Raw genomic sequence first — 115,343 nt, 5'->3', positions numbered from 1 at the left:
CGGTAGCGACGGATATACTAAAGCTTGAGCCTGTTGTACTGGATAAAGGTTATCTAGTGGACGCAATGATGGCGAGTATGTCGGTGCCGGGCGCACTACCTCCTTATGAGCTAGATGGCTATTTACTGGTTGATGGTGGGGTGACCAATAACATGCCTGTCGAGCTGGCGAAGCAAATGGGTGCGGATATTATCATCGCGGTTGATATCAGTAGTGATTACAAAACCCGAGAGGATTTCAGTAGCTTCTTAACTGTTGGCGAGCAGCTATCCAATTATTTGGTACGCCGCAGTACAGAAGAGCAAATGCAAGCTCTGGATGACAACGACATCTTAATGCATCCAGATGTGGGACAGATCGCTACCACCGATTTTTCAGCGATGCCGAAAGCGTATGACTTAGGGTATCAAGCGGCTTATCGTAATGAGAAACAGCTTAAAGCTCTGACCGTAAACAGTGCTAAGTTTCAGCATTACATCGATGCCAAACAGTTAGCACGTAAAAAGTTGGTGTACGGTGATGAGAACGTAGTCGATAAGATAGTGATCAATAACCAGAGTCACTACAGTGATGAGTTAATCAAAAGCCGTCTGGGGCTGGAAGCGGGTGAGATTCTAGAAACCGATGAGATAGAGAAGCATATCGAGGAGCTCTATGCGCTCGATCGTTTTGAATTGATCACATACCGTTACGATGATAAAGGCGATGAAACAGATCTTGTTGTCGATGTAAAAGAGAAATCTTGGGGTCCAAATTATATGGACTTTCGTTTCTACCTTGAAGAAGACTTCAATGCGAACAGCTTCTATTCGATCGGTGTTACCACTAACTTTACCGACTTGAACGATCGCGGGGCAGAGCTGAGAGTGAACGCGGACTTTGGTACTGACAAGCGAGTGGAAGCAGAGGTCTACTCGCCATTCATGTTCAATCAAGACTTTTTCTTGTTAGGTGGCCTTCGCTACAACAGCGACAAGCGAAATGTGCTCTGTCAATTAAACTCCAGCGGGGATGGTTGCATGGAGCCAGCTCTTGAAGGCAATGCTGATTTTATTCCAGTATCGTATCGCGAGTGGGAAGGAGAGTTTGCGGTTGGTTATCAACCAGCGCTATGGCAAGAAGTGAAAATTGGTGCAAGGTATACGACTGGTGAATCGTATGTATCACCTTTACCTTCTGCTGGTACGTTTGATTTTGATCGTCGAGGTATTTTTGCCAACTACAAACTGGACACGTTAGATGATTATAGTTTGCCGACAAAAGGCTGGTTGGTGAATTTAGAGTATTTGCTATCGAGAGACAGTGGCGACCAAAACATCCAAACTGAACCTTCAGAATTTTCTGATAACGCATACGAAATTAGCATTGCTACTAAATATGCAAAAACCTTTAATCGTAATACCTTAGTCGGCTCGTTCGATTACGAAATGATCGAGACGGAAAACGACTCACTGCCAGTGAGCCCAAGAGAACTTGGTGGCTTTTTGAATATGTCGGGTATTCCTCGTAACAGTTTGATTGGCCAGAACAAGCTCTATGGTAGTCTCGTGTATCGCTATCGCTGGTTCGATAACGACTTTGGCATGTTCCAATCCCCAGTTTACTTAGGAGCAAGTGCTGAGTATGGCGGTGTCTGGGATGGCGATCGTTCGTTGTCTAATGCGCCACTGTATCTGGCAGGGTCGGTCTTTGCTGGCATAGACTCTCCTGTCGGGCCTATTATGCTGTCTTATGGTCAAGTAGAAACAGGGTTGCGCTCGTTCTATTTGATTATTGGAGCTGCTTATTAAACGTCATTATCACTCCAGATTATGTTGAATATAAATACTCTAAATGAAGGGTAGTATTGCAGCGACCTGCTGCAACTTTAGTCGCAAAATGCTTGTTTTTACTCAAACTTGCAATGTTGGTCAAAATGATAAGATTTTAATCTAACGTTAAATTTGCTATCCTTCGCCCCACAGTTTGGCCTCTCTGGCACTGCTGATTCAGTTACTTGATGACGAGATAAGGCGAGGGAGAGCCAAGTTTCCAAGGATGTCCACTCCTAATTCTAATTATTAAGGAGGGACCGCAATGAGAGGAAAAAGTCGTGCTTGAAGCCTACCGTAAACACGTCGAAGAGCGTGCTGCCGAAGGAGTTGTCCCAAGACCCCTAGATGCCGAACAAGTTGCTGGACTTGTTGAGCTATTAAAGAACCCACCTCAGGGTGAAGAAGAGTTTATTCTAGACCTCCTCGAGAACCGTATTCCACCTGGTGTTGATGAAGCTGCTTATGTTAAAGCAGGTTTTCTGACGGCTGTAACTAAGGGCGAAGTAGAATCGCCACTAGTGAGCCGTGAAAAAGCAGCCGAACTCCTAGGCACCATGCAAGGTGGTTATAACATTGAATCACTGATTGCCTTGCTTGACGATGCAGCGCTAGCGCCAATTGCCGTTAAAGCACTGTCTCATACGCTACTAATGTTTGACGCTTTCTATGATGTAGAAGAGAAAGCAAAAGCAGGTAATGCCTACGCAAAACAAGTTCTAACGTCTTGGGCTGAAGCGGAATGGTTCCTGTCTAAACCAGAGCTACAAGAGAAAATTACGTTGACAGTATTCAAGGTGACGGGTGAAACCAACACTGATGATCTGTCGCCTGCACCTGATGCATGGTCTCGTCCAGATATTCCAGTACACGCCTTAGCGATGTTGAAAAACGTACGCGATGGCATTGAACCGGATCAACCAGGTTCAATCGGTCCAATCAAACAAATTGAAGCACTTAAAGGCAAAGGCCATCAACTTGTTTATGTTGGTGACGTGGTTGGTACAGGTTCTTCTCGTAAATCAGCAACCAACTCCGTGTTGTGGTTTATGGGTGATGACATTCCAAACGTACCAAATAAGCGTGCTGGTGGTTATGTATTGGGTGGCAAGATTGCGCCAATCTTCTTCAACACGATGGAAGATGCAGGGGCACTGCCAATCGAAGTGGATGTAACTAAGCTGAACATGGGTGACGTGATTGACGTGTATCCATACCAAGGCAAAGTATGTAACCACGACTCAGGTGAAACCCTAGCAGAGTTTGCACTAAAAACAGACGTACTGATTGATGAAGTTCGTGCTGGTGGTCGTATTCCACTTATCATTGGTCGTGGTCTAACAGACCGTGCTCGCCAATCTCTAGGTCTTGAGCCGTCAGAAGTTTTCCGCCGCCCAGTAGCTGTTGAAGAGTCAGATGCTGGCTATACATTGGCTCAGAAGATGGTTGGTAAAGCCTGTGGCGTTGAAGGTGTTCGTCCGGGGACTTACTGTGAGCCGAAGATGACGACGGTTGGTTCTCAAGATACGACAGGCCCAATGACGCGTGATGAACTGAAAGACTTAGCATGTCTGGGCTTCTCTGCAGACCTAGTAATGCAGTCATTCTGTCACACCTCAGCGTATCCAAAACCAGTCGATGTGAATACTCATCATACCCTGCCTGATTTCATCATGAACCGTGCCGGTGTTTCACTGCGTCCAGGTGATGGTGTTATCCACTCTTGGTTAAACCGTATGCTTCTACCTGATACCGTTGGTACAGGTGGTGATTCACATACTCGTTTCCCTCTTGGTATTTCTTTCCCAGCAGGTTCTGGCCTGGTCGCGTTTGCTGCGGCAACCGGTGTTATGCCTCTTGATATGCCAGAATCTATCCTTGTTCGCTTTAAAGGTGAAATGCAGCCAGGCATCACACTTCGTGATCTTGTTCATGCGATTCCTTACTATGCGATTCAGCAAGGTCTATTGACGGTTGAGAAAGCCGGTAAGATCAACGAGTTCTCTGGTCGTATCCTAGAGATTGAGGGCGTTGAACATCTAACTGTTGAACAAGCATTCGAACTTTCTGATGCTTCGGCCGAGCGTAGTGCTGCAGGTTGTACTGTTAAACTGTCTCAAGAGTCCATCGAAGAGTACTTGAACTCAAACATCACTATGCTGAAGTGGATGATTTCAGAGGGCTATGGTGACCGTCGTACTATCGAACGTCGTATTGTTGCAATGCAAGAGTGGCTGGCTAACCCAGAACTAATGCAAGCGGATAGTGATGCAGAATACGCTCATGTTATCGAGATTGATCTTGCAGACGTGACGCAGCCAATCCTTTGTGCACCAAATGACCCAGATGATGCTCGTCTACTTTCTGAGGTGCAAGGGACAGAAATCAACGAAGTCTTCATTGGTTCTTGTATGACTAACATTGGTCACTTCCGTGCTGCTGGTAAGTTGCTTGATAAATACAATGGTCAACTAGATACTCGTTTATGGATTGCTCCACCAACGAAAATGGACCGTGACCAGCTAACGGAAGAAGGCTACTACGGTATCTTTGGTCGCGCTGGGGTTCGTATCGAAACACCGGGATGTTCTTTGTGTATGGGTAACCAAGCGCGTGTGGCTGACGAAGCGACAGTTATGTCTACGTCGACTCGTAACTTCCCGAACCGTCTTGGTACTGGTGCTAATGTATACCTTGCGTCAGCTGAACTTTCTTCAGTCGGTGCAATCCTAGGTAAGATTCCAACGAAAGAAGAATACCTAGAGTACATGAAGCAGATTGACCCAACGGCAGCAGATACATACCGCTATCTAAATTTCCACCGTATGGGCCAGTACACAGAGAAAGCAGACACAGTCATCTTTCAAGAGCCTGCTTAATGGTGAATTATAGAGCTTGCTAAGAGCTCTATACTGAATAAAAAAACGGCCACTTTGAGTGGCCGTTTTTTTATGCGCTGAGTTAGTGATTTGCTCTAGGCTAATTGGTCAGCAACTTTTGCAGCTTGTCGCGCAGAGCAATAATATGGTCACGCTCTGGGCCTTGACGGTGACAATGGTCGAGTATGTATTCTACTGAGCTGAGTACTGTGCGCCAACGAGGTGTTTTAGGTAAAGTCTCTACGCGCAAATACTTATCCAATGTGCGCGTTTGCAAGGTGCTGCGGTCTAAGTAAACACGCCACAAGCCACTTTGTTCAGCAAAGGCAAATTTGCTTTGTCCAGTAACACTTTCCCAATACTCCAGCGCATTGGTCATGGTATCTACCAATAACTCGCGCATCAATTCAGGACGAGACTTCTCTTCATCGACGGCTTTATCCGCTAATTGAGTAAATTCTCCGCCCAGCTCTTTGAGTTCCAGCAGTTTCGCCTTATCACCTTCAATCGCATATCGAGATAACGCATCAATAGCGGTTTCTAGGTTCTTCACGCGCGTTTGATCTAGGGACTGCCCTTGTTCGAATATGTAAATGCTCTTTAACCCCGAACCTTCGGGTAAGGTGAGAATATCGGTGTTTATATGTTGGCGTACATCATCGACAAAAATATCGATATCGCCGCAATAATGCTCCTGAGACAAGTGAATAAATTTAGGCGCAATTAGCTCTTCAACATTGAAGCGTTTGAGCTGTTCAACACTGCGTTTAAACATACGTCCGGCACTTTGGTTAGCAAACTGTACCTTGAGGTCTTCTCGGATGCATAGAATCGCTTCCGGCGCACTATCGAGTTGCTCGATCAAACGCCCTTGTGTTTCTAACAAACTTGCTTCAACCAACGCACGTTGCTTGATTTCATACTTGAGAAGTTGATTTTCGGCGCGTCTCTCTTCAGCTTTGCTTGCTTGAAGGTGAGCGGCGATACGTGCCGCTAGCTCCGGCTTACTGAACGGTTTTGCAAGGTAGTCATTGGCACCGAGCTCAAAACCACGAACTCTGTCTTCTGATTGATTCAAAGCAGTGAGCATAATGATAGGCAGCGCGGCATGATCGTATTGTTCACGAATGGTTTCACACACTTCAAAGCCACTCATTCCAGGCATCATAATATCGAGTAGCAGTAAGTCTGGTTTTTCATGCTCAATGATATCCAGTGTTTCTAAGCCATCTTTGGCCAATTTCACTTGATAGCCTTCTAGTCTTAAAAAGCTCTCTAGGATACGTAAATTCACTGGCTCATCATCCGCGACAAGCAACACTGGTCCATCAGGATTCTCTGGAAGGACTTCCTCTTCTTCGGGATTGATCTCAGTTGGCTCGGCGATATGGAAGTGACTATTTTGTCCTAATTGAGACATTTGCTCTATTTCTTCCTGTGTCGCTAAAGGAAGGGTGAAGCTGAACGTGGTGCCAACATGAGGCTGACTACTGACATAAAGAGAACCGCCCATTAACTCAATAAGCTGTCGACTTATCGATAAGCCAAGCCCTGCACCTTGGCGATAATGACCTGAATCATGACCCGCTTGAACTAACGGCTCGAAAATATGTTCAAGCTGCTGAGCAGGAATCCCTTGGCCAGTATCTACTACTTGTACACGAATATGATCATCCATGGCGGTGGCCGATAATACGATCTTACCTTCATTGGTGTATTTGATGGCATTACCTACAAGGTTATAAAGTACCTGCTCTAAGCGCTGTGGGTCGGCTGAGACATAAGGCAATGGTTCTAGGACTTGATTGATAATTCGAATCTTCTTTTCACCAAGCAAGTGATGTGACAGCTCCAAGACCAGCTGTGTTGCACCGGTTAAGCTGATAGCAGAACGCTCAATATCTAAGTTGCCGTAACGCATCTTGTGATAATCGAGAAGATCATCCACCAATCCAGCAAGGCGCTGGCCACTGTTAACAATGATATCAAGTTGATATTTATGGTTGGCGCCGATTGGTCCATTGGCACCTGAGATCATTGCCTCTGCAATCCCAATCATGCCGTGAAGTGGAGTGCGAAGTTCGTGAGAGGTGGTTGCAAGGAATTCATCTTTCAGCTTGTTTGCTAGCTGTAATTCTTCGTTTTGCTTTTTAATCGTGACTAAATTCTGCTCTAGCTCTTGGTTCTGACTCTTAATGAGCTCGATCTTCTCTTTTATTGAGCGCCTCATACGCTCGAAACTCAGAGCCAATCGGCCAATCTCATCTTTACGGTCTGCGCTAATAATCGAAGGTTCTAAGTCTCCACCAGAGGCTCTTTCGGCTGCCCAAGTAAGCTTAAGCAGTGGCGACGTAATAAAGTTAGAAAGGTAGTGTGAAGCAATGACAACCAGCACAATCGCGGTCAGCATTGCAATAACAAACAGTTTTTCTAGTTGCTTAACGCTAGCAAAAGCGATGGCCTCTGGTGTTTCGGCAACCAGTGCCCAATTGGTTTCATTGAGTTGAATAGGAGTGAATGCCGCAAAGTAGTCTTCGCCTTTGGCATTGGTGTAGCTACCCACCATGGTGAGACCCGATAAGGCTTGTGAGATAACTTCGTTGCTGTTGTCTATGGTGTCTTTTTCAAGCCCAAGTATCTTAGCTGCATGGTCACTACCGACCAGCAGCAGCTTAATATCATCTGGTTTGCCGTCAGTGATGAGTTTAGTGATTCCCTTGATGGGAAGCCTGAACATGGCATAACTGTGAAGATAACCTTGCTGGATAATCGGTGCACCAAGCCAAGCGTACTGTTGGTCATCTTGTAGGGCAAAATCGGAAATAACAACCGGGGTGTACTCTTCGTTTTCTTTACGCTTGTGAGTGACTTCAGATTTCAAACGATCAAAGGTTTCGCCAAGGATCTGAGTTGAAAACTCACCCGTTTCTAAATTTGTGCCGTAATAGCGATTTTTATAGACGGAGTAGGTGACGTTGCCTGCAAGATCGACCAGTATGATGTCATCAAAATCTGAGCGTTTCAGGTGCTCCATAAACGCCCTATGATAGCGCTTGTGTAGAAGACGGTAGCGTTCACTTCCTACATAACTACTAGAGTCTGGAAGGATTGCGGTTTTTACTTGATTGCCTGAACCTTGAATATAGCGTTCTTGCGCATGTTCTCTTGCTTGTTCTATATCGTCACCGAGGCGCTGAAACGCATTTACCAGTCCATAGAATCGCCCACCACTGGCATAAGCTAGCTCTGAACGTACAAATCCCATGACTTCAGACTCTTGAGCTTGAAAGTAGTTGATCAACTGCTGTTTTTTAGTATCTCTTATCGATACCAGATGAGAGGTACTTTGATCTTTTAGATCCTGACTGTGTGCGTTGAGAAAGAATAGCGCGATGACCGTCAAGGGCGTAATGCTGAGCACCAAAAAAGCCATCATCAAGGTGTTTTGCAGCCGCTTGAATTTCTGTTTTCGATACAACTTGAACATATTTATCGCTTAGCTCTCGGTATGACGAATTAAGAAAGAGTTAACCTTAGCAATTTAATGACTTTTTTTTCTTTGACAAGTAAGTTGGCGATAAACCGTGTTGAGTAACACAAAAATAACGTATGCAATCAGCTTTGTGGTGTAAGAAAGGGCCTAATGAAGCGAGTTATTTAAATGAATTCAATTGGTTGGTGAAAGGGTTGAGAATACCAACCAATTGGATTCTTGATGACTTATTTTGTTGCGTGATAGATAGCAAACTTACGATTTTTATCGACAGTGTGACAGTGACCAAATTGCTGCTCAATAATAGGGGGGTATTTGAGGAAGCTATTGGCGACAATCATTAACTGCCCTTTGCTATTCATATAGTTAGGTGCGTCCGACAATAAGGTTTCTGTTGCTGAATAACTGGTATCTAAGCCAGCGTGAAACGGTGGATTACTGATAATAAAGTCGAGTCCTGGGGTGACATCGGAGTAGACGTCTGACGCAAATACCTGCCCTTCTAAATTATTCGCTAATAGAGTTTGCTTGCTTGATTCAATGGCAAATGCATTGATATCACACATATTGAGTTCAATATCGTTATATTTTAGCCCCATGTAAGCGCCAATAACACCGGCACCACAACCAAAGTCGAGCACTTTACCTTTCAGTTCAGGTAGGTTGTTTAGGAGCAACTGACTACCACTATCAAATTCACCGTGACTGAAGACGCCTGGCAGGCTTTTAACTGTGATGGGTAATCCATTGAGCTCTACTTGGTAGCTTTTAAACCAGTTTTTAAGCTCAAATGACTCGGGGGCTGACTGACACATGCCCCAGTAAAATGAGCAACGTCGAGCTGAGTCATATTTGTTCATTGGTCCGTAAGGCTTGAACATTTTTTCGATGCTCTTTACGCCAGAGCGATTTTCACCGACAACAGCAATCTCAGTGTCATTGCCAAGTTTTGCTAGTGCCATTTCCAGTAGCATTTGCGCTTCGGCTTTCGCTTTTGGCCAGTAGAGTAAAATCATATCGGCATCAATGTCACTCGATAATGAAGCGCCGAACAACGTCGTGATTTTACTTGAAGAGCTTAACATGCGGTAGGTGATGTAATTACTGGTAAATACTGTCACCTTGTCGCAGTGTTTACTAAGCTCGATAGGGAACTGATCTTCTATTTCGCCGATGACCAATACACGCTTTTGTGCGAAGTATTCGAGTTGCCTTTCCGCGATTTGACTAGGTGCGATGTAGGTTGCCATGACGAGTTATCTCTGGAAGTAAAAAGGGAGGGGATTCTCTCACAAAGCCCTCCCTGAAAAAAGTGTCTAGCTGTTATCTTGTCCGTCTAAGAAGTCTTTAAATTCTTCTTCGTACATATTGAACAGAACCATAGTGATGGCAAAGATAAGAGGGCCGTAAATTAATCCAATTAAGCCAAATAGATGAATACCACCTAAGAGAGAGAAGAATATCATCAGAGTATTCATACCCGCACTTCCCTGCATTAGCAGCGGGCGTAGTACGTTATCAATAGAGCCGACGACAGCGATGCTCCAGACAGCTAAGAACAAGCCCCATGTGGTATCGCCAGTAATGAGCAAGTAAGCGGTAGCTGGTATCCATATAAGTGCGGTCCCTACAACAGGAATAAAGGACGCAAAGCCCATCATTGTGCCCCAAAACAGCCCAGGGAACCCTGCCATCCACATACCAAAACCACCTGCAGCTCCTTGAGCTATCGCGGTCAAGAATGATCCCATGACCGCTGATTTCGACACTTTTTCAATCTCATTCAAGAGGCGATCTTCTTGACTGCGCGAGAACGGCAGAATATGGCGAATCGCAGCGATGATTTTGTCGTGGTCACGCAATAGGAAAAACAGAACAAATAACATCAAGAAGAAGTTCATCAGGAAGTTTGTTGCGTCACCAAGAATTTTTGCACTAGTCGCAACTAAATTCGAACCTAGCGAAGTCGCAAACTCAGCCGCTTTCTGAGCAATATCTTGTGCGTTAATTGCGTCAAAAGGTAGGTAGTCATTGATAAAAGACAACCCTTTCTTTACCCAAGGGTGGGCGATAACCTCTTGAATACCACCGCCAGTGACCCATTGATACATGTTTTGAGAAAACACGGAACCCTGTTGAACGATAGCACTAAACACTAAAAGTAGAGGCATAACGATAATAAACGTCAATACAATACATGAGAGCAAGGCGACGACGTTTTTGTGCTTCGGCATTTTGCTCTCAATCCACTCATGAATCGGGAACATCAACAGAGAAAGGATGAACGCCATAACAATGGAGTTCATATAGGGTTCAACTAATAAATAACAAGCAAACGCTGCAAACAGAAGGGCAAGGATCAGTACCCAGTGGCTAGCAGTCACATTCATTTTATTCTTCACAACGTTTCCTCAGACCTTCTTAAAGAAGGGGTAATGACTTTATGACAAACACCTACAGACGAGGCGTTTTTACTTAGTTATAGTGGTCATATAATGGACGCAAAATGTTGATCGATCAACGTTAATTACTTTTCATTCATTGGCTTTACGGAGGGGATATGGGGTGTTGTAGCGACGACAAGAAGTGTCAACCGAATAAGCGTCAAAAACGTGCTATTCCTTGGTTTTCTCTGACCATTGCAGTGCTCATTATTCTGGCATTGTTTAATTGGCAGGCATAAAAAAGGGCTGATTAATCAGCCCTTAAGATATTTTTCAATGCTTGCTTATGCCTCGCTAGCAATGATGGCGAAACAGCGATCAGCTGCTTCTAATGTCGCATCGATTTCTTTAGAGCCGTGTGCCAACGATGTGAAGCTGGCTTCAAATGCTGATGGGGCTAGGTAAACACCGTGGTCTAGCATTAAGTGGAAGAAGCGTTTGAAACGTTCAACATCACACTTAGCAACCTCTTCATAGCAAGTGATAGTTTCTTGCTCAGTGAAGAAGAAGCCGAACATGCCACCTACTTGGTTCACGACTAGTGGTACACCGTGTTTGTCAGCGAGTTGCTTAAAGCCATCAGCGAGTTGTTTAGTCTTGTTCGCTAGGCGTTTTTCATTGCCTTCTTCAGAAAGTAGCGTCAAACAAGCGTAACCAGCCGCCATCGCAATTGGGTTGCCTGATAGCGTACCTGCTTGATAAACAGGACCTGTCGGTGCAATGTATTGCATCACTTCTTTACGACCACCGAAAGCACCAACTGGCATACCACCACCAATGATTTTACCTAGCGTGGTTAGGTCTGGTTTAATGTTGTAATGTGCCTGTGCGCCACCTTGAGCAACACGGAAACCTGTCATTACTTCATCAAAAATAAGTAGAGCACCTTCCTCATCGCAAATTTGACGTAGACCTTCATGGAAACCCTCCACTGGCGGAATACAGTTCATATTGCCCGCAACAGGCTCAACGATAATACAAGCGATTTCGCCTTTGTTTGCTTCAAACAGAGCCTTAACAGAATCTAGATCGTTGAAACGTGCCGTCAGTGTATATTTAGCAAAGTCAGCTGGTACACCTGGAGAGCTTGGTTGTCCAAGTGTTAGTGCACCGGAACCTGCTTTAACCAATAGACTATCAGCATGACCGTGGTAGCAACCTTCAAATTTAAGAATTTTGTCACGACCAGTGTAGCCACGCGCTAGACGAATCGCACTCATGGTTGCTTCTGTACCAGAACTAACCATGCGCAGTTGTTCCATTGATGGCACCAACTTGCGAACTAATTCCGCCATGTTGATTTCCATTTCAGTTGGTGCACCGAAACTTAATCCACGTTGTGCTGCATCTATCACAGCATCACGAATTGCAGCGTGGTTGTGGCCTAGAATCATAGGACCCCATGAACCTACGTAATCAATGTACGCTTTACCATCAGCATCAAAAATCAATGGACCATCGGCACGTTCGATAAAAATAGGTGAACCACCTACGCCGTTGAAGGCACGAACCGGAGAATTAACACCGCCCGGGATGGTCTGTTGCGCTTTTTCATACAGCTCAGCTGATTTGGTCATGGAAAGTTCCTCTTTGCTTGTTCGGACCAAGTTGAGCAGCATTGTACATCTCCGCACAGATTCTAGTAGTGTTTTGAGCACATTTTCGTAAATTAGCGTTTGAATCTGCTGTAAAGCTAATTTGCTTTTGCGTAATACTTGAACGAAGCAGTCAGGTATTAGATAATCTGGTGCAATAACTTTAAAAATTATATGCAAGGTCTGGTGAGCAACTGGGCCGTCGTTTTTCATCGCAGGGGATATCTGCCCATCATTAGGTTGTGGTAGGGTGTTATTTGCGATTGAGTAGCAAGAGAGGTTCCCGTGAGTGATGTAGCTATTCCTTTAGATTTTTCAGATGCCGCGGCAACGCGTGTACAGACCCTAATTGCAGAAGAAGAAAACCCACAGCTTAAGCTTCGCGTTTATATTACGGGTGGCGGTTGTAGTGGATTCCAATATGGCTTTACGTTTGATGAGAACGTGAACGAAGGTGACACGACTATTGAGAAATGTGGTGTAACTCTAGTGGTTGATCCAATGAGCCTGCAGTATTTAGTTGGTGGTGTGGTTGATTATACTGAGGGACTAGAAGGTTCTCGTTTCTTCGTGAATAACCCAAATGCGACCACAACCTGTGGCTGTGGCGCATCTTTTAGCGTATAGCAAATAAAAAGGCGAACCATGTGTTCGCCTTTTTTGATCTCGCTTTTAACATTGTGAAAAATTCCCTATTAAGAGCAGATTAGGAGAGAAGTTTAGTTGTCTATTTCTCTAGGCTGAGTAAAGTAGTTCAGTCACCACATTAAACATAGGATGTCGTTTAATGTTTGATTGCTAATAATTTTTTAGAACTAGTTGCCTTAGAGCAACGTATCTAACCGTTAGCGTCAAAAACACAATTATAAGGAAATGATTATGCCAATCAGTCAATCTGGCAGTTTTTTTTCGAAACGTCCTTGGCTTATTTCTCTGCTCTGTATCTTCATACTTAGTGTGTGGCTAGGTTTAGGCGTGTTAAAAGCTGAAGAAAATCAATCTACCGCACCTTCCGATGATCCTGCGCCTCTAGCTCGCGTTGTATATCAAACTTTTAATGCTCAACAAGTCGAGAAGAAAATCGATCTCTACGGCCGAACAGCGCCAGATCGTACCGCGAAATTGGGTGCTGAGATTGCAGGTAAGATCACTAAACTGAATGTACGAAAAGGTGACTCAGTTAAAGCAGGTCAGTCAATCGCTCAAATCGATCTCGGTGATTTGCAGATACGCTTAGAGCGTGCTCAAGCGATGCTAAATGTCAGACAGCAAGAATTCAATGCCTCTAAATCTTTAAAAAGCAAAGGACTTCAAGGAGAAGTAGCTTACTCAACCGCTGCCGCAAATTTAACTGAAGCGAAAGCTATGGTGAGTGCGGCGAAATTGGCATTACGCAATACATCAGTCAAAGCTCCATTTACCGGTATTGTCGACCATCTATATATTGAACTTGGTGATTTTGTTTCGGTTGGTGACCCTGTGGCGACGCTGATTGATTTAGAAACGTTGATCATCGAAGCGGATGTTAGCGAGAGACATATTCAGCAATTGGTCACTAGCCAGCCATCGCAAATCCGCTTTATTAACGGTGATGAAGTGACTGGAAAGTTGCGCTATATCTCTCGAGTTTCTTCCGAGTCAACGAATACTTTTCCGATTGAAATCGAAGTACCAAATCCTAATCAACGTATTCCGGCTGGTATCAGTGCTGAGGTTGAACTTGCGTTAGATGAGCAATTAGCGATTAAGATTACGCCTGCAATGCTGGCGCTAGATGAAAGTGGCAACCTAGGGGTGAAAACTCTAAAGGAAAATCGAGTCGCCTTTATACCGATTCAGCTTGTTAAAGCTGAGCAAGATGGCGTTTGGCTGACCGGACTGGGCAAGCAAGTTGACATTATTGTGCTCGGACAGGGGTTTGTTCGTGATGGCGACAACGTTAAAGCCATCAGTGTTGACCAAGCCAATCAAATTGCCCAGCAGCAAGAGCAATAAGGAGCTGCTATGTTTGCATTAATTGATGCGGCGCTGTCTCGCTCCAGAACCATGTTGAGTTTACTGGTTCTAATTTTGATTGCTGGTATTGCGACTTATAACTCGATACCAAAAGAGTCGAGTCCCGACATTACCATTCCAATCATTTATGTTTCTGTTAGCCACCAAGGTATTTCTCCTACTGACAGTGAACGATTGTTAGTCCGTCCCCTTGAAAAAGAGATGCGCTCCGTAGAGGGAGTGAAAGAGATGACGGCGACGGCTTCAGAAGGGCATGGCTCAGTGACGTTGGAATTTAACGTCGGTGTCGATCTAGCCAAAGCAATGGCCGATGTCAGAGATGCGGTAGATTTAGCGAAGCCTAAGCTACCTGATGGCAGTGATGAGCCGACGGTAAACGAAGTAACCCTTGCCTCTGAGCAACCTGTGTTATCAGTCGTTCTTTACGGTACTGTTCCAGAGCGCACAATTGTTCAACTCGCTCGCCAATTGCGGGATAAGTTGGAGAGCTATAGGCAGATCCTTGAAGTGGATATCGCGGGTGACCGTGAAGACATCGTTGAAATCGTTGTCGATCCATTGTTGATGGAAAGCTATGGCTTAGATCAGGGCGATATCTACAATTTAATCGCATTGAACAATAAGGTGGTGGCTGCGGGTTTTGTCGATACTGGATATGGACGTTTTTCCGTTAAAGTTCCTTCCGTATTTGATAGCCTGAAAGATGTATTAGAGCTACCGGTTAAGGTCGATGGCAAACAGGTGATTACTTTTGGTGATGTGGCGACAGTGCGCCGCGCATTTAGGGATCCTGATAGCTTTGCTCGTTTAGATGGTCGCTCGGCAGTGGTACTCGATGTCAAAAAGCGCTCGGGTGAGAACATTATTGAAACGGTAGATCTCGTTAAAGAGGTATTACGCCAAGCGCAAATGCTACCGGAGTGGCCAAATAACCTTTTGGTGAAATTCACCAAAGATGAATCGAAAGACGTAAAGATCATGCTTAATGATCTCCAAAACAATATTCTTTCGGCCATCATTTTAGTAGTGATCGTCATTATTGCTATTCTTGGTGTACGTACGGCCTTGTTGGTAGGGATATCAATTCCCGGCTCTTTCCTAACGGGCTTATTGGTGCTCTCAGTATTTGGTTTAACGGTCAATATTATCGTGCTGTTCTCACTAATCATGGCTGTGGGGATGCTGGTTGATGGGGCCATTGTTGTAACGGAGTTTGCTGACCGTCGAATGCAAGAGGGTACCCCTCGTAAACAAGCTTATCGTGACGCTGCAAGGCGAATGGCTTGGCCAATTACAGCCTCAACGGCCACTACGCTAGCAGCTTTTGCGCCGCTATTATTCTGGCCGGACACCACCGGCGAATTTATGAAATTCCTACCGTTGACTCTTATCGCAACCCTCACTGCATCGCTTGTCATGGCACTGTTGTTTGTACCTGTGATCGGTGGTTTGATTGGCAAGCCTCAGTATGTTTCACAGAAGCGCCAGCAACAGATGGTTGCGTTACATAACGGTGAATTTGATCAAGCAACCGGTATCACTAAGCTCTATTACCACACACTAGATATTGCCATCGGTCACCCATTGAAAATACTGTTGTTGGCGATTTTGATGGCGATAGGGGTCGGGTTCGCCTACAACAAAGCGGGTCTAGGTGCCGAGTTCTTCCCTGAGGTAGATCCTCCTTACTTCAATGTAAAAGTGCGTTCTCACGGTGACTTATCGATCAAGGAGAAAGATGAAGTGATGAGAGTGGTGGAACAGGTAATGTTTAACCACAAAGAATTTGAGAGCGTCTATACCAAAACCGGTGGTAAGGATGAAATTGGTACGATTCAGATCACTCCGGTTGATTGGCAAGATCGTCGCCGTGTGAATGTTATTATCGAAGAGCTAAAGCAGACCACGGATCAGTTTGCTGGTGTCGAAATCGAGTACAAATTCCCAGATGCTGGACCGCCTGTTGAACACGATCTAGAAATTGAGCTCTCAGCGCGTTTCCCAGAAAAGCTCGATGAAGTCGCTAAAATGATACGTCGCTGGGCTGATGGTAACTCTAAGCTGACCAATATCAGTGATACCTCGAATAAGCCGGGTATTGATTGGCAAATTGATATCAGTCGCGATGATGCATCACGGTTTGCTGCAGATGCGACTTTGGTTGGAAATACGGTACAGTTTGTCACTAATGGATTGAAAATTGGCGACTATTTGCCTGACGACTCGACGGAGGAGGTGGATATTCTCGTTCGATTCCCAAGTGACAAACGAGATATTGGCCGATTTGATGAGCTCCGTATCAAAACCCCAGCGGGATTGGTGCCTATTACCAACTTTGCAGAGATAACTCCTCAGCCTAAACAAGATACGATCAACCGTTTAGATGGCGTTCGTATTATTAGTGTTAAGGCTGATATGGCTGAAGGGTATAACCTCGCGGTCGAACTGCCAGGGTTTCAGCAGCAACTGAGTAATATCGATTTACCAGCCGGTATCGATTATAGAATTCGTGGTCAAAACGAAGAACAGAAGAACTCATCTGAATTCCTGCAAAGTGCGTTTTTGGTTGCACTAGCGGTGATGGCATTGATTCTGATAACTCAGTTTAATAGTTTCTATCAAGCCTTCCTTATCTTAAGTGCCGTTATATTCTCGACAGTGGGGGTATTTGCAGGTCTGCTTATTTTCCAGCGACCATTTGGCATTATCATGTCGGGAATTGGGGTTATCGCTTTAGCTGGGATCGTCGTGAACAATAACATCGTGCTTATCGACACATATAACCAACTGCTAAAACGAGGATTAGACAAGCGAGATGCCATATTGAGAACCGGAGTGCAGCGTTTGCGTCCCGTCTTATTGACTACAGTAACGACCATACTTGGCCTTATGCCAATGGTGCTGGAGATGAATGTCGACATCATTAACCAAAAAATAGAGTTTGGGGCTCCGAGCACTCAGTGGTGGTCACAGTTAGCAACAGCTATCGCTGGTGGTTTGGCATTCGCGACAGTATTGACATTAGTATTAACTCCTTGTTTGTTAATGTTAGGAAAGCGAGAAGAGAAGCAATCTAAACCATCCATCTTCAAGCGTTGGCGCTTTAGTAAGAGAAAGCCTCCAGCAAAAGCGGCTTAAAAACATAGAGCCTTCAAAAACAAAAGCCTCCTTTGGGAGGCTTTTGTTTTTTCTGCGGATAGCTTTATTGTGAATTATCCAACTCACCGATAGGTTTGCGCGGTTTTTAGGGCTATCTGAAAGAATTTAATACTGAATTTTCATTGATGTCCTTGTTGATCGTTTGGCTAGTGGTTCAAGCTTGTAACAAATGTTTGCAAAACGACTCATTAAAAGTGGAGTGTGTTTTTTGAGAACTTGATAGGGTTAGATCTTGTGCTAAGAAAGAGTTAAAGTTGTTGCGTAAACGAATGGCTTGTTATGACAAGCTAGGCGTGACATAGCCGAAAGTGAGTAATTTCGATTTAGGCTACGAATAAGACCTAACTATGTAATGCCAGCTCAGCAATAACCAAATTGCTGCGATAACTGGTAAGGAGACAATATGGCAGATTCAACCCCAGAAATGCTATCTGGTGCAGAGATGATCGTACAATCTTTGATTGACGAAGGTGTTCAACAAATCTTTGGCTACCCAGGTGGTTCCGTTCTCGATATCTACGATGCGCTGCATGAAAAGCGCGAAAACATTCAACACGTACTCGTTCGTCACGAACAAGCTGCGACCCATATGGCTGATGGCTACGCACGTGCAACCGGTAAACCCGGTGTTGTATTAGTGTGTTCTGGTCCTGGTGCAACCAATACGATTACTGGTATTGCAACCGCATACATGGACTCTATCCCTATGGTCGTTATCTCTGGTAACGTACCAAATAACCTGATTGGTAATGACGCATTCCAAGAGTGTGACATGGTGGGTGTTTCACGTCCGGTGGTCAAACACAGCTTTCTAGTACAACGTGCAGAAGATGTACCTGAAACATTAAAGAAAGCGTTCTATATCGCCTCTTCAGGTCGTCCAGGTCCAGTTGTTGTTGATGTTCCAAAAGATGTCATGAATCCGCAAATTAAGTTTCCTTACGAGTATCCGGAAACGATTAAGATGCGCTCTTACAACCCGACAATGACGGGTCATAAAGGACAAATCAAAAAAGCACTAAAAGCGATTCTAGAAGCGAAGAAACCGGTGCTTTATGTCGGTGGTGGTGCGGTGATGTCAGAAGCCGACCAGCATATCATTAAGCTAGCTGAAACGCTTAACTTACCTGTTATTAGTACTTTGATGGGGCTAGGCGCGTTCCCTGGTACTCACAAAAATGCACTAGGTATGCTGGGTATGCACGGCACCTACGAAGCGAACTTGGCAATGCATAATGCTGATCTGATTTTTGGTGTAGGTGTACGTTTTGACGATCGTACAACTAACAACCTTGATAAGTACTGCCCTAATGCCAAAGTGGTTCACATTGATATCGATCCATCGTCGATTTCTAAAAACGTTCGTGCTGACCTGCCGATTGTTGGCTCTGCAGATGTGGTGCTTGAGACCATGCTTAGATTGCTTGTGGAGCAAGGCGGAACTAATGATGAAGCAGCGCTTAATGCTTGGTGGGATGACATTGCAGGATGGCGAGCGCGCAACTGCTTAGGTTATGAGACCTCAGAAGAACGCATTAAACCACAACAAGTTATTGAAGTGCTGCACAAACTGACTGGCGGTGATGCGTATGTCGCGTCGGATGTTGGCCAGCACCAAATGTTTGCAGCGCTTTATTACCCATTCAACAAACCTCGTCGTTGGATCAACTCTGGTGGTCTAGGGACCATGGGCTTTGGCTTCCCTGCAGCCATGGGCGTGAAATTTGCGCATCCCGATGAGGAAGTGGTGTGTGTCACCGGTGACGGCAGTATTCAAATGAATATTCAAGAGCTGTCGACGGCGATGCAATACGATGTGCCAGTTAAGATCATTAACCTAAACAACCGTTTCTTAGGAATGGTAAAACAGTGGCAAGACATGATTTATCAAGGTCGTCACTCAAACTCATATATGGACTCTGTTCCAGACTTTGCTGCGATTGCAGAAGCTTACGGCCATGTTGGGATTCGAATCTCCAACCCAAGCGAGCTTGAGTCTGGTTTGAAGAAAGCGCTAGAAATGAAAGATCGCTTAGTGTTTGTCGATATCAATGTTGATGAAACAGAACATGTTTACCCAATGCAAATTAAAGGGGAAGGCATGGATAAGATGTGGCTAAGCAAAACGGAGAGAACATAATATGAGACATATCATTTCACTACTAATGGAAAACCAACCGGGTGCACTTTCTCGAGTGGTAGGTTTGTTCTCTCAACGTGGTTATAACATCGAGTCACTCAACGTATCGCCAACGGATGATGAAACTCTGTCTCGTCTTAACATCACGACTGAGTCAGACGAAATGGAACTTGAACAGATTCAAAAGCAGCTCCACAAACTTATTGATGTTCTAAAGGTTCAAGAAGTAACTGAGTTTGACCATATTGAGCGTGAGCTGATGATGGTGAAAGTAAAAGCCAGTGGTTTCGCTCGTGCGGAAGTAAAGCGTACTGCAGATATTTTCCGTGGTCAGATTGTTGATGTGACGGCTTCTCAGTATACCGTGCAACTCGCGGGCACCGCAGAGAAGTTGGATGCGTTTGTTTCAGCACTTTCTGAAGTGACTGATGTGGTGGAAGTTGCACGAAGTGGTATCGTAGGTATTGCTCGTGGTGAGCGAGCACTTAAGCCATAGAGTTAAAGACGAACCACAGATATTAAAAAAGCGAGCACCAAGCTCGCTTTTTACGTTTAAAAGGACTTTAACCTTCTATTTCATGAAAAGGTGCAGGCTCTTCAATAATTGGTCTCATTTCTTCTTCAGGTTCGGCATTTTTAACCTGAGCTTCTGGCTGTTTTGTTTCTTCTACTGGAGCCTCGGTATTGAGTTTGTCTTGCTGCTCACTAAATTGGAAAGCACGAATAACTTGGTTTACCCCAGAGACGTTACGAGCGATTTCAGTGGCAACATCTGCATGCTCTTTAGAAACATAACCGAGTAAGAACACTTCTTTGTCTTCAGTGATGACTTTAACTTTTACACCGTTAAGGCGCTCATCGGTCAGCAACGCTGATTTCACTTTTGTCGTTAACCAACTGTCATTACTGACACTCGTGAAGCTGATCGGATCTTTAATTCGAATTTGGTTATAAACTCGTTTAACACCTTTTAAGCCTTTGACTTGCGCTTCAAGTTGGTTGCTTAGTGCTTGAGTCTTAGCTTGTCCCATCAGAACCACGGTACCGCGTTGAGAACTTGCAACCACGCGTACTTGGCCTACGTAGGGGGCTTTATTACTCATCCCCGCAACTTCGGATTCTAATGAGTTATCGTTCCAAATTTCTTTTGTGGTTCGAGTATCAGTCACTAAATTGACAGTGGTTGCAGCGCCAGCGACAAACAAGCCCGCACATCCAGACAACATGATGCTAACCAATAGCAAAGTCAGAACTTTGTACATCTTCATGGTATTACTCTTCGTGGGAAGGGAACAGAACTTGGTCAATAAGATCGCATAAGCAATGCAGAGTTACCATATGCACCTCATGAATGCGTGCGGTTCTGTGAGATGGGATACGGATTTCCACATCATTCTCACCCAGCAGACCTGCCATTTCGCCACCGTCCTTACCAGTAAAGGCGATGATGGTCATATCTCTAGTTACTGCGGCTTCCATAGCTTTGATGACGTTTTTACTGTTACCACTGGTGGAAATCGCAAGCAGTATATCTCCAGCTTGACCAAAGGCGCGTACTTGCTTGGCAAAGATATCTTCGAAGTTATAGTCGTTTGCTACTGCGGTCATTGTGGTGCTATCGGCAGTTAGAGTCATAGCAGGTAAGCTGGGACGTTCAGTTTCGAAGCGATTCAGTAAACAAGAGACAAATTGTTGGGCGTTGGAAGCTGAGCCGCCATTACCACAGCAAAGAATTCTGTGACCGTTGAGTAGTGTTGCTACCATGGCTTGTGCAGCGTGGGTAATAACGTCAGGAAGCGCTTCTGCAGCCGCAATTTGAATTTGAATACTTTCAGTGAAACTTTCTTTAATGCTATCGCGCATGGTTATCCTTGAGTGATCGCGTTCTTTATCCAGTTAATGTCATTGCCTTGCTGATGAATGGCAATGACATCGAATCGAAAATCAGTATCGTAGGGCGATAAGCCGTTTTGCAGCAACCAAAGGGTGGCAGCTTTTTGAAGCTTTCGTGCTTTAGAGGGTGTCACCATCTCTTGAGCTAAGCCATACTGAGTGCTTTGACGATACTTTACCTCGACAAAGACAAGAGTGGAACCGTCTTGCATGATGAGGTCCACCTCACCGCATTTAGCGGTGTAATTCTCCGCTAAGGCTACTAGGCCTTGTCGACCCAGATAGTCCTTAGCGAGAATTTCGTAGTTTTTGCCAACCGCTCTTTTATTGGCTGATCGGTTGTTCCACGGTAGCAGTGCCATCCGTACCTTCTTCCGTGTTAGGCGCTTGTGTCTCAGAAGCTTCCGTTACTTGAGTTGGCTTTTGACCATATACACCCCACGAAATTTGGCGCTGTACAACACAGTCAGAATCAACGCTCAATGTGCCAGTTTGGCCATCTACAGAATAACCTTGAACGGCTTTTAACTGCGGTAGTTCTTTAGTTAATGAGTAAGCATCCATCCCCAATGCTTGCAGACGTTTCTCTGCATTCGAGCTCTTCGGCCAGAACTTGGTCATTTGTGCGTCAAGCTGAGGATCTTGGTCAATTAGCAGAGGGATATCACTGTAGACTACGCCAGTGAGATCCTCGTATTGACGTTTACTAGTGTGGCTGTGTGAATCAGCAAACAACTGAGGTTGCTTCGCATCTGGGTTAATCGCCACTTCAATAAACGGTTTGATCAACGTCAGGTCTGCACTATTGGCAACGATATAAACAGAGTCAATATCGCGACGGCTACGTGGTTGATTCTCTAGCTTCATGCCTGTCAACGCTTCCATTTGGGCGATGCGTTGCTGACTTTGCTGAAGACCGAATACATTATTGATGGTTTTTTGCAGCTGAGCGCGATTTCCATATTGTGCAATAGCCACTTTGTTGTCACTGACTTTCGCCCATTCTTCTTCAAATGCTTTCACTACCCGGTCACCGAGGTTGCCTCTTGGTGCTAGGACCAGAGGATACTCATAGTTACCTTCAGAAAGATGAGCGGCGGCTTGCGCTACTTCTTGCTCTGGGGAAAGCGTTAGGTAACACATCATTTGTGATGGTTCTAACTCGCTAGGAATATTGAGTGCAAGTGCTGGAATTGGCGTTTCAGATTGTTTTTGTGCTTGTTGCAGTTTCTCAACGTTTTCTTTGATAAGTGGACCAACAATGAAGTCCACTTCATTGGCAATTAGTTGTGCTTTGATATCTGCTGGAGCCGTTTCATTAGTATCGATAACGGTAAAAATTGCTTCTGGGTCGCGTTGCTCATCGTCCATCATTGCCATCATAAACCCATCACGAACTAGCTGCGCTTGTTTCGCATATTTGCCCGTTAATGGAAGCAGCAGTGCAGTGCTGTGAGGCGTCGTGATCTCTAAACTTAAAATGTCTAAGATACTTTGTGGGGTGTATTCAGCAGCGGGATGGTCCGGGTTCTCGGCCAACCAGTTCTTTAAGGTATTTTGTAGCTGTGGAAGGCTACCACCTAGTGCTTTCATATAAGTTGCAAGCTGTAACCAGCCATCAAGAACTTCTTCTTTAGGTTCTGCGACTAGGGTTGAAAGCTGCTCAGCAGAATACTGGTTGAGGTTATTCCAAATCTCATCATTGATGCCTTGCTGATCTTCGCGTGGAGCGAAACCTGACATGGCAATCAATTCTCGGCTAGCCTCAAAGTAGCGGCCTAATTGGGCCAGACTTTGCGCTCTTAACTCGTAGTAGCGTTGCCATTGCTGTTGGGCAAGAGGCCATTCCGCTGGGAAGTTCAGTTGTAGATATGCATCCTGTGCATTACCTTGCGCTAGGTTAAGCTCGGCACGAGCTAATTGCCATTCTGCTTGCTGAATAACGGTTAGGTTTTGTTTGGCTAGACGATTAGAAAGTCGCTTAGCTTGTTCGTAGTTGCCTTCTTGAATCGATGCTTTGAACGCTAGAATTAGCCATTCATTAGCAAAACCACCTTGATCGGCATCGGCACGCATTAAGTACGTTTCAGAAGATGCGGTTGGAGCAAGGGTGATATCAACACTCGTTGGGGCGCTTGGCTGAGTAGAACAAGCGGCAATGGACAAAGCCAATGCAATTGGAGTCAGTAGGCGTGTTACACTATTTCTCTTTGGGTTCATCATTGCCATGAGCTCTTTAATCACTATTCGTGTAAAATCATTATATTAATCGTTGAAGTGCTGGTAAACAAATGACAAGCAACAAAACCACTTATATTGAGCAACCAACGCTCTTTATTGTACCGACTCCTATTGGAAATCTCGGTGATATCACACAAAGAGCGCTCGATGTCTTAAACAGCGTCGATATTATTGCTGCTGAAGATACTCGTCATACGGGTAAACTTTTATCTCACTTCAATATTCAAACTAGGACATTTGCGCTCCATGATCACAATGAGCAGCAAAAAGCACAAGTTTTAGTCGATAAATTGTTAGCGGGCGAATCCATCGCATTGGTTTCTGATGCGGGTACGCCACTGATCAGCGATCCAGGGTACCATTTAGTGTCTCAATGTCGTCAAGCGGGCGTTAAAGTTGTGCCATTACCTGGTGCGTGTGCCGTAATAACAGCCTTGAGCGCCTCAGGTCTGCCATCTGATCGATTTAGCTTTGAAGGTTTCTTGCCTGCAAAAAGCAAAGGTCGTAAAGACAAGTTTATGGAAATCGCTAAGGCAGAGCGTACCTGTATTTTCTATGAGTCACCACATCGAATCACTGAGTCGTTGGCAGATATGCTTGAAGTTCTTGGTCCGGAGCGTGAAGTTGTATTGGCACGTGAGCTGACAAAGACTTACGAAACCATACAGGGCCTGCCATTAGGTGAATTGGTTGAGTGGATTGAAGAAGACGAAAACCGCAAGCGCGGTGAGATGGTTTTATTAATTCATGGATACCGCGAACCCGTGACGGACACGTTACCTGACGAGGCGACTCGAACCTTAGCTATCTTAGTTAAAGAGCTACCATTGAAGAAAGCTGCGGCAGCAACGGCAGAGATTTATAACCTGAAAAAGAACGCATTATACAAATGGGGTTTAGAAAACCTTGAGTAATTGCTCGCGCTCCGCTACAATCCGCGCCCTGAAGTTGACTGGATAGTCGCTGCTTCGTTGACGTCCCCTTGAGCTTGTCTTGGGGGAGACTGACGGAGGGGAGGAACGTCCGGGCTCCACAGAGCAGGGTGCCAGGTAACGCCTGGGGGGCGTGAGCCCACGACAAGTGCAGCAGAGAGGAAACCGCCGATGGCTCCATTTCTTCGGAAGGAGCACAGGTAAGGGTGAAAGGGTGCGGTAAGAGCGCACCGGACGACTGGTAACAGTTCGTTGCAAGGTAAACTCCACCCGGAGCAAGACCAAATAGGCTTCCACATTGCGTTGCTCGCGTATGGAGGCGGGTAGGTTGCTCGAGCCAGTGAGCGATTGCTGGCCTAGACGAATGGCTATCACCGCTTCGGCGGATACAGAACCCGGCGTACAGGTCAACTTCACCTATTATAAAAAAACCCATTACAAATTGATTTTGTGATGGGTTTTTTGCTTTTTTATCACCTATCTTTACGTTAGGCTGAACTTAACCAGATGACGTTACTGAAGGAAATCAGTACACTTGTCTACTTTGCCTTTAGCAACTCTCGAGATCACCAATGAGCGAATCATTCCAACACATTTCGGTACTACTTCATGAATCTATCGATGGCTTAGCCATTAAACCTGACGGTATCTATATCGATGGGACGTTTGGACGTGGTGGTCACAGTCGTCAAATTCTTTCACAATTGGGTGAAAATGGTCGCCTTTATAGTATTGACCGAGATCCTCAAGCGATTGAAGAAGCGGGTAAAATCGATGACCCACGATTCACCATTATTCACGGCCCGTTTTCTGGTATGGCAGAATATGCGGAACGCTATGATTTAGTTGGTAAAGTTGACGGTGTATTGCTGGACTTAGGTGTCTCTTCACCACAATTGGATGATGCGGAACGTGGTTTTAGCTTTATGAAAGATGGCCCACTGGATATGCGCATGGACCCAACATCAGGCATGCCGGTTTCTGAGTGGTTAGCTCAGGCTGAGCTAGATGATATCACTTGGGTTATTCGTGAATTTGGTGAAGATAAGCACGCTCGTCGAATCGCTAAAGCGATTGTTGCTCATCGTGAAGATGAAGAGAAAGAGCCACTTACTCGCACAGGCCAACTAGCGAAGTTAATTTCTGACGCGGCACCAAAAAGCTTCAAAGAGAAGAAGCACCCAGCGACACGTTCATTCCAAGCGTTTCGTATCTATATCAACAGTGAACTTGAAGAGATCGATACTGCTCTAAAAGGAGCTGCAAGCATTCTAGCACCAGAAGGTCGTTTATCTGTGATCAGTTTCCACTCGTTGGAAGATCGCATGGTAAAGCGTTTTATGCGGAAAGAAAGTAGAGGCCCTCAAGTGCCTCACGGTATTCCGATGACGGAAGATCAAATTCGTGCCTTGGGGAGTGCAAATCTAAAAACAATTGGTAAAGCACTTAAACCATCCGATCAAGAAGTTGAAATGAACACGCGATCACGCAGCTCTGTACTTCGAGTTGCAGAAAAACTGTAGCGGACAAGTGGATGTCTAACGAGCCAAAACACAACTTAGCCAAACTCATCGGAATAGATATCATAACGGTGGGTCGAGTACCTTTAATGGTATTGCTATTAATATTCGCGTCAGCGATGGGGGTCGTCTTTGCTACTCACCATACTCGCCAGGCAATTAACCAAAAAGATGTGGCGCTCCAAGAGCGTGAAAGGCTTGATAATGAATGGCGCAACTTACTTCTTGAAGAAAATGCGTTGTCTGAACATAGTCGAGTCCAAGCGATGGCAAAGCAAGAACTGGATATGAAGCGTCCTGATGCTGACAAGGAAGTAGTGGTTTCCCTGAAATGAAAGGCAAAAAAGTTGTAAAACCCTCCAACAAGAAGAAAAGTACACAAACTGCGGAAGCTCCAACGTTGATTGCATGGCGCTTTCGTCTCATCTTAGGTTGTGTGTTATTAATCTTCACTGCACTGGTAGCCAGAATCGGCTATATCCAAGTTATCGAACCGGATAACTTAATCAAGCAAGGCGATTTACGTTCGGTTCGCGTTAAAGCACTTCCCTCTGCCCGCGGCATTATTTCAGATCGCAATGGCGAGCCCTTGGCGGTCAGTGTTCCAGTTCAAGCGGTATGGGCAGATCCTGCTACGATATTTAAAGATAATGGTTTGGCAAAACTTGACCGTTGGCATGCCCTAGCGGATGTACTTGGTCTTGACCGACAGGCCCTTATCAATAAGATTGAGAAAAACAAAACTCGCCGCTTTATCTATCTGCAACGCCAAGTCAGCCCAGCCATGGCAAAGTACATCAAAGAGTTAAAACTCTCGGGAGTTGGACTGAAAGCTGAATCTCGCCGCTATTACCCTGCTGGTGAAGTCAGCGCGCACTTAGTTGGGGTCACTGGCATTGATGGTCATGGTCTCGAAGGGGTGGAACGAAGCTATGATAAATGGCTGACAGGTGAGGCGGGTAAACGCATTATTCGTAAAGACCGTTATGGTCGAGTCGTAGAAAATATCTCTCTAGAGGAGCGCGAAGAAGGTAAGCCGCTCGAACTTACTATTGACCAGCGTTTGCAAGCGATTGCTTATCGCGCAGTAAAACAAGCCGTTGCTGATTACCGCGCGACCTCAGGCAGTGCAGTGATTATCGATGTGAAGACTGGCGGTGTGTTGGCTATGGTCAATGCACCATCATACAACCCTAATAATCGCTCCTCTCGTCAATCCTTTACCATGCGTAACCGAGTGATAACCGATGCGATGGAACCGGGCTCGACTGTTAAACCGTTTGTTGTGTTAGCCGCTTTAGAAGCAGGTGTAGCCGATGAAAATACCGTGATTGATACCGGTAATGGCATCATGCAAATTGGTGGGAGTCGCGTTCGTGATACTTCAAAAGTTGGTAAGGCTAACTTGGCGAAGATTCTTCAAAAGTCCAGTAACATCGGTGTGGCTAAGCTTGCATTGGAAATGCCACTGCAAGAGTTATTGGGAATGTATAGCTCGATCGGTTTTGGCCAACTTTCTGGGCTGAACTTAGTCGGCGAAACCACCGGTATTTTCCCTAACCGTCGCCGTTGGTCTCAATTTGAAATTGCTACACTTGCCTTCGGCTATGGTATTTCGATTACTCCACTGCAATTAGCGCATGCCTATGCGACATTAGGTAATGGCGGGTTGTATCAACCAGTGCATATTATTGAGAACAATCAGCAAGATTTATCGAAGCAGGTCATAGATCATCACTACGCGGTTGAAGTATTACACATGCTAGAAGCGGTAACTCAACCAGGTGGTACAGCGACGCGTGCTGCCGTTCCTGGATATCGTGTTGCAGCCAAAACAGGTACATCACGAAAAGCAGCAGCAGGTGGCTATAGTGACGAATACGTGGCAATTACGTCGGGTGTTGCTCCCGTGAGTGACCCTCGCATTGCGCTTGTTGTGGTGATTAACGAACCACAAGGTGATCAGTATTATGGTGGTGCTGTCGCAGGCCCAGTATTCTCAGAAATTATGAAAGGCTCGCTGCAAATATTAAATGTAGCGCCTGATGAAAATCAGTTTCAAAAATAGGTGAAAACAATGTTGACCTCTTTGACATTGGCAAAACTGCTAAAACCTTGGATTAGCGAAATGGAAGGCTCTGTGAGCTACTTGTCACTTGATGACATAGTCGTTTCCAATTTGGAATTAGATAGCAGGGTTATTCAACAAGGCGATAGCTTCGTCGCGATCATTGGCCATACTGTCGATGGCCGTCTGTTTATCGAAAGAGCAGTGCAAGCAGGCGCTACGTCTGTGCTGGCTCAAGCAGACAGTGAGCATAAGCATGGCGAAGTGACCTATATTGGTGAAGTGCCAATTATCCATCTCTACCAACTCGACACGCTGCTTTCTGTCATCGCGGCACGCCTATATCAATATCAGCAACAAGTCATTGGTGTAACTGGGACGAATGGCAAAACCACCATCACCCAGCTTATTGCTCAATGGATTGATTTACTCGGTGATAAAGCCGCTATTATGGGCACGACGGGCAATGGCTTCTTAGATCAGCTTGAAGAGGCAAAAAACACCACAGGCAGTGCCATTGATGTACAGCGAATCTTAGCAAAGTTAGATCAGCAAGGTGCGAACTATACAGCGATGGAAGTGTCTTCTCACGGCTTAGTTCAAGGTCGCGTTGCCGCTGTGCCATTTAAGTTAGGTATTTTTACCAATCTGAGCCGTGATCATCTCGATTATCATGGAACAATGGAAGGATACGAAGCCGCGAAGAAGCTCCTGTTTACCGGCCATCATTGTGAACATGCGGTTCTCAATATTGATGATGTCGTTGGTCGCCGTTGGTTGACGGAACGAAGTGATGCCATCGCGGTGTCTGTGGAAGGACGTCAAGAAGGTGAAAGAGGGCTGTGGGCAACAACAGTAGAATACAGCGATAGCGGAATCTCACTTGAATTCGATGGTTACTTTGGGCAAGGCAATCTGCAAGCACCACTGATTGGTCAATTTAACGCTAGCAATCTCATGCTGGCGTTTGCGTCGTTATTAGCGCTTGGCTTTGATATCGAACATCTGCAACAAACTGCGTCGAAACTGCAACCAGTGCTTGGCAGAATGGAACTATTCCAAACCACTAGTAAACCCAAAATAGTTGTCGATTATGCTCACACCCCCGATGCTCTTGAAAAAGCGCTGTTGGCGTTGCGAGTACATTGTGAAGGTAAACTTTGGGTGATTGTCGGCTGCGGTGGTGACCGAGACAAAGGAAAACGACCAATGATGGCGGCGATTGCTGAACGCTTAGCTGACCACGTTATTCTTAGTGATGATAATCCTCGAAGTGAAGACCCTGCTGCTATTGTCGAAGATATGTTGGCCGGTATGAGCCAACCGCAAGCTGCTATTGTTGAACACAAACGGTTTGATGCGGCGCAGGTGGCGATGAACCAAGCTGGGGCATCGGACATTATTTTACTCGCTGGTAAAGGTCACGAAGACTATCAGGTTATTGGCACCGAAACGGTGCATTACTCGGACAGAGAATCGGCCGCAACATTATTGGGACTTACATTATGATTGCATTAACACTATCTGACATTGCCAATATTGTTGAAGGTACGCAGAGTGGCGGTGAGGTTCAAATCCAAGAAGTCACGACAGATACTCGTGCGATTCAGTCTGGAGCACTGTTTATTGCGTTAGTCGGTGAACGCTTTGATGCTCACGATTTTTGCCAGCAAGCTGCTGATAAAGGTGCTGCCGCACTGATTGTTGAACGTCAACTGGATATTGATATTCCGCAGGTTATCGTAGCAGATAGTAAAGTTGCACTTGGCTTATTAGGGGCTGAAGTGCATCGTCGTTGTGGGACAAAAACTCTTGCCATTACTGGTAGCTGTGGCAAAACCACAGTAAAAGAGATGGTGGCGAGTATCTTATCTGGCCTTGGACAAGTGCTATACACAGCTGGCAACTTCAATAATGATATTGGTGTTCCACTGACATTACTTCGCAGCACACCACAAGATGACTTTTCTGTTATCGAACTAGGTGCGAATCATATTGGCGAGATTGCTTACACCACGGCGCTGGTGAAACCTGATATTGCCATGGTTAATAATGTGGCAGAAGCGCACCTAGAGGGCTTTGGTTCTCTTTATGGCGTGAAAACTGCGAAAGGTGAAATTTACCAGGGTCTCACAGCCAACGGGACAGCGCTGATCAATCTCGATAGTCAAGGTGAGTCGATTTGGTCAGAAGTTTTACAAGATAAAAACCTTATAACGTTCTCTAAACAAAACACTAACGCCGATTTTTATGGCTCTGACATAGCGATGTCATCAGAGGGCTATCCGTTATTTACACTGCACACACCAATCGGCAATGTCGAACTGCAGTTGTCATTGCTAGGTGAGCATAATGTGGCGAATGCCGTTGCTGCGAGTGCTTTGGCGATTCAATGTGGTGCGACCTTAGAGCAAATCAAAATAGGTTTGCAATCGCTAAGTAAGGTTAAACGTCGTGTTGATGTCGAAAAACTTACTGAGCACATTACCTTAATTGATGACAGCTATAACGCCAGTGTGCCTGCGATGAAAGCGGCGGTTGACTTGCTTGCACAGTTTAAGCAAGGGCAGCGCTGGTTGATTCTGGGTAATATGGCAGAATTGGGGCATGAAAGTCTTGCACTTCACAAAGAAGTCGGACAACATGCTGCTCCTTTCGCATTTGAACATGTTTTGACCTATGGTGAAGATGCGAAGGTTATCAGTGACCTATGTGGTGGTATGCATTTTCAGAGTCACGACAGCATGCTTGAATATATCGAGCGCAATTTAACACAGCTAAACCAGACCTCTCATACCTTATTGGTGAAAGGGGCACTAAGTGCAGGCATGTACACCATTGCTAATGCACTGAAGGAGACTTACACATGATTATTTGGCTTGCGGAATTACTACAGCCATACTTTTCTTTTTTTCGACTGTTTGAATACCTGTCATTCAGAGCCATAGTCAGTGTGTTAACCGCTTTAGGGTTGTCCTTATGGATGGGACCTAAAATGATTGCTCGCCTGCAAATGTTGCAAATCGGTCAAGTTGTTCGTAACGAAGGTCCTGAATCGCACTTTAGTAAGCGCGGAACGCCAACCATGGGCGGCGTGATGATCTTGTTTGCGATTACATTAACAGTGTTGTTGTGGTCTGACCTAAGCAACCCTTATGTTTGGGCTGTATTGGTTGTTTTACTTGGCTACGGCGCAGTGGGTTTTGTCGACGATTATCGCAAAGTTGTCCGTAAGAACACTGATGGTTTGATTGCTCGTTGGAAGTATTTTTGGCAGTCAGTTATCGCTCTGTTCGTGGCTTTCGCTTTATATGCTCATGGACAAGATACGGCTGCAACTCAGCTGGTTGTGCCTTTCTTCAAAGACGTAATGCCGCAGATGGGGCTGTTTTATATCGTCTTCACCTATTTTGTTATTGTAGGCACAAGTAACGCTGTAAACCTGACGGATGGTTTGGATGGCTTGGCTATTATGCCGACAGTACTTGTAGCGGCGGGTTTTGCGGTTATTGCTTGGGCTACGGGCAACGTTAACTTCGCTAACTACCTACATATTCCTTATATCCCATATACCTCAGAGTTGGTCGTTGTATGTACCGCAATGGTTGGTGCTGGCCTTGGTTTCCTTTGGTTTAACACGTATCCAGCACAAGTGTTTATGGGTGATGTTGGCTCACTGGCACTTGGTGGTGCACTTGGTGTGATTGCGGTGTTGGTTCGCCAAGAGTTTGTGCTTGTTATTATGGGCGGTGTATTCGTAATGGAAACGCTGTCGGTTATTCTTCAGGTAGGTTCATACAAACTGCGTGGCCAGCGTATTTTCCGTATGGCGCCTATTCACCACCACTACGAGCTAAAAGGATGGCCGGAACCACGTGTTATTGTTCGTTTTTGGATTATTTCAATCGTACTAGTTCTTATTGGATTAGCCACTCTTAAAGTACGTTAGAAACGCAGTAGGACAATCAGTTCATGGATTCTTGGCAAGACATAAAGCAAGTCGTTGTAGTTGGGCTCGGTATTACCGGGCTCTCTGTCGTTAATCATGTTAGTAAAAACCATCCTGACGTGACTGTTCGTGTGATGGACAGTCGGGAGAACCCTCCCGGTGCTGAGCAGTTGCCAGAAGGTGCAGAACTGCATGCTGGAAGCTTTAATACTGAGTGGTTGAATCAAGCAGACCTGATTGTTTGCAACCCTGGTATTGCTTTGGCAACACCAGAAATTCAGCAGGCACTGGAAAAAGGTATTCGCGTTGTTGGCGATATTGAACTGTTTGCGTGGGCAACTACCAAGCCTGTTATTGCTATTACAGGCTCCAACGGTAAAAGTACAGTGACCGACCTAACAGGAGCAATGGCCAAAGCTGCGGGTATCAATGTCGGTGTTGGCGGTAATATTGGTGTTCCTGCTTTAGATTTGCTGGAACTGAATGCCGACTTGTATGTCCTAGAATTATCTAGCTTCCAACTCGAAACAACCTATTCTCTAAAAACCAAAGTATCGACATTTTTGAATCTGTCCGAAGATCATATGGATCGCTACCATGGGATGGAAGATTATGCACAAGCGAAACGACGTATTTTCTTCAATGCAGAACATGCTTTGGTGAATCGTGATGAGCCAGAGACTTCCCCTGAGCTGAGCGGGCTTCCTGTAGCAACGTTTGGTTTTAATGAGCAAGACTTCGGTATGCGTGAAATCGACGGACAAGTCTGGCTAGTCGATAACGATGAAACCATTATTTCCACCGACCAACTTCGTTTGGTTGGCAAGCACAATTGGTCCAATGCGCTGGTGGCCTGTGCATTGCTCAAACTGAGCGGTATCGACTACCGAAAAGGTTTGGCGTGTTTGGCTGCGTACACTGGTTTGAGTCATCGTTGCCAAGTGGTTGCAGATGAAAAGGGCGTCAAGTGGGTGAATGATTCCAAGGCTACTAACGTGGCGAGCACACTTGCGGCGTTATCTGGCTTAACCTTAGAGGGTAAACTGTATCTTTTGGTAGGTGGCGTTGGCAAAGGCGCTGACTTTTCTGAGTTAGCCAAACCACTGTCTGAGCTGAATGTGAAGTTGTGCTGTTTTGGGAGAGATGGTGAGGAGTTCATGGCCTTGCATCCATCGGCGGTTCGATATGACACGCTCAACAATGTCCTAACCGATATTACACCCGAACTGCAAAAGGGTGATATGGTTATGTTATCTCCAGCTTGTGCAAGCTTTGATCAGTTTGCCAATTTTATGGCTCGTGGAGATGACTTTACCCAGCTGGCTCAGCAATTTTCAAAACAAGTTAGTTAAACGGACTCGCTACTATGTTCCATCAATTTCGACAAAGGGTAACAGGTTGGTTTTCACATCCAGCTCCTGATGCCCTCTACGATAGACAGTTAGTGTGGTTAGCGTTTGCATTGATGATTACCGGCTTGGTTATGGTAACATCGGCTTCTTTTCCTATTAGTTCAAGACTCACTGACCAACCATTCCACTTCATGTTTCGACATGCGATTTTCTTGGTGCTAGCGCTTGGGACATCGTCCATTGTTCTCCAAGTTCCAACGGAAAAATGGTTTCGTTACAGTACTTATTTGCTTGCGCTGTCGATATTTCTTCTGGTCGTCGTATTGGCCGTCGGGAAGTCGGTTAATGGTGCTTCGCGCTGGATCCCTCTTGGGCTCTTTAACCTGCAGCCCGCTGAAGTCGCTAAATTGTCACTGTTCATTTTCATGTCGAGCTATCTAGTTCGCAAGCAAGATGAGGTAAGGCAATCCTTCTTTGGCGGCTTTATCAAACCTATCATGGTGTTTACTACCTTTGCTATTTTGTTGCTTGGTCAGCCTGACTTAGGAACCGTGGTGGTAATGTTGGTGACCCTATTTGGTATGCTGTTTATAGCGGGCGCAAAGCTGTCTCAGTTTATCGCGTTATTGGTAGCTGGTGTTGGTGCGGTTATTGCCCTGATCTTGGTGGAGCCCTATCGTGTTCGCCGAGTGACATCTTTCCTTGACCCATGGGAAGACCCTTTCGGAAGTGGCTACCAGCTAACACAATCATTGATGGCGTTCGGCCGCGGTAATTTGATGGGGCAAGGGTTAGGTAACTCGGTACAAAAATTGGAGTACCTGCCTGAAGCGCATACTGACTTCGTATTTGCGGTTTTAGCTGAAGAGTTAGGTTTTATTGGTGTGCTTCTCGTGTTGATGTTGGTGTTTGCTTTGGTGATTAAAGCTCTGTACATCGGCAAGCGTGCCTTTGAGAAGAAGCAACTGTTTGGGGGCTATCTCTCTTTTGCCATCGGAATTTGGTTTGCTTTTCAAACGTTAGTCAACGTTGGTGCTGCTGCTGGTATGGTTCCTACCAAAGGTTTGACATTGCCCTTAATCAGTTATGGTGGCTCCAGTCTTATAATTATGTCCGTTGCGGTGTCGATACTGCTACGTATCGACCACGAATGCCGTCTGTTACCAGACATAGATGAACCTACACCTCAGGAAGCGCCTCCTGAGAAAGACAAGAAAAAAGCCAAAGATGAAAAAGAATAAACGTTTGATGGTGATGGCTGGTGGTACTGGTGGTCACGTGTTTCCAGGGCTTGCTGTTGCGCATCGACTACAAGAACAAGGTTGGGAGATTCGCTGGTTAGGAACGGCTGATCGTATGGAAGCCGACTTGGTTCCCAAGCATGGTATTGAGATCGATTTCATTAAAGTGAAAGGTCTTCGAGGACAAGGCATTACCAAGCTTATGAAAGCGCCATTTCAGATATTTAGCGCTATATTACAGGCTAGAAAGCACCTAAAAAAATGGCAACCGGATGCCGTGCTAGGCATGGGTGGTTATGTGAGTGGCCCTGGTGGTATTGCGGCTTGGACCATGGGCATTCCAGTTGTATTACACGAACAAAATGGTGTAGCGGGATTAACCAATCAATGGTTGTCGAAAATTGCCAAGAAAGTATTCCAGGCGTTCCCTGGTGCATTCCCTAACGCTGAAGTAGTTGGGAACCCAGTAAGACAAGATTTAATTGATACTGAAGAACCGCAACAGCGACTTGAAGGCCGCGAAGGTGATATTCGTATTCTTGTCATGGGTGGCAGTCAAGGTGCACGTATTTTAAACCAGACGCTACCTCCCGTAATGGCAAAGCTTGGTTCAGGCTACACAATCCGTCATCAAGCGGGTAAAGGTAATAGCGAAGAAGTGGCTGAGCTATATCGCTCCAATGCAGTTGACAATGCAGACGTTACTGAGTTTATCGACGATGTTGCCCAAGCCTATCGTTGGGCTGACCTAGTAATTTGTCGCTCTGGTGCTTTGACTGTTTCTGAATTAGCTGCGGTCGGCGTAGGCGCAATATTTATTCCATTTATGCACAAAGATCGGCAGCAAGCACTTAATGGTGATCACCTAGTGCACAGTGGCGCTGCCTATATGATTGAACAGCCGGATTTAACGGTAGAAAAATTGGCGCAACAGGTAAAACAGCTCGATCGACTGCAACTACTAGAGCTTGCGAAGAATGCACGAAAAGCCGCTAAACTTGATGCAGATACACGCGTCGCCCAAGAAATTATCGAATTAACAAAATAGATTGACGAGATTTAATCCATGACACAGCAACATACTCAAGACCTAGCACAAATACGGGCCCTGATACCTGAAATGAGACGAGTGAAGTGTATTCACTTTGTCGGAATTGGTGGTGCTGGCATGAGTGGTATCGCAGAGGTACTGCTTAATGAAGGCTATCAGATTACCGGTTCAGATCTTGCTGAAAATGCTGTGACAGAGCGTCTGACTCAAAAAGGTGCCACTGTCTATATTGGCCATCAGGCGAGCAATATTGAAAATGCAAGTGTGGTAGTGGTGTCTACGGCTATCGATCCAGAAAACCAAGAATTAGTTGCTGCAAAAGAGCTGAGAATTCCTGTAGTTCGCCGTGCTGAAATGCTAGCGGAACTGATGCGTTTTAGACATGGGATCGCTGTGGCTGGTACGCACGGTAAAACCACGACGACTGCACTGGTTACTCAGATTTATTCGGAAGCTGGAATGGATCCGACGTTTGTTAACGGTGGCTTGGTAAAAAGTGCTGGTACTAATGCTCGATTAGGCTCAAGCCGAATATTGATCGCTGAAGCGGATGAAAGTGATGCGTCTTTCCTTCACCTGCAACCGATGGTGAGTATTGTGACTAATATTGAAGCTGACCATATGGATACCTATGGTGGAGACTTTGATACGCTAAAACAAACCTTTATCGATTTCTTACATAACCTGCCTTTCTACGGTCAGGCGGTGATGTGTGTTGACGATCCGGTAGTTCGTGAATTGATTCCAAGTGTTAGTCGTCAAGTGATTACTTATGGTTTTTCTGATGATGCAGATGTGCGAATTGAGAACTATCGTCAAGACGGCCAGCAAGGTAAATTCACGGTTGTCAGAAAAGGCCGAGAGAACTTAGAAATTACTCTAAATATTCCAGGTCAACATAATGCTCTTAATGCAGCGGCGGCGATTGCTGTTGCAACGGAAGATAATATTGCCGATGAAGCTATCGTTAACGCCATGTTAGGGACTGAAGGTACTGGCCGACGCTTTGAGCACCTTGGTGAGTTTGAAACAGGTAACGGTAAAGTGATGCTAGTGGATGACTACGGCCATCACCCAACAGAAGTGGATGTTACGATTAAAGCGGCGCGCAGTGGCTGGGCAGAAAAACGCTTAGTGATGATTTTCCAACCTCATCGATATAGTCGTACTCGCGATTTATATGATGACTTTGCCAATGTGCTGGAACAAGTTGATGTTTTAGTGATGTTGGATGTTTATTCGGCAGGAGAGGCTCCGATTGCTGGGGCTGATGGACGCTCACTATGTCGTACTATTCGTACAAGAGGTAAGTTGGATCCTGTTTTTGTTCCAGACGTGAATGCGTTACCATCTGTTTTATCGAATCTTTTGCAAGAAGGCGACCTTCTTCTGACGCAAGGTGCTGGTGATATCGGTAAAGTAGCCAGAAAGCTTGAGCAGATGAAGTTAGATATCCAGCTAATGCAGAATAGTTAGCAACGTCAGTTCAACTAGTAAAAAACTTAACTGTTCGACCGAGCTATCGAGAATTTTGATCGCTTAGTCGAACATTTTTGTTATTTCAATGTGTAAAAGCCGATATTTCTTAGGTTCAGTGTTTGATAGTTTGATATTCATTAGTATAATCCTAAGGTTAACAATATTAGATTAGACTCTTATTCCACTATCTTAAGGAAAGGCGAAGAGAAGTTAATAAAGGACCAAAGAGTTTGACTGAAACTTCAGAGAGCAGTGCAGAATCAACGCGTCGAATTACCTTGTTTTCTAAACATGGGGTCGGGGCTGTTTTTTTATTAGCTGTAATCACCGTAATAGGTTCAACACTTTATTCCACCATTAGCTGGATGTGGGACGACCAGCGCCTCCCTTTATCAAAGATAGTGTTGCAGGGCGATTTAACTCATGTAACTGCCAAGGATGTGCAACACGCATTTGCCAACCTTGAACACATTGGCACTTTTATGTCTCAAGACATCAATGTGCTGCAGCAAAGCGTCGAGCAAATCCCTTGGGTATCTCAGGCCTCCGTTCGCAAACAATGGCCAGATACAGTAAAAGTCTTTCTTACAGAGCATCAGGCTAGTGCCATCTGGAATGGTATTGATATGTTAGACACAAACGGTGTTGTGTTTAGCGGTGATGTGTCGGCAATTGAAGAGCAGAAAGTAAAACTTTATGGGCCAAAAGGCACTGAGTTACAAGTACTTCAAACTTATCGAGACAGCAACGGGCAATTAGCACCGCTTGGGTTATCCATATCATCATTGGTACTGAACGAACGCCGAGCTTGGCAAGTTATTTTGGACAACGGTATCCGTTTAGAGTTGGGTAAAGACTCGATGCAGGAGCGCTTGGAGCGCTTTATTTCGCTTTATCGAAAGTTGGGCGATCAAGTCTCTAAAATTAGTTATATCGACTTAAGATATGATACCGGCGCTGCGGTTGGCTGGTTCCCTGCGGAGGAGGCTGGAACCGCTCACGCAGAGAGCAAAAAAGTAGGATGACTGGTATTACGTATCGGTAGAGCAATTTATCGATACCTAAGTTCAGTTTGGACATTGAGCAACAAGATTGTTCGCTGGAAATTGAAATATCTATAACAAAGAGAGTACAGATGACGAAGACCACGGATGACAATATTATTGTCGGTCTTGATATAGGCACTGCAACTGTATCTGCGTTGGTCGGTGAAGTATTACCCGACGGTCAGGTCAATATCATTGGTGCTGGCTCCAGTCCTTCTCGAGGCATGGACAAAGGCGGTGTAAACGACCTAGAGTCAGTGGTTAAATCCGTGCAGCGTGCGATCGATCAAGCTGAGTTGATGGCAGAATGCCAGATTAGCAATGTATTTATTTCTCTTTCAGGCAAGCATATTGCGAGTCGAATTGAAAAAGGCATGGGAACCATTTCTGAGGAAGAAGTGTCACAGGATGATATGGACCGAGCGATTCATACCGCGAAATCCATTAAAATTGGTGATGAACAACGTATTCTTCATGTGATTCCTCAGGAATTTACCATAGACTATCAAGAAGGGATAAAAAATCCGCTTGGCTTGTCTGGTGTTCGAATGGAAGTGAGTGTTCATCTGATTTCTTGTCACAATGATATGGCAAGAAATATCATCAAGGCCGTTGAGCGTTGTGGATTAAAGGTAGAGCAGTTGGTTTTCTCTGGATTAGCTTCCAGTAACGCTGTTATTACTGAAGATGAACGAGAGCTGGGCGTTTGTGTCGTAGACATTGGCGCGGGAACCATGGATGTCTCTATTTGGACCGGTGGTGCACTTCGACATACAGAAGTGTTCTCTTATGCTGGTAATGCGGTGACCAGTGATATTGCATTTGCATTTGGTACACCTCTTAGTGATGCAGAAGAAATAAAAGTAAAGTATGGTTGTGCTCTAAGCGAACTAGTGAGCAAAGATGATACAGTTAACGTTCCAAGCGTTGGTGGTCGACCTTCTCGTAGTTTGCAACGCCAAACATTGGCAGAAGTGATAGAACCACGCTATACAGAGTTAATGGGACTAGTAAATCAAACCATTGATAATGTTCAAGCTAAACTAAGAGAGAATGGTGTAAAACATCATCTAGCAGCAGGCGTGGTCTTAACGGGCGGCGCAGCACAAATTGAAGGGGTTGTGGAGTGTGCAGAGCGCGTCTTCCGCAATCAGGTTCGTGTAGGCAAGCCTTTAGAGGTTAGCGGTCTCACGGACTATGTAAAGGAGCCGTATCATTCTACGGCCGTTGGATTACTTCATTACGCAAGAGACAGTCAGATCAATGACGACAATGATTATAACGAACCAAAACGTCAATCGGTGTCGACAATCTTTGGAAAGTTGCGTAATTGGATACAAAAAGAGTTTTAACCTGAGTTGCAGGAAAACGGAGATAACAAATGTTTGAACCGATGATGGAAATGTCTGACGAAGCAGTCATTAAAGTAGTTGGAGTCGGCGGTGGCGGTGGTAACGCTGTAGAACACATGGTTCGTGAGTCAATCGAAGGGGTTGATTTCATTAGTGTGAATACGGATGCTCAGGCACTTCGCAAAACGAGTATTAGTCACGTCATTCAAATCGGCGGCGATATTACAAAAGGCTTGGGTGCGGGTGCAAACCCACAAGTTGGACGTGATGCAGCTCTCGAAGATAAAGAAAGAATTAAAGAAAGCATTACTGGCGCCGATATGGTATTTATCGCAGCTGGTATGGGTGGTGGTACCGGAACCGGTGCAGCTCCCGTTATTGCTGAAGTAGCGAAAGAGCTTGGTATTCTTACTGTTGCGGTGGTGACTAAACCATTTAGCTTCGAGGGTAAAAAGCGTCTTGCATTTGCAGAACAGGGTATTGAAGAGCTATCAAAGCATGTTGACTCTTTAATCACTATTCCAAATGAAAAGCTACTTAAAGTACTAGGTCGTGGTGTTACGCTTTTAGAAGCCTTTGCAAGTGCGAACGATGTTCTTAAGAATGCCGTTCAAGGTATTGCAGAGCTAATTACTCGCCCAGGCATGATTAACGTCGACTTTGCGGACGTACGTACTGTGATGTCTGAGATGGGTCATGCGATGATGGGTAGCGGTGTTGCTAAAGGCGAAGACCGTGCAGAAGAAGCCGCTGAAATGGCGATTTCTAGCCCGCTTCTAGAAGATATCGATCTTGCTGGTGCTCGTGGTGTTCTAGTGAACATTACTGCTGGTCTGGATATGCGTTTAGACGAGTTTGAAACAGTCGGTAATACAGTGAAGGCTTTTGCTTCTGATAATGCAACAGTGGTAATTGGTACTTCGCTAGACCCTGACATGAGCGACGAAATTCGCGTGACTGTGGTTGCTACTGGTATCGGTAATGAGCGCAAACCTGACATCACGCTTGTTGCAGGTGGTAAAACACCAGTAACAGCAAGTCAGCCACAACAACAAACGCAAGCTCCAGCTGCGAAAGTTGAAGAGAAAGTGGCACAAACTTTGCCTGTAAATAGTCAGGACAAGGTTGAAGTGAACACACCGAGTCATTCGGGATCAAATGCACCTGCATCTGGCGCGAATACTAGTGCTGCACCTAAACCTGAAAAGGAAAGTGGCTACTTAGATATTCCAGCATTTTTGCGTCGTCAAGCAGACTAAGCTGTCTGCTTAAATTTGACACAGCTCAAAAATCTGGTAGGATTCGCGGTTGCTTACATAATCAACCGTGATTTGTAGCGTTGAAGAAGAGGTTTGTAGATGATCAGACAACGTACGCTTAAAGAAATAGTGACTACTGTAGGAGTGGGTCTCCACTCTGGCCGTAAAGTAACACTAACTTTGCGTCCAGCGGCTGCTAATACTGGTGTCGTTTACCGTCGTACTGACGTGAATCCGCCTGTGGATTTTCCTGCGGATCCTCTTTCTGTGCGCGACACAATGCTATGTACTGCGCTTGTTAATGATGACGGTGTTCGTATTTCAACAGTCGAGCACTTGAATGCAGCATTAGCGGGTATGGGCATTGATAACATCATCGTTGAAGTTGATGCGCCTGAAATCCCTATTATGGATGGCAGTGCAAGCCCGTTTGTATACTTGCTACAACAAGCAGGCATCGAAACTCAGAATGCACCAAAACGTTTCATCCGTATCAAGAAACCAGTGCGTTTCGAAGATGGTGATAAGTGGGCAGAGCTTCGTCCATACAACGGTTTCCGTATGGATTTCGAGATTGAGTTCAACCACCCTGCAATTGATGCTGACGAACAGCGTCTGCAGTTTGATTTCTCGTCGCAAGGCTTTATTAAAGATATCGCTCGCGCTCGTACTTTTGGTTTCATGCGTGACATCGAGTACCTACAATCACAAAATCTTGTGTTAGGTGGTAGCTTCGATAATGCTATCGTTCTTGATGAATACCGTATTCTTAACGAAGAGGGTCTTCGTTTCGATAATGAGTTTGTTACTCACAAAGTGTTGGATGCGATTGGCGATCTCTATATGGCTGGTCACGCGATTGTTGGTGAGTTCTCTGCGTATAAGTCAGGTCATGGTCTAAATAACCAACTACTGCGTGCGGTATTGGCAGACCAAGAAGCGTGGGAATGGGCTACATTCGAAGAGCAAGCTGGTTCTCCAGTTGCTTTTGCAGAACCAAACATGGTCCTCGCTTAAAAAACTACTAGTGTTTAAAAAAAAACCAGACCTTGAGTCTGGTTTTTTTATGCCTATTAAACAGTGAAGTGGCAGTTTGTTGCCTGTTGCACTTTACTTAATAGTGGCAAAGATCTGCAGTGGATCTTCGTGATCTTGCAGTTTGGTTGCTTTAAATGATACTCGCTGTGCAGTTTAAGTTTTCACTTTTGATGTATGCTGCCGCTATCTCCGTTTAGAAATATCCGCCACAATGCTGCGCTGAATACGGCTTTATATGACAAAACTTCCAAACACATCAAACTAATTACGGTTAGTTTGTATTGAAGCTTGGTTGTTAGGGCAAAAATTCCTTAAACTATGTGCCATTAATTGGTATATCTGCCTTGAAATTTAACAGCTTGAACTCAATATCAGTTGGTATAGATTTTATCTCAGTTAGGTCAGTAGACCCTAGTCGAGACGGAAGGCAATTTTAATAGGTCGATATGATCTAATGGTAGAGAGAATAAAAACACAATGATTACTAACCTACTGACAAAGGTCATCGGTAGTCGTAACGACAGAACACTGCGTCGACTAAGAAAAATCGTAAAGCAGATCAATAACTACGAGCCACAGTTCGAAGCATTGTCTGACGAAGAACTGAAAGCAAAAACAGTAGAGTTTCGTGAGCGATTGGATAAAGGTGAAAACCTAGACCAACTTCTGCCAGAAGCATTTGCTACAGTTCGTGAAGCGTCTAAACGTGTCTTCGGGATGCGCCATTTCGACGTTCAGCTTATCGGTGGCATGGTGTTGAACTCTGGTCAAATTGCAGAGATGCGCACTGGTGAAGGTAAAACGCTAACAGCAACTTTGCCTGCTTATCTAAATGCTCTACCGGGCAAAGGCGTTCACATCGTAACCGTGAATGACTACTTAGCAAAACGCGATGCTGAAACAAACCGCGCTCTATTTGAATTCCTAGGCATGAGTGTTGGCGTGAACGTGCCAAACATGCACCCACAAGAAAAGAAAGAAGCTTATCAAGCGGACATTCTATACGGTACCAACAACGAATTTGGTTTTGACTACCTACGTGACAACATGGCTTTCCGTGTGGAAGACCGAGTTCAGCGTGAGCGATTCTTTGCTGTTGTCGATGAAGTGGACTCAATCTTAATTGATGAAGCTCGTACTCCACTTATTATTTCAGGTCCTGCTGAAGACAGTTCAGAGCTATATACACGTATTAACACGTTAATTCCTCAGCTTGAACAACAAGATCAAGAAGACTCAGAAGAGTACCGTGGTGATGGTCACTACACGGTTGATGAAAAATCAAAACAGGTTCACTTAACCGAAACAGGTCAGGAGTTTGTTGAAGAACTATTGATCAAAAATGGTTTGATGGAAGAGGGTGACACACTTTACTCGCCAACCAATATTAGCCTATTGCATCACGTGAACGCCGCCCTTCGTGCTCATGTTTTATTTGAGAAAAACGTTGACTATATCGTTAACGAGCAAGGCGAAGTAGTTATCGTTGATGAGCATACTGGTCGTACTATGCCAGGCCGTCGTTGGTCTGAAGGTCTTCACCAAGCTGTTGAAGCGAAAGAAGGGGTGAAGATTCAAAACGAAAACCAAACACTTGCTTCTATTACGTTCCAGAACTACTTCCGTCTTTATGAAAAACTGTCGGGTATGACAGGTACGGCAGATACTGAAGCGTTTGAGTTCCAGTCTATCTATGGTTTAGAAACAGTTGTTATCCCAACCAATAAACCAATGGTTCGTGATGACATGGCTGATGTGGTTTATCGTACTGAAGTTGAAAAATTCAACGCGATTATCGAGGACATTAAAGAGCGCAGTGCAAAAGGTCAGCCTATTCTGGTTGGTACGGTTTCGATTGAGAAGTCAGAGCTGTTATCTAATGCGTTGAAGCAAGCTAAGATCAAGCACAACGTTCTTAACGCGAAGTTCCACGAACGCGAAGCTGAAATCGTTGCTGAAGCGGGTACGCCAGGTGCGGTAACTATCGCAACTAACATGGCGGGTCGTGGTACCGATATCGTGTTAGGTGGTAGCTGGCAGTCTAAAGTTGAACAGATTTCTGAGCCTACGCAAGAGCAAATCGATGCCATTAAAGCAGAATGGAAAGTGATTCATGATCAAGTTCTTGCTGCTGGTGGTCTACATATCATTGGTACAGAGCGTCATGAATCTCGCCGTATCGATAACCAGTTACGTGGTCGTTCTGGTCGTCAAGGTGATGCTGGTTCGTCTCGTTTCTATCTATCAATGGAAGATCAACTACTCCGTATTTTCACTTCTGATCGTATGGCTAGCCTTATCCAAAGTGGTATGGACGAAGGTGAAGCGATTGAAAGTAAGATGTTATCGCGATCTATTGAGAAAGCTCAGCGTAAAGTGGAAGGTCGTAACTTCGATATCCGTAAGCAATTGCTTGAGTTTGACGACGTAGCCAATGACCAGCGTAAAGTAGTCTACGAGCTTCGTGATGAATTAATGACGGCAGAAGACATTAGTGAAATGCTTGAGCAAAACCGTGCTGATGTGTTCACTTCTGTTATCGATGAGTACATCCCACCTCAATCTCTAGAAGATATGTGGGATATCGAGGGTCTAGAAGAACGTCTGAAGAACGACTTCGATTTAGAGCTTCCAATCAAAACTTGGCTTGATGAAGATGACAAGCTCTATGAAGAAGCACTTCGTGAGAAAATCCTTGATACAGCAGTAACGATTTATCAACAGAAAGAAGAAACTGTTGGTGCACAAGTACTTCGTAACTTTGAAAAATCGGTCATGCTGCAGACTCTAGATACGCTATGGAAAGAGCATCTAGCGGCTATGGATCATCTACGTCAAGGTATTCACCTTCGTGGTTATGCTCAGAAGAACCCGAAACAAGAATACAAGCGTGAGTCGTTTGAGTTGTTTGAGCAACTGTTGGATTCTCTGAAATTTGACGTGATCACTATACTTTCAAAAGTACGTGTGCAACAGCAAGAAGAAGTTGAGCGTATGGAAGCTCAGCGTCAAGCGCAAGCAGAGGCGGCAGCAGCAAAAGCACATGCTCAACACGCGGATGCTGAGAACCAACTTGCTGATCACTCAGAAGAGTCTGGTGATGGTTCACAACAGCCTATGGTTCGTGAAGAACGTAAGGTTGGGCGCAATGAACCATGTCCTTGTGGATCTGGTAAGAAATACAAACAATGCCATGGTAAGATTAACTAAACCATGATGTAAAAATGAAGAGTCGCATTATGCGGCTCTTTTTTTAATCTGAATTTACGAGAAACACAGAAATAGGTGGGGAAAAACGTGAAGCGAGTTCATATCGTTGCCGCAATCATCTTTAACCAAGATAAGTCGCAAATCTATATCACTAAACGTCCTGATAACCTTCATAAAGGCGGCTTCTGGGAGTTTCCTGGGGGTAAAGTCGAGGTAGGAGAATCAGTCGGCGAGGCGATAACTCGTGAGCTGTTCGAAGAGATCGACATAAAAGTTAAAGAGTTTGAGTTGTTCGAGCACCTACTTCATGACTACCCAGAAAAATCGTTGGAGTTTGATTTTATCTCGGTGACGTCGTTTGACAATGAACCATACGGAAAAGAGGGACAGGAAGGCTGTTGGGTAAATATTGCCGATTTACCGAATTATGTATTCCCCGAAGCGAATGTACCCATCCTAAATAAAGTGGTCGAAAAATACCGTTAAAATCTGTAACGACTCTGGTAGCCCTAGTGTCTTTGCGTTACATTGGTAACAACATAAACAACGGAGAATAACGCAATGGTAAGAATTGCGATTGCAGGAGCAGCGGGCCGCATGGGTCGCAACCTAGTGAAAGCAACGTTTCACAACAATCAGGCTGAAGTAGGCGCAGGTTCTGAACGCCCAGAGTCATCTTTAGTTGGTGTTGATGTTGGTGAATTGTGTGGTGAAGGGCGATTTGACGTCGCTTTGGTGGATGATCTTAATAAGTCTATTGATGACTTTGACGTTATCATCGATTTCACTGCGCCAAAAAGTACCCTTGCGAATCTAGAGCTATGCAAACAGCATGGCAAAAAAATGGTGATTGGTACAACTGGCTTTAGCGAAGAAGAGAAAGCGATCATCGATGAGGCTGCTCAATCTGTGCCAGTGGTTATGGCGCCGAACTACAGCGTTGGGGTTAACCTAGTCTTTAAGCTTCTTGAGAAAGCAGCGAAAGTTATGGGCGATTACTGCGACATCGAAATTGTTGAAGCGCACCACCGCCATAAAGTAGATGCTCCATCTGGTACTGCTATAGGTATGGGAGAAGCGATTGCAGGCGCAATGGGTAATGAACTCAACGATGTAGCCGTCTATGCTCGTGAAGGCATCACTGGTGAGCGCACTCGTGACGAAATTGGCTTTGCTACGATTCGAGCTGGCGATATTGTTGGTGAACATACCGCTATGTTTGCTGATATTGGTGAGCGCGTCGAGATTACCCACAAAGCGACCGATCGCATGACGTTTGCCAATGGGGCCGTTAAAGCTGCAGTATGGCTCAATGATAAGCCTGCGGGCTTTTATACCATGACTGAAGTTCTCGGTCTCGATAGCATTTAACGAAAAGCGCCAGTCGGCGCTTTTTTTATATCTCATGGCGTCGAATCTCAAAGCTCAATTGTTTTACATAATTATTCTCAAGGTCAGTATTGTTCTAGGGTATGAATAGCCATCTCGCTAAATCGACCAAAAACACAATAACTGTACAAAATAAATGGATTTATGTGTGAGTTTTGTAGCTTTGAGATAAAAATCGTCTCTTATGTCTTATTTTTATATGTTAACTTGTTTCGGTTAACGTTTGCGTAGTTATGAGGTAAAAATTGCGGGGTTGTTATTAACTTTGCTAGCACGAAAAACTATGCGGAATCATAACTGATTGATTTTTGCTCTTGAAATGTGTTTTTTTTGAGGGTTTAGAGTAAAAAAATGGTCAATGGCGATAAAATTTAATTTTATTTTTCGGCAGTTGTTGACACTTGTCACGGGCATCATTAGAATACCGCCAATTTGTCTGAACTACCTAAAAGCGCTTATTTATAGCGAAGAGGAAGGCAAATCTGCAATTTAATTTAAAATTTATGCATTTTTATTCTGGAGGTTGTCTTGAGTAAATCAGCACTGTTAGTCCTAGAAGATGGGACAGTGTTCCACGGTGTTTCCATTGGAGCAGATGGTTTATCCGTTGGTGAAGTTGTTTTTAATACCTCGATGACGGGGTACCAAGAAATCCTCACTGATCCTTCCTATTCTCAACAGATCGTAACTCTTACTTATCCTCACATTGGCAATACTGGTACTAATAAAGAAGACGAAGAGTCTTCAGCAATCCACGCACAAGGTCTTGTGATTCGCGATCTTCCTCTTATCGCATCAAACTTCCGTAACGAACAATCCCTTTCAGACTATCTCAAGTCTCAGAACATCGTTGGTATCGCTGATATCGATACACGTAAGCTGACTCGCCTTCTTCGTGAAAAAGGTGCGCAGAACGGTTGTATCGTAGCGGGCGATAACCTAGATGAAGCTCTAGCACTTGCTAAAGCAAAAGAATTCCCAGGCTTGAAAGGTATGGATCTTGCGAAAGAGGTTACAACAAAAGAAACGTATCAATGGAAACAAGGTTCGTGGACGCTCGAGGGTGGACTTCCTGAAGCGAAAGACGACAGTGAATTGCCATATCACGTTGTTGCCTACGACTTCGGTGCCAAGCGTAACATCTTGCGCATGCTTGTTGACCGCGGCTGCCGCCTAACGGTGGTTCCAGCGCAAACTTCAGCAGAAGAAGTGCTCGCGCTTAACCCAGATGGCGTGTTCCTATCGAACGGCCCTGGAGACCCAGCACCTTGTACTTACGCTATTGAGGCAACTAAGACTTTCCTAGATAACGGACTGCCTATCTTCGGTATCTGTCTGGGTCACCAAATTTTGGCGCTAGCATCAGGTGCACAAACTGTGAAAATGAAGTTTGGCCACCACGGTGCCAACCATCCGGTAAAAGATCTCGATCGCAATGTAGTGATGATTACCTCTCAGAACCATGGTTTTGCTGCTGATGAAGAGACGTTACCTGAAAACCTGCGTGCGACGCACAAGTCTCTATTTGACGGTACGCTTCAAGGTATCCATCGCACTGATAAGCCGGCATTTAGCTTCCAAGGTCACCCTGAAGCAAGCCCAGGTCCACACGATGCTGCACCATTGTTTGACCACTTCATTGAACTGATTAAAAAACACAAAGCGTAATTCGGAGTAGTTGAGAATGCCAAAACGTACTGACATTAAAAGTATTCTAATTCTTGGTGCTGGCCCGATTGTTATCGGTCAGGCTTGTGAGTTTGACTATTCTGGCGCACAAGCGTGTAAAGCGCTACGTGAAGAAGGTTATCGAGTTATCCTAGTGAACTCGAACCCTGCAACAATCATGACTGACCCGGACATGGCGGATGCGACGTACATCGAACCTATTCAGTGGGAAGTTGTTCGTAATATCATCGCTAAAGAACGTCCTGACGCGGTTCTACCTACAATGGGTGGTCAAACCGCGCTGAACTGTGCACTTGACCTAGAGAAGCACGGCGTACTTGAAGAGTTCGGTGTGGAAATGATTGGTGCAACGGCCGACGCTATCGATAAAGCAGAAGACCGTTCTCGCTTCGATAAAGCGATGAAATCAATTGGCCTAGAATGTCCACGCGCTGATACTGCGAAAACTATGGAAGAAGCGTACGCGGTTCTTGATATGGTTGGCTTCCCTTGTATCATTCGTCCTTCTTTCACTATGGGTGGTACTGGTGGCGGTATCGCATATAACAAAGAAGAATTCGAAGAAATCTGTCGCCGTGGTTTAGACCTTTCCCCAACGAACGAACTTCTTATCGATGAATCACTTATCGGTTGGAAAGAATACGAAATGGAAGTGGTTCGTGACAAAGCGGACAACTGCATTATCGTTTGTGCGATTGAAAACTTCGACCCAATGGGCATCCACACGGGTGACTCAATCACAGTCGCACCAGCGCAAACGCTGACAGATAAAGAATATCAATTAATGCGTAACGCTTCTCTAGCGGTACTGCGTGAGATTGGTGTTGAAACAGGTGGTTCAAACGTTCAGTTTGGTATCAACCCGAAAGATGGCCGTATGGTTATCATCGAGATGAACCCACGTGTATCTCGCTCTTCTGCTCTAGCGTCTAAAGCAACGGGTTTCCCTATCGCCAAGATTGCAGCGAAACTAGCGGTTGGCTTCACACTAGATGAACTGATGAACGATATCACGGGTGGTGCAACACCAGCATCGTTTGAACCAACTATCGACTACGTAGTGACCAAGATTCCTCGTTTCAACTTCGAGAAGTTTGCTGGCGCTAACGACCGTCTAACAACACAGATGAAGTCAGTTGGTGAGGTAATGGCGATTGGTCGTAACCAACAAGAGTCGCTACAAAAAGCGCTTCGTGGCCTAGAAGTTGGCGCGACTGGCTTTGACGAAATGGTTGACCTTGATGCTCCAGATGCATTGTCTAAAATCCGCCACGAGCTGAAAGAAGCTGGTGCTGAGCGTATTTGGTATATCGCTGACGCATTCCGTGCTGGTCTATCTGTAGATGGTGTCTTCAACCTGACACAAATCGACCGTTGGTTCCTAGTTCAAATCGAAGAGATTGTGAAACTAGAGCAAGAGTTGCGATCGAAAGGTTTTGCAGGTCTTGATAAGCAAGAGCTAAACAAGCTTAAGCGTAAAGGTTTTGCTGATGCGCGCCTATCTAAGATTCTAGGTGTAGCGGAAAGTGAAATTCGTCGCCTACGTGACCAATACGATATCCATCCAGTTTACAAGCGCGTTGATACTTGTGCGGCTGAGTTCTCTTCTGATACCGCTTACATGTACTCCTCTTATGATGACGAATGTGAGGCGAATCCAACAGATAAAGACAAAATAATGATCCTAGGTGGCGGTCCAAACCGTATCGGCCAAGGTATCGAATTTGATTACTGTTGTGTACACGCGTCTCTAGCACTACGCGAAGACGGTTACGAGACCATCATGGTTAACTGTAACCCAGAAACGGTTTCTACTGACTACGATACGTCTGACCGTTTGTACTTCGAACCAGTTACACTGGAAGATGTATTGGCTATCGCTCGAGTAGAGAAACCGAAGGGCGTAATCGTTCAGTACGGTGGTCAAACGCCTCTGAAACTGGCTCGTGCTTTAGAAGCTGCTGGTGTGCCAATCATTGGTACTAGCCCTGACGCTATCGACCGTGCAGAAGACCGTGAGCGTTTCCAAGTAGCGGTAGACCGTCTTGGCCTTCTACAACCAGAAAACGCAACAGTAACGACAATGGAGCAAGCGGTAGAGAAATCTCGTGAAATCGGCTTCCCATTGGTTGTTCGTCCATCGTATGTACTAGGTGGTCGCGCAATGGAAATCGTTTATGACGAGCAAGACCTACGTCGTTACTTCAACGAAGCTGTGAGTGTTTCGAACGAGTCTCCTGTGCTACTAGATAGCTTCCTAGACGATGCCGTTGAAGTTGACATCGATGCACTATGTGACGGTGAGCGAGTGGTTATCGGCGGTATTATGGAGCATATCGAACAAGCAGGTGTTCACTCTGGTGACTCAGCATGTTCACTTCCTGCATACACGCTAAGCCAAGAAATCCAAGATACAATGCGTGAGCAAGTTGAAAAGCTAGCGTTTGAGTTGGGTGTTCGTGGTCTAATGAACACTCAGTTTGCGGTTAAGAACAACAAGGTTTACTTGATTGAGGTTAACCCACGTGCAGCGCGTACCGTTCCGTTTGTATCGAAAGCAACAGGTGCACCTATTGCTAAGATTGCTGCTCGTGTTATGGCGGGTCAATCTCTAGAGTCGCAAGGCTTCACTAAAGAGATTATTCCTCCTTACTACTCAGTGAAAGAAGTGGTACTGCCATTCAACAAGTTCCCTGGCGTTGACCCACTATTAGGCCCAGAAATGCGTTCCACTGGTGAGGTAATGGGTGTCGGTGCGACATTTGCTGAAGCTTATGCGAAAGCAGAGCTAGGTTGCGGCAATGTTTACCCTGAAGGTGGTCGTGCGCTACTGTCTGTTCGTGAAGGTGATAAAGAGCGCGTAGTTGACCTAGCTTCTAAGCTAACTAAGCTTGGCTACCAACTAGATGCAACACACGGTACAGCAGTAATCTTAGGTGAAGCTGGAATCAACCCTCGTCTTGTAAACAAGGTACACGAAGGTCGTCCACATATCCTAGACCGTATCAAGAACAACGAGTACACCTACATCGTTAACACGGCAGCAGGTCGTCAAGCGATTGAGGACTCAAAAGTTCTACGTCGTGGCGCGCTTGCGGAGAAAGTGAACTACACTACAACGCTAAATGCGGCGTTTGCAACCTGTATGTCTCATACCGCAGATGCGAAGTCGACAGTGACATCGGTTCAAGAGCTTCACGCACAAGTAAAAAGTGCTTAATAGATAAAAACTAAGAAGCAGGTCTAGCGCCTGCCTTTTAGACAACCTCATTGCCCGCTCATTTGAGCGGGCTTTTTTTGTGTCGCATTCTTTATTCAGAGAGTGTTTTTTAATCAATTATTTTAGTCGTTATATTCCTACCCCTAATTAAAACGTAGGAAATTAGCAGTGAAAATTAAACATACTTTATCCATCTTAACGGCGGCAATGACATTGTCTTTTTCAGCTTTGGCTGACGATAGTTTTTACCTAGGTACCATATATAGTACGGTGCGAGCAGCGGATGAGAGCGTTGACAAATCGACTTCCAATATTAGTAATTTAGGACTTCAGGCCGGGTACTCACTCAATCAGCATTTTGCCCTTGAGGGGCGATATTTCTATGCACTCAATCGTACAAGTTCTTTGCCTCAACACCAGTCGCAAATTTATGCCAAAGCAAGCTATCCACTCAGTGACACTTTTTCGATCTACGCCTTAGCTGGGGTCAACTTTGCGAAAGAATATTCCGCAAGTAGTCAAACGAAAGGGTATTTTTCGGGAGGTGCCGGTGTCTCTTATACCTTTACGGATAAACTTAAAGGGTCATTAGAATATGTCTCTTTAGCTCAAAGCAAGTCCTATAAAGGTAATGCAGTCAATATCGGCTTAAGTTACTACTTCTAATTGATTCCTTAAGGGAATAGGTTTGTATCCATGATTTCGCTAGTGTTGATATTTGTCGCGAGTAAAATGAGACGATATTTAACGTTGAGTTAGCATAATGGAAGTTACAATAGAAATTCTTGGACTCCTTTTCCTGGTCGCAGGATTAGCGGGCTTTATTGATGCGATGGCTGGTGGTGGAGGGTTGCTTACTCTTCCTGCTCTCCTGTCTGTCGGTGTTCCCCCAACCCAAGCATTGGCAACTAACAAGCTGCAAAGCTCATTTGGTAGTTTTTCGGCAACTTGGTATTTTGTGCGCAATGGTATTGTTGACCTCAAGGAAATGCGACTTGCGATTCTATGTACTTTTATAGGATCTGCAGTTGGTGCTGAATTAGTACAGCATATTGATGCAGGGGTGCTGACGAGCTTGATTCCAGTTTTACTGCTGGGGATTTCTCTGTACTTTTTGCTGGCTCCACAAGCAGGAGAGGGCGGTGGCAAACCTAAAATGTCAGAAACCCTATTTGCCTTTTCCGTAGGTACTGGTGTCGGATTTTACGACGGCTTCTTTGGACCGGGTACCGGTTCTATCTTTACCATTTGTTTTGTCGCCATCGCACAACTGTCGATTGTTCACGCTACAGCAAAAACCAAAGTACTAAATTTTACTTCCAATCTAGCCGCATTAATCTTTTTCATTATTGCAGGCTTACCGGTTTGGGAAATCGGCTTAGTTATGGCAGTTGGCGGTTTTTTGGGTGCCAGAATGGGAGCTAAGGTCGTTGTATCTAAGGGGAAAAAATTCATCCGCCCATTGGTTGTGATCATGTCAATGGTCATGGCATTGAAGCTACTTTGGGAACAGCATCCTCAATGGTTTCAATCACTGTTCTAACTCGTTCTAATTTCAGTGCTGAAGGACGATAAACAAGGTGCACGGGACGTGTCAACGTAGCAAGAAAATCGAAGTCAAAGCAAAGCCCTTCATCAATGTGAAGGGTTTTTATAATTGATAAAGGAACCAAAGCGGCAGAGACACCTTTGATTGCCAACTGGGCTGCTGCAGTATAGGAGTCCATCTGCATGCTTGGAATAATACCCGCTTGTTGAAGTAAGCCCGCTTGATAGGTATTGGCCGGATTGTTGAGGTCGTTAGTGATGAGTTTAGCGGGCGGTGCGGTAAGCGGTTGATGGCTCACGACTCGAAACGGTTCGTTGAATAGATGGGTAGCATGCAGGCCAAGACGACTATTAAGATGCCCTGCACAGAGTCCAATCGCCGCGTCCCCTGCTTTAACGTGTTCAATGATTCGGGGCGTATGGTTGGTGGTAATGGTGAGGAATGGGTCTTTAAGCAGCAACGTGGGAAATACTTCACTGAGATAACCTGCCACTAAGGTTTCCGAACAATCTACGCGAATAATCGTTTGATCATCAAGGGTCTGCTCTTCAGCAATTAATCCGCGAAGCTCATGCAGACTTGGACCAACACGATCGATAAGAGAGAGGGCGTCAGGAGTCAATTTTATTTGCCTCCCTTCTGGCTCGATTAACTTTTTACCAAGTTTTCTCTCTAGATTGGCTATTCGCTTACTGACTGCCGACTGGCTGATATATAGCCTGCTGCCAGTACGGCTCATGGTTTTTTCTTGTGAGAGCACAAGTAAGGTCTCAATGCCTTCTAATAGCATGCGCTTTGATGAAAATTGGGAATAGATTTTATTATTCTAACATAACCTGATGACGACGTTGGTGGGTTAAGTCAGCAATTCGGCTACCAAAGTAATGTGCAGTTTCTAAGTCATTAGGATGAACTTGCTTATTGTCATAGTAGCTTGCCACTAAGCCAATTGAGGAACCTGTGCGGTTCAAAGCTTTGTTATCTGTGTGTTTTGAAACATCTAACCCTGCCCAGATCATACCGTGCTGGCAGGCTAAGGCAAAGAAACCAAGCAGCGTTTGTTGCTGCTCACCATTGAGACTACCGCCCATGGTAAATCCTGCGGCGAGCTTATTACGCCAATTGAGTTGGACATACTCATCGCTACTTGCATCCATAAACGCCTTAAATTGAGCGCTGGCCGAGCCCATGTAAGTAGGACTTCCGAAAACAATAGCATCGAAGTGCTTTAGTGATGAAAGTAAATGATTATTGACGTAACGACCCTCTTCAATATCACGGCTCTCAATCTCAAACAGAGTGGCATTACAGAGCGCACACTCGATGCCACTTTGAATGGCTTTTGCGAGTGCTCGTGTCGCTCCACTCATAGAGAAGTAAACAATAGCGATGTTTGACATATCAATCTCCTACATAGGCTGTGTGAGTTCAACGCGATAGTATTCATCGTCTTCATCTTTAATAAAATCGACAAAATGGTGAATGCTGTCTAGTTCATCTTCCACATAATGGGAGACATAGAGCAACTGGCTTAAGTTTTCTTTGGCTATCATATCGAGGGCATTCATCACCAGCTTACGGCCTAGAAAATCAAGCCCTTGATAAGGCTCATCCAAGATAAGGATAGTAGGCTGTTTGATAATAGCTCGAGCAATTAAAAGGAGTCTTTGTTGACTATATTCGAGGGACTTAAAAGAACGGTCGTGCAAGTGCTCCATATGAAGCAGCGTTAACCACTCTTTCGCCGCATCTATCTGATTTTGGCTAGGCTTATCATAAAGTCCGATAGAGTCGAAAAAGCCCGATAGCAAGACTTCCAAGGCGCTGCAACTGACACGATATTGCAAGTGAAGTGCAGAAGAGACCATGCCAGTATGCTGTTTGATGTCCCAAACGGTTTCTCCGCTGCCGCGCTTCAAACCATAAATCAGAATGTCATTGCTATAACATTGTGGATGATCGCCAAAGATCATGCCGAGCAATGTACTTTTTCCACAACCGTTTGGTCCACGAACTTGCCAGTGCTCTCCATTGTTAATCTGCCAGTTTACGCCGGAGAATATTTTTTGGTCGACGTATTCTACGTGTCCATCGGTAATTTTAACCAAGGGGTCTGGAAACTTCGATTGATGTTGATGCTTACGAATTAGCGCAAGCCATTGTTCGCTTTGAGCTGAAGATTGAGCCAGTAGCTGTGAAATGACAGGGTGAGCGCGCCATTGCTGGTAGCTTAGTTGCTCGGTCAATGTACCATCTTCAAACATCGCGACATGATTAACCCAAACCGGGATTTCATCTTCCCTTGAGGTGATCACCACCAATTGAATATGCAGTGATAGGTCGCGAAGGTAGTCGGCGAGCATTTTGCGATGCAACGTATCTAAGCCGACAAATGGCTCATCCAAAATAAGCAGTTTAGGTGAGGTTGCTAATGCTCTAGCTAACATAACGCGACGTGTTTCGCCGGTTGATAGTTGCTTAAAGCCTCGCTCTCTTAAGTGCAAAAGATCCAGCTCTTGAATCAACTGCTCTGCTACAGTTTCGTTGCTGGCAAACTCGGATACCAGTTGAGCCACGGTACGACCAAAATCGATTCGATCCATAAAGTCGGTATCGTCATTGGCATTTTCCAGTTCAAGTAACCGCTGCTGTTCTGCTAAAGAAACTTGTGCGATGCCGGTTTGTAAACCAAGAATCTCCCCTTTTTTAGGAAGGATTTCTTGGCACAATAAGTCGCCTAATAAGGAGCCTACATTGCCTTGGGTTTCAAATACTGCCCAATGCTCACCAGATTGAATGCGCCAATCTGGAATAGAGATAGAACCAGATCGGTCAAAAGAAACGTGATTGAAGATGACATCCATAGACTTTCCCTGTCATTGGTCTGAGATAAGATGAATTAACCAACATACTAAAGCGAAAGGGAAAAATGAAGAGTAAAAGCTAGAGATTGTTATCTCTAGCTTTTGGTAATCAGGTTACTTATCTAAAGCAAACGTAGGTAAGGATAAGTGCCAGCGAATAGCGCCTAAGCGAATAACCAGCGTTGCAACAATACAACACAAGAAGGCTACTTCTGAAGAAGCACCAAGTAACAGAGCTGAGGTATGGAAAACACCACCTATGATACAGGCTGTTGCGTATACCTCACGGCGCAGTACCATAGGAACCTCGCGAGCCAGTACATCCCGAATAATACCGCCACCGCATCCGGTAATTACCCCCATAATGACTGCAACCATATAGGAGTCTTGGAATAACATTGACTTCTCAACCCCGATACCGACAAAAACCGCAAGACCAACGGCATCGCACACTGGTAACACATACCAAGGAAGTCGACGTGGATGGCGAATCAATAGCATGGTCACAATACAGGTGATGAAAATGACCCAAAGGTAAGTGTTGTCGGTGATCCAGAAAACTGGCGTTGCACCGAGTGCCATGTCTCGAATCGTGCCGCCACCTATCGCAGTGACGCTACCGAGTACCATTACACCAAAAGGATCCATCCTGAGTCTTCCTGCAAGTATCACTCCTGATATCGCAAACACTGCCGTACCAAATAAGTCGACCAAATAGAGCATGGAGTCCACAGCTAGTTTCTCACTGAAGCATTAAAAGGAAAGTTCGCCAATTTTACGGGATTTAACGATTGCGCCTAGTGGTTCGTAGCTGAATGTGATCCATCTCTCAATTATTATTGAGTTCTTACCTGATCCAGATACTTGCAAACCTGTTGTATGGCTAGAAGTGTTCTTGGTGTTGGTCTGTTTAGCCAGTCAGACGTCAATGACCACACATGATGTTGGCTAACTGCTGGTAACTCCTGCTGCCACTTGTGCCACATGGTGCCGTTTTTAATGGCATGTTCTGAAGTAAAAATGGCTTGGGGCTGGCGAACGATTACTTGTTCAGGGCTGACTTGTGGATAGGGGGCTTTGCTATCGGCAAAAATATTTTCACCACCACAAAACTCAAACACTTCGCTCGGCCAACTGCCTTGCGCTAAGGTGATAATGGGCTTTTCACTTAGCTGGTAAAAGTAGCGAACGGGTGTTTCTGTGTCATATTTTTGCTTTAACTGCGCTAAACCTCGACGAAACTCTTTGGCTGCGTTTAAGCCAATGGAAGGGTCATCGGCATATTGGCTTAATTTCTCGATGTTGATAGCGATATCATCGAGAGTTTTGGTTTGTGAGTAAAATAGGTTAAATCCCAGCTTTTCTAGTTTCTCCAATTCACGTGCAGGGTTTCCCGCTGGCCAGACAAGAATGAGGTCAGGTTGCATAGCCACGATTCGTTCCAATTTGATACCTTGGTAATTGGCCACTCGCTCCAACTCTTTCGCTTGCTCTGGATAGTCACTGTATTCACTTACTGCGATAAGCTTATCGCCAAGTCCTGCGGCATACGCCAGTTCCGTAGCATGAGGAGCTAAACTGATAATACGTTGTGTGTCTGCTAGAGCATGTTGAGTTGCCAAAAAAGTAATGACAAGTATGAGCCAATTCTTCATGAAATTAGAAACCTCTGTGAATGATAAACATGACTAGGCTCTGCATCACTAGCCAAAAATAGATACGCCAAGCAATGTGTTTCTGCAACAAGGCCAAGTGATAAGCTGATGGTGCTACTTTTCCGCCGATACGTGCTCGCTGAAGTTTTTCACCTTGATAGATAGCTGGCCCACCAAGAGCAAGCTCAAAACGGTGTGCACAGCCACTGATGAGCCAAGCCGTGACTGGGTTATGCCACGATTTAGCTTGCATTATGGCGTGTTTAATAGAGGTAATGGGCAGACCAGCAAACATGAGTATTGAAAACAGCTTCTGGGGTGCGAAATCCAACAGTGAAAATAGCCAAGCAATAGGTTTACCGAAACTAGCAAAGCCTTTTTGGCTAGGACTCCAATTGCGAGCGAGCTCTAAAGTCAGTCGATACAGCAAAGCGCCAACACCACCACTAACGCCGTACCAAAATAGCACGCCGACTACGTTTCTAGCATAACTCAGAAGTAGAGTTTCAGAGCCTGCCTTGCCTATGCCCAGAAGCGATAGGTTGTTGGTCTCTCGGTTTACTTTGGTTGACAGCAGTCTACGCGCATTGGCTTTATCTTCTTGAGCGAGGGCATTAATAAGTTTGTGGGCGTACTGTTCGTTGTTGCGCCAATCAATGGCCAAGAGAAGCAAGGCTAATTGATAGAATTCTGGCTTCCAAACTAATGGCTCAAGAGCCCAAAGTACTAGGCTAGTGGGGACTAACATTAGTAACAGGGCAAGCCAACCCGCAAGGCGTTGTTGCTCGTTTGTTGACGATGGGGAATTGACTTTACCTGCTACTAGCGCAGCAATCTGCTGCCAAAATAGAACAGGATGAGCGGCGGAGGGGATTGGAATTAGCAGATGAAATAACAGCGCACTCCACATTACCAGTAGTGCGCCATTTCCATATAAACTCTCTAGAAAAGAGCTCATTCAGCAGTCCTTGCGTTTTATTTCCCTTAGGAGGCTTAAGTTGAAGGGTTACTTAAGCAAATCCACCATATTTACTACCATTTCAGACGAGCTTTGCGCTGCCAAAGGTAGGAATTCTTCGAAGCTCATTGGTGACTCTTTGTCTGCCACGTCAGAGATAGCACGTACCACTACGAAAGGTGTATTGAACTGGTGGCAAACTTGCGCGATAGCTGATGCTTCCATCTCGACAGCGATAACACCAGGGAAGTTCTTACGGATAGTTTCTTGACGCTCTGGACGACATACAAACTCATCACCAGTACAAATTAGACCACGTACTGCGTGCTTATCTTTCATCTGTGCAAGCGCTTGTTCTGCTGTTTCCATCAATTTAGCGTCGGCAGCGAAGGCCGCTGGTTGACCCGCCATCTGACCAATTTCATAGCCAAATGCCGTCACATCAGCGTCGTGATGACGAACTTCAGTGGAGATGACGACATCTCCTAGGTTGAGTGAAGACTCAAAGCCACCTGCAGAACCTGTGTTAATAACCACATCAGGTTGGTAATCGCTAAGAAGAATCGTTGTTCCTACAGCTGCCGCTACCTTGCCAATACCTGACTGTAGCAAGACAATGTCTGCACCGTTAAGTTGACCAGTAAAGAAGGTGCAACCGCCTTTTTTAGTTTCAACAAGGTTTGTTAATGCTGATTTTAGGATGGAAACTTCTTGTTCCATTGCGCCAATTACGCCGATTTTCATAGAGATTCTCTCAGGTTGGAAAACGTATTTGGCGTGCAGTATAGCAATAGTCTTTGCACAGCCCAACCATTGCTATAGCAATTACTCAAGGGTTTGCTTCAATCAGTCCTGATTCGATCAACTTGAGGCGAAATGCTTCAACTCTTTCACGGTTCACGTCAAAGTCGTAATAGCCAATTCTAGCTTCGGAGCGAACCAATAATTGGTCTCCTTCAATTTTTAGCTCCATATCATCGACATAGCGAAAAACACTGGAGGTGTATTCGACTCGCAGATAATTGCCTTCTTTGGCCGCAACTTCGGCATTCGGAAGGGTTAAGGCGACTTGTTCTATCTGATTGATATTGGTGTTTGGCGTCAATGTGAATGGGGCAAGTGTAAACTCTTCTCGGCTATCTTGAGTTGAAACACACCGAGGACTATCGCCACAGGGTTGCTCTGTCCGGTCCGTTGTTGTTTTATAACCTGCACCGCATGCGGTTAGGATCATCACTGAAGAAAGTGTAAGCCACTTGGGTAATGTCATAATCATCCCTTAAACAAAAGCCCAGCTAGGCTGGGCTAAGAAAACAATGGTCATTCTGATTGATGAAGATCGGAATGGCGTGTCTGGTGTTAGACCTCTAAGAAGTCTAGTATGCCTTCTGCCGCTTTGCGCCCTTCGTCAATGGCAGTAACCACGAGATCTGAACCACGAACTGCATCACCACCAGCGAAGATCTTCTCATTGGTCGTCTGATACATAAATTCTTGAGAGGCTGGAGCTTTGATCCGTCCCCATTGATCGAGTTCTACACCGTGAGGTTCAAGCCATGACATCTGGTGCGGTTGAAAACCGAACGCCATGATAACAGCATCAGCGGCAAGAACGTGTTCACTGCCTTCTACTGGTTCTGGACGCCGACGACCAGCCTCATCGGGCTCACCTAGTGCCGTTTTCACTACTTTAACGCCGCATGTGTTGCCATTGGCATCCACCTCTATGCCTAGAGGCTGCAAGTTGAACATAAAGTTCACGCCTTCTTCACGAGCATTTTTTACCTCGCGTCGGGAGCCCGGCATGTTAGCCTCATCTCGTCGATAAGCACAGACAACGCTACTAGCTCCTTGGCGAATAGACGTTCTGACACAGTCCATAGCTGTGTCACCACCACCAAGAACGACCACTTTTTTACCTTTCATATCAATGAAAGGATCAGAGGCTTCCAACTCCATAACTTTGTAGGTGTTGGAAATCAAAAATGGTAGGGCATCAAATACACCAGATGCCTCTTCATTTGTCAGACCTGCCCGCATGTTTTTATAAGTGCCGACACCTAAAAACACCGCATCATAGTCTTTAACTAGTGTTGCCATGTCGATATCTTTACCCACTTCAGTATTGAGCTGAAACTCGACGCCCATTTCGCTAAAGATTCGACGTCGGTTTAACATGACATCCTTTTCCAACTTGAACGATGGGATACCAAAGGTCAGCAGTCCGCCGATTTCTGGGTAGCGGTCAAAGACAACAGGCTTAACACCATTACGAACTAGGATATCGGCAGCGGCTAGTCCCGCCGGGCCAGCACCTATGATAGCCACCTTCTTGTCCGTCCACTCCACATGGGACATATCCGGCTTCCAGCCCATTTCAAAGGCTTTGTCGGTAATGTATTTCTCGACATTACCTATAGTAACGGCACCAAAATCTTCGTTGAGTGTACACGAGCCTTCACAAAGGCGATCTTGTGGACAAACTCGTCCGCAGACTTCAGGTAGACTGTTGGTTTGATGTGATAGCTCGACAGCTTCAATGATTCGTCCTTCATTCGCCAGCTTAAGCCATTGAGGGATATAGTTGTGAACGGGGCATTTCCACTCACAATAAGGGTTACCACAGTCAAGACATCGGTCTGCTTGAGCGGTTGCTTGTTGTTTCGTAAAGGGTTCGTAAATCTCTACAAACTCAATTTTGCGAACCTTGAGCGGCTTTTTAGCCGGGTCGACGCGGTTCACATCAATAAATTGGTATACGTTCTGGCTCATAATTCTGGCTCCTTCCAATTATTGTGCTTGAACGCGCAGCTCAGCGGCGCTTCTGCTTTGATGACCAAGTAGTGTGCGTAAATCCGCAGCTTTTGGTTTGACTAGGTAGAACTTTGGAATCCATTCATCAAAGTTCGCCAGAATATTCTCAGCATGCACAGAGCCGGTTTCTTCTAAATGCTCGGCAATCAGTCCACGAAGGTGTTCTTGGTGAATATAGAGATCGGATAAAGAGATAGCTTCGACAGATTCGGTGTTCACACGCCCTTCAAAGTCCTCGTTAGTATCCATCACATAGGCAAAGCCGCCCGTCATACCGGCACCGAAGTTCACGCCTGTTGCACCTAGAATCGCCACGATGCCACCAGTCATATACTCACAAGCGTTGTCGCCTGCCCCTTCGATAACTGCAATCGTGCCTGAGTTACGAACACCAAAACGCTCGCCAGCGGTCCCTGCGGCGAACAACTTACCGCCAGTGGCGCCATATAAACAGGTGTTACCAATGATAGTGGCCTCATTACAAGTGAATGTTGTACCGACATGCGGCTTCACGACCAGCTTACCGCCAGCCATGCCTTTGCCTACATAGTCGTTAGCATCACCGGTTAGATAGATTTCAACACCACCCGCGTTCCATACCCCAAGAGACTGACCCGCTGTACCATCGAGGTAAAGCTTAATAGGGCGACTCGCCATCCCCTGGTTGCCATAACGTTTGGCGACTTCACCTGAGAGTCTCGCTCCTGCAGAGCGATCGGTATTACGGATATCAAAGTAGAAGCTACCACCTGATTTAGCCTCGACCGCAGCTTGCGTTTCTTCGACAATCTTTTGGTTTAGCAGTGCTTTATCGAACGGCTGATTTGGCTCTGTCCAGTACAAAGGCAGCGAAAGAGGTGAGATAGGGGCCTCCAAGATATTCGACAGGTCAAGCTTGGCTTGTTTCGCGGTCATACCTTCGAGACTCTCGAGCAGATCAGTACGACCGATAAGGTCAGTAAGCTTTTCTACTCCTAACTGAGCGAGTAACTCTCTTACTTCATCAGCAAGACCTGTGAAGTAGTTGACCACCATTTCAGGTAAGCCCTTAAAGTACTCTTTTCGTAAGGTCTCATCCTGAGTGGCTACGCCCGTGGCACAGTTATTCAAGTGACAAATACGTAAGAACTTACAGCCCATAGCCACCATTGGTGCAGTACCAAAGCCAAAGCTTTCCGCACCTAAAATTGCAGCTTTGACTACATCAAGCCCTGTTTTAAGACCGCCATCAACTTGAAGACGAATCTTGTGTCTTAAGTTGTTGGCAACAAGAGCTTGTTGAGTTTCAGCCAGACCGAGTTCCCAAGGACAACCTGCGTATTTGACCGACGTTAGTGGACTAGCCGCAGTGCCGCCATCGTAGCCGGAAATAGTGATAAGATCGGCATAGGCTTTTGCTACTCCTGTTGCGATAGTGCCAACTCCCGGCTCAGACACCAACTTAACTGACACGAGCGCATTTGGGTTGACTTGTTTAAGGTCGAAAATCAGCTGTGCTAAATCCTCAATAGAATAGATATCGTGGTGAGGAGGTGGGGAAATCAAGGTAACACCTTGTACTGAATGGCGCAGTTTGGCAATTTCCGCTGTCACTTTATGGCCAGGAAGCTGTCCGCCTTCACCGGGTTTAGCACCCTGAGCAACTTTGATTTGCAATACATCGGCATTAGTCAAATAGTGCGGCGTGACACCAAAGCGTCCAGAGGCAATTTGTTTAATGCGAGAGTTACGATTAGTGCCAAATCGACGCGGATCTTCGCCACCTTCACCTGAATTAGAATATCCGCCAAGCTTATTCATCGCCATAGCTAGTGCTTCATGAGCTTCTGGGCTTAAAGCACCAATGGACATTGCAGCAGAGTCGAAACGTTTATACAGCTCTGAATTCGGCTCGACTTTGTCTAGTGCCAGTGGTGAGTCTGACTTTTTAAGCGCCATCATATCGCGCAGCATAGACACAGGACGTTCATTTACTTGTTTGGCAAACGTCTGATAATCAGATGATTCACCACTTTTCACTGCTTTTTGCAGCGTACCAACAACATCTGGGTTGTAGGCGTGGTATTCGCCGTCATGAACATATTTTAGTAGTCCACCGTGCTCGACAGGCTTGCGTTTAGCCCATGCTTTTCTAGAAAGGTTAAACAGGTCTTGTTGGAAGTCTTCGAAGTTTGCACCTTGAATACGAGTAGTCACTCCCTTGAAGCAAAGATCGACGATATTGGTGTGCAGACCAACGGCTTCGAACAGCTGAGAGCAGCGATAGGAGGCAACGGTGGAAATGCCCATCTTGGACATAATTTTATACAGACCTTTATTGATACCGTATTGATAGTTTTGCATCACGTCTCGGTAGCACTTATCAATAGCACCATCATCGATCAGTTTACCAAGTGCTTCGTAGGCCAAATAAGGGTAGATAGCCGTAGCGCCGAAACCAAGCAATACAGCAAATTGGTGAGGGTCTCGGGCCGTTGCAGTTTCAACGATAATATTGGCGTCACAACGTAAGTTGGCTTCGATTAAACGAGTTTGCACCGCGCCGACGGCCATCGCTGCCGGAATAGGTAGTTTTCCTTTGACTAGAGCTCGATCTGAGAGAACCAATAAAACGGTTCCTTGCTTGATGACGCTCTCGGCACTATCGCAAAGGTCAAGCAGAGCTTGCTTGAGATCTTTCTCATTTGGGTCGTAATTAATGTCCAAAATAGTATTGCGATAGTGCTTATCACTCAGCTCTAAGAGTTGCTGCATATCAGAGTAAAGGAGTACTGGAGAGTCGAATGTGACTCGATAAGCGTGACCATCGGTCTCACAAAATACATTCATCTCTTGACCAACACTGGTCGCCAATGACATCACATGCTTTTCGCGCAGTGGATCAATTGGTGGGTTGGTGACCTGAGCAAATTTCTGACGGAAATAGTCGGTGACCAAGCGCTCTTTAGAAGAGAGGACTGCCATTGGGGTATCATCCCCCATAGAGCCGACGGCTTCTTGGCCCATATCACCTAAAACACGTAATACCTGATCCGTCTCTTCGTTCGTCATAGCGAACTGCTTTTGATAGGTTTTCAGCAGGGGTTCATCAAAACTGCGAGCTCCGACTTGGTCGTCCGGTAATTCACTAAAGGAGGTCAGTTTGTGGACGTTGTTTTCCATCCACTCTCGGTAAGGATGACGGCTCTTTAGATCGTTATCTATGTCTTCTGAATGCCATAGCTCACCTTGTTGAGTATCGACAACAAGCAGCTCGCCGGGGCCAACACGACCTTTCTCTGCAACTTCATCAGGCGCGTAGTCCCAGATACCCACTTCAGACGCTAAGGTAATCAAATTGTCTTTGGTAATCACGTAACGCGCTGGACGTAGGCCGTTTCTATCTAGGTTACATGCGGCATAGCGACCATCTGATAATACGATCCCAGCGGGTCCATCCCATGGCTCCATGTGTTTGGAGTTGAAGTCATAGAAGGCACGCAAATCAGGATCCATATCTGGGTGATTTTGCCATGCTGGTGGCACAAGCATACGCATGGCACGGAAGATATCCATACCTCCAGACAGGAACAGATCCAGCATGTTATCTAAGCTGGATGAATCTGAGCCAGTCTCATTCACGAATGGTGCAGCGGTTTGTAAGTCAGGCAGGAGCGGTGATGCGAACTTGTAGGCACGCGCTTTTGCCCATTGTCTATTCCCCTCAATAGTATTGATCTCACCATTGTGCGCCAAATATCTGAATGGCTGTGCTAATGGCCAGCGAGGTTGAGTATTCGTTGAGAAACGTTGGTGGAATAGGCAGATCGATGACTCCATGCGGAGATCAGCAAGATCGAGATAGAAGCGTGGAAGATCAGCTGGCATGCACAGCCCTTTGTAGACGATCACTTGCGTCGATAAGCTACAAATATAGAAATCTTCATCATCGATGATGCGCTTTTCAATGCGACGTTTGGCTATATATAAGCGTCGTTCAACATCTTGTTCACGCCAACCTGCGGGTGCAGAAATAAAGACTTGAACGATGTCGGGTACCGAGTTCAGTGCGATTGGACCAAGTACGTCATCATTGGTGGGAACGTCTCGCCAACCGGAAACAGTGAGTGTTTCCTGTGACAATTCTTGGTTGATGATATCTTTCGCTGACTGCGCTTTTACCGGGTCTTTGGAAAGAAATAGCATGCCTACGGCGTATTGTTTGCCGAGGTTCCAACCATTTTCTTCTGCGATGAGTTTAAAATAAGAATCCGGTTTTTGGAGTAGTAGGCCACATCCGTCGCCTGTTTTTCCATCTGAGTTGATACCGCCACGGTGAGTCATGCGGTCTAATGCTGAGATTGCGGTGCGAACCAGTTTGTGGCTGGGCTGACCTTGCATATGCGCAATAAGACCAAATCCACAGTTGTCTTTTACAAGACTTGGATCGTAAAGAGCCATTGCCTTTCTCCCTTTGAGCTTGCTGTCATCCTGACAGTAAATTAATGCTTTTTAATGACTTTTTGTTGTTATTTGCGTCAAATTTTTAGAATTTATAAACTTAACAAATTGTATCTATTCTATTTTCACGAACTTCACAACGTATAGCTTATGGCGATAAAGGTCAAGTTTTCAGAAATTTGTTGTGTATGATTCAGAAATTCAAACGATTTATCTGCGATAGCTGACAAGTCATTGCTGTGAAATAGTGAGAAGGTTAACAGTTTGTTGGGGTTGCAATGAAGACGGACACAAAAAAGGCCAGCAAACTGCTGGCCAAATTAGGAAGGAATACTGTTAGTTACTTATTGGTGTAACCAGACAGACAACCTTTAGGCTGAAAGCATTAATGAATCTGCTTTCGCTTCAAGGTTGGTGTTGCCCATAAGGTATTCATCGATGGCACGTGCACACTCACGTCCCTCGTTGATGCAACGCACGACCAGAGACTGACCAGTACGCATATCACCTGCGGCAAAAACACCTTGCTGGTTGGTTTGGAAACCTTGTGACGCTACGTTTCCTCGCTCATCCAGTTTGATATCAAGTTGTGCTAATACGCCCGTTGGTTCTGGGTGTAAGAAGCCCATTGCTAGGAATGCCATATCACAAGGAATGACACGCTCAGAGTTAGCCACTTCTTCAAAACTTGGGCGTTCACCTGGCGCAGCGTCTTTCCATACGATGTCAGCAATACGAAGACCTGTTACTTGACCTTCATCGTTACCGATGAATTCTTTTGTCAGGATATTCCAATGACGGTCACAGCCTTCTTCATGAGAAGTGGTTGTTTTCATAATCATTGGGTATTGAGGCCAAGGCATATTCGCAGGGCGTTTTTCTGGTGGAATCGGCATGATTTCGACCTGAGTAACACTCGCCGCTTTGTGACGGTTTGATGTACCCACACAGTCAGAACCTGTATCGCCACCACCGATAACCACAACGTGCTTATCTTTAGCGTGGATTTCTTCGCCTTTCAGATCCATATCGTTAGCACGACGGTTATTCTGAGCAAGGAACTCCATAGCGAAATGTACGCCTTTAAGTTCACGTCCAGGAACAGGTAAGTCACGAGGAACGGTAGAGCCACCTGTTAACAGCACCACATCAAACTCTTGGCGCAGTTGCTGAGCATTAACGTCAACGCCCACATGTTGGTTTACTTTAAACTCAACGCCAGCTTCTGCCATCAGATTGATCTTACGGTCAATGATGTCCATACCCAGTTTGAAATCTGGGATGCCGAAGCGAAGTAGGCCACCCACTTTCTCATCGCGTTCAAATACAGTCACAGAGTGACCTGCACTGTTGAGCTGTTCAGCGGCAGAGAGACCAGCAGGGCCAGAACCGATGATAGCAACAGTTTTACCAGAACGAGAACGTGGCGTTTTCGGTTTTGCATAACCTTCGCGGTATGCTGTTTCAACGATAGTTTTCTCGATATTACAGATGGTGATAGGGTCTTGGTTAATACCCAGTACACAAGCACTCTCACAAGGAGACGGACAGACGCGACCTGTAAACTCAGGGAAGTTGTTAGTAGAACTTAGGATGTTCCAAGCTTCTTCCCAGCTATCACGATATACGGCATCGTTGAACTCTGGGATGATATTGCCGATTGGGCAACCACTGTGGCAGAACGGCACGCCACAATCCATACAACGAGAAGCCTGAGTATTGATTTTGTCGCCAAACTCTTCGTTTAGTACGAACTCTTTGTTGTCTTCAATACGAACGGCTGGGTCGAGCTTCTTTGGAAGCTCGCGACCATGTTCTAAAAATCCAGTAGGCTTACCCATTATACTGCCTCCACTTCTTCCGTTTGAGCTTGCTCAGCTTCTGCTTTGCGCTTTTGAAGTACCGCTTTGTAATCACGCGGCATAACCTTAACGAGTGACGCTAGGCTTACTTCAAAGTTATCTAAGAACGACTGAGCGACTTCACTTCCTGTGAACTCTACATGCTTAGTCAGCATATCTTTAAGTAGTTCGCGATCTTCTTGTTCGATTGGGTCTAGGTCGACCAATTCAGGGTTTAGCTTGGTTTCAAAATCACCCGCTGTATCCCAAACGTAGGCAACACCGCCACTCATACCAGCCGCAAAGTTACGTCCTGTCGAACCAAGGATGATGGCCGCACCGCCAGTCATGTATTCACAACCGTGGTCACCGACACCTTCAACAACGACTTTAGCACCAGAGTTACGTACACAGAAACGCTCACCAGCCATACCGCGAATGAAGGATTCACCAGACGTTGCACCGTAGAAACATACGTTACCAACCACGATGTTATCTTCAGCGACAATCGTTGATTTCGCATCAGGGTAGAGTACTAACGTACCGCCTGACAGACCTTTACCCCAGTAGTCGTTCGCATCGCCTTCCACTTCAAACTTAACGCCTTTAGCAAGGAAAGCGCCGAATGATTGACCTGCGCTGCCAGTGAACTTCACGTTCATTGGTTGAGGTAGACCTTGGTCCTTGTAGACTTTAGAAATCTCATTCGACAGCATGGTACCAGCTGAACGGTCGGTGTTGATGATAGGGAACTCAGCATTTACGGCTTCGCCCTTCTCAAGTGCTGGAATCGCTGCTTGAATTAACTTACGGTCCAGAACCTGTTCTAGGTTGTGGTTTTGTTCCGTTTGGTTGTAAACGCCATCTTGCTCACGAGCCTGTTCAATATGTAGTACAGGTGTTAGGTCGAGGTTCTTATATTTCCAGTGACCAATATCTTCACGAACTTTTAGTTTGTGAGATTGACCCACCATCTCATCGATAGTGCGGAAACCAAGTTCAGCCATCACTTCACGTAATCCTTCAGCCATGTATTGGAAGAAGGTAACAACATCTTCTACGCGACCATCGAAGCGCTCACGTAGTGTTTTGTTTTGCGTTGCGATACCCACAGGGCAGGTGTTCTTATGACACTTACGCATCATGATACAGCCTTCAACCACAAGCGCTGCGGTTGCGACGCCCCATTCTTCAGCACCAAGTAGAGTTGCTACCGCAAGGTCACGTGGCGTTTTCATCTGACCATCAGATTGAACCACGATACGGTTACGTAGACCGTTCTTCAGAAGCGTTTGGTGTGTTTCTGCCAAACCAAGCTCCCAAGGAAGACCTGTATGGCGAATTGAAGACATTGGTGAAGCACCAGTACCACCGTCGAAGCCCGCAATCAGGACAACGTCAGCTTTCGCTTTTGCAACACCTGAGGCGATAGTACCTACACCCGCTTCTGATACTAGCTTCACGTTAACGCGACCCGCGCGGTTAGCGTTTTTCAAGTCGTAGATCAGCTGTGCCAAATCTTCGATTGAGTAGATATCGTGGTGTGGCGGTGGAGAAATTAGACCAACCCCTGGAGTTGAGTGACGAGTCGCACCGATCCAGTCATCGACTTTATCACCAGGAAGCTGACCACCTTCGCCTGGCTTCGCACCTTGAGCCATCTTGATTTGTAGCTCATCAGCGTTAGTTAAGTAGTAAGACGTGACACCGAAACGACCGGATGCTACCTGCTTAATTGCTGAGCGTTCCCAGTCACCGTTTTCTTTACGTTCGAAACGAGTTGGATCTTCACCGCCTTCGCCTGAGTTAGACTTAGCACCGATACGGTTCATGGCTACAGCAAGTGTTGAGTGAGCCTCGTAAGAGATAGAACCGAATGACATCGCACCTGTAGCAAAGCGCTTCAGAATGTTTTCAATTGGCTCAACTTCTTCCAGCGGGATGGAGCCTGCTGGGTTCTTAACGAAGTCTAATTGGCTACGCAGAGTCGCAGCGTTATCGCCTTGGTCATCGACGGCTTTCGCATACTTCTTAAACTGAGAGTAATCTTTGTTGCGAGTTGACTCTTGCAGTAGAGAAATAGTTTCTGGGTTAAACAGGTGCTTTTCACCACGCTGTTTCCACTGATAAACCCCACCCACATCAAGAACTTGAACTGGAATTTCACGTGTTGGGAAACCAATACGGTGACGAACCAAAACTTCTTTGGCGATATCATCGATGGTAAGGCCTTGAATACGTGAAACCGTACCCGTGAAATACTTCTCAACTACAGACTTACTGATACCTAACGCTTCGAAGATTTGTGCACCATGGTAAGACTGAAGTGTGGAGATACCCATTTTCGAGAAAATCTTTAATAGGCCGCCGTTGATCGACTTACGGTAGTTCTCGAACAGCTCAGAGATGCTGGTTTCTGGATCCAGTTTTTTAGTGCGTTGTAGCTCAACCATGGTCTCGATAACGAGGTATGGGTTAACCGCGTTTGCACCATAGCCAACAAGCGTTGCAAAGTGGTGCGTTTCACGTGCATCGCCAGTTTCTACTACGATGTCACACTTAGCACGCAAGCCTTTGCGGATTAGGTGGTGGTGAACCGCGCCTACCGCCAGCATCGCTGGGATAGCGGCATGGTTAGAGTTGATAGCTCGGTCAGTTAACAGAATGATTGAGTAACCATCGATAACCGCATCTTCTGCGTATTGACAGATACGTTTTAGTGCGCGCTCTAGCTTACCTTCGTCTTCACTTGCTTGGAAAACGATATCCAGAGTTTTCGCTTGCAGGTGCTCATTATCGATAGCACGCAGCTTCTCAAGTTCAGAGTTAGATAGAACTGGGGACTCTAGCTCAACTTTTTGGCAGTGCTCCGGAGATTCCGATAGCAGGTTCTGATCTTTACCAAGGTAAGTGTTCAGAGACATCACCATACGTTCACGAATCGGGTCGATTGGTGGGTTGGTAACCTGAGCGAATAGCTGCTTAAAGTAGTTAGATAGATGTTGTGACTGGTGCGAAAGGATCGCTAGTGGCCAGTCAGCACCCATTGCAGACAATGGCTCTTTGCCATCTTTTGCCATAGGTACAATGATTTCGTTCACTTCTTCTGAGCTAACACCAAACGCTTGCTGTTTGTGGAGTAGCTTTTCAGGAGAAGGTTGGCTGAACTCGTTGCTCGCATCTGGAAGCTTCTTCAGGCTAAGTAGGTTCTCTTCCACCCATTTCTGGTATGGCTGAGCACTTGCAATGCCATCTTTCACTTCTTCATCAGAGATGATGCGACCTTGCTCTAGGTCAGCAACGAAGATACGACCTGGCTGTAGACGGCCACGGAACTCAACGTTCTCTGGCTCAATATCTACAACACCAGATTCTGATGCCATAACGAGGAAGTCATCTTTGGTCACGGTATAACGTGATGGACGCAGACCGTTACGGTCAAGCGTTGCACCTACCTGAACACCGTCAGTGAAACATACCGATGCTGGGCCATCCCATGGTTCCATAACGTTCGCGTGGTACTGGTAGAACGCACGACGGGTTGGATCCATGTTTTTGTTTTCTTGCCATGCTTCAGGAATCATCATCATTAGCGCATGTGGCAGGCTACGACCAGACAGAACTAGGAGCTCAAGTGCCATATCGAAGTTTGATGAATCCGAGCTGCCTTCTTGACAGATAGGGAGCAGCATGTCGATTTCTGCCTGTGTGAACAAGTCAGATTCGATGATAGCTTCACGCGCCTTCATCCAGTTCAAGTTACCGCGAACCGTGTTGATTTCACCGTTGTGGGCAATGTAACGGAAAGGCTGCGCTAGGCGCCATTTCGGGAAAGTATTGGTAGAGAAACGAGAGTGAACCAGTGCAAGCGCTGTCACCATCGTTGGATTTTGTAGATCTAGGAAGTACTGAGGTACTTGCTCAGTAGTGAGCTGGCCCTTGTAAACCAGTGTCTTGTACGACATTGAATTGATGTAGAAGTCATCACCAATGTTAGACACACTTTCTAAGCAAACGCGTACTGTGTAGTTACGTAATACGTAAAGCTTACGTTCTAGCTCTTCAGGCGTACAGCCCGGACCACCAGAAACGAATACGTGTTCGAATTGTGGCTCAGTGCTCAATGGATCAGCACCAATCATTGAGTTGTCAGTTGGTAAGACACGATATCCAATTACTTCCAACTCTAAACGTTGTGCATTGCGCTCTAGAATGTCACGACATTGTGCGCGTTTGTGCTCGTCTTTCGGGAAAAGAACAACACCGACACCGTATTTCTCAAAAGAAGGCAGTTTAATACCAAGCTTAACAGCTTCTTCCAAAAGAAATTCATGGGGCTTCTGAAGTAGGATACCTGCGCCATCGCCACTGCATGGATCGCAGCCTTGACCGCCACGGTGTTCCATGCGTGCTAGCATATCCAGGGCTTGGGTCACTACTTCGTGTGATTTACGGTTTTTTAGGTGAGCAACAAAACCGATACCACAAGCGTCATGCTCCAACTCTGGAGTATACAGACCTTGTGTATTCTGCTCTCTATCTACCATAGATACTTCCTTCCAGTTTAATCTAGGCACAACTTGAGTGTGTGATTGTGCCTTGTCCTTTGTAATTTTGATTCTTGACTGCCAGAGGGGGCAGTTTTCGAGTCCATTCTGCATCTCGCAGGAAAAGTGTTGCGAGAAAAACATTCCGTGGTGATATTCAATGTCATCTTTCCACAATCCAGTGGAATATGTTGGTGGGAGTAGAATATCAACCTTCAATCTACTAATTCGTACTGTAATAAAAACGGCAAAAACAGCAGAATTGTGTAAGTATCCTACAATTTTGCGCTGTGTAATTCCAACGAAAGTTACGTCTGTTCCACATTTTTTTTATCTACTTTTGAATATATCTAATAACATACATGCAACATTTGCCGTTTTTCTGTTGTTTTTATGAATATTTATTGATTTTGGTTAAGCATGCTTTTCCCGCTCGTTGATACGATGCATGGTTTTCTTTTGCAGGGATGTAATTTAGTTTCACTAATTAGAGTGAGATTCATTCTTATTAATAGGTTTTTCGAACATGCAATTACATGAGTTGGTGAATACCATCGGCCAAGATCTCCAGCGTCGATACGGTGAAAAAGTTCACAAACTGACCCTGCACGGTGGTTTTAGCTGCCCTAACCGAGACGGCACGATAGGTCGTGGTGGTTGTACATTTTGTAATGTTGCCTCCTTTGCAAGTGAAGAGACACAGATTCAATCCATTCATGAACAGCTCACGGATCGTGCTGGTGAAGTGAAGCGCGCAAAGAAGTATCTCGCTTATTTTCAGGCTTATACCAGCACTTATGCAGAAGTACAGGTGTTGAAAAACATGTACGAAGAGGCACTTAAGTATGCTGACATCGTTGGATTATGTGTCGGAACGCGTCCTGATTGTGTTCCTGAATCCGTACTTGAACTTTTGGCTGGGTACGTTGAACAAGGCTATGAAATTTGGCTGGAGTTAGGGCTGCAAACGGCTCACGATCACACACTTAAACGCATAAATCGAGGCCATGATTTTGCTGTGTACGATAAGATCACCCGACGCGCTCGTGCACTTGGAATCAAGGTATGTACACATCTTATCGTCGGTCTGCCAAATGAATCAAAGCAAGACAATCTTGTTACTCTAGACAAGGTGCTGGCCACCGGAACGGATGGCATTAAATTGCACGGTTTACATATTGTTGAAGGCAGTACGATGGCTAAGGCGTGGCGTGCTGGGAGATTAGAAGCGCCAACGCTAGAGTTTTACTTAGACGTGGCCAGTGAAATGATTCGTCGTACGCCAGCAGAGATCATTTTTCACCGCGTCTCCTCTTCCGCGAGAAGGCCGACCTTGTTGTCGCCACTTTGGTGTGAGAACCGTTGGTTAGCGATGACAGAACTAGGCCGAGTGTTAACCAAACAAGGCCAACAGGGCTCATTGACTCTGAATCCGTTTATTTATCACAAACCTGTTCTCAAATAATTCTACTACCGTGTGAAGCTACTGGCTTAATGATAGACTTAGGCCAGTTGTAACGCACGGAGTGCTGAATGAAACCTATCAAAAACCTCGCTCAATATTATGTCGACTTGTTAGTAAAGCTCGGCATTGTTCGTTTTTCTATTCTTCTCGCATTGGCTTTGGTGGCATTAGCCGTTGTGGTTCAGGTGGGTATTACCCTTGTTTTGAATGGGCGTGTAGATGACATTGATATTGTCCGTTCGGTATTTTTCGGTCTGCTTATTACTCCGTGGGCTGTGTATTTTCTCTCTGTTGTTGTCGACCAGTTGGAAGAATCACGTCAGCGTCTCTCTAAGATGGTTTCTAAACTAAAAGACATGCGTTCGCGTGACCAAGATTTGAACCACAAGCTGCAACAAAATATCCGCAAACTCAATCAAGAGATTGAAGAGAGACAAAAAGCGGAGGAAGCGCGTGAAGAGGCGATGAAGGATCTAGAAAATGAGGTGTTTCAACGTGAACGTACTCAACTAGAGCTGGCTGAACGAACCGCTTTACTGCGTTCATTTATTGATGCTTCTCCCGATTTGATCTATTACCGCAATGCGGAAGGTGTCTTCTCTGGTTGTAACCGGGCGATGGAAGAGTTGACTGGTCGAAAAGAAAAAGAGCTAGTGGGTTTGACGCCATGGGACGTTTACTCTGAAGAGATCGCTAAACAAGTTGTTGAAACCGACCATAAAGTGATGGGTGATAACCAAGCACTGACGTATGAGCAGTGGTTAGAGTACCCAGATGGCAAGAAATGTTTCTATGAACTGCGTAAGGTGCCGTTCTATAGCAAAGATGGTAAGCACCTTGGGCTGGTTGGTTTTGGTCGTGATATCACCGAGCGTAAGCGTCATCAAGAGTCATTAGAGAAAGCGAGTCGAGACAAAACAACGTTTATTTCGACCATTAGTCATGAGCTGCGTACACCGTTAAATGGCATCGTCGGTTTGAGCCGAATGTTACTTGATAGCCATCTAAATACTGAACAGCGTAAGCACATGCAAACTATTAACGTCAGTGCCATCACGCTAGGCCATATCTTTAATGACATAATTGATATGGATAAGTTTGATAGACGTAAGCTTGAGCTTTTCCCTGAACCACTGAACTTTGAAGACTTTGTCACTGAACTTGAGAGCATTTCGGCTCTTATGGCGGAGCAGAAAGGGTTACGATTTGATCTTGAGCGTTTAACGGATCTCCCAGAAGGCGTGGTAGTCGATGCGACGAGACTGCGTCAGGTGATTTGGAATCTGGTTAGCAACGCCATGAAGTTCACCAAGCAGGGTGGCGTTGTGATGACCATCAGTGCTGATATTGAAGATAATTATGCTCATATCATTATCGAAGTTGAAGATACTGGAATAGGTATTCCTCAGCACGAACTTGATAAGATCTTCGCTATGTATTATCAGGTGAAGTCAGGGAAAGACAATTTACATGCTGTGGGTACCGGAATTGGTCTTGCGGTTTCTAAGCAACTGATAAAGATGATGGATGGTGACATCACGGTAGACAGTGAAGAAGGGTTTGGAAGTACATTTACGGTATCCATCAATGTCCCTTGTGCTGATAAACAACAATTGGCTCCAGTAGAAGTGAAGCAACAAGGTAGTCTCAATATTTTCTTACTGGAAGATATAGAGTTGAACATTACGGTCGCACGTTCGCTGTTGGAAAGCTTAGGACATACAGTCAGTGTTGCAATGACGGGCGAAGAAGCCATCGCGACGTTTAAGCCAGAAGAGTATGACCTCGCGTTGCTCGATATTCAGTTACCTGATATGACGGGCTTTGATGTTGCACAGAACTTTAGAGAGCACTACACACAATTGCCTCCTTTGGTCGCTTTAACGGCGAATGTGCTAAAGGATAAGCAAGAGTACCTAACAAAAGGCATGGATGACGCTATCAGTAAGCCACTGAGTGTTAAAGCACTCACGGAAGTCATTAACAAGTTTGCTGGCGATGAAGAGTCTACTGACGTTGAAGAAGCAACCGTAGTCGAGAAAACAGATATCAATGACGAACTGTTTAATCGACTATTAGATTTCGATATGTTGGACTCTTATGTTGATATTGTCGGCACCAAACCTGTGTACGATAGCATCACTATGTTCGAGCAAATGATGCCAGACTATCTCGAGATACTGGATTCGAACATGACTGCGAAAGATCAATCCGGCATTGCCTCTGAAGCACATAAGATTAAAGGTGCTGCGGGGTCTATTGGCTTAAAACGCATTCAATCAGTTACCCAGAAGGCTCAGTCTCCGGATATGCCAGCATGGTGGGAGAACATTGAAGATTGGGTTGAAGAGATTAAAAACGAATATCACAATGATATTCAAGTACTTAAAATGTGGTTGGAAAGTAAGGAATCAAAATGAAGAAAATACTCACAGCACTAGCACTTTCTGCAGCTTTAGCCGGTTGTGCAACCTCTCCAGCGACAGACTCAAAAGTATGGATGACGGGAAATACTGCTATGGTTGAACAGCAGACTGTTCGTCTAGAGTCGAACCTTTGGATCGATATGATGCCAAAAATTGGTGAAACGACTGCACTGGTAAAAGAACAAACTCTTCACGGTGCATTAAACCTAGTGACTGACACGCAGCTACCAGCTGATATGGATGTAGCTATGGTGGTATTGAAACAAGGCGATCTGTCTTGGGAGTTTGAAGGTGACGACTTTGAACTGCGAAATCACTCTGAGAATCAGTGGGAAGTGGCGTTTAACTGGCAGTTAGAAGTCAACATTACTAAGCCAGTAGATGTGGCTGTGCAGCTGGTTGGTGGCGACAAACAAACTTGGGTCGTCAACAAACAAGTGAATGTGGATGCGGTGTATTGATTGAGGCTGAATCGCTTTCATTAAAAAGGGACGCACAGTGCGTCCCTTTTGCATTCGTTAGAAGATGATTACTCTTCTAGATCGCCACAGAAGCGGTAGCCTTCACCGTGGATAGTTGCGATGATTTCTGGAGTACCAGAAACTGACTCAAAGTGCTTACGGATACGACGAATCGTTACATCTACAGTGCGATCGTGAGGCTTAAGCTCACGACCAGTCATCTTCTTAAGAAGATCGGCGCGAGTTTGAATCTTACCTGGGTTCTCACAGAAGTGCAGTAGAGCACGGAACTCTGAACGAGGTAGCTTGTAGCCGTCGCCACTTGGGCTAACCAGTGAGCGACTATTGATATCAAGAACCCAACCGTTGAACTCATATTTCTCAACGCTGCGTTTTTCTTCAGTAGCGGCACTTGTGCTCATTGAACGAGTTAGCAGGTTACGTGCACGGATAGTTAATTCACGAGGGTTGAATGGCTTAGTGATGTAATCATCAGCGCCAATCTCTAAACCTAGAATTTTATCAACTTCGTTGTCACGACCAGTCAAGAACATTAATGCTACATTAGCTTGCTCACGAAGTTCACGAGCTAGTAGTAAACCGTTTTTACCAGGAAGGTTGATATCCATGATAACAAGGTTTACAGAGTTCTCAGACATGACTTGGTGCATTTCCTGACCGTCGCTGGCCTCGAATACAGCATATCCTTCTGCTTCAAAAATGCTTTTAAGGGTGTTACGGGTTACTTGCTCATCTTCAACAATAAGAATCTGCGGGCTTTGCATCGGCGGTACCTAATTTAAACTTGTGATAATTCTGTCGCTAGTAGAATAAATTCTAGGCAAAAAGTTAACATATAGGTAATGTTTCTTAGATGTTTACTCAAAATCGTAGAAACAGTTACAGGTTAAGTCGCCTTCCGTGATGTTGCCAAAAAAACGAGAAATCCCTTAAATCTCTTATTATTCTGCTATGTCATTGAGGCGAATTCTATAATGTTAACAGCATGCTAACAATGGTCAAATGTTAATTCCATGCACTTTGTTGATTTAAATCAATAGCGCCTTTGTAACAAATATTAATAGTATTGGGCAAATACAACAATTTAGATAATATGAGTATTGATGCACACTTGTGGCGTGCCTATTCAGAAATTTGCATAGAATTTATCACTGAGTGGGACAGCGAAAATTACGTGATCATAACGGCTTGGAACCCGCAGAGTCGTAAACTGTCTAACGAACTAAATTGCATAAAAAACCTTGACTTAGAGCAAAGACTCAAAATTTATAACTACCAAAATGTTAAGGTGGGAAACCCGAGTTTTAGCTGGGTTGAAGACAGCTTTGCGGTAGAAATGACTTTAACGCAAGGCTGTGAGTTAGCGCAAAAATACCAGCAAAATGCCATTTATTGGGTAGAAAATGGTGTACTGTTTTTGGTTTCCTGTGATGAGAGTCAAACGCAAAAAAAATTAGGCCGATTGGGTGATTTCTTACGTTAGCAGAAAAAATTACCGGATAGGCGATAAAGGATTTTAATTTAATGCTCTTCTAAAGACTTGCTACTAGCATGGCTATTGAGCAAAAAATCACGGAGGAAAAATGAGAGATATCACACCTGATATTTGTGACCAACACGAAGATAAAGTCATGTTGCTGAATTTGCCACTGCAAAATTTCGGGCAACGTGCCGCGTTCTGGGGAGAGATTGTAACGGTACGCTGTTACCACGATAACTCAATGGTGCGAGAAGTGTTAGGGCAAAATGGTACAGGCAAAGTACTCTTTGTTGACGGTAATGGTTCTTGTGCCAAAGCACTGCTTGGGGACCAACTCGCGATTATGGCAATAGAAAACGGATGGGAAGGCGTGATTGTGAATGGCGCAGTTCGGGACGTGGCGGCTATGGCGGAAATGGATCTGGGAGTGAAAGCGCTAGCGGCATGTCCTTTCAAAACAGAAAAACGTGGAGCAGGTCAAATCAACGTTACATTAACGATGAACAACCAAATCGTTCAACCTGGGCATTACGTTTATTCTGATTGGAATGGGGTATTGATCGCTAAAGAAGCATTAGAGTTTTAAGTCATGCTTGAACTGATGCTCAGTTAAAAACGAAAGCCTAGACCCACTTCAACGCCTTGTTGTATCTTCTCAAAATCGAAGGTGGCGTGAACGTCTAGGTTTTCGGTTAATCTCATCCTACTTGATATTTCCGCAGCCATTGCGCCTTGCTTTTCGTTATTCTCTTCATATTGGTAGCCACGAAGTGTACTTTTTACCGAGATACGGTCAGAAACATTGTAGCTAACACCACTCAAAAATCCTTGGTCTATCGACTCGTGAGAATTATTCAATCGAGCCCCGATGTAAACATCTAATGAGTCAAAGATTGAATAGGAATAGCCACTATCAATATTCCAAGTATCAAAAGAATCACTGCTACCCAGCTTAGTGCCTGAAGAAAGAAAGAAGTTATGAGGGGAGGCGTCATGCTGCGAAGGCAGCGTAGGTAGGTCTACCGCGAGGGATATTCCTGAGAACAATAACAAGGGTAAAGCGTAAAAAGACACTGCTTTCATAGCACCACTCCTTGGTTATTGTTTTTATAGTTTATTGACTTCTAATTAAAGCACATAAACTAAGCAAAAAGTTGTAAATCTATATAGCAATTGGTTATTAATAAAGATCCTAACTGAATAAGTTATCTGCAATTATCAATTTCTATGCGTTTAAGAAAAAAACGCCGCTAAAGCAATAAAAGTACATTTTTTAATTGACTCAGCTACAACAAATAGGTTAAACGTATGGGTAAGCACTTAAGAGATTTTTAAGAAGACCCTATGTTTAGTTGCCAGCACGTAGTAATGACCACCACGATTATTATTACCGACATTACCAATGTTGGGGCGGGCTGGTAGACGGAAGAAATTCAAAAACAAGGCCTGTATCCCCAAGATACGGGCCTTTTTTTTACCTGTTTTGAGTATTTCGGGAGGAAAGGATGCGAGTACTAAAATTTGGAGGTTCATCATTAGCTGATGCAGACCGCTTTTTAAGAGCAGCGGACATCATCGCTAATAATGCCCAGCAAGAAGATTTGGCAGTGGTGCTATCGGCACCGGGTAAAACGACAAACAAACTTGTCGCCGTTATTGAAACTGCCCTAAAAAACAATGAAGTTGAGTTGCAGATTTCAGAGCTTGAAACATCATTCAACGAACTATTTTCTAATATTGCTGCTGTACTCCCGAATATTGAGCGCACAGATTTTGACAACCAAGTCAAAACATCTTTATTCCAATTGCATCAATTTGTCCACGGTATCCGATTACTCGGAACTTGCCCAGATCACGTGAATGCTCGCATTATCTCAAAAGGTGAGCGAATCTCGATTCAACTTATGAAAGCTGTACTGCAAGCTAAAGGTCAAGCTGCGGATCTTATTGATCCAGTTAAGTACCTTTTTGCTCAAGGTGATCATTTAGAAGCGATGGTGGATGTGGAAGTATCAACCCAAAACTTCCAAGCTAACCCACTGGCAGAAGGTGTCGTGCACATTATGCCGGGCTTTACTGCTGGCAACGCTAAGGGTGAATTGGTTACGCTTGGTCGTAACGGCTCTGACTATTCTGCGGCGGTATTAGCAGCGTGCTTGCGTGCTGATTGTTGTGAAATTTGGACGGATGTTGATGGGGTTTACAACTGTGACCCTCGCCTGGTTGATGATGCTCGCCTTCTCAAGTCACTGAGCTATCAAGAAGCGATGGAACTTTCTTATTTTGGCGCTTCGGTTCTTCACCCAAAAACTATTGCACCTATCGCTCAGTTCCATATTCCATGTCTCATCAAGAACTCGTTTAACCCACAAGGGGCTGGTACCTTGATTGGTCAAGATACTGGTGAAGATAACTTACCAATCAAAGGTATCACGACGCTGTCTAACCTTATCATGGTAAACGTATCTGGACCTGGTATGAAAGGCATGGTGGGCATGGCGAGTCGCGTTTTTGGCGCTATGTCATCAGCGGGTGTGTCCATCGTTCTTATTACTCAATCATCTTCAGAATACAGCATCAGTTTCTGTATTGAAGAAGAAGACAAGCTCGATGCAGAGCGAGCATTGCGCGAAGCTTTTGAGCTGGAGCTCAAAAACGGCTTGCTAGAGCCTGTTGAGTTTATGGATGATGTCGCGATCGTGACACTAGTGGGCGATGGCATGCGCACGTCTCGCGGTGTCGCTTCTCAGTTCTTCTCATCACTGGCAGAAGTTAACGTCAACATTGTCGCAATCGCACAGGGCTCCTCCGAGCGCGCTATCTCAGCGGTAATCCCAGAAGACAAAATTTCTGAGGCCATCAAAGCGTGTCATGAAAATCTTTTCAATTCCAAGCATTTCCTAGATGTGTTTGTCGTTGGTGTTGGCGGTGTTGGTGGTGAGCTGGTGGACCAAATTCAGCGCCAGCAAGCCAAACTGGCAGAGAAAGGCATCATTATCCGCGTATGTGGTCTGGCAAACAGTAAAGGTGTCTTGCTAGATGGTAAGGGACTTCCTCTCGACCAATGGCGCGATCGTATGGGCGATGTAAGTGAGAAGTTCTCGGTGGCAGGTTTAGCCGCATTGGTTCAGCGTAATCACATTATTAACCCTGTTTTGGTTGATTGTACTTCTAGTGAAGACATTGCCAATCAATATACGGAGTTTTTAGCGGCAGGCTTCCATGTAGTCACGCCAAATAAAAAGGCAAACACTGCGAGCATGTCTTACTATCATCAACTGCGTGATGTCGCTCGTAACTCTCGTCGTAAGCTAATGTATGAGACAACGGTAGGGGCAGGTCTGCCAGTTATTGAGAACCTACAGAACCTGATCGCAGCGGGTGATGAGCTAGAGAAATTCAACGGTATTCTATCGGGTTCGTTATCTTTCATTTTCGGTAAGTTAGATGAAGGGTTAACGCTAAGCCAAGCAACTAATGTCGCAAAAGATAAAGGTTTCACTGAGCCAGATCCACGTGATGATCTATCAGGCATGGACGTAGCACGTAAACTGCTCATCTTAGCTCGCGAAGCGGGGATGGCGCTTGAACTTGAAGATGTCGAAGTTGACCAAGCGTTGCCACCAGGTTTTGATGATTCAGGTTCAGTAGATGAGTTTATGGCCCGTCTGCCTGAAGCGGATGCTTACTTCAGCCAACTGTCAGCGGACGCTGCCAAAGAAGGCAAAGTGCTGCGCTACGTGGGCGAAATCGCAGATGGTAAGTGTCGCGTACGCATTGCTGCCGTGGATGAAAACGACCCTATGTTCAAGATTAAAGATGGTGAAAACGCACTGGCATTTTATAGTCGCTATTATCAGCCAATTCCACTGGTATTACGTGGTTACGGTGCGGGTACAGAAGTGACCGCAGCAGGCGTGTTCTCTGATGTGATGCGTACATTAGGCTGGAAACTAGGAGTGTAAGATGAGTGATAGCGTTGTCGTTTATGCTCCGGCCTCTATTGGTAACGTGAGTGTTGGTTTTGATGTATTGGGTGCTGCAGTCTCTCCTATAGATGGCACTCTACTTGGCGATTGCGTTGAGGTTAAGCTAGGTGATAAACCTTTTGACCTAGCAACGAAAGGCAGCTTTGTTGATAAGCTGCCCGCTAACCCGCAAGAGAATATTGTTTATGATTGTTGGAAAGTGTACGCCCGTGAATTAGATAAGAAAGGGCTAGCCCTTAAACCTGTATTTATGACACTTGAGAAGAACATGCCGATCGGTTCTGGCTTAGGATCGAGCGCTTGCTCTATCGTCGCGGCGCTAGACGCTTTGAACCAATTTCATAGCAATCCATTAAATGAGACCGAGTTACTGGCTCTTATGGGAGAAATGGAAGGGCAAATTTCTGGTGGCATCCATTACGACAATGTGGCACCTTGCTATCTAGGCGGTGTGCAACTGATGCTGGAAGAGCTTGGTATTATTAGCCAAGAAGTGCCTTGTTTTGATGATTGGTATTGGGTGATGGCGTATCCAGGCATTAAAGTGTCAACGGCAGAAGCGCGCGAAATTTTACCTTCTCAATATCGTCGTCAAGACATCATTGCTCATGGTCGTCATCTGGCAGGGTTTATCCACGCATGTCATTCTAATCAGCCTGAATTGGCAGCAAAGATGATCAAAGATGTCATTGCCGAACCATACCGTGCTAAGTTGCTACCCGGCTTTAGTCAAGCGCGTGAATACGCGGCAACAGCGGGGGCTTTGGCAACTGGAATTTCAGGTAGTGGCCCAACGCTGTTCAGCATCTGTAAAGAAAAAGATGTGGCAGAGCGAGTGGCTCGCTGGCTAGAAGAAAATTACGTACAAAATAACGAAGGATTCGTGCACGTTTGTCGTTTAGACAAGCAGGGTTCGAAAGTAACAGGAAGTGAGCTATGAAGCTTTACAACATCAAAGAAAATGACGAGCAAGTCTCGTTTGGCCAAGCTGTCCGTCAAGGCTTAGGTCGCAACCAAGGTCTATTTTTTCCATCTGAACTGCCTAAGTTCGATGACGTAGATGCTTTATTGGCTGAAGATTTTGTGTCGCGCAGCGCAAAGATTCTCTCTGCGCTAATTGGCGAGGAGTTGCCAGCAGAGAAAGTCGGCGAATTAGTGGACAATGCGTTCCAATTTCCGGCTCCAATCAACCAAGTGAAAGATGGTGTGTACGCACTAGAGCTTTTCCATGGCCCAACGTTGGCATTTAAAGACTTTGGAGGCCGTTTTATGGCTCAGTCTTTAGCTGCGGTTTCTGATGGTGGCAAAATCACTATTTTGACAGCAACATCAGGTGATACTGGTGCGGCAGTCGCTCACGCTTTCTATGGTATGGAAGACATCAATGTCGTGATTCTTTACCCGAAAGGTAAAATCAGTCCACTTCAGGAAAAGCTGTTCTGTACGCTAGGCAAAAACATTCACACAGTGGCCATCGATGGTGACTTTGATGCCTGCCAAGCGCTCGTGAAACAGGCATTTGATGATGCGGCATTGCGTGAAGAAATTGGATTAAACTCAGCAAACTCGATCAACATCAGTCGCTTGATGGCGCAAATTTGCTACTACTTCGAAGCGGCGGCTCAACTAAGTAAAGAGCAGCGCGAAAACCTGGTAGTATCGGTGCCAAGCGGTAACTTCGGTAACTTAACGGCTGGCCTGCTTGCGAAAGCGCTTGGATTGCCTATTAAGCGCTTTATCGCGGCAACCAATGCGAATGATACTGTGCCACGTTACCTAGAAACAGGTGAGTGGGCTCCAAAACCGACGGTGGCAACAACGTCAAATGCGATGGATGTTAGTCAGCCAAACAACTGGCCGCGTATCGAAGAACTCTGCCGCCTTAAAGGTTGGGGTTTGGACACGTTAGGCAAAGGGGCGGTCTCTGATGAGCAAAGTGCGGAGTCGGTTCGTGATCTTAATGCTCTAGGCTACTTATGTGAACCTCATGGTGCGATTGCTTATCGAGTACTTGAAGAGCAGTTGCAACCGGGTGAAACAGGCTTGTTCTTGTGTACCGCGCATCCTGCTAAGTTTAAAGAAGTGGTCGATGATATCTTAGGTTCTGACATTGAGTTACCTGGGCCATTGGCTAAACACGCGGCAATGGAGCTGTTATCTGAAGATTTAGCCAATGACTTTGAGGCACTAAAAGCGGTGTTACGCCGAGTCCAATAGGTCTAGATGACACTAATCGCAACGCCTTGAAATTTAAGTGTAGCTGAGTAAGCACATTTAGGTTTCGGGCGTTTTTTTGTATCTGTTGTTTGCGGATTACCTAAAACAATAAACACTGCCACTATTAAAGGAGTACAGGATGACCCCTGTTCAAATGCGTGATTATTTCGATAAGCTTGGCATTAAGAATGAGCTTGAGCCTACGGTGGCCGATATGATATCGCTTCATCATGCTCAGCATCGGACGTTGCCATTTGAAAACTTTGACGTCTACGTTGGCCAAGGAATTAAACTTGATATTGATGCGATCTTCGAAAAACTGATACGTCATCAGCGTGGCGGCTATTGCTTTGAAGTCAACGGGTTACTGCTTCGAGTTATGGAGAGCTTAGGTTTTACCGTTAGGCCACTATTAGCACGAGTACATCTTAGCGGCGAGCCTTCGGGACGGAGCCATCAAGTGACATTGGCTACGATTGATGATCAGCAGTGGATTGTTGATGCAGGGTTCGGTGCGAATACGCCAAGAGCACCTCTGGAGCTGACATTGCATCGCGAGCAGTGTATTGACCACCAATGTTTTCGATTTATCGAAGATGAACGCTGTGGTTATTTGCTTCAAGTGAAACAGCAAGATTGGGTGAGTTTATACAGCTTGGATATGACCTATGTATGTCGTGGCGATATTTTGTATGGCAATCATTTTACCTCGACCAGCCCAGAGACTCACTTTACCAACAGTTTGATTGCAGCAAAGCCAATTGAAGGCGGCATCATTACACTACTCGATAGCACGTTAAAAATCAGAATGGGTAACGAAGAGGCGCAAGAAGTAGAACTGACTAAAGCGGACTTGGCGGAGAACGTTGAACGCCACTTTGGTATTCAACTAGAGGCATCACAGCTTGGTAGTATCATCGCAAAACTTGGATGGTAATAACTGACAATGTTACACCGTATGATACTTGAGTAATCATATGACTTAGGTATGGTTGGCAAAAAACGTAATGGTGAAGGGGAGAGGATGTTGGAGAAAGCTCGCTGGGGTATTGCAGGTTTAGGGAAAATAGCACGTCGGTTTGCTATCGACTTAACTCAACATTCGCAATGTGGCGAATTAGTTGCGGTGGCAGCACGTGATGAAGCTAGAGCGTCGAAGTTTGCCGAAGAATTTGAGTGTAGCCGCTCGTATGGTTCCTACCAAGCATTAGCGGATGATGCCGACGTAGATGTGGTCTATATTGCGACATTACACCCCTATCACCGAGATTTGGTCGAGCTTTTTTTAAACGCTGGCAAGCATGTGCTGGTAGAAAAACCCGCATTTACCAATGTAAAAGATTGGGATGAAATGGCTGCGCTAGCGATACGACATGGTGTCATCTTGGCGGAAGCCATGAAGTCTGTTGTGTTTCCTGCCTACCAAGAGTTAAAACAGTTTATTGCCAACAACAATATCAAGCTAACCTCAGTACAGGCAGCATTTGGTAATTGGCATGAGTATGATGAGAACTACCAGATCTTCAATGCTCAGCAAGCCGGTGGTGCGACACTGGATGTGGGAGTGTATGCGCTGTGGTTGTACGCGGATTTATGTACATTGTGTGGCGTAACTATTGGTAAGCCCGACGTGGTCTTTTCTCAAGATAACCCTCAAGCAAAGGTGGATGAAACCGCAGAGTTTCATTTTAAATCTGATCTTCAAGGTCAGTTAGCTGCCTCAATAACACGCAATTTAGTGCGTAGTGCTGTCATTCAGGGTGAGGACTTTGAAGCGACTATTGCTGAAAAGTGGTGGAACCCGAAATCAATTCAAGTGGTGTATCGAGGTGAGACCGTATTGATAGCACCGCAAACTATCGGCACTGGCTTTGAACATGAAATTGATCATCTAAGTGGGCTGATTTTGCGGGGTGCTAAGGCCTCATCAATCCTAAAGCATGAAACCAGTCGAGCCGTCATTGAGGTGATGGAGCAAAGCCTGATTGCTGGTGGTTTGGGTTATCTTAGCGAATAATCAGATAACAAATAAAAAGCGCCTTCAATGTGAAGGCGCTTTTTTAGCTCTAAGAGCGGATAACGGGATAATCAGTTAAGCAGTTTCTGCTTTGCCTTGTGGCTTCTCTTCATCTGCAAGGTCTGTTTCACCTTTACCTTTCGACTTCTTAATCACGTAGCCAGTGATAGACAGTGAGGCAACAATACCTAGAATTGTTGACAGCTGCATTGGCAGACCGAAGCCTAGGGTTGCGTTATTCAAGATGAAGGTAATAACAACCGTAGTCATAAAGATGGCCGGAACAGTCGTTACCCAGTGCATCTTGTTGTGACGTAGTAGGTAAGCTGAGGCTGTCCATAACATCATTACTGCAGTTGTTTGGTTAGCGAAACCGAAGTAGCGCCAGATAACACCAAAGTCTACTTGAGTTAAGATGCCACCGATAACGAATAGTGGTAGAGCCATCAGTAGGCGGTTACGTAGTGTTTTCTGCTCCATGTTGAAGTATTCAGCAAGGATTAGACGGCTAGAGCGGAATGCAGTATCACCTGAAGTGATTGGCAGAATAACCACACCTAGGAAAGCAAGCACACCACCAAATACACCCAATAGGCCAAATGAAGCGCTGTACACTACGTTACCTGGACCACCATTTTTTACTGCTTCAGCTAGCGAGTCGATAGAGCCGAAGAAAGACAGAGCAAGAGCACACCAGATAAGAGCGATAACACCTTCACCGATCATTGCACCGTAGAAGACGAAGCGACCATTCTTTTCGTTTTCCATACAGCGCGCCATCAGTGGAGACTGTGTTGCGTGGAAGCCAGAGATAGCGCCGCAAGCAATAGTGATGAATAGAGCTGGCCATAATGGTAAGTCATTTGGGTTCATGTTGGTGAACATATCGCTGACTTCAAAGCCACCCATAACTTGGTGCTCGCTTGATAGTGCCACTGCTGTGATAAGACCAACAGACATGAAGATGAGCAGTGCGCCAAATAGTGGGTAGAAGCGACCAATAATTTTGTCGACAGGTACGATTGTCGCGATGATGTAATAAGCGAAGATAACCACAACCATGGTTGTCATGCTCATTGACATGCCCATTTGGTCATTCACTAGGTTAGTGATCATGCCTGCAGGTGCAGAAACGAATACTACACCAACAAGTAGCAACAAGACGATGGCAAAAATGTTCATAAAGTGTTTGGCGCCATTGCCTAAGTAACGACCGGTAATAGTAGGAACAGAAGCACCACCGTTACGTACTGAAAGCATACCTGAGAAGTAATCATGCACTGCACCAGCAAAGATACAACCAATGACAATCCAAAGCATAGCGGCAGGACCGTATAGCGCACCCATGATTGGGCCGAAGATTGGACCAACACCAGCGATATTTAACAATTGAACCAAGTATACTTTCTTGGTCGACATTGGCACGTAGTCAACACCATCAGCTTTAGTGTGAGCTGGTGTTTGACGTTTTGTATTAATACCAAAGACCTTCTCAATGAAAGCCCCGTAGATAAAGTAGCCGCCGATCAAGGCTGCAACACAAGTTAAAAACCACAACATAACTGTTATCCCTAGTTTGTGATGACATTAAATTCTGGTAACCATTATAAAAATGATGAATTGGCTACACATCGGCTTATTCGGTTAGTGGTGGAATAGATGATTAAGTGGTCAATAACCAACTTAAGTGGTTTTATCGAAGAGTAAGTGGTCGTTTTTCCGAGTTAAGTGGCGGTAGAAAAGCGTGAAGCTCATCACTTAGTCAAGGATTGAGTGGTAAAAAACACTTAAAACTGGCATTGTGACGGCAGAGAGAGTTGGATGAAAAGGAATCTCATGAAAGCGTTTTTAGTGGCAGCATCCGCTTTGTTAATATTTGGATGCGCCAAAGGAGTGGATGACCTCGCTAAAGAGGGAAGTTGGGAACAGATTGGCTATCAAGATGGTGTGCGTGGGCAATTGTCTCGCAGTTACTCTGAGCTTAATAAACTCGGCGCTGCCGTTCATTCAGAGTACGACTCGGGCTATCAAAGAGGCATTCTAGAGTTTTGTGATGCTGATTTTGCCTATCAAATCGGGTTGTCTGGGCAGTATTACACTGGGGCGTGTGAAGGCTTACCCGATGGACAGCGTTTTAGAATGGAATGGCAACGCGGTTGGAATGACTATTCTCATTAAAAAATGATTTAGGAAGCTAGGGCATGACACCCTAGCTTTTTTATTCACTTTCTTGGCTCTTGCTTATTACCGCTTTTCTTAGGAAACCGTCTTGTTGATGTAACTGCTGATGTGCTTGCTGCTTATCTAATCCAGTTAGAATCATGAGAATCGACAGCTTCACGTCATATTGAGTTTCTTTTAACGTGACTTCTGCCTGTTGTTTGTTGCAATCCGTAGCCTGCATCACAATGCGCGTCGCTCTGGCGACTAACTTTGCATTGGTCGCTTTTACATCCACCATCAGGTTCTCATAGCTTTTACCTAAACGGATCATACTTGCTGTCGTGAGCATGTTGAGAACTAACTTCTGTGCGGTCCCCGATTTCAGTCTAGTGGAACCTGTCAGAGCTTCCGGACCTACCACAGGACTAATAGCTATTTGAGCGATGTTAGCAATATCAGAAGCGGGATTGCATGACAGTGCGACTGTCGTGGCACCCAATTGATTGGCGTATTCTAATGCGCCAACGACGTAAGGCGTGCGCCCACTAGCGGCGATGCCAACAACCACATCTTTTGAAGTCAGTTTATGGTCAATAAGGTCTTGTTCACCAAGAGCTGGGTCATCTTCTGCACCTTCTTTGGCTCGGAACATCGCGTCATTACCGCCAGCGATGATACCGACGACCATATCAGGGTCGGTGCCAAAGGTTGGTGGGCATTCTGATGCATCGAGTACGCCTAATCGGCCGCTGGTGCCAGCACCCAAATACAATAATCGCCCACCTTGTTTAAAGGCCTTAGTGATGGCGTCTACCGCCAGCGCAATGTCTGGAATGACCTTTTCTACCGCAAGAGGCACTAGGGCATCTTGTTGATTCATGCGCGCTAGAATCTGTTGCGATGAGAGTAAATCTATATCCATGGTCTCAGGGTTTCTTCCCTCGGAGACAAGTTGAGAAAGCGCATTGAGAAGTGCGTCGTTAGTCATAGTGGTTCCTAGTCAGCTGAATAGAGTACGCCTAAAGGGACGGCTTTACTGGCGCCAGTTACTGAGGGCAAATTGCTCGGTATCTTGTTGAGATAGCAATGTGCAAGCCAAGCGAAGGCCATGGATTCCATATAATCTCCACTAATGGCTTCGCTATCGGTTGGTGCCACATTCCAGCCTTTAAGCAGTTCACTCAGGCGTTTCATTATTATTGGGTTATTTGCGCCACCGCCACACACTAAAAGCTTCGGCGCAGTACCGATGGGATAGTTCTCAATGGCATTAGTGATAGTCAGGGCGGTAAATTCGGTCAGTGTTCTGAGCACATCATGCTCGTTCATCGGCGTTGAGACGGCAGCAAGGCATTGTTTCAACCACTGTTCATGATAATGCTCGCGTCCGGTACTTTTTGGTGCAGGACGTTTTAGGTAGTCATCTTTGAGCATTTCATCTAACAAATGGGTGAGCACATTGCCTTTTGCAGCAAGCTGTGCATCTTTGTCAAAAGGTTGGCAAAAAGCGTGAGAGCACCAATGATCCAAAAGCACATTTCCAGGTCCTGTATCAAAGCCAATCACCTCGCCGTTGGGCTGCAAGATGGAAACATTGGAAATACCACCAATGTTTAAAATCACCTGTGTTGAGTCACTATCGGCAAATAAGTAACGATGGAATGCGGGTACTAAGGGTGCACCCTGTCCACCGAGTGCCATATCTTTACGTCGAAAGTCTCCGATCGTATCAATACCTGTTAGTGTTGCTAGGAGGTTATTGTCTCCCAACTGAGTGGTAAAGCGTATTGCACCATCTGGTTGGTGAAAGACGGTTTGGCCGTGATTACCGATGGCTGCGATATCGTGCTCCGTATAGGTGGTTTTACTAAGCAAAGAACTGACGGCCTCAGCATAAAGTAGCCCTAGCTTGTGGTCGAGCTCACCGATATGTTTAAGGTTGGTTTCTTGACCATGACAGATAGCAAGCACTTGAGTTTTCAGTGATTCAGGGTAGCTAAGGAAATCGCTGGCGAGTAAGTTAATTTCACGGTCTTTTATCGATACCAGTGCAGTATCGACACCATCCAAACTGGTACCCGACATTATGCCTATGTAAAGCGCTTCCTTAGTCATCATAAACTTACTCCGTTTTTACCTAGCAATATTGTAAATCAAAAATAATAAGAATAATCTCTGGAGACGCCCATTTGATAATAAATTTGCAGAGGAGCAATTATGGGACCGCTATGGCTTGATGTGGAAGGTTATGAACTGAGTGCTGAAGATAAAGAGATTCTTGAGCATCCTACCGTTGGGGGCTTGATTTTGTTTGCGCGTAACTATCATGATTCCGAGCAGCTTATTGAACTGAACCGCCAAATCCGTCAAGCGGCGAAGAAGCCCATTGTTATCGGTGTGGACCAAGAAGGGGGGCGCGTACAACGTTTTCGAGATGGTTTTACATTACTACCGCCAGCCGCTCGATACGCGCAATTACGTGATGAAGCGCTCGCGAACCAAGCTGGTTGGCTTATGGCAGCAGAATTGATTGCTCACGATATTGATTTGAGCTTCGCTCCTGTTCTCGACCAAGGACACCAATCTAAAGCCATCGGCAATCGTGCTTTTGGTGATAACTTTCAAACTATCGTCCAGTACAGCACAGCGTTTATGGCCGGCATGAAAGCTGCGGGTATGGCGACTACTGGCAAGCACTTCCCTGGTCACGGTGGAGTAACGGCAGATTCTCATTTCGAAACGCCAATGGACAGTCGAGACACTATCTTTGAAGATGATATGCGAATCTTCAAGGCTCACATCAAAGCGGGTGTGTTGGATGCAATGATGCCAGCTCACGTAGTGTTCCCACATTATGATGACAAGCCTGCCAGTGGTTCGAGCTATTGGTTAAAAGAGGTACTTCGTAATCAGCTAGGCTTTCGAGGCATAGTGTTCTCTGATGATCTTTCTATGGAAGGCGCGGCGATCATGGGAGGACCCGCAGAGCGTGCTCAACAAGCGCTGGACGCAGGCTGTGATACGTTGCTCATGTGTAATAATCGTCAATACTCTATCGAGGTACTAGATAACTTACCAATTACTAAGGTGAAGCAGGCTAGTCGGATGTTGAGGAAAAAAGAGTTTAATTTAGAAGACCTTAAGAAGAGTGCTCAATGGAAAGCGGCGAATCACAAAATTCTGTCGTCGTTGGAAGGTTAAGAGTCGCCATTGCTATCCCCTTGTCGGTGCAGGGGGATAGGAATTGAGAAATGCCTAGCCTCAGCTGATCGAGATAGGTGGTAATACTTCCGTTAATGAAAGCCTAACGTCTCTTTTAATGATTTCAGGTAGCGGCGACTTACAGGTATTGGATGGTCACTTTGAGTAATGATCTCGGCTAACCCATTGTCTAACAACTTAATTTCTTTAATAGCCTTGACGTTCACTAAAAACTGGCGGTGGCAACGGATCAACGGCGTTTTATCTTCGAGTACTTTAAGCGTTAGCTGCGATGTGGCCTTTTGTTCGGCAGTTTGAACATGTACACCGGAAAGGTCGCTGTAGGCAAACTCAACATCGGTAGTTGGAATAATGACGATACGGTTGTGGCCGACACAAGGGATTTGGTCGAGTGTTTGTGGTGCGAGAGTATCGATCGCTTCCAGCGTTTGTTGCTCACGTTTTTTTAGTCGCTTAACGGTTTTTTCAAGACGACACGGATCAACAGGTTTTAGTAAGTAATCGAACGCATTATCTTCAAACGCTTGGATGGCATATTGATCGTAAGCGGTGACAAAGACGACTTTCGGCATGGTATCAGGGTCGAGCATGCCAAGTAGTTCAATACCGGTGACTTGTGGCATTTGAATATCAAGAAAGACCACATCTGGTTTGAGTTGGTTAATTTTCTTGAGACCTTCAATGGCATTACTTGCCTCACCAATGATGTCAATTTGCTCGGTTTCCTCCAAAAGCTCTATTAGCTCTTCACGAGCAAATAACTCATCATCAATTACTAAAGCTGTTAACTGTGTCATGACGCAATAGCCGTCCTTTTATCTTTGCGTGTAGAAGGCGAGGGGATGATAAAGCTCATTCGCGTAAAGTGGTCTTTTTCCACTTCAATTTTTAGCGCTCCGTCACGACCAAATTGATTTGTTAGGCGTTTACCGACAATTTGCATACCTAGCCCTTCATGTCCCTCCTTGGGCGCAATAAAGGTTCCGGCATTATCCTCGACGACTATCTCGCTCCCTGACTGAGTGGTGTGACTATAGATTCGAATGATCCCACCTTCAATTAAATTGGAAATACCATGCTTAATCGCGTTTTCAACCAGAGGCTGTAAAGTGAAGCTCGGTACTTCTTGTTCTAACAGTTCTGAAGCAATATCAATATCCACTTCTAAACGGTCGGTAAAACGCGCTTTTTCGATAGTGAGGTAGGCGTTAACGTGGGCTAATTCCTCTTTTAAGGTGACCGTTTCGATATTCTGTTTCAGGTTGCTACGGAAAAACTGAGAAAGATGCTGTATTAGGCTGCGTGCTTTATCAGGGTCGCGTCTAGTGATAGCACTAATGGTATTCAACGCATTAAACAGAAAATGTGGGTTAACTTGTGCGTGAAGTAGCTTGATTTCGGCCTGTTTAAGTAAGGTCTGTTTGTTTATGTAGTCACCATGAAGGATCTGGCTAGAGAGCAGCTGAGCAATACCTTCAGCCATGGACATATTAATGGTTGAGAATAGCTTACGCTTGGGCTCGTATAGCTTGATAGTGCCAATTACTTCGTCCCCCGTGCGCAGTGGAATGATAAGCGCAGATCCCAATTTACAGTCTTCAGATATTGAGCACTGGTAAGGATTCTCTTTGCCATCGAGGTAAATGATCTCGTTGTTGTTCATCGAATCGAGCGTACTTTGAGAGGAGATAGGTCGGTTAAGGTGATGATGGTCAGCGCCTATACCGACAAAAGCCAGTATCTTGTCATGATCGGTAATGGCGACGGCACCGACATTGGTTTCTTCGTAGATAATTCGTGCAATCTTGCTGGCGTTATTGGAGTTAAAACCATGGACTAAAATGCCCACGGAGCGTTCTGCAATGTTTAATGCGCGACGAGAGAAGGTCGCTGAGTATTCCTCGAAAATGGTCTTACGGTCTTGAAGAATGCTCATGAATAGCGCGGCACCGACAGAGTTGGCGATGATCATCGGAGCGGCAATATCAGAAACCAACGCATAAGCTTGATCAAAAGGTTTAGCTACAATGAGGATGATTAGCATCTGAACCAGTTCCGCCACAAAAGTAATGTAGAAGACAACCAGGGGGTTAAATAGCTCTTCTTTTTTATCCTTTCTGAGAAAATACAGATGCATTAAACCACCGATGACCCCTTCTGCCGTGGTGGAAATCGCGCAGGCTAAATCGGTAAATCCTCCTAATGTGTAGCGGTGTAGACCACCGGTTAACCCAACGGCAAACCCTACGATGGGGCCGCCGAATAGCCCACCCATCACCGCACCAATGGCTCGAGTATTGGCGATAGCATCGTTGATTTGTAATCCGAAGTAGGTACCCAAAATACAAAACGATGAAAACAGTACATAAATGCTGAGTTTATGACTTAAACGATTGGAGACACTAAACAGTGGAATAAAAAGCGGTGTCTTGCTCAGCATATAAGCGAGCATTAGATACACGCACATCTGCTGTAAAAGGGAGATGATTAAGTCCATAGATTACAACCAACAATGAAGTTGTATTTTATTGTATACGTAACTGACCAATCGTGGCAGTTTGTTATCATCGAACTGTTATCAAGAACTGAAGCGCCAGTAATTCTTGGTGTAAAATTAAATTTACATTTAATGTTTTTCAAAGTTTACGCTTGCATGTGTTTTTTATCTAGGTATATTACCAGTTAAAGCTTAGCCGAACGGTTTTAATTATAAAGTTCGGTGTAATATAATATTTACAGGTGAGGCCATGAAGAAGAGTGAACTAAGTAATATTAATATCAGTGACGAACAGGTACTGATTACACCAGAACAACTAAAAGAAAAATTACCGCTGAGTGAAAAAGCTAGAAAGTTCATTCAAGATTCCCGTGAGACTATCGCCAACATTATTCATAAGAAAGATCATCGTCTACTTGTCGTATGTGGGCCTTGCTCTATTCATGATGTAGAAGCGGCGAAAGAGTACGCAAAGCGTTTGAAAGCGTTGTCGGAGCAGCTTAACGACCAGCTATACATTGTTATGCGTGTTTACTTTGAAAAGCCGCGTACAACGGTAGGCTGGAAAGGCTTGATTAATGACCCTCAACTGGATGGTACCTTCGATATCGAGCACGGACTGCACGTAGGGCGCGAACTCTTGGTAGAGCTTGCGGAAATGGATATTCCATTGGCAACAGAAGCGCTTGACCCGATCAGTCCGCAATACTTGGCGGATACTTTCTCATGGGCGGCAATTGGTGCACGTACAACAGAGTCACAAACTCACCGCGAAATGGCCAGTGGTCTTTCGATGCCAATCGGCTTTAAAAATGGAACCGATGGTAGTTTGGCGACAGCAATTAATGCGATGCAAGCTGCTTCATCAAGTCACCGCTTTATGGGAATTAACCGTGAAGGTCAAGTCGCCCTATTAACGACTCAAGGTAACGAAAATGGCCATGTTATCTTACGTGGTGGTAAGCAGACCAATTATGACTCAGTATCGGTCACCGAATGTGAGCAAGAGTTAGCGAAATCGAATCTTGATGCGTCATTGATGGTGGATTGTAGTCATGCTAACTCTCGTAAAGATTACCGTCGTCAACCACTAGTAGCTGAAGATGTCATTCACCAAATCCGAGAAGGCAACAAATCTATTATTGGTCTAATGATTGAGAGTCATATCAATGAAGGAAACCAAAGTTCAGATATTCCTCTAGATCAAATGAAATATGGGGTGTCGATCACCGACGCATGTATCAATTGGGATACAACTGAGGCACTATTACGTCATGCTCATAAAGAGCTTGTCCCATTCTTGGAAAATCGTATTAAGGAATAATCACGTCCATGGCTGCTGAATTGAACGCATTGCGCGACCAAATTGATGAAGTCGATAAGCAAATGCTCGAGCTTCTTGCGAAGCGTCTATCCCTAGTAGAACAAGTTGGTGAAGTGAAAAGCCGTCATGGTTTGCCTATCTATGCTCCGGATAGAGAAGCTGCCATGCTAGCGTCTCGTCGTGAAGAGGCGGCGAAGAAGGGCATACCACCACAGCTAATTGAAGACATTCTGCGCCGTACGATGCGCGAGTCTTACGCGAGCGAAAAAGACTCTGGATTCAAATGTCTAAATCCAGAGTTACGTTCAGTAGTTATCGTTGGTGGTAACGGTCAACTCGGAGGCCTATTTGGTAGAATGTTCAAACTGTCTGGCTACGAAGTCAAAGTACTAGGCAGCCAAGATTGGGATCGTGCAGATGAGATTCTCGATAACGCTGGTTTGGTTGTTGTCACTGTGCCGATTCACCTCACTGAGGGTGTGATTGAAAAGCTAAATGCGTTACCGAAAGATTGTATCCTTTGTGATTTAACATCGATCAAATCTAAACCTTTGAACTCAATGCTTGATATTCACAAAGGTCCCGTTGTTGGTCTTCACCCGATGTTTGGTCCTGATGTACCAAGCCTTGCGAAACAGGTGATAGTTTACTGTGATGGTAGAGGTGAGAGCGAATACCAGTGGCTGTTGGAGCAGTTCAAGATTTGGGGCGCAAGTTTGTGTCAGATTTCTGCAGAGCAGCATGATAAAGGCATGACGCTTATCCAAGCGCTTCGTCACTTTACCTCGTTTGCTTACGGTCGCCACTTAAGTCAGCAGAACCCTGATTTAGATACGTTAGTTAAACTCAGTTCACCTATCTACCGACTCGAGTTGGCGATGGTGGGTCGATTATTTGCTCAAGACCCAAGCTTATACGGTGACATTATTATGTCTTCAGAAGAGAACATTGAGATGATCAAGTGCTTCCATAAACAGTTTGGAGAAGCATTAGCACTGCTTGATAGCAAAGATAAAGATAAGTTCATCTCTGAGTTTAATGAAGTTAGCGAGTGGTTTGGTGATTATTCACAGCAGTTTATGTCTGAGAGTCAGAACCTACTGAAGCAGGCTAACGATGCCATACATCGCGGTTAAACGCGGGCGATGAAAGAACCAATTAAAAAACGCAGCGAAGTCGCTGCGTTTTTTTAGTTTGTCTGTTCACTTGTTTCGTTGGTGGTGTCTTCGGTAACGGCAGTTTTAATCGAAGAATCCACATAGGGTGCATTAGTTAGGTTTATTTGTAGCTTAACCACGCTACCGACAAGATCAATCAGCGGTGCCCATTGCACTTTCTTTTCTTTCTCGAACACGTAATCGAAGTTCTCAGGGCTCCAATCGATGAAGTATTGAGGGTTAAGTGTGCGCCCTAAAAAGCGTACTTCATAGTGAAGGTGTGGTCCGGTTGAATTACCGCTATTTCCACACGTAGCGATGACGTCTCCTTTGCTGACGAACTGCCCACTCTTAGCTTTAAACTTGTGTAAGTGAGCGTAAGAGCTCATAAAACCAAATGAATGGCGCACCGTCATATAGTTACCATAACCTTGACGGCTTGGTCTTACTGTTTCAATAACGCCATCGGCTGGCGCTAAGATTTGTTCACCTGTTTTACAGGTTAGGTCGATACCAGTATGTAACTGGCGTTTACCAGATATAGGGTTAGTACGTCGTCCATAAGACGAGGAAACGCGCTGATAAGTAACCGGGCTATCATTGGGAATTAAGCGCAGCATTGTGGCACGAACCGCGGAGTCAATGGCGGCCGCATCAATACGCTCCGCTAATGGCATTTCAGCATCGTAGAGCTCTTCATCGGTGAGACCAAGAACTGTTTCCACGTCATTAACTCGTTTGCTCAGGAGTTGGAGCTCATCACGTTTCTCTTCAAGTTCTTGAGAAAGATCGTGAGTGACATTGACTTGTTCTTCCAGTTTAGCTTCAAGTAGCGCTTTTTCTTGCTGTAGATCCGTCAGAGACACTTCAGTAGATGACAGCTGTGTTTGAGATTGGTTATAGGAATAACCGACTAAGCCCAAGGCAACAGGAAAGGCTGCAGCGAAGAGGATGGCAGTGTAAGTACGCTTTCGTCCTAAACGCAGAGTTCGTTTCTTTCCTTGTTCATTCGGTATTACTACCTTGATTCTATTCGGCATAGTGATTATCGCTACACCACATTTGTCTATGAAATGTGGTGATTTTTCAGTTAATTTCGTTATTTTGTGGGTGAAAATCACAAAAAAGAGGGCGCTATTATTAGCGCCCTCTTGAAAAAAAACAAGTTTATCTCAAATTCAAACGGTTATTTTGAGATGCGTTTGTATTTAATACGGTGTGGTTCAGCAGCTTCTGGACCCAAAGTCTTCTTCAGCCATTCCATGTACTCAGTGTAGTTACCTTCATAGAAGTTAACTTGACCTTCATCGCGATAGTCGATGATGTGAGTAGCGATACGGTCTAGGAACCAACGGTCGTGCGAGATAACCATGGCACAGCCTGGGAACTCTAGTAGTGCTTCTTCAAGTGCACGTAGAGTTTCAACGTCTAGGTCGTTGGTAGGCTCATCGAGTAGTAACATGTTGCCACCCGCTTTAAGAAGCTTAGCTAGGTGAACACGGTTGCGCTCACCACCGGAAAGTTCACCGATGATCTTCTGTTGGTCGCTACCTTTGAAATTAAAGCGTGAGCAGTACGCGCGCGCAGGAATTTCAAAGTTGTTGATCTTAATGATGTCAGCGCCTTCTGAGATCTCTTGGAAAACCGTATTGCTATCGTTCATTGAATCACGGAACTGTTCTACAGAAGCCAGTTTCACGGTATCACCAAGTTCAATCGTGCCGGCATCTGGTTGCTCTGTGCCACTTAGCATTTTGAATAATGTCGATTTACCCGCACCGTTAGCACCGATGATACCTACGATAGCACCTTTTGGAATGCTGAAAGAAAGGTCATCAATCAGTACACGGCCATCGAATGACTTAGTCAGGTTGTTCACTTCTAGAACTTTATCACCTAAACGCTCACCTGGTGGAATGAATAGCTCGTTCGTTTCGTTACGTTTTTGATGATCGCCACTTTGTAGCTCTTCAAAACGTGCCATACGTGCTTTTGACTTCGCTTGACGGCCTTTAGGGTTTTGACGAACCCATTCCAGCTCTTTCTCAATGGTTTTCTGACGAGCTTTCTCTTGAGACGCTTCTTGTTGTAGACGTGCATCTTTTTGCTCTAGCCATGAAGTGTAGTTACCTTCCCATGGAATACCTTCACCACGGTCAAGCTCAAGAATCCAACCTGCTGCGTTATCTAAGAAGTAACGGTCGTGGGTAATCGCAACAACAGTGCCATTGTAGTCCACTAGGAAGCGTTCAAGCCAAGCAACAGATTCGGCATCTAGGTGGTTGGTTGGTTCGTCAAGAAGCAGCATGTCTGGCTTCTCAAGCAATAGGCGACAGATAGCGACACGGCGACGCTCACCACCGGATAGGTGTTGAATCTTCGCATCCCACTCAGGTAGACGAAGAGCGTCAGCGGCACGCTCTAGGGCGTTCTCTAGGTTATGACCATCTTTCGCTTGGATAAGAGCTTCTAACTCACCTTGTTCTTTAGCCAATGCGTCGAAGTCTGCATCTGGTTCAGCGTAAGCCGCATACACTTCGTCTAGACGCTTCATTGCACCAGCAACATCGGATACTGCTTCTTCAACGATTTCACGAACCGTTTTTGATTCATCAAGAACAGGTTCTTGCGGCAAGTAACCTACGTTTAGACCAGGTTGCGGACGCGCTTCACCATCGATATCAGTATCAATACCCGCCATGATACGTAGAAGGGTAGATTTACCAGCACCATTTAGGCCTAGAACACCGATTTTTGCACCAGGGAAGAAGCTAAGAGAGATATCTTTAAGGATTTGTCGCTTTGGTGGCACTACTTTGCTCACGCGCGACATGGTATAGACGTATTCAGCCATTGCCGATCGTTCCTACTTTTGAAGTCAATAAAGTTGTTATTTTACACTACGCAGTCAGAACGTTTCAATTTTCGTTGTGCGATCTTAAGCCTCAATATCATTCAAAATGCGCGGTTTCGCCAAGAGTCAGGGAATTCTCAACAATGGAAACAAATTCTTAATGACAAACCCATTGGCAAGAAGGAGTAATTGGTCTTAAATTGAAGATTGACCATGTATTCAAATGAAGCTGACAAGGCTCAATAAAAAACGACAACAATAAGCTCACTGGTCATTCTTCACAGCATCTAAGGAAATCGGTACATGCTTTTATACGGACGGTATAAGCAACGACTGCTAGCAGTTACTTCGGTCATAGTAGCCTCACTGGCATGGCCTGCATTTGCGGCAGAAACAAAACTAGAACAACAACGCTCAGATTATGATAGGGCGCAAAAGCTCATTGATAAAAAAGATATCAGTGGTTATCAAAAACTTCGGCCTAAAATTGAAGATTACGCTTTGACTCCTTATGTCGATTATCGAGTGTTTTCTTTGCAACTAGCAGATAAGTCGATTGAGGACGTCAATACATTTATTGAGCAGCATAAGGGTTTCCCTTTCTCCTATCGTATTAGAGCGCCGTATTTGGATCAATTGGCCCGTCAAAACAAATGGCAAGACATTCTAACCTTTCAAACCTCTTACCCAAATGGCGAGCGATATCAATGTCACTACCACTATGCTCAGCTTAAAACTGGGAATAAACAGGAGGCGTACAAAGGCGCTCAAAACTTATGGTTGAGTGGAAATAGTGTTGATAGTGCTTGTGATAAGTTATTCAAGGAATGGGATAAGTCAGGAGCGCTGACCGACCAACTGATTGTCGAGCGAATGATCCTTGCTTTTGAAAAGCGTAATGGGTCATTAATTAACTATCTAAATAAGAAGCTGGCAACATCGACAGGTAAACAGCATGGGAAACAAATTAAAGACCTGTTCAAATCACCTAATAAGGTGGTGTCTTTTGCTGACAGTAAATTCCCACAACCGTATAAAAACCAGCTAACTGAACTGTCACTCCGAAAGTTAGCTCGTAGTGACAGAGATAAAGCAAGAACCGCACTAACTCAACTGAGTAAAAATGCCTCGCTAGACGATGAGTTGCAACAGTCGATGCAAGATTATGTGGCGATGCGTTACATCACGACGGATTCCGAAACCGAAGCTAACTGGCGTGATAAAGTGCTTAGCCAATCAAGCAATGATGGTTACTTGGAACGTAGAGCGCGTCTTGCAGTGCAACAAGCCGATTGGAAAGACTTGAACCGTTGGATTAGTAAAATGTCGCCAGAGAAACAAGAAACCAGTCGTTGGCAATATTGGTTGGCGCGTTCTGAGTTGGTAACAGGTAACAAAGAGCAAGGACAACAACGCCTAGAAGGGATTGTAGGTCAGCGTAACTTTTACAGCGCCGCTGCCGCGACATACCTAGAGCACTCTATTGTTTATCCTATTTCCACGACAGTGTTAGACCCAAAAGTCGTAGCGCCGTATCAAGCTAGCTTAGATCGAATCGAAGAGTTGATTGAGCGAGACAAAATAGCCGCAGCTAAATCAGAGTGGCGTTTCTTGTTGTCTAACGTAACTGCGAATGAGAAGCAGATGTTAGCGGCTTATGCTGGTAAGAAACGTTGGCATCACTTCACCGTCGTTGCGACAATTTCTGCCAAAATGTGGGACAACATGTCATTGCGCTTCCCAACGGCTCATCGCTGGTGGTTTGATTTCTACAGTGACAAGCTCGACCTTGATAGCGTGTTACTCATGTCGCTAGCACGTCAAGAAAGCGCGATGGATGTGGAAGCGCGCTCTCCTGTTGGTGCTCGCGGCGTGATGCAGATTATGCCAGCTACGGCAAAGTATACTGCGAAAAAGCACAAGATACGCTACGGCAGTACTAGTGACTTGTATCAGGTGGGTAAGAACATTGAGATAGGCTCGCACTACCTTAATGAGTTGCTTGATAACTACGATGATAACCGTATCTATGCATTAGCTGCCTACAATGCAGGGCCTAACCGCGTAAAACGTTGGCGTGAAGCTTCTGATGGCAAGTTAGATGCCATCGCCTTTATTGAAGCGATACCTTTTAGAGAGACTCGTGGTTACGTTCAGAATATTCTAATGTTTCAAGTCTACTATCGAGATTTACTTGGTGTTCAGGGAAGTTTCCTCACTGAAGCGGAAGCGAAAAAACGTTACTAGTGGAGATGGGCTACCAATTCATGTGGGCTTGGAGTTAGAATGGGTAACTGGATGTTTCTGATGGAATATTAAATGGAACCACACTATCAAGACTGGCAACAGGTACTCGACCTTATTCAGCGTTCGCAAAGCAGTGAGCAGCAAGCAATGCTGATGACGATGTTGCTAACACCAGATGAACGTGAAGCAGTGACGGCGCGGGTGAACATTCTCTGTGAGTTGTTAAAGGGAGACATGTCCCAACGCCAAATTAGTCAGATGTTAGGCGTAGGTGTGGCAACCATTACTCGCGGCTCTGCGGAAGTAAAGCGCTTGGCCGACAAAGATAAGAACGCGCTTAGCGACTTATTGCTTAAGTAAGCGAAACCTATGGGTTTCGCTTACCTTGTCAGAGAAAACGTCTTTAGAAGTGTTCAGGATTGGTAAATGGGATCAGCGCCAGTATTAACGCTTGGTGATACACAGAGCTGCGTGTGAGCTGATGCTGGGTTAGTAAACCAATTGCCCCGCCTTTTTGTTTGATATTATCGGTACCAAAGGTCTTATCCATCACATCGCCTAGTTCAACGCTTGGCGACAGCTGGTCTACGACTGCGGGTGGAAGCATTAGACTCGCGCTTCTTGATTCGCCCGTCTGTGTCTCTGTTTCAATAATCATCCATGCAAACGTGGAATGCCCATCTAAACCAGCTTCAATCCCAACATAGAAATCACCGTCTTTGATGGTTTTCTTGGCATTGTGAACTCGTGTTTTAGCACCAAGATGAGTTTCATCATTGCTCATAGGTTGCTCGGCCACGCCACTTGGCACGTTTACCCCTTGAAAAGTGAACGTTTGGCTAGGAAAAGCGGATTCAAAGGCGCTTTTTACGGCATTGATTTTGGCTGGGTTAAGCGACGCGATAACCACTTTGTTCATTATTACTTATCCTGTCTATACGTTTGGGCTTAATTCTAACGTAAATCTACCTTAGATTTGTCATTTAATAACGATGTGTTTTTTATCATTAGTGTGAGTGCTAAATGCCTCCATTAGGAATAATTAGAATTTATATGGTACGATATTCTGTATTTGATGGTAATGTTGTACGCATAAGAGATAATAGAAATGAGATTAAAAAAAGTAGTGGTTGCCTTAGGGCTTATTTCTCTTGTTGGTTGCCAAGCGACGCAGCGACAAAACGCGACAACAGGAGAGTATGAGACAAACTCAGCAACCAAAGGAGCTGTGATTGGCGCAATTGCTGGCACAGCTGTTGGTATTGCTTCAGGTGGTGATAGCCGTGGGATTCTTATTGGTGCGGCGAGTGGCGCAGCGTTGGGTGGTGGTGTCGGATATTATTTCGACCAACAAGAAAAAGCGCTGAGACAAGAGTTGTTAAATTCAGGTGTGCAAGTTGAGCGTGTTGGTGACAATCAACTTTTATTACGTTTAGAGAACGGTATTGGTTTTGACAGTAATTCTCACGCTCTTAACAGTAGTATTCACAACACACTGAGAGGTGTAGCGCGTATTTTGGTTGAGTATCCTGATACCAGTTTAGTTATCGAAGGCTATACAGATAGTACGGGTAGTGCTCAATACAACCAAGAGCTATCAGAAAAGCGCGCTGAGCAAGTACGTTCGTTCTTGATTAGTCAGAATGTAGCGGCAGGTCGTGCGGTCGCCCGTGGTAATGGTGAGCGATTCCCAATTTGCAGCAACTCTACACCAGAGGGGCGTCAATGTAATCGTCGAGTGGAGATTAAGATTCTGCCGCTCAAGTAGCTTTGAAGACAGGCCACAGCTCGTAAAATAGAAATAGCCCCAGCTCATGATGACTGGGGCTATTTGTTTTTATTCACCTAAATCGGGCATCACTGGTTTTACGTTATCGATAGGGTAGCAACCCAGTACTTTAAGGTATTTAGTGATTTTTATAAGCTCATGAATGGCTTGTTGCATTGATTCTGAGTCTTTATGGGCTTCCACATCCACATAAAACATCTCTTCCCAAGGATTACCCATAATAGGGCGTGACTCGAGCTTGGTCATATTGATTCCATAGCGCTGGAGTACTAAGAGGGTTTCAACCAACGAACCTGCTTGTTGAGACGTCGCCATGATAAAGGTAGTTTTTGCTGGAATTTGCGCTGACACTTCAACAGGCTTTCTTGCAACGACGATGAATCGAGTATGGTTTTCTGTCTGATTAGCAATGTTGCTTTGAATCGATTGCAAGCCATACAGTTTGCCGCTGGCTGCGTGGCCGATTGCAGCCACATCGTCTCTATTAAGCTGCTGAACTTTCTGCATTGCATCCGCTGTGCTTGCACAAGACTCTAGTTGAACGCCAGATAGTCTGCCCAAGAACTCACTGCATTGCTGATGAGGTTGTGGGTGAGAGTACAGCGTTTTGATGTTTTCCAGACGAATTTCTTTGGTCGCAACCAAGCAGTGCTCAATAGGTTGGGTGATTTCACCAACGATATGTAAAGTCGTATGTTGCAGTAAGTCGAATACTTCATTAATTGAGCCAGAGCTGGTGTTTTCAATAGGCAATACACCGAAATCAGCATGACCTGACTCAACCGTTTTTGTGACTTCTTTAAATTGGTCACAATTGAGTTCAATGAGCTCCGTGTTCTTGCGAGAGAAATAATCTCGGCTTGCTAGGTGTGAATAAGAACCCTTAGCGCCTAGAAAGGCCACTCTAGCAACAGGTTTTCTGCTTTGTTGCGGGTTGGCTAGGTTTTGCAGGTAAACCTGTTGCAGCAGAACAGAATCTTCAATGATGGTGTGGAAGATCTTTGTGATGTAAGACGCATCCAGCTCGTACTTGTCTTTACCGTTATTAATGAGCTTAACCAAAAGCTGTTGCTCACGAGCGGCATCACGAACCGGTTTTGAGGTTTCTACTTTGCTTTTTGCTACTTCAATGCTGAGCTTGCGACGTTCAGAAAGAAGCTGCAACAAGTTGTCGTCTAGCTCGTTCAGACGTAAGCGAATTTCTTCAAGTGAGTAGTTTGTGTCTGTCATCAAATAATCCTTATAAAAAAACCTCCCATTGGGAGGCTTTCCGTTCGTTTTTGACTTTTCTTTCGAAAACGAAGAAGCCTCCAAGCCTAGTGGAGAAAAAAGAAGTCAAAAAAGAACAGATTAATCGGGTACATAGAAAATGTAGTCTTAAGTTTTTTTGGGCTAAGCCACACAATAAGCAAGGGAGTGGGGAGCGTCAAGCAAAAAAATAGCGCCTTACGGCGCTATTCTACAATCGTTTTATTTACGAGCCTTTATTCGGTTTCTTCTACTAACTCAGGCTTATCCGTGCGTCTCGCTTCTGGCTTATGTCTGAGTTTGTTTAGCTGACGTTCTAACTTCTGTTCTACCTCGTTAACGGCAGCGTATAAATCTTCATGAGTAGCGGAAGCGACAAGTTTGCCTTTGGGTACCGTAATGGACGCTTCGAATTTCATTTGTTTGTTTGGCTCTTCGCTGAAAGCAGTCTGGCAACTAATGATATCCACTTGCCATTTTTCTAACTTCTTAAACTTGCTTTCGATATGCTCACGGATTGCAGAGGTGATCTCAATGTTTTTACCAGTGATGTTTACTCTCATATGTTTTTTCCTCTGTTGCATCCCTCATGGGTTAACTCCAGATTACTTATCCATGGAGAAAAGAATGTGATATAGATCACTAAAATGATAGGGTTTTTCGCATCGAAATTTAAATGTGATCTAACGCAAAACTTTTTACTGTTAACACATGAAAAGACTTTCTTTTCCGTCAAAAGTCATTAATTTGGAAAGAGTAGCGCACTGAAAATCCTCCATTTTTGGCGCGTTTTTACGACCCAAGAAATCTCCTGCTTAAAATTCACTCGACTTTAAAGTGTGATCACTATCACTCAGTAATGGTTTCTTCTTTTGACCCCAAAACTCGATAAAATTCAATGTCACTATTTAGTGCTTGTTGCTCCTGCCTGATCTGCTGTAGAGACTCTAGCTGTTTGTAGATAACATAGTATCGGTTGATATTGGCCACGTAAGTAACGGGTTCAGAGCTAATATTTCTTCGTGCCATCAGCTCCACATTGCCAAACCATTTATTGGGGTCGTAACCGTGCTTGGTAGCTAAGCGCCGCATTTTAGCGATGTTTCCCGGACCTGCATTGTAGGCCGCCAACGATAAATAAACTTTGTCATCATTACTTATCGCGTCATCGCTAAAGTATCTATCTCGGATAAAGCGCATATATTTCACGCCAGCATGTACGTTATTCTCAATTTTATTGATGTTTTTGATGTTTACATTGCGATCACGAGCAGTACTTGGAAGGACCTGCATGATGCCAACAGCGCCTTTGGGTGAGACTTTGTTTTGGTTTAGCTTAGATTCTTGAAAAGCCTGTGCGGCAATCATAAGGAAGTCAAAGTCGTATTTGTCGCCATATTTCTTGAACAATGAAATCAGCCTATCCAATTGTTGGACATTCTTAGGATCAAGGGCCTTTGAAAACCAGCCTGTGTTATCCAAATATTTGTTATAAATAACATTACCGAGCAATGTTCCTTGCTTGGCCGTTTTAATATAGGCGTTTACTTGTTTCTCTAATTTTGGTGAGTCTTTGCGCATGGCCCACGCGATTTGACCATCTTTACTCAATGGTATTGAGTCATGGATATTCAAATCGTCAAACGTCTTGTTCCAAAAGAATGCTTTATGGCTATCGAGGACGGTCGCTCCAATATAGCCTTGCTTGACCATTTCGACCAATTCGTAGTCTTGAAGCGTTTCTTCTAAATACTGAACGTAGACAGGAGGCATATCATTGCTGGTTAGTTCTTGATTCAGTGCCTGTAAGTTTTCGAAATAACTAGAGCTGCCACGAACCCAAACTTCTTGACCACTTAAATCTTCGACACTTTCTAAAGACGGATAATCGTCAGTTGTCACAATCAGCTCGCTGATGTCAGAGAGAATCGGGGTACTGAACTGAATGATTTCTTGTCGTTTGGGTGTAATTGTGAGGTTTGCGACAACGAGATCGCCATAGCCATTAACTAAAGCCGGAATGAGGTCGTCTCGTGGTACAGGAATTACCTGTACTTTCATCTTTGAGTATTTCTTTTTGAGATTTTTCTCGAAGTGATAGAGCTGTTCCGCTCCAATTCCTTTGGGTTGTCCTTTTTCTATGTAATAGAAACCAAGATCAGCCGAGACCAAAACGCGAATAACACGCTTCTCTACTAAACTATCCAAATCGCCAGTATAGGGTTCATTACTTAGAGGAGTTAACTCTAAAGCCCTTACTGGAAGTGTCATGATCCCTATGACAAAACATAATAAAATCGCCTTCACAACTATCCCTTTTTGCTACTTAGCTAAAGATAAATATATAAATAAAAAAGGAATTTTGCCAACTTATGGGCACAAAAAAGCGCTGCATGGCAGCGCTTTTGAAAGGTGGATTTGTCTATAACCCTAAAGTGGGTTTAGTTCCATTAGTTTCTCAGTACGTTCAACTTGCTCTTGCATTCCTAGTTCTTCGTACGCTTTCTTTTGCAGTACTAAAGATTGGCGAGCTGCTTCTGTATCAGGATAGGTTTTTTGAATTTCTTGAGCTCTATTGATAGCGGCAATCCAAGCTTCACGTCGGATATAGAAATCAGCGGTAGCAAGGTCATATTTAGCCAAACGGTTTTTCAACGCAACCATACGTTTCTGCGCGTCTTCGGCGTAAGCACTATTCGGGTAACGTTTTAGTAGGCGATCGAAATCAGCAAATGCAGCTTTTACTGGCTCAGGGTCGCGGTCTGAGCGATCGATCCTGAGAATGTCATGCATGAAGTTTCTGTCTTGTGCCATATGTGTTAGACCTCGCATGTACAACACCCAGTCAGAACGTTCGTGAGTTGGATTCAATCGAGAAAAACGCTCTATCGTAGCCAGACCCAGCGCTAAGTCATCGTTCTTGTAGTAAGCGTAAATCAAATCAAGTTGTACTTGTTCAGTGTAAGCACCAAATGGGTAGCGAGAATCCAGCGCTTCAAGGCGCTCAATGGCTGATGTCCAGTTACCACCTTGTAACGATTCTTGAGCTTCAGCGTAGAGTTGGGAAGGCGGAACATCTGGGACGGTGACTTCTTTGTCAGCACAACCAAACAACAAAGCTAGAGAAAGCAAGCTTGTTAGTTTAAGTAGTTTCATACGAGAACGAGTTTCCTTGACGTAAATATTTTTCCGTGTCCATTACTTTTCTTCTCAGTAACGGATACAATGATGGGCTATATTATCCACACTCGTGGTATTAGTCCCAAGGTTTTTTAAAAAGTTCGATATGGCTCAGCAGATTGAATTAACAAATACAGTAAAAGACAGCCAGTTAGGTCAACGTTTAGACCAAGCTGTAGCTGAATTGTTCGCAGATTTTTCCCGTTCGCGCCTGAAAGAGTGGCTTCTGGACGGAAAAATTGCCGTTAACGGTGAGGTAATCACTAAACCGCGTACCAAAGTTATGGGCGGTGAGTTGATAACCGTTCAAGCTGAACTAGAAGATGAAGAGCGCTTTGAAGCTCAAGACATTCCTCTTAATATCGTCTACGAAGATGATGACATTATTGTGATCAATAAGCCAAGAGATTTCGTTGTTCATCCTGGAGCAGGGACACCAGATGGCACGGTTCTTAATGCGTTGTTACATCATTTCCCAGCGATCGCAGAAGTACCACGCGCAGGTATTGTTCACCGCCTCGATAAAGATACGACAGGTTTGATGGTTGTCGCTAAGACGGTTCCTGCTCAAACTCGATTAGTGCGTGCTCTACAAAAGCGTAACATCACCCGTGAATACGAAGCTATTGCTATCGGTAAAATGACGGCGGGTGGTATGGTAGATAAAGCGATCGGTCGTCATTCGACTAAACGTACACTGATGGCTGTGAACGAACTTGGTAAACCTGCGGTAACTCATTACCGAGTTGCAGAACATTTCCGAGAGCACACTCGTATTCGTTTACGTCTAGAAACGGGTCGAACTCACCAAATCCGTGTTCATATGTCTTATCTTCAGCATCCACTGTTAGGTGATAGCGCTTATGGTGGCCGCGCTCGTATTCCACGCGGAGCGAGCGAAGAACTGACTCAGATGATTCGTAGCTTTGATCGTCAAGCACTGCACGCGGTAATGCTTAAGTTTGCGCATCCAGTTACTGGAGAAGAGATGACTTTCCATGCTCCTATTCCAGATGACATGGTAGTCATGACGGAAGCGTTGCGTGAAGACGCTAAGTTAAACAAAGAAGAAGATTATTAATGTCGCTTCTGACGCCAAACTGGAGCAAACCTAATAATGTTGAAGCGGTAAGCTCAACACGTGAGAATGGAGTCTCAAAGGCTCCATTTTCCAGTTTTAATTTAGGGATGCATGTTGGTGATGAACCTTCCGATGTATTGGCAAACCGTCGAGCACTGGAAATCAGTGCGAATATGCCGTCTTCTCCTGTTTGGCTTAATCAAACTCATTCGACTAGAGTCGCTATCGTTCAAGCTCCAACTGAACTGGTATTGGACGCGGATGCGAGTTTTACACGAACGCCCGGTGTCGTCCTTAGTGCCATGACGGCAGATTGCTTACCAATTCTAATATGTGCAAAGGATGGAACAGCAGTTGCTGCGGTCCATGCAGGATGGCGTGGATTGGCCGACGGGATTGTCGAAAAGGCCGCTGGCCTGTTCGATAGTGAAGCACAGGCTTGGATTGGACCAGCAATTGGCTTTGAGTCTTTTGAAGTTGGGCTGGATGTGAAACACGCATTTTGTCAGATGAATCCTGAATATGGAATTGCGTTTAAAGAAAGCGTGAATCCAGAGAAATGGCTTGCTGATCTGGCACTCATTGCACAGATGAAATTACAAGCTTCAGCGATCAGTGATGTAACGCTGAGTAACTTGTGCACGTTTAGCGATGAAAAGCGTTTCTTTTCTTATCGACGTGATGGACAGACAGGTCGTATGGCAAGCTTTATCTGGATCAATCACTGATTTTCACTCCTTTGTCTTGAAATCCGTTTTGCTAGCAACCATCTTAATTGCATAACAAGCTGTATGTAATTTAAACGGGGGTTGCTATGCGCCTAGATCGATTTACTAGCAAATTCCAAATTGCTATTTCTGATGCTCAGTCATTGGCATTGGGTCGAGATCATCAATATATTGAACCTGTTCACCTTATGGTTGCTTTGCTTAACCAAGAGGGCAGTTCTATTCGTCCACTATTAACCATGCTGAACGTCGATGTGGTTCAATTACGTTCCAAGCTGTCTGAGTTAATGGACAAACTTCCTAAAGTCACAGGTGTCGGTGGCGATGTTCAGCTGTCTAGTGCTATGGGGCAAATATTTAATCTCTGTGACAAAATTGCTCAAAAACGTCAAGACGCCTATATCTCTTCTGAGATCTTTTTGCTTGCAGCAATAGAAGATAAAGGCCCTTTAGGTGCGCTTTTGAAACAGCAAGGATTAACAGAAGCAAAAGTAAACCAAGCAATTGAGCAAATTCGTGGTGGTCAGAAAGTCGATGATCCCAATGCGGAAGAAAAGCGCCAAGCTTTGGAGAAATTTACCATCGATCTTACCGAGCGAGCGGAACAAGGCAAGCTTGATCCGGTCATTGGTCGTGACGATGAGATTCGCCGCACCATTCAAGTACTTCAACGTCGTACCAAAAATAACCCCGTCATTATAGGTGAGCCCGGTGTAGGTAAGACAGCTATCGTAGAAGGACTAGCACAACGCATCATTAATAATGAAGTCCCTGAAGGCTTGCGTGGGCGTCGTGTTCTTTCTTTAGATATGGGCTCATTGGTGGCTGGTGCTAAATATCGTGGTGAATTTGAAGAGCGTTTGAAATCAGTCCTAAATGAACTAGCTAAAGAAGAAGGTAACATCATTCTATTCATCGATGAGCTGCACACTATGGTTGGTGCAGGGAAAGGTGAGGGTTCGATGGATGCAGGCAATATGTTAAAGCCTGCATTAGCTCGTGGTGAACTGCACTGTGTCGGTGCGACAACATTGGATGAATATCGCCAGTATATTGAAAAAGATGCGGCGTTAGAACGACGCTTCCAAAAAGTATTGGTTGATGAACCAAGCGTCGAAGACACCGTAGCGATATTACGTGGCTTGAAAGAGCGTTATGAGCTCCATCATCATGTTGAAATTACTGACCCTGCTATTGTTGCTGCAGCGAGTTTATCGCATCGATATATTACTGATAGACAACTACCCGACAAGGCGATCGACCTTATTGATGAAGCCGCGTCGAGCATTCGACTTCAGATAGATTCGAAGCCGGAATCTTTGGATAAGTTAGAACGTAAAATCATTCAACTAAAAATCGAGCAGCAAGCTCTCAAAAATGAGTCGGATAATGCCAGTGAAAAGCGCTTGCTTGCTCTAAATGAAGAGTTAGAGTCAAAAGAGCGTGACTATGCGGAGCTGGAAGAAGTCTGGAATGCAGAAAAAGCAGCGCTATCGGGTACTCAACATATTAAGTCTGAACTCGAACAGGCAAGGCTCGATATGGATGTGGCAAGACGTGCAGGTGATTTGAACCGAATGTCTGAGCTACAATATGGCCGTATTCCAGAGCTAGAGAAACAACTCGATTTAGCGACTCAAGCTGAAATGCAAGAAATGAGCTTGCTTCGCAACAAAGTGACAGATGCTGAAATCGCGGAAGTATTATCAAAGCAAACTGGGATTCCAGTATCTAAAATGCTTGAGGCAGAAAAAGATAAGCTTCTAAAAATGGAAGATGTTCTGCACAAACGCGTTATAGGGCAAGCGGAAGCTGTCGAAGTTGTATCTGATGCCATTCGCCGTAGTCGAGCTGGCCTCGCGGATCCTAATCGTCCAATAGGTTCTTTCTTATTCCTTGGCCCAACTGGTGTGGGTAAAACGGAACTGTGTAAAACGCTTGCAAGTTTTATGTTTGATAGTGAAGACGCCATGGTGCGTATTGATATGTCTGAGTTCATGGAGAAACACTCAGTCGCTCGTTTAGTAGGTGCGCCTCCCGGTTATGTAGGTTATGAGGAAGGTGGATACCTAACGGAAGCCGTTAGACGTAAACCATACTCGGTTATTTTGCTGGATGAAGTTGAGAAGGCGCATCCTGATGTCTTCAATATTCTACTGCAAGTTCTAGACGATGGTCGCTTGACCGATGGACAAGGTAGAACAGTCGACTTTAGAAATACGGTAGTCATTATGACATCGAATCTTGGTTCATCTCGTATCCAAGAGAATTTCCAGGTGCTTGATTATGAGGGTATCAAGCGAGAAGTAATGGATGTTGTGACCTCTCACTTCAAACCGGAATTCTTAAATCGTGTAGATGAAAGTGTGGTCTTCCATCCATTGGGGGCGGAGCACATTAAATCTATTGCGGGTATTCAATTGCAACGCTTGGGCAAACGCATGGAAGACAATGGCTATCACCTAGTGGTTGCCGATGCAGCTTTAGATTATATCGCCAAAGTCGGTTATGACCCAGTATATGGAGCTAGACCGCTTAAAAGAGCGATTCAACAAAGTATCGAAAACCCGTTGGCTAAAGAGATACTTGCCGGCAAAGTCGACCCAACTAAGCCAGTTCGTCTGATAGTGAACAACGACAAAATTGCTGTTGGGCAGTAAATAGCAAGGGAAATAGAGTAATAAAAGGGGGCTTAGCCCCCTTTTTTGTGTCTTTTTTCGACGCTTTGTTTCTTTTGTGTTCGAACGGCTGTAAAAAACGATTTTATTTCAAATTAGCGCTTGCCAAGAATTGGTTCATCTCTATAATGCCACCTCGCTGACACGGGATGAGGCAAAGAAAAGCCTTTACGAGTTAGCAGGTCAAGTTGCTTCTAAGAAGTAAAGCAAAATTAGTTAGGAAAGTGGTTGACACGATAACTGAAATAGCTAAAATGACCGTCCGTTTTGAGTAAGGCTCAAAACAAGCTCTTTAACAATATAAACCTATCAATCTGTGTGGGCACTCGTTGATGATAATCAAATTAGATACTTCGGTATCAAATTAGGTTTTCAATGAACTGAGTGACCAATCAAGTCGAAAGACTTGGCACAGTCAATTCATTATCGTTCTGTTGGAGCGATAATAGCTTTAGATTACTAAGGTAGTTTAAAGTCAGTATTCATTGAGCCGAACAAAATCTTAAATTGAAGAGTTTGATCATGGCTCAGATTGAACGCTGGCGGCAGGCCTAACACATGCAAGTCGAGCGGAAACGAGTTAACTGACCCTTCGGGTGACGTTAACGGCGTCGAGCGGCGGACGGGTGAGTAATGCCTGGGAAATTGCCCTGATGTGGGGGATAACCATTGGAAACGATGGCTAATACCGCATAATRCCTTCGGGCCAAAGAGGGGGACCTTCGGGCCTCTCGCGTCAGGATATGCCCAGGTGGGATTAGCTAGTTGGTGAGGTAATGGCTCACCAAGGCGACGATCCCTAGCTGGTCTGAGAGGATGATCAGCCACACTGGAACTGAGACACGGTCCAGACTCCTACGGGAGGCAGCAGTGGGGAATATTGCACAATGGGCGCAAGCGAGATGCAGCCATGCCGCGTGTGTGAAGAAGGCCTTCGGGTTGTAAAGCACTTTCAGCAGTGAGGAAGGCGGGTACGTTAATAGCGTGCTCGTTTGACGTTAGCTGCAGAAGAAGCACCGGCTAACTCCGTGCCAGCAGCCGCGGTAATACGGAGGGTGCGAGCGTTAATCGGAATTACTGGGCGTAAAGCGCATGCAGGTGGTTCGTTAAGTCAGATGTGAAAGCCCGGGGCTCAACCTCGGAACTGCATTTGAAACTGGCGGACTAGAGTACTGTAGAGGGGGGTAGAATTTCAGGTGTAGCGGTGAAATGCGTAGAGATCTGAAGGAATACCGGTGGCGAAGGCGGCCCCCTGGACAGATACTGACACTCAGATGCGAAAGCGTGGGGAGCAAACAGGATTAGATACCCTGGTAGTCCACGCCGTAAACGATGTCTACTTGGAGGTTGTGGCCTTGAGCCGTGGCTTTCGGAGCTAACGCGTTAAGTAGACCGCCTGGGGAGTACGGTCGCAAGATTAAAACTCAAATGAATTGACGGGGGCCCGCACAAGCGGTGGAGCATGTGGTTTAATTCGATGCAACGCGAAGAACCTTACCTACTCTTGACATCCAGAGAAGCCAGCGGAGACGCAGGTGTGCCTTCGGGAGCTCTGAGACAGGTGCTGCATGGCTGTCGTCAGCTCGTGTTGTGAAATGTTGGGTTAAGTCCCGCAACGAGCGCAACCCTTATCCTTGTTTGCCAGCGAGTAATGTCGGGAACTCCAGGGAGACTGCCGGTGATAAACCGGAGGAAGGTGGGGACGACGTCAAGTCATCATGGCCCTTACGAGTAGGGCTACACACGTGCTACAATGGCGCATACAGAGGGCAGCCAACTTGCGAAAGTGAGCGAATCCCAAAAAGTGCGTCGTAGTCCGGATTGGAGTCTGCAACTCGACTCCATGAAGTCGGAATCGCTAGTAATCGTAGATCAGAATGCTACGGTGAATACGTTCCCGGGCCTTGTACACACCGCCCGTCACACCATGGGAGTGGGCTGCAAAAGAAGTGGGTAGTTTAACCTTCGGGAGGACGCTCACCACTTTGTGGTTCATGACTGGGGTGAAGTCGTAACAAGGTAGCCCTAGGGGAACCTGGGGCTGGATCACCTCCTTATACGAAAGATTATTGCGATGAGTGTTCACACAGATTGATTAGGTTTGTAAAGATAAAGAGATTTTGTTTTTGCTGAAAAGCGAAAGCAGAAAATAGTAAGTGCCCAACACTTACTGCTTAGTGTCCCGTTCGTCTAGAGGCCTAGGACACCGCCCTTTCACGGCGGTAACAGGGGTTCGACTCCCCTACGGGATACCATTGGGTCGTTAGCTCAGTTGGTAGAGCAGTTGACTTTTAATCAATTGGTCGCAGGTTCGAATCCTGCACGACCCACCATTTCCTTCCACGGGAAATGTAAAAAAACTAAATGTGGGCGATTAGCTCAGTTGGGAGAGCACCTCCCTTACAAGGAGGGGGTCACTGGTTCGAGCCCGGTATCGCCCACCATTCTCTAAGTAATTTTGGATTAAGATTTTCCAAACCACTTCATTAAAACGTACGTGGTTGGAATTTTTGCCGCCGAGATTCTTTAGAAAATGCATTAAGTTTGCATTGCTCTTTAACAATTTGGAAAGCTGACGAATAACATTTGATTAATGTTATTTATTTAAAAGTTCTCAAATCCTAATCGAAAGATTAGGTACCAACACACATTCAAGTGTTCTTGGAATTTGAGTCCGGCAAAATCGAGTCTGCACATGTATAAAAATGCAGACAACTTTGGTTACGTAACAAAGACCCTTTGGGGTTGTATGGTTAAGTGACTAAGCGTACACGGTGGATGCCTTGGCAGTCAGAGGCGATGAAAGGCGTATTAACTTGCGATAAGCTCAGATTAGGTAGTAAAAACCTGTGAGTCTGAGATTCCTGAATGGGGAAACCCAGCTGCATAAGCAGTTATCGCTGAGTGAATACATAGCTCAGCGAGGCGAACCGGGGGAACTGAAACATCTAAGTACCCCGAGGAA

At 45.2% G+C, this 115,343-nt stretch carries 83 protein-coding genes, 3 tRNA genes, 2 rRNA genes, 1 other RNA gene and 2 other annotated features (1 of these 91 running past the window's edge); of the genes, 55 read left to right on the top strand and 34 right to left on the bottom strand.

Annotation, left to right across the window (positions count from 1 at the left end; all coding sequences use genetic code 11):
- Together HOP38_RS13910 and acnB are read left to right on the top strand one after the other, a co-directional pair.
- Positions 1-1,790 carry the 3' portion of a patatin-like phospholipase family protein gene (locus HOP38_RS13910; RefSeq protein WP_124940249.1) on the top strand. It extends 529 nt beyond the left edge of the window, so 1,790 of the gene's 2,319 nt are visible here — the last part of the coding sequence; its start codon lies off the left edge, out of view; its stop codon occupies positions 1,788-1,790.
- 302 nt (positions 1,791-2,092) lie between these two features.
- Complete coding sequence (acnB, locus tag HOP38_RS13905; protein ID WP_038224012.1) at positions 2,093-4,690, top strand: bifunctional aconitate hydratase 2/2-methylisocitrate dehydratase; 2,598 nt, start codon at positions 2,093-2,095, stop codon at positions 4,688-4,690.
- A 100-nt stretch (positions 4,691-4,790) separates the two neighbouring features.
- Here acnB and HOP38_RS13900 read toward each other — a convergent pair whose 3' ends face one another.
- From HOP38_RS13900 to hemL, 4 genes are all read right to left on the bottom strand, one after another.
- A complete protein-coding gene (locus HOP38_RS13900; RefSeq protein ID WP_198558302.1) occupies positions 4,791-8,177 on the bottom strand; it encodes a response regulator in 3,387 nt (1,128 codons plus the stop codon).
- A gap of 233 nt (positions 8,178-8,410) precedes the next feature.
- Complete coding sequence (rsmC, locus tag HOP38_RS13895) at positions 8,411-9,433, bottom strand: 16S rRNA (guanine(1207)-N(2))-methyltransferase RsmC (RefSeq protein WP_124940247.1); 1,023 nt, start codon at positions 9,431-9,433, stop codon at positions 8,411-8,413.
- A 66-nt stretch (positions 9,434-9,499) separates the two neighbouring features.
- Positions 9,500-10,573 carry an AI-2E family transporter gene (locus HOP38_RS13890; RefSeq protein WP_006072681.1) on the bottom strand — a complete coding sequence of 358 codons (1,074 nt, stop codon included), beginning with the start codon at positions 10,571-10,573 and terminating at the stop codon, positions 9,500-9,502.
- Positions 10,574-10,911: 338 nt separating this feature from the next.
- A complete protein-coding gene (gene hemL / locus HOP38_RS13885; RefSeq protein WP_006072683.1) occupies positions 10,912-12,204 on the bottom strand; it encodes a glutamate-1-semialdehyde 2,1-aminomutase in 1,293 nt (430 codons plus the stop codon).
- 303 nt (positions 12,205-12,507) lie between these two features.
- Between hemL and erpA the strand changes: the two genes are divergently transcribed.
- The 5 genes from erpA (at position 12,508) to ilvN (ending at position 20,033) form a co-directional block, all read left to right on the top strand.
- The gene (gene erpA / locus HOP38_RS13880; protein ID WP_006072684.1) at positions 12,508-12,849 is read left to right on the top strand and encodes an iron-sulfur cluster insertion protein ErpA; all 342 of its coding nucleotides are present in this window, start codon (positions 12,508-12,510) and stop codon (positions 12,847-12,849) included.
- A 252-nt stretch (positions 12,850-13,101) separates the two neighbouring features.
- Positions 13,102-14,217 carry an efflux RND transporter periplasmic adaptor subunit gene (locus HOP38_RS13875; RefSeq protein ID WP_124940245.1) on the top strand — a complete coding sequence of 372 codons (1,116 nt, stop codon included), beginning with the start codon at positions 13,102-13,104 and terminating at the stop codon, positions 14,215-14,217.
- A gap of 9 nt (positions 14,218-14,226) precedes the next feature.
- Complete coding sequence (locus HOP38_RS13870; RefSeq protein WP_198558301.1) at positions 14,227-17,376, top strand: efflux RND transporter permease subunit; 3,150 nt, start codon at positions 14,227-14,229, stop codon at positions 17,374-17,376.
- 424 nt (positions 17,377-17,800) lie between these two features.
- The gene (locus HOP38_RS13865; RefSeq protein WP_006072689.1) at positions 17,801-19,537 is read left to right on the top strand and encodes an acetolactate synthase 3 large subunit; all 1,737 of its coding nucleotides are present in this window, start codon (positions 17,801-17,803) and stop codon (positions 19,535-19,537) included.
- A 1-nt stretch (position 19,538) separates the two neighbouring features.
- Positions 19,539-20,033 carry an acetolactate synthase small subunit gene (ilvN, locus tag HOP38_RS13860; RefSeq protein ID WP_006072691.1) on the top strand — a complete coding sequence of 165 codons (495 nt, stop codon included), beginning with the start codon at positions 19,539-19,541 and terminating at the stop codon, positions 20,031-20,033.
- Between the two features lie 67 nt (positions 20,034-20,100).
- On the opposite strand, the gene HOP38_RS13855 is transcribed toward ilvN, so the two are convergent.
- Genes HOP38_RS13855 through HOP38_RS13840 form a run of 4 tightly spaced genes read right to left on the bottom strand, consistent with a single transcriptional unit; the run spans position 20,101 to position 23,659 of the window.
- Positions 20,101-20,799, bottom strand: coding sequence for a BON domain-containing protein (locus tag HOP38_RS13855; protein WP_240645396.1), 699 nt, complete (start codon positions 20,797-20,799; stop codon positions 20,101-20,103).
- Between the two features lie 10 nt (positions 20,800-20,809).
- Positions 20,810-21,400, bottom strand: coding sequence for a phosphoheptose isomerase (locus HOP38_RS13850; RefSeq protein WP_006072694.1), 591 nt, complete (start codon positions 21,398-21,400; stop codon positions 20,810-20,812).
- Positions 21,401-21,402: 2 nt separating this feature from the next.
- A complete protein-coding gene (locus HOP38_RS13845) occupies positions 21,403-21,792 on the bottom strand; it encodes a YraN family protein (protein WP_124940243.1) in 390 nt (129 codons plus the stop codon).
- Positions 21,755-23,659, bottom strand: a complete 1,905-nt coding sequence (locus HOP38_RS13840; protein ID WP_420883063.1) for a penicillin-binding protein activator — start codon at positions 23,657-23,659, stop codon at positions 21,755-21,757. Before HOP38_RS13840 ends, HOP38_RS13845 begins: the two co-directional genes overlap by 38 nt.
- Before the next feature lie 62 nt (positions 23,660-23,721).
- Between HOP38_RS13840 and rsmI the strand changes: the two genes are divergently transcribed.
- The 23 genes from rsmI to HOP38_RS13725 all read left to right on the top strand — a co-directional run bounded on the left by rsmI (position 23,722) and on the right by HOP38_RS13725 (position 53,009).
- Positions 23,722-24,585, top strand: a complete 864-nt coding sequence (gene rsmI, locus HOP38_RS13835; protein ID WP_006072698.1) for a 16S rRNA (cytidine(1402)-2'-O)-methyltransferase — start codon at positions 23,722-23,724, stop codon at positions 24,583-24,585.
- A 30-nt stretch (positions 24,586-24,615) separates the two neighbouring features.
- Positions 24,616-25,022, top strand: an RNA gene (gene rnpB / locus HOP38_RS13830) — RNase P RNA component class A.
- A gap of 153 nt (positions 25,023-25,175) precedes the next feature.
- On the top strand, positions 25,176-26,126 hold the full coding sequence (gene rsmH / locus HOP38_RS13825) for a 16S rRNA (cytosine(1402)-N(4))-methyltransferase RsmH (RefSeq protein WP_006072702.1): 951 nt from the start codon (positions 25,176-25,178) through the stop codon (positions 26,124-26,126).
- An 11-nt stretch (positions 26,127-26,137) separates the two neighbouring features.
- Positions 26,138-26,458 (top strand): cell division protein FtsL, encoded by a 321-nt coding sequence (gene ftsL / locus HOP38_RS13820; protein WP_006072704.1) that lies wholly within the window; start codon positions 26,138-26,140, stop codon positions 26,456-26,458.
- On the top strand, positions 26,455-28,191 hold the full coding sequence (locus HOP38_RS13815; protein ID WP_006072706.1) for a peptidoglycan glycosyltransferase FtsI: 1,737 nt from the start codon (positions 26,455-26,457) through the stop codon (positions 28,189-28,191). Before ftsL ends, HOP38_RS13815 begins: the two co-directional genes overlap by 4 nt.
- A gap of 9 nt (positions 28,192-28,200) precedes the next feature.
- Positions 28,201-29,700: a UDP-N-acetylmuramoyl-L-alanyl-D-glutamate--2,6-diaminopimelate ligase gene (murE, locus tag HOP38_RS13810; protein WP_198558300.1), complete on the top strand. Its 1,500-nt coding sequence runs from the start codon at positions 28,201-28,203 to the stop codon at positions 29,698-29,700.
- Positions 29,697-31,061 (top strand): UDP-N-acetylmuramoyl-tripeptide--D-alanyl-D-alanine ligase, encoded by a 1,365-nt coding sequence (locus tag HOP38_RS13805; RefSeq protein ID WP_198558299.1) that lies wholly within the window; start codon positions 29,697-29,699, stop codon positions 31,059-31,061. Before murE ends, HOP38_RS13805 begins: the two co-directional genes overlap by 4 nt.
- Positions 31,058-32,140 carry a phospho-N-acetylmuramoyl-pentapeptide-transferase gene (gene mraY / locus HOP38_RS13800; protein WP_006072711.1) on the top strand — a complete coding sequence of 361 codons (1,083 nt, stop codon included), beginning with the start codon at positions 31,058-31,060 and terminating at the stop codon, positions 32,138-32,140. The genes HOP38_RS13805 and mraY overlap by 4 nt, the downstream gene beginning before the upstream one ends.
- A 23-nt stretch (positions 32,141-32,163) precedes the next feature.
- The gene (gene murD / locus HOP38_RS13795) at positions 32,164-33,492 is read left to right on the top strand and encodes a UDP-N-acetylmuramoyl-L-alanine--D-glutamate ligase (RefSeq protein WP_198558298.1); all 1,329 of its coding nucleotides are present in this window, start codon (positions 32,164-32,166) and stop codon (positions 33,490-33,492) included.
- Positions 33,493-33,506: 14 nt separating this feature from the next.
- The gene (gene ftsW / locus HOP38_RS13790) at positions 33,507-34,733 is read left to right on the top strand and encodes a cell division protein FtsW (protein WP_006072713.1); all 1,227 of its coding nucleotides are present in this window, start codon (positions 33,507-33,509) and stop codon (positions 34,731-34,733) included.
- Positions 34,720-35,781, top strand: coding sequence for an undecaprenyldiphospho-muramoylpentapeptide beta-N-acetylglucosaminyltransferase (gene murG, locus HOP38_RS13785; RefSeq protein ID WP_031494213.1), 1,062 nt, complete (start codon positions 34,720-34,722; stop codon positions 35,779-35,781). Before ftsW ends, murG begins: the two co-directional genes overlap by 14 nt.
- A gap of 18 nt (positions 35,782-35,799) precedes the next feature.
- Positions 35,800-37,260: a UDP-N-acetylmuramate--L-alanine ligase gene (gene murC, locus HOP38_RS13780; RefSeq protein ID WP_198558297.1), complete on the top strand. Its 1,461-nt coding sequence runs from the start codon at positions 35,800-35,802 to the stop codon at positions 37,258-37,260.
- 233 nt (positions 37,261-37,493) lie between these two features.
- The gene (locus tag HOP38_RS13775; protein ID WP_006072718.1) at positions 37,494-38,288 is read left to right on the top strand and encodes a cell division protein FtsQ/DivIB; all 795 of its coding nucleotides are present in this window, start codon (positions 37,494-37,496) and stop codon (positions 38,286-38,288) included.
- Positions 38,289-38,398: 110 nt separating this feature from the next.
- Positions 38,399-39,661: a cell division protein FtsA gene (gene ftsA, locus HOP38_RS13770; protein WP_038223983.1), complete on the top strand. Its 1,263-nt coding sequence runs from the start codon at positions 38,399-38,401 to the stop codon at positions 39,659-39,661.
- Positions 39,662-39,690: 29 nt separating this feature from the next.
- Complete coding sequence (gene ftsZ, locus HOP38_RS13765) at positions 39,691-40,920, top strand: cell division protein FtsZ (protein WP_031495612.1); 1,230 nt, start codon at positions 39,691-39,693, stop codon at positions 40,918-40,920.
- 99 nt (positions 40,921-41,019) lie between these two features.
- The gene (gene lpxC / locus HOP38_RS13760) at positions 41,020-41,937 is read left to right on the top strand and encodes a UDP-3-O-acyl-N-acetylglucosamine deacetylase (protein ID WP_031494089.1); all 918 of its coding nucleotides are present in this window, start codon (positions 41,020-41,022) and stop codon (positions 41,935-41,937) included.
- Between the two features lie 498 nt (positions 41,938-42,435).
- Positions 42,436-45,168: a preprotein translocase subunit SecA gene (gene secA / locus HOP38_RS13755; RefSeq protein WP_124940238.1), complete on the top strand. Its 2,733-nt coding sequence runs from the start codon at positions 42,436-42,438 to the stop codon at positions 45,166-45,168.
- A gap of 87 nt (positions 45,169-45,255) precedes the next feature.
- Complete coding sequence (gene mutT, locus HOP38_RS13750) at positions 45,256-45,654, top strand: 8-oxo-dGTP diphosphatase MutT (protein ID WP_124940237.1); 399 nt, start codon at positions 45,256-45,258, stop codon at positions 45,652-45,654.
- Positions 45,655-45,729: 75 nt separating this feature from the next.
- A complete protein-coding gene (dapB, locus tag HOP38_RS13745; RefSeq protein ID WP_006075634.1) occupies positions 45,730-46,539 on the top strand; it encodes a 4-hydroxy-tetrahydrodipicolinate reductase in 810 nt (269 codons plus the stop codon).
- Positions 46,540-47,085: 546 nt separating this feature from the next.
- Positions 47,086-48,225, top strand: a complete 1,140-nt coding sequence (carA, locus tag HOP38_RS13740) for a glutamine-hydrolyzing carbamoyl-phosphate synthase small subunit (protein WP_062459866.1) — start codon at positions 47,086-47,088, stop codon at positions 48,223-48,225.
- A 16-nt stretch (positions 48,226-48,241) separates the two neighbouring features.
- Positions 48,242-51,466 (top strand): carbamoyl-phosphate synthase large subunit, encoded by a 3,225-nt coding sequence (gene carB, locus HOP38_RS13735; protein WP_006072883.1) that lies wholly within the window; start codon positions 48,242-48,244, stop codon positions 51,464-51,466.
- Between the two features lie 168 nt (positions 51,467-51,634).
- A complete protein-coding gene (locus HOP38_RS13730; protein ID WP_124940236.1) occupies positions 51,635-52,132 on the top strand; it encodes a porin family protein in 498 nt (165 codons plus the stop codon).
- Positions 52,133-52,229: 97 nt separating this feature from the next.
- Positions 52,230-53,009, top strand: a complete 780-nt coding sequence (locus HOP38_RS13725) for a TSUP family transporter (protein ID WP_006072885.1) — start codon at positions 52,230-52,232, stop codon at positions 53,007-53,009.
- Here HOP38_RS13725 and HOP38_RS13720 read toward each other — a convergent pair.
- From HOP38_RS13720 to gltB (HOP38_RS13665), 12 genes are all read right to left on the bottom strand, one after another.
- Entirely contained in the window at positions 52,951-53,805 is an 855-nt protein-coding gene (locus HOP38_RS13720) for a LysR family transcriptional regulator (RefSeq protein ID WP_038223974.1), read from the bottom strand. The genes HOP38_RS13725 and HOP38_RS13720 overlap by 59 nt on opposite strands.
- Before the next feature lie 31 nt (positions 53,806-53,836).
- Entirely contained in the window at positions 53,837-54,421 is a 585-nt protein-coding gene (locus HOP38_RS13715; protein ID WP_198558351.1) for a flavodoxin family protein, read from the bottom strand.
- A 3-nt stretch (positions 54,422-54,424) separates the two neighbouring features.
- Positions 54,425-55,879, bottom strand: a complete 1,455-nt coding sequence (gene modF / locus HOP38_RS13710; protein ID WP_124940234.1) for a molybdate ABC transporter ATP-binding protein ModF — start codon at positions 55,877-55,879, stop codon at positions 54,425-54,427.
- 114 nt (positions 55,880-55,993) lie between these two features.
- Positions 55,994-56,602 carry a TRIC cation channel family protein gene (locus HOP38_RS13705; RefSeq protein ID WP_412104864.1) on the bottom strand — a complete coding sequence of 203 codons (609 nt, stop codon included), beginning with the start codon at positions 56,600-56,602 and terminating at the stop codon, positions 55,994-55,996.
- A gap of 113 nt (positions 56,603-56,715) precedes the next feature.
- The gene (gene btuF / locus HOP38_RS13700; protein WP_124940233.1) at positions 56,716-57,534 is read right to left on the bottom strand and encodes a vitamin B12 ABC transporter substrate-binding protein BtuF; all 819 of its coding nucleotides are present in this window, start codon (positions 57,532-57,534) and stop codon (positions 56,716-56,718) included.
- A 4-nt stretch (positions 57,535-57,538) separates the two neighbouring features.
- The gene (locus HOP38_RS13695) at positions 57,539-58,492 is read right to left on the bottom strand and encodes a cobalamin biosynthesis family protein (RefSeq protein ID WP_124940232.1); all 954 of its coding nucleotides are present in this window, start codon (positions 58,490-58,492) and stop codon (positions 57,539-57,541) included.
- A 48-nt stretch (positions 58,493-58,540) separates the two neighbouring features.
- Positions 58,541-59,236, bottom strand: a complete 696-nt coding sequence (mtnN, locus tag HOP38_RS13690; protein WP_006072892.1) for a 5'-methylthioadenosine/S-adenosylhomocysteine nucleosidase — start codon at positions 59,234-59,236, stop codon at positions 58,541-58,543.
- A gap of 85 nt (positions 59,237-59,321) precedes the next feature.
- Positions 59,322-59,762 carry a DUF1499 domain-containing protein gene (locus tag HOP38_RS13685; RefSeq protein WP_038223970.1) on the bottom strand — a complete coding sequence of 147 codons (441 nt, stop codon included), beginning with the start codon at positions 59,760-59,762 and terminating at the stop codon, positions 59,322-59,324.
- Between the two features lie 89 nt (positions 59,763-59,851).
- The gene (locus HOP38_RS13680; protein ID WP_038223967.1) at positions 59,852-61,264 is read right to left on the bottom strand and encodes an FAD-dependent oxidoreductase; all 1,413 of its coding nucleotides are present in this window, start codon (positions 61,262-61,264) and stop codon (positions 59,852-59,854) included.
- An 18-nt stretch (positions 61,265-61,282) separates the two neighbouring features.
- The gene (gltB, locus tag HOP38_RS13675; RefSeq protein ID WP_124940231.1) at positions 61,283-65,746 is read right to left on the bottom strand and encodes a glutamate synthase large subunit; all 4,464 of its coding nucleotides are present in this window, start codon (positions 65,744-65,746) and stop codon (positions 61,283-61,285) included.
- 371 nt (positions 65,747-66,117) lie between these two features.
- Complete coding sequence (locus HOP38_RS13670) at positions 66,118-67,587, bottom strand: glutamate synthase subunit beta (RefSeq protein ID WP_038223963.1); 1,470 nt, start codon at positions 67,585-67,587, stop codon at positions 66,118-66,120.
- Positions 67,587-72,134, bottom strand: a complete 4,548-nt coding sequence (gene gltB, locus HOP38_RS13665) for a glutamate synthase large subunit (protein ID WP_006072897.1) — start codon at positions 72,132-72,134, stop codon at positions 67,587-67,589. Before gltB (HOP38_RS13665) ends, HOP38_RS13670 begins: the two co-directional genes overlap by 1 nt.
- 526 nt (positions 72,135-72,660) lie before the next feature.
- On the opposite strand from gltB (HOP38_RS13665), the gene mnmL reads away from it, so the two are divergent.
- From mnmL to HOP38_RS13650, 3 genes are all read left to right on the top strand, one after another.
- Complete coding sequence (gene mnmL / locus HOP38_RS13660) at positions 72,661-73,599, top strand: tRNA modification radical SAM protein MnmL/YtqA (RefSeq protein WP_124940229.1); 939 nt, start codon at positions 72,661-72,663, stop codon at positions 73,597-73,599.
- Between the two features lie 68 nt (positions 73,600-73,667).
- Complete coding sequence (gene arcB, locus HOP38_RS13655) at positions 73,668-76,019, top strand: aerobic respiration two-component sensor histidine kinase ArcB (RefSeq protein WP_198558296.1); 2,352 nt, start codon at positions 73,668-73,670, stop codon at positions 76,017-76,019.
- Positions 76,016-76,486, top strand: a complete 471-nt coding sequence (locus HOP38_RS13650; RefSeq protein ID WP_198558295.1) for a hypothetical protein — start codon at positions 76,016-76,018, stop codon at positions 76,484-76,486. Before arcB ends, HOP38_RS13650 begins: the two co-directional genes overlap by 4 nt.
- Positions 76,487-76,554: 68 nt before the next feature.
- On the opposite strand, the gene arcA is transcribed toward HOP38_RS13650, so the two are convergent.
- A complete protein-coding gene (gene arcA / locus HOP38_RS13645) occupies positions 76,555-77,271 on the bottom strand; it encodes a two-component system response regulator ArcA (protein ID WP_006072901.1) in 717 nt (238 codons plus the stop codon).
- 329 nt (positions 77,272-77,600) lie between these two features.
- Here arcA and HOP38_RS13640 point away from each other — a divergent pair, with 329 nt between their 5' ends.
- Both HOP38_RS13640 and HOP38_RS13635 read left to right on the top strand, forming a co-directional pair.
- Entirely contained in the window at positions 77,601-77,990 is a 390-nt protein-coding gene (locus HOP38_RS13640; protein ID WP_006072902.1) for a DUF3293 domain-containing protein, read from the top strand.
- A gap of 100 nt (positions 77,991-78,090) precedes the next feature.
- Positions 78,091-78,573 carry a putative 4-hydroxy-4-methyl-2-oxoglutarate aldolase gene (locus tag HOP38_RS13635; protein ID WP_006072903.1) on the top strand — a complete coding sequence of 161 codons (483 nt, stop codon included), beginning with the start codon at positions 78,091-78,093 and terminating at the stop codon, positions 78,571-78,573.
- Between the two features lie 23 nt (positions 78,574-78,596).
- On the opposite strand, the gene HOP38_RS13630 is transcribed toward HOP38_RS13635, so the two are convergent.
- Positions 78,597-79,070 carry a ribonuclease regulator gene (locus HOP38_RS13630; protein ID WP_198558294.1) on the bottom strand — a complete coding sequence of 158 codons (474 nt, stop codon included), beginning with the start codon at positions 79,068-79,070 and terminating at the stop codon, positions 78,597-78,599.
- A gap of 277 nt (positions 79,071-79,347) precedes the next feature.
- Positions 79,348-79,463: a sequence feature (Thr leader region), on the top strand.
- Positions 79,464-79,492: 29 nt separating this feature from the next.
- Here HOP38_RS13630 and thrA point away from each other — a divergent pair.
- The 5 genes from thrA (at position 79,493) to HOP38_RS13605 (ending at position 86,210) form a co-directional block, all read left to right on the top strand.
- On the top strand, positions 79,493-81,952 hold the full coding sequence (gene thrA / locus HOP38_RS13625; RefSeq protein ID WP_038223951.1) for a bifunctional aspartate kinase/homoserine dehydrogenase I: 2,460 nt from the start codon (positions 79,493-79,495) through the stop codon (positions 81,950-81,952).
- Position 81,953: 1 nt separating this feature from the next.
- Complete coding sequence (gene thrB, locus HOP38_RS13620; RefSeq protein WP_198558293.1) at positions 81,954-82,916, top strand: homoserine kinase; 963 nt, start codon at positions 81,954-81,956, stop codon at positions 82,914-82,916.
- Complete coding sequence (gene thrC / locus HOP38_RS13615; RefSeq protein ID WP_198558292.1) at positions 82,913-84,193, top strand: threonine synthase; 1,281 nt, start codon at positions 82,913-82,915, stop codon at positions 84,191-84,193. The genes thrB and thrC overlap by 4 nt, the downstream gene beginning before the upstream one ends.
- A gap of 139 nt (positions 84,194-84,332) precedes the next feature.
- Positions 84,333-85,130: an arylamine N-acetyltransferase family protein gene (locus tag HOP38_RS13610; protein ID WP_062459835.1), complete on the top strand. Its 798-nt coding sequence runs from the start codon at positions 84,333-84,335 to the stop codon at positions 85,128-85,130.
- Between the two features lie 51 nt (positions 85,131-85,181).
- A complete protein-coding gene (locus tag HOP38_RS13605; protein WP_423250092.1) occupies positions 85,182-86,210 on the top strand; it encodes a Gfo/Idh/MocA family protein in 1,029 nt (342 codons plus the stop codon).
- A gap of 75 nt (positions 86,211-86,285) precedes the next feature.
- Here the strand turns inward: HOP38_RS13605 and HOP38_RS13600 are convergent, their stop codons facing one another.
- Positions 86,286-87,770 (bottom strand): carbon starvation CstA family protein, encoded by a 1,485-nt coding sequence (locus tag HOP38_RS13600; RefSeq protein ID WP_006072910.1) that lies wholly within the window; start codon positions 87,768-87,770, stop codon positions 86,286-86,288.
- 276 nt (positions 87,771-88,046) lie between these two features.
- On the opposite strand from HOP38_RS13600, the gene HOP38_RS13595 reads away from it, so the two are divergent.
- Positions 88,047-88,388 carry a DUF2799 domain-containing protein gene (locus HOP38_RS13595; protein WP_198558291.1) on the top strand — a complete coding sequence of 114 codons (342 nt, stop codon included), beginning with the start codon at positions 88,047-88,049 and terminating at the stop codon, positions 88,386-88,388.
- A 40-nt stretch (positions 88,389-88,428) separates the two neighbouring features.
- Here HOP38_RS13595 and murQ read toward each other — a convergent pair whose 3' ends face one another.
- On the bottom strand, positions 88,429-89,361 hold the full coding sequence (murQ, locus tag HOP38_RS13590) for an N-acetylmuramic acid 6-phosphate etherase (RefSeq protein WP_198558290.1): 933 nt from the start codon (positions 89,359-89,361) through the stop codon (positions 88,429-88,431).
- 8 nt (positions 89,362-89,369) lie between these two features.
- Positions 89,370-90,488: an anhydro-N-acetylmuramic acid kinase gene (locus tag HOP38_RS13585; RefSeq protein ID WP_198558349.1), complete on the bottom strand. Its 1,119-nt coding sequence runs from the start codon at positions 90,486-90,488 to the stop codon at positions 89,370-89,372.
- 102 nt (positions 90,489-90,590) lie between these two features.
- On the opposite strand from HOP38_RS13585, the gene nagZ reads away from it, so the two are divergent.
- Positions 90,591-91,574 carry a beta-N-acetylhexosaminidase gene (gene nagZ, locus HOP38_RS13580; RefSeq protein ID WP_088876192.1) on the top strand — a complete coding sequence of 328 codons (984 nt, stop codon included), beginning with the start codon at positions 90,591-90,593 and terminating at the stop codon, positions 91,572-91,574.
- 92 nt (positions 91,575-91,666) lie between these two features.
- Here the strand turns inward: nagZ and btsR are convergent, their stop codons facing one another.
- Both btsR and HOP38_RS13570 read right to left on the bottom strand, forming a co-directional pair.
- Positions 91,667-92,392: a two-component system response regulator BtsR gene (gene btsR, locus HOP38_RS13575; protein WP_006072915.1), complete on the bottom strand. Its 726-nt coding sequence runs from the start codon at positions 92,390-92,392 to the stop codon at positions 91,667-91,669.
- Positions 92,389-94,092, bottom strand: coding sequence for a sensor histidine kinase (locus HOP38_RS13570; protein ID WP_038222671.1), 1,704 nt, complete (start codon positions 94,090-94,092; stop codon positions 92,389-92,391). The genes btsR and HOP38_RS13570 overlap by 4 nt, the downstream gene beginning before the upstream one ends.
- A 250-nt stretch (positions 94,093-94,342) precedes the next feature.
- Between HOP38_RS13570 and HOP38_RS13565 the strand changes: the two genes are divergently transcribed.
- Together HOP38_RS13565 and tyrA are read left to right on the top strand one after the other, a co-directional pair.
- Positions 94,343-95,416 carry a 3-deoxy-7-phosphoheptulonate synthase gene (locus HOP38_RS13565; RefSeq protein ID WP_006072917.1) on the top strand — a complete coding sequence of 358 codons (1,074 nt, stop codon included), beginning with the start codon at positions 94,343-94,345 and terminating at the stop codon, positions 95,414-95,416.
- A gap of 8 nt (positions 95,417-95,424) precedes the next feature.
- A complete protein-coding gene (gene tyrA, locus HOP38_RS13560; protein ID WP_006072918.1) occupies positions 95,425-96,552 on the top strand; it encodes a bifunctional chorismate mutase/prephenate dehydrogenase in 1,128 nt (375 codons plus the stop codon).
- A 53-nt stretch (positions 96,553-96,605) separates the two neighbouring features.
- Here the strand turns inward: tyrA and HOP38_RS13555 are convergent, their stop codons facing one another.
- Together HOP38_RS13555 and ettA are read right to left on the bottom strand one after the other, a co-directional pair.
- Positions 96,606-97,613: a M23 family metallopeptidase gene (locus HOP38_RS13555; RefSeq protein WP_006072919.1), complete on the bottom strand. Its 1,008-nt coding sequence runs from the start codon at positions 97,611-97,613 to the stop codon at positions 96,606-96,608.
- Between the two features lie 146 nt (positions 97,614-97,759).
- Positions 97,760-99,427 (bottom strand): energy-dependent translational throttle protein EttA, encoded by a 1,668-nt coding sequence (gene ettA / locus HOP38_RS13550; RefSeq protein ID WP_006072920.1) that lies wholly within the window; start codon positions 99,425-99,427, stop codon positions 97,760-97,762.
- A 303-nt stretch (positions 99,428-99,730) separates the two neighbouring features.
- Between ettA and sltY the strand changes: the two genes are divergently transcribed.
- Positions 99,731-101,674, top strand: coding sequence for a murein transglycosylase (gene sltY / locus HOP38_RS13545; protein ID WP_198558289.1), 1,944 nt, complete (start codon positions 99,731-99,733; stop codon positions 101,672-101,674).
- 72 nt (positions 101,675-101,746) lie between these two features.
- The gene (gene trpR, locus HOP38_RS13540; protein WP_006072922.1) at positions 101,747-102,034 is read left to right on the top strand and encodes a trp operon repressor; all 288 of its coding nucleotides are present in this window, start codon (positions 101,747-101,749) and stop codon (positions 102,032-102,034) included.
- A gap of 43 nt (positions 102,035-102,077) precedes the next feature.
- On the opposite strand, the gene yjjX is transcribed toward trpR, so the two are convergent.
- Positions 102,078-102,593 carry an inosine/xanthosine triphosphatase gene (yjjX, locus tag HOP38_RS13535; protein ID WP_006072923.1) on the bottom strand — a complete coding sequence of 172 codons (516 nt, stop codon included), beginning with the start codon at positions 102,591-102,593 and terminating at the stop codon, positions 102,078-102,080.
- A gap of 189 nt (positions 102,594-102,782) precedes the next feature.
- Here yjjX and HOP38_RS13530 point away from each other — a divergent pair, with 189 nt between their 5' ends.
- Positions 102,783-103,442: a YiaD family glycine zipper/OmpA-like lipoprotein gene (locus tag HOP38_RS13530; protein ID WP_062459828.1), complete on the top strand. Its 660-nt coding sequence runs from the start codon at positions 102,783-102,785 to the stop codon at positions 103,440-103,442.
- A gap of 69 nt (positions 103,443-103,511) precedes the next feature.
- Here HOP38_RS13530 and pheA read toward each other — a convergent pair whose 3' ends face one another.
- From pheA to bamD, 4 genes are all read right to left on the bottom strand, one after another.
- Complete coding sequence (gene pheA / locus HOP38_RS13525) at positions 103,512-104,693, bottom strand: prephenate dehydratase (protein WP_006072925.1); 1,182 nt, start codon at positions 104,691-104,693, stop codon at positions 103,512-103,514.
- 12 nt (positions 104,694-104,705) lie between these two features.
- Positions 104,706-104,825: a sequence feature (Phe leader region), on the bottom strand.
- A 122-nt stretch (positions 104,826-104,947) separates the two neighbouring features.
- Positions 104,948-105,274, bottom strand: a complete 327-nt coding sequence (gene hpf / locus HOP38_RS13520; protein WP_006072926.1) for a ribosome hibernation-promoting factor, HPF/YfiA family — start codon at positions 105,272-105,274, stop codon at positions 104,948-104,950.
- Positions 105,275-105,560: 286 nt separating this feature from the next.
- Positions 105,561-106,982, bottom strand: coding sequence for an MltF family protein (locus tag HOP38_RS13515; protein ID WP_198558348.1), 1,422 nt, complete (start codon positions 106,980-106,982; stop codon positions 105,561-105,563).
- Between the two features lie 159 nt (positions 106,983-107,141).
- Positions 107,142-107,867 (bottom strand): outer membrane protein assembly factor BamD, encoded by a 726-nt coding sequence (gene bamD / locus HOP38_RS13510; RefSeq protein WP_006072929.1) that lies wholly within the window; start codon positions 107,865-107,867, stop codon positions 107,142-107,144.
- Positions 107,868-107,997: 130 nt separating this feature from the next.
- Between bamD and rluD the strand changes: the two genes are divergently transcribed.
- From rluD to HOP38_RS13470, 8 genes are all read left to right on the top strand, one after another.
- Positions 107,998-108,972, top strand: a complete 975-nt coding sequence (gene rluD / locus HOP38_RS13505; protein ID WP_171389603.1) for a 23S rRNA pseudouridine(1911/1915/1917) synthase RluD — start codon at positions 107,998-108,000, stop codon at positions 108,970-108,972.
- Positions 108,972-109,700, top strand: coding sequence for a peptidoglycan editing factor PgeF (gene pgeF / locus HOP38_RS13500; RefSeq protein WP_006072931.1), 729 nt, complete (start codon positions 108,972-108,974; stop codon positions 109,698-109,700). The genes rluD and pgeF overlap by 1 nt, the downstream gene beginning before the upstream one ends.
- Before the next feature lie 86 nt (positions 109,701-109,786).
- Complete coding sequence (gene clpB, locus HOP38_RS13495) at positions 109,787-112,360, top strand: ATP-dependent chaperone ClpB (RefSeq protein WP_006072932.1); 2,574 nt, start codon at positions 109,787-109,789, stop codon at positions 112,358-112,360.
- Between the two features lie 522 nt (positions 112,361-112,882).
- Positions 112,883-114,435 (top strand): 16S ribosomal RNA (locus HOP38_RS13490).
- Positions 114,436-114,557: 122 nt separating this feature from the next.
- Positions 114,558-114,633: transfer RNA gene (locus HOP38_RS13485), tRNA-Glu, on the top strand.
- A gap of 2 nt (positions 114,634-114,635) precedes the next feature.
- Positions 114,636-114,711, top strand: a tRNA-Lys gene (locus HOP38_RS13480).
- A gap of 35 nt (positions 114,712-114,746) precedes the next feature.
- Positions 114,747-114,822, top strand: a tRNA-Val gene (locus HOP38_RS13475).
- 307 nt (positions 114,823-115,129) lie between these two features.
- Positions 115,130-115,343 (top strand): 23S ribosomal RNA (locus HOP38_RS13470); the annotation flags it as partial.

Source organism: Vibrio mediterranei, from assembly GCF_013364395.1.
In the GTDB taxonomy this organism is placed as follows: domain Bacteria; phylum Pseudomonadota; class Gammaproteobacteria; order Enterobacterales; family Vibrionaceae; genus Vibrio; species Vibrio mediterranei.
The sequence above is the reverse complement of the archived record's forward strand: the minus strand, read 5'-3'. Positions and strand labels throughout refer to the sequence as shown.

Excerpts from the sequence above, each read along its gene's own strand:
- HOP38_RS13900 (WP_198558302.1), bottom strand. The coding sequence starts at position 8,177 with ATGTTCAAGTTGTATCGAAAACAGAAATTCAAGCGGCTGCAAAACACC.
- rsmC (WP_124940247.1), bottom strand. The coding sequence starts at position 9,433 with ATGGCAACCTACATCGCACCTAGTCAAATCGCGGAAAGGCAACTCGAA.
- HOP38_RS13890 (WP_006072681.1), bottom strand. The coding sequence starts at position 10,573 with ATGAATGTGACTGCTAGCCACTGGGTACTGATCCTTGCCCTTCTGTTT.
- hemL (WP_006072683.1), bottom strand. The coding sequence starts at position 12,204 with ATGACCAAATCAGCTGAGCTGTATGAAAAAGCGCAACAGACCATCCCG.
- HOP38_RS13875 (WP_124940245.1), top strand. The coding sequence starts at position 13,102 with ATGCCAATCAGTCAATCTGGCAGTTTTTTTTCGAAACGTCCTTGGCTT.
- HOP38_RS13870 (WP_198558301.1), top strand. The coding sequence starts at position 14,227 with ATGTTTGCATTAATTGATGCGGCGCTGTCTCGCTCCAGAACCATGTTG.
- HOP38_RS13865 (WP_006072689.1), top strand. The coding sequence starts at position 17,801 with ATGGCAGATTCAACCCCAGAAATGCTATCTGGTGCAGAGATGATCGTA.
- ilvN (WP_006072691.1), top strand. The coding sequence starts at position 19,539 with ATGAGACATATCATTTCACTACTAATGGAAAACCAACCGGGTGCACTT.
- HOP38_RS13855 (WP_240645396.1), bottom strand. The coding sequence starts at position 20,799 with ATGTACAAAGTTCTGACTTTGCTATTGGTTAGCATCATGTTGTCTGGA.
- HOP38_RS13850 (WP_006072694.1), bottom strand. The coding sequence starts at position 21,400 with ATGCGCGATAGCATTAAAGAAAGTTTCACTGAAAGTATTCAAATTCAA.
- HOP38_RS13845 (WP_124940243.1), bottom strand. The coding sequence starts at position 21,792 with ATGGCACTGCTACCGTGGAACAACCGATCAGCCAATAAAAGAGCGGTT.
- HOP38_RS13840 (WP_420883063.1), bottom strand. The coding sequence starts at position 23,659 with ATGGCAATGATGAACCCAAAGAGAAATAGTGTAACACGCCTACTGACT.
- rsmI (WP_006072698.1), top strand. The coding sequence starts at position 23,722 with ATGACAAGCAACAAAACCACTTATATTGAGCAACCAACGCTCTTTATT.
- rsmH (WP_006072702.1), top strand. The coding sequence starts at position 25,176 with ATGAGCGAATCATTCCAACACATTTCGGTACTACTTCATGAATCTATC.
- ftsL (WP_006072704.1), top strand. The coding sequence starts at position 26,138 with ATGTCTAACGAGCCAAAACACAACTTAGCCAAACTCATCGGAATAGAT.
- HOP38_RS13815 (WP_006072706.1), top strand. The coding sequence starts at position 26,455 with ATGAAAGGCAAAAAAGTTGTAAAACCCTCCAACAAGAAGAAAAGTACA.
- murE (WP_198558300.1), top strand. The coding sequence starts at position 28,201 with ATGTTGACCTCTTTGACATTGGCAAAACTGCTAAAACCTTGGATTAGC.
- HOP38_RS13805 (WP_198558299.1), top strand. The coding sequence starts at position 29,697 with ATGATTGCATTAACACTATCTGACATTGCCAATATTGTTGAAGGTACG.
- mraY (WP_006072711.1), top strand. The coding sequence starts at position 31,058 with ATGATTATTTGGCTTGCGGAATTACTACAGCCATACTTTTCTTTTTTT.
- murD (WP_198558298.1), top strand. The coding sequence starts at position 32,164 with ATGGATTCTTGGCAAGACATAAAGCAAGTCGTTGTAGTTGGGCTCGGT.
- ftsW (WP_006072713.1), top strand. The coding sequence starts at position 33,507 with ATGTTCCATCAATTTCGACAAAGGGTAACAGGTTGGTTTTCACATCCA.
- murG (WP_031494213.1), top strand. The coding sequence starts at position 34,720 with ATGAAAAAGAATAAACGTTTGATGGTGATGGCTGGTGGTACTGGTGGT.
- murC (WP_198558297.1), top strand. The coding sequence starts at position 35,800 with ATGACACAGCAACATACTCAAGACCTAGCACAAATACGGGCCCTGATA.
- ftsA (WP_038223983.1), top strand. The coding sequence starts at position 38,399 with ATGACGAAGACCACGGATGACAATATTATTGTCGGTCTTGATATAGGC.
- ftsZ (WP_031495612.1), top strand. The coding sequence starts at position 39,691 with ATGTTTGAACCGATGATGGAAATGTCTGACGAAGCAGTCATTAAAGTA.
- lpxC (WP_031494089.1), top strand. The coding sequence starts at position 41,020 with ATGATCAGACAACGTACGCTTAAAGAAATAGTGACTACTGTAGGAGTG.
- secA (WP_124940238.1), top strand. The coding sequence starts at position 42,436 with ATGATTACTAACCTACTGACAAAGGTCATCGGTAGTCGTAACGACAGA.
- dapB (WP_006075634.1), top strand. The coding sequence starts at position 45,730 with ATGGTAAGAATTGCGATTGCAGGAGCAGCGGGCCGCATGGGTCGCAAC.
- carB (WP_006072883.1), top strand. The coding sequence starts at position 48,242 with ATGCCAAAACGTACTGACATTAAAAGTATTCTAATTCTTGGTGCTGGC.
- HOP38_RS13725 (WP_006072885.1), top strand. The coding sequence starts at position 52,230 with ATGGAAGTTACAATAGAAATTCTTGGACTCCTTTTCCTGGTCGCAGGA.
- HOP38_RS13720 (WP_038223974.1), bottom strand. The coding sequence starts at position 53,805 with ATGCTATTAGAAGGCATTGAGACCTTACTTGTGCTCTCACAAGAAAAA.
- modF (WP_124940234.1), bottom strand. The coding sequence starts at position 55,879 with ATGGATGTCATCTTCAATCACGTTTCTTTTGACCGATCTGGTTCTATC.
- HOP38_RS13705 (WP_412104864.1), bottom strand. The coding sequence starts at position 56,602 with ATGCTCTATTTGGTCGACTTATTTGGTACGGCAGTGTTTGCGATATCA.
- btuF (WP_124940233.1), bottom strand. The coding sequence starts at position 57,534 with ATGAAGAATTGGCTCATACTTGTCATTACTTTTTTGGCAACTCAACAT.
- HOP38_RS13695 (WP_124940232.1), bottom strand. The coding sequence starts at position 58,492 with ATGAGCTCTTTTCTAGAGAGTTTATATGGAAATGGCGCACTACTGGTA.
- mtnN (WP_006072892.1), bottom strand. The coding sequence starts at position 59,236 with ATGAAAATCGGCGTAATTGGCGCAATGGAACAAGAAGTTTCCATCCTA.
- HOP38_RS13685 (WP_038223970.1), bottom strand. The coding sequence starts at position 59,762 with ATGACATTACCCAAGTGGCTTACACTTTCTTCAGTGATGATCCTAACC.
- HOP38_RS13680 (WP_038223967.1), bottom strand. The coding sequence starts at position 61,264 with ATGAGCCAGAACGTATACCAATTTATTGATGTGAACCGCGTCGACCCG.
- gltB (WP_124940231.1), bottom strand. The coding sequence starts at position 65,746 with ATGGCTCTTTACGATCCAAGTCTTGTAAAAGACAACTGTGGATTTGGT.
- HOP38_RS13670 (WP_038223963.1), bottom strand. The coding sequence starts at position 67,587 with ATGGGTAAGCCTACTGGATTTTTAGAACATGGTCGCGAGCTTCCAAAG.
- gltB (WP_006072897.1), bottom strand. The coding sequence starts at position 72,134 with ATGGTAGATAGAGAGCAGAATACACAAGGTCTGTATACTCCAGAGTTG.
- mnmL (WP_124940229.1), top strand. The coding sequence starts at position 72,661 with ATGCAATTACATGAGTTGGTGAATACCATCGGCCAAGATCTCCAGCGT.
- arcB (WP_198558296.1), top strand. The coding sequence starts at position 73,668 with ATGAAACCTATCAAAAACCTCGCTCAATATTATGTCGACTTGTTAGTA.
- HOP38_RS13650 (WP_198558295.1), top strand. The coding sequence starts at position 76,016 with ATGAAGAAAATACTCACAGCACTAGCACTTTCTGCAGCTTTAGCCGGT.
- arcA (WP_006072901.1), bottom strand. The coding sequence starts at position 77,271 with ATGCAAAGCCCGCAGATTCTTATTGTTGAAGATGAGCAAGTAACCCGT.
- HOP38_RS13640 (WP_006072902.1), top strand. The coding sequence starts at position 77,601 with ATGAGTATTGATGCACACTTGTGGCGTGCCTATTCAGAAATTTGCATA.
- HOP38_RS13635 (WP_006072903.1), top strand. The coding sequence starts at position 78,091 with ATGAGAGATATCACACCTGATATTTGTGACCAACACGAAGATAAAGTC.
- HOP38_RS13630 (WP_198558294.1), bottom strand. The coding sequence starts at position 79,070 with ATGAAAGCAGTGTCTTTTTACGCTTTACCCTTGTTATTGTTCTCAGGA.
- thrA (WP_038223951.1), top strand. The coding sequence starts at position 79,493 with ATGCGAGTACTAAAATTTGGAGGTTCATCATTAGCTGATGCAGACCGC.
- thrB (WP_198558293.1), top strand. The coding sequence starts at position 81,954 with ATGAGTGATAGCGTTGTCGTTTATGCTCCGGCCTCTATTGGTAACGTG.
- thrC (WP_198558292.1), top strand. The coding sequence starts at position 82,913 with ATGAAGCTTTACAACATCAAAGAAAATGACGAGCAAGTCTCGTTTGGC.
- HOP38_RS13610 (WP_062459835.1), top strand. The coding sequence starts at position 84,333 with ATGACCCCTGTTCAAATGCGTGATTATTTCGATAAGCTTGGCATTAAG.
- HOP38_RS13605 (WP_423250092.1), top strand. The coding sequence starts at position 85,182 with ATGGTTGGCAAAAAACGTAATGGTGAAGGGGAGAGGATGTTGGAGAAA.
- HOP38_RS13600 (WP_006072910.1), bottom strand. The coding sequence starts at position 87,770 with ATGTTGTGGTTTTTAACTTGTGTTGCAGCCTTGATCGGCGGCTACTTT.
- HOP38_RS13595 (WP_198558291.1), top strand. The coding sequence starts at position 88,047 with ATGAAAGCGTTTTTAGTGGCAGCATCCGCTTTGTTAATATTTGGATGC.
- murQ (WP_198558290.1), bottom strand. The coding sequence starts at position 89,361 with ATGACTAACGACGCACTTCTCAATGCGCTTTCTCAACTTGTCTCCGAG.
- HOP38_RS13585 (WP_198558349.1), bottom strand. The coding sequence starts at position 90,488 with ATGACTAAGGAAGCGCTTTACATAGGCATAATGTCGGGTACCAGTTTG.
- nagZ (WP_088876192.1), top strand. The coding sequence starts at position 90,591 with ATGGGACCGCTATGGCTTGATGTGGAAGGTTATGAACTGAGTGCTGAA.
- btsR (WP_006072915.1), bottom strand. The coding sequence starts at position 92,392 with ATGACACAGTTAACAGCTTTAGTAATTGATGATGAGTTATTTGCTCGT.
- HOP38_RS13570 (WP_038222671.1), bottom strand. The coding sequence starts at position 94,092 with ATGGACTTAATCATCTCCCTTTTACAGCAGATGTGCGTGTATCTAATG.
- HOP38_RS13565 (WP_006072917.1), top strand. The coding sequence starts at position 94,343 with ATGAAGAAGAGTGAACTAAGTAATATTAATATCAGTGACGAACAGGTA.
- tyrA (WP_006072918.1), top strand. The coding sequence starts at position 95,425 with ATGGCTGCTGAATTGAACGCATTGCGCGACCAAATTGATGAAGTCGAT.
- HOP38_RS13555 (WP_006072919.1), bottom strand. The coding sequence starts at position 97,613 with ATGCCGAATAGAATCAAGGTAGTAATACCGAATGAACAAGGAAAGAAA.
- ettA (WP_006072920.1), bottom strand. The coding sequence starts at position 99,427 with ATGGCTGAATACGTCTATACCATGTCGCGCGTGAGCAAAGTAGTGCCA.
- sltY (WP_198558289.1), top strand. The coding sequence starts at position 99,731 with ATGCTTTTATACGGACGGTATAAGCAACGACTGCTAGCAGTTACTTCG.
- trpR (WP_006072922.1), top strand. The coding sequence starts at position 101,747 with ATGGAACCACACTATCAAGACTGGCAACAGGTACTCGACCTTATTCAG.
- yjjX (WP_006072923.1), bottom strand. The coding sequence starts at position 102,593 with ATGAACAAAGTGGTTATCGCGTCGCTTAACCCAGCCAAAATCAATGCC.
- HOP38_RS13530 (WP_062459828.1), top strand. The coding sequence starts at position 102,783 with ATGAGATTAAAAAAAGTAGTGGTTGCCTTAGGGCTTATTTCTCTTGTT.
- pheA (WP_006072925.1), bottom strand. The coding sequence starts at position 104,693 with ATGACAGACACAAACTACTCACTTGAAGAAATTCGCTTACGTCTGAAC.
- hpf (WP_006072926.1), bottom strand. The coding sequence starts at position 105,274 with ATGAGAGTAAACATCACTGGTAAAAACATTGAGATCACCTCTGCAATC.
- HOP38_RS13515 (WP_198558348.1), bottom strand. The coding sequence starts at position 106,982 with ATGACACTTCCAGTAAGGGCTTTAGAGTTAACTCCTCTAAGTAATGAA.
- bamD (WP_006072929.1), bottom strand. The coding sequence starts at position 107,867 with ATGAAACTACTTAAACTAACAAGCTTGCTTTCTCTAGCTTTGTTGTTT.
- rluD (WP_171389603.1), top strand. The coding sequence starts at position 107,998 with ATGGCTCAGCAGATTGAATTAACAAATACAGTAAAAGACAGCCAGTTA.
- pgeF (WP_006072931.1), top strand. The coding sequence starts at position 108,972 with ATGTCGCTTCTGACGCCAAACTGGAGCAAACCTAATAATGTTGAAGCG.
- clpB (WP_006072932.1), top strand. The coding sequence starts at position 109,787 with ATGCGCCTAGATCGATTTACTAGCAAATTCCAAATTGCTATTTCTGAT.